At 34.5% G+C, this 115,343-nt stretch carries 112 protein-coding genes and 1 riboswitch (2 of these 113 cut by a window edge); of the genes, 93 read left to right on the top strand and 19 right to left on the bottom strand.

The annotated features are described in order from the left end of the window. The 44 genes from ACFPM4_RS02990 to spoIIP all read left to right on the top strand — a co-directional run. Positions 1 to 976 carry the 3' portion of a M16 family metallopeptidase gene (locus tag ACFPM4_RS02990; RefSeq protein ID WP_382347535.1) on the top strand. Its footprint begins 266 nt before the window's first position, so only the last 976 of its 1,242 coding nucleotides appear in the window; the start codon falls outside the window, past its left edge; it ends in the stop codon at positions 974 to 976. 735 nt (positions 977 to 1,711) lie between these two features. Next, positions 1,712 to 1,957, top strand: coding sequence for a YlmC/YmxH family sporulation protein (locus tag ACFPM4_RS02985; protein WP_382347532.1), 246 nt, complete (start codon positions 1,712 to 1,714; stop codon positions 1,955 to 1,957). Positions 1,958 to 2,130: 173 nt separating this feature from the next. Further along, positions 2,131 to 3,033 carry a dipicolinic acid synthetase subunit A gene (gene dpaA / locus ACFPM4_RS02980; protein WP_382347529.1) on the top strand — a complete coding sequence of 301 codons (903 nt, stop codon included), beginning with the start codon at positions 2,131 to 2,133 and terminating at the stop codon, positions 3,031 to 3,033. Then, positions 3,030 to 3,623, top strand: coding sequence for a dipicolinate synthase subunit B (gene dpaB / locus ACFPM4_RS02975; RefSeq protein ID WP_144920022.1), 594 nt, complete (start codon positions 3,030 to 3,032; stop codon positions 3,621 to 3,623). Before dpaA ends, dpaB begins: the two co-directional genes overlap by 4 nt. Before the next feature lie 229 nt (positions 3,624 to 3,852). Beyond that, a complete protein-coding gene (gene asd, locus ACFPM4_RS02970; RefSeq protein WP_382347525.1) occupies positions 3,853 to 4,908 on the top strand; it encodes an aspartate-semialdehyde dehydrogenase in 1,056 nt (351 codons plus the stop codon). Positions 4,909 to 4,940: 32 nt separating this feature from the next. After that, a complete protein-coding gene (gene dapG, locus ACFPM4_RS02965) occupies positions 4,941 to 6,176 on the top strand; it encodes an aspartate kinase (protein WP_144920018.1) in 1,236 nt (411 codons plus the stop codon). Between the two features lie 17 nt (positions 6,177 to 6,193). Then, positions 6,194 to 7,069, top strand: a complete 876-nt coding sequence (gene dapA / locus ACFPM4_RS02960) for a 4-hydroxy-tetrahydrodipicolinate synthase (protein ID WP_144920016.1) — start codon at positions 6,194 to 6,196, stop codon at positions 7,067 to 7,069. A 151-nt stretch (positions 7,070 to 7,220) separates the two neighbouring features. Beyond that, the gene (locus ACFPM4_RS02955) at positions 7,221 to 8,894 is read left to right on the top strand and encodes a ribonuclease J (RefSeq protein WP_382347520.1); all 1,674 of its coding nucleotides are present in this window, start codon (positions 7,221 to 7,223) and stop codon (positions 8,892 to 8,894) included. Positions 8,895 to 9,191: 297 nt separating this feature from the next. After that, positions 9,192 to 9,932: a ClpP family protease gene (locus tag ACFPM4_RS02950; protein WP_382348154.1), complete on the top strand. Its 741-nt coding sequence runs from the start codon at positions 9,192 to 9,194 to the stop codon at positions 9,930 to 9,932. Further along, a complete protein-coding gene (locus ACFPM4_RS02945; RefSeq protein WP_382347516.1) occupies positions 9,929 to 10,141 on the top strand; it encodes a YlzJ-like family protein in 213 nt (70 codons plus the stop codon). The genes ACFPM4_RS02950 and ACFPM4_RS02945 overlap by 4 nt, the downstream gene beginning before the upstream one ends. Before the next feature lie 162 nt (positions 10,142 to 10,303). Beyond that, positions 10,304 to 12,616, top strand: coding sequence for an FtsK/SpoIIIE family DNA translocase (locus tag ACFPM4_RS02940; RefSeq protein ID WP_382347513.1), 2,313 nt, complete (start codon positions 10,304 to 10,306; stop codon positions 12,614 to 12,616). A gap of 215 nt (positions 12,617 to 12,831) precedes the next feature. Continuing rightward, positions 12,832 to 13,899 carry a BMP family lipoprotein gene (locus ACFPM4_RS02935; protein ID WP_144920006.1) on the top strand — a complete coding sequence of 356 codons (1,068 nt, stop codon included), beginning with the start codon at positions 12,832 to 12,834 and terminating at the stop codon, positions 13,897 to 13,899. A gap of 133 nt (positions 13,900 to 14,032) precedes the next feature. After that, positions 14,033 to 15,568, top strand: a complete 1,536-nt coding sequence (locus tag ACFPM4_RS02930) for an ABC transporter ATP-binding protein (protein WP_144920004.1) — start codon at positions 14,033 to 14,035, stop codon at positions 15,566 to 15,568. Further along, entirely contained in the window at positions 15,561 to 16,601 is a 1,041-nt protein-coding gene (locus ACFPM4_RS02925; protein ID WP_144920001.1) for an ABC transporter permease, read from the top strand. Before ACFPM4_RS02930 ends, ACFPM4_RS02925 begins: the two co-directional genes overlap by 8 nt. After that, the gene (locus ACFPM4_RS02920; RefSeq protein WP_382347508.1) at positions 16,602 to 17,561 is read left to right on the top strand and encodes an ABC transporter permease; all 960 of its coding nucleotides are present in this window, start codon (positions 16,602 to 16,604) and stop codon (positions 17,559 to 17,561) included. Positions 17,562 to 17,742: 181 nt separating this feature from the next. Next, positions 17,743 to 19,020, top strand: a complete 1,278-nt coding sequence (gene yfmF, locus ACFPM4_RS02915; protein ID WP_382347505.1) for an EF-P 5-aminopentanol modification-associated protein YfmF — start codon at positions 17,743 to 17,745, stop codon at positions 19,018 to 19,020. Beyond that, the gene (gene yfmH / locus ACFPM4_RS02910; protein ID WP_382347502.1) at positions 19,020 to 20,309 is read left to right on the top strand and encodes an EF-P 5-aminopentanol modification-associated protein YfmH; all 1,290 of its coding nucleotides are present in this window, start codon (positions 19,020 to 19,022) and stop codon (positions 20,307 to 20,309) included. Before yfmF ends, yfmH begins: the two co-directional genes overlap by 1 nt. Positions 20,310 to 20,371: 62 nt before the next feature. Further along, positions 20,372 to 21,094 carry an elongation factor P 5-aminopentanone reductase gene (gene ymfI, locus ACFPM4_RS02905; RefSeq protein WP_382347499.1) on the top strand — a complete coding sequence of 241 codons (723 nt, stop codon included), beginning with the start codon at positions 20,372 to 20,374 and terminating at the stop codon, positions 21,092 to 21,094. Positions 21,095 to 21,200: 106 nt separating this feature from the next. Next, positions 21,201 to 21,458, top strand: a complete 258-nt coding sequence (locus tag ACFPM4_RS02900; RefSeq protein ID WP_144919991.1) for a DUF3243 domain-containing protein — start codon at positions 21,201 to 21,203, stop codon at positions 21,456 to 21,458. Between the two features lie 264 nt (positions 21,459 to 21,722). Continuing rightward, the gene (locus ACFPM4_RS02895; protein WP_144919989.1) at positions 21,723 to 22,511 is read left to right on the top strand and encodes a DUF3388 domain-containing protein; all 789 of its coding nucleotides are present in this window, start codon (positions 21,723 to 21,725) and stop codon (positions 22,509 to 22,511) included. An 18-nt stretch (positions 22,512 to 22,529) separates the two neighbouring features. Further along, entirely contained in the window at positions 22,530 to 23,477 is a 948-nt protein-coding gene (locus tag ACFPM4_RS02890; RefSeq protein WP_382347495.1) for a helix-turn-helix domain-containing protein, read from the top strand. A 76-nt stretch (positions 23,478 to 23,553) separates the two neighbouring features. Beyond that, complete coding sequence (gene pgsA, locus ACFPM4_RS02885; protein ID WP_382347492.1) at positions 23,554 to 24,132, top strand: CDP-diacylglycerol--glycerol-3-phosphate 3-phosphatidyltransferase; 579 nt, start codon at positions 23,554 to 23,556, stop codon at positions 24,130 to 24,132. Positions 24,133 to 24,158: 26 nt separating this feature from the next. Continuing rightward, positions 24,159 to 25,424, top strand: a complete 1,266-nt coding sequence (locus ACFPM4_RS02880) for a competence/damage-inducible protein A (protein ID WP_382347489.1) — start codon at positions 24,159 to 24,161, stop codon at positions 25,422 to 25,424. Between the two features lie 807 nt (positions 25,425 to 26,231). Further along, positions 26,232 to 27,296, top strand: a complete 1,065-nt coding sequence (recA, locus tag ACFPM4_RS02875) for a recombinase RecA (protein ID WP_144919980.1) — start codon at positions 26,232 to 26,234, stop codon at positions 27,294 to 27,296. A gap of 235 nt (positions 27,297 to 27,531) precedes the next feature. Beyond that, positions 27,532 to 29,097: a ribonuclease Y gene (gene rny, locus ACFPM4_RS02870; protein ID WP_144919978.1), complete on the top strand. Its 1,566-nt coding sequence runs from the start codon at positions 27,532 to 27,534 to the stop codon at positions 29,095 to 29,097. Between the two features lie 92 nt (positions 29,098 to 29,189). Next, positions 29,190 to 29,990: a TIGR00282 family metallophosphoesterase gene (locus ACFPM4_RS02865; RefSeq protein WP_144919976.1), complete on the top strand. Its 801-nt coding sequence runs from the start codon at positions 29,190 to 29,192 to the stop codon at positions 29,988 to 29,990. 138 nt (positions 29,991 to 30,128) lie between these two features. Then, the gene (gene spoVS, locus ACFPM4_RS02860) at positions 30,129 to 30,389 is read left to right on the top strand and encodes a stage V sporulation protein SpoVS (RefSeq protein ID WP_018705045.1); all 261 of its coding nucleotides are present in this window, start codon (positions 30,129 to 30,131) and stop codon (positions 30,387 to 30,389) included. Between the two features lie 211 nt (positions 30,390 to 30,600). After that, the gene (locus tag ACFPM4_RS02855) at positions 30,601 to 30,999 is read left to right on the top strand and encodes an alpha-helical endospore appendage domain-containing protein (protein ID WP_144919974.1); all 399 of its coding nucleotides are present in this window, start codon (positions 30,601 to 30,603) and stop codon (positions 30,997 to 30,999) included. A gap of 100 nt (positions 31,000 to 31,099) precedes the next feature. Further along, positions 31,100 to 31,264: a hypothetical protein gene (locus tag ACFPM4_RS02850; protein WP_186324614.1), complete on the top strand. Its 165-nt coding sequence runs from the start codon at positions 31,100 to 31,102 to the stop codon at positions 31,262 to 31,264. Between the two features lie 36 nt (positions 31,265 to 31,300). After that, positions 31,301 to 32,683 (top strand): proprotein convertase P-domain-containing protein, encoded by a 1,383-nt coding sequence (locus ACFPM4_RS02845; RefSeq protein WP_144919972.1) that lies wholly within the window; start codon positions 31,301 to 31,303, stop codon positions 32,681 to 32,683. Positions 32,684 to 32,806: 123 nt separating this feature from the next. Then, a complete protein-coding gene (locus ACFPM4_RS02840) occupies positions 32,807 to 32,977 on the top strand; it encodes a hypothetical protein (protein WP_186324613.1) in 171 nt (56 codons plus the stop codon). Between the two features lie 194 nt (positions 32,978 to 33,171). Next, positions 33,172 to 34,713 (top strand): tRNA (N6-isopentenyl adenosine(37)-C2)-methylthiotransferase MiaB, encoded by a 1,542-nt coding sequence (gene miaB / locus ACFPM4_RS02835; protein ID WP_144929094.1) that lies wholly within the window; start codon positions 33,172 to 33,174, stop codon positions 34,711 to 34,713. A 1-nt stretch (position 34,714) separates the two neighbouring features. Beyond that, entirely contained in the window at positions 34,715 to 35,143 is a 429-nt protein-coding gene (locus ACFPM4_RS02830) for a YlbF/YmcA family competence regulator (RefSeq protein ID WP_144929096.1), read from the top strand. 183 nt (positions 35,144 to 35,326) lie between these two features. After that, entirely contained in the window at positions 35,327 to 35,875 is a 549-nt protein-coding gene (locus tag ACFPM4_RS02825; protein ID WP_144929098.1) for an outer spore coat protein CotE, read from the top strand. Between the two features lie 116 nt (positions 35,876 to 35,991). Continuing rightward, positions 35,992 to 38,577: a DNA mismatch repair protein MutS gene (gene mutS / locus ACFPM4_RS02820; protein ID WP_382347480.1), complete on the top strand. Its 2,586-nt coding sequence runs from the start codon at positions 35,992 to 35,994 to the stop codon at positions 38,575 to 38,577. Between the two features lie 41 nt (positions 38,578 to 38,618). Then, positions 38,619 to 40,514 carry a DNA mismatch repair endonuclease MutL gene (gene mutL, locus ACFPM4_RS02815; RefSeq protein WP_144929102.1) on the top strand — a complete coding sequence of 632 codons (1,896 nt, stop codon included), beginning with the start codon at positions 38,619 to 38,621 and terminating at the stop codon, positions 40,512 to 40,514. Between the two features lie 237 nt (positions 40,515 to 40,751). Beyond that, positions 40,752 to 41,714 carry a tRNA (adenosine(37)-N6)-dimethylallyltransferase MiaA gene (gene miaA / locus ACFPM4_RS02810; RefSeq protein ID WP_382348151.1) on the top strand — a complete coding sequence of 321 codons (963 nt, stop codon included), beginning with the start codon at positions 40,752 to 40,754 and terminating at the stop codon, positions 41,712 to 41,714. 32 nt (positions 41,715 to 41,746) lie between these two features. Next, positions 41,747 to 41,974: an RNA chaperone Hfq gene (gene hfq, locus ACFPM4_RS02805; protein ID WP_144929104.1), complete on the top strand. Its 228-nt coding sequence runs from the start codon at positions 41,747 to 41,749 to the stop codon at positions 41,972 to 41,974. A gap of 198 nt (positions 41,975 to 42,172) precedes the next feature. After that, a complete protein-coding gene (gene spoVK, locus ACFPM4_RS02800) occupies positions 42,173 to 43,111 on the top strand; it encodes a stage V sporulation protein K (RefSeq protein WP_144920979.1) in 939 nt (312 codons plus the stop codon). Between the two features lie 145 nt (positions 43,112 to 43,256). Then, positions 43,257 to 44,507, top strand: coding sequence for a GTPase HflX (gene hflX / locus ACFPM4_RS02795; RefSeq protein WP_382347475.1), 1,251 nt, complete (start codon positions 43,257 to 43,259; stop codon positions 44,505 to 44,507). Positions 44,508 to 44,523: 16 nt separating this feature from the next. Next, positions 44,524 to 45,792 carry a methionine gamma-lyase family protein gene (locus ACFPM4_RS02790; RefSeq protein WP_382347472.1) on the top strand — a complete coding sequence of 423 codons (1,269 nt, stop codon included), beginning with the start codon at positions 44,524 to 44,526 and terminating at the stop codon, positions 45,790 to 45,792. A gap of 149 nt (positions 45,793 to 45,941) precedes the next feature. Continuing rightward, a complete protein-coding gene (gene glnA, locus ACFPM4_RS02785; RefSeq protein ID WP_144920973.1) occupies positions 45,942 to 47,276 on the top strand; it encodes a type I glutamate--ammonia ligase in 1,335 nt (444 codons plus the stop codon). Between the two features lie 410 nt (positions 47,277 to 47,686). Next, positions 47,687 to 50,434 (top strand): phosphoenolpyruvate carboxylase, encoded by a 2,748-nt coding sequence (gene ppc / locus ACFPM4_RS02780; protein ID WP_144920971.1) that lies wholly within the window; start codon positions 47,687 to 47,689, stop codon positions 50,432 to 50,434. Between the two features lie 158 nt (positions 50,435 to 50,592). Then, on the top strand, positions 50,593 to 51,693 hold the full coding sequence (gene spoIIP, locus ACFPM4_RS02775) for a stage II sporulation protein P (protein ID WP_382347467.1): 1,101 nt from the start codon (positions 50,593 to 50,595) through the stop codon (positions 51,691 to 51,693). 55 nt (positions 51,694 to 51,748) lie between these two features. Here the strand turns inward: spoIIP and lexA are convergent, their stop codons facing one another. Further along, positions 51,749 to 52,372, bottom strand: coding sequence for a transcriptional repressor LexA (lexA, locus tag ACFPM4_RS02770; RefSeq protein WP_382347464.1), 624 nt, complete (start codon positions 52,370 to 52,372; stop codon positions 51,749 to 51,751). Between the two features lie 161 nt (positions 52,373 to 52,533). Between lexA and yneA the strand changes: the two genes are divergently transcribed. The 8 genes from yneA (at position 52,534) to ACFPM4_RS02730 (ending at position 59,009) form a co-directional block, all read left to right on the top strand. Continuing rightward, entirely contained in the window at positions 52,534 to 52,848 is a 315-nt protein-coding gene (gene yneA / locus ACFPM4_RS02765) for a cell division suppressor protein YneA (RefSeq protein ID WP_382347461.1), read from the top strand. An 18-nt stretch (positions 52,849 to 52,866) separates the two neighbouring features. After that, positions 52,867 to 53,523 carry a YneB family resolvase-like protein gene (locus ACFPM4_RS02760; RefSeq protein ID WP_382347458.1) on the top strand — a complete coding sequence of 219 codons (657 nt, stop codon included), beginning with the start codon at positions 52,867 to 52,869 and terminating at the stop codon, positions 53,521 to 53,523. A 128-nt stretch (positions 53,524 to 53,651) separates the two neighbouring features. Next, complete coding sequence (locus ACFPM4_RS02755) at positions 53,652 to 53,885, top strand: DUF896 domain-containing protein (protein ID WP_144920962.1); 234 nt, start codon at positions 53,652 to 53,654, stop codon at positions 53,883 to 53,885. A gap of 135 nt (positions 53,886 to 54,020) precedes the next feature. Further along, a complete protein-coding gene (tkt, locus tag ACFPM4_RS02750) occupies positions 54,021 to 56,027 on the top strand; it encodes a transketolase (protein WP_382347454.1) in 2,007 nt (668 codons plus the stop codon). Positions 56,028 to 56,189: 162 nt separating this feature from the next. Next, the gene (gene sirA, locus ACFPM4_RS02745; protein ID WP_382347451.1) at positions 56,190 to 56,630 is read left to right on the top strand and encodes a sporulation inhibitor of replication protein SirA; all 441 of its coding nucleotides are present in this window, start codon (positions 56,190 to 56,192) and stop codon (positions 56,628 to 56,630) included. 77 nt (positions 56,631 to 56,707) lie between these two features. Beyond that, positions 56,708 to 56,923, top strand: a complete 216-nt coding sequence (locus ACFPM4_RS02740; protein ID WP_144920956.1) for a YneF family protein — start codon at positions 56,708 to 56,710, stop codon at positions 56,921 to 56,923. 418 nt (positions 56,924 to 57,341) lie between these two features. Further along, the gene (locus ACFPM4_RS02735) at positions 57,342 to 57,929 is read left to right on the top strand and encodes a hypothetical protein (RefSeq protein ID WP_382347448.1); all 588 of its coding nucleotides are present in this window, start codon (positions 57,342 to 57,344) and stop codon (positions 57,927 to 57,929) included. Positions 57,930 to 58,298: 369 nt separating this feature from the next. After that, positions 58,299 to 59,009, top strand: coding sequence for a cytochrome c biogenesis CcdA family protein (locus ACFPM4_RS02730; protein ID WP_144920952.1), 711 nt, complete (start codon positions 58,299 to 58,301; stop codon positions 59,007 to 59,009). A gap of 38 nt (positions 59,010 to 59,047) precedes the next feature. Here ACFPM4_RS02730 and ACFPM4_RS02725 read toward each other — a convergent pair whose 3' ends face one another. Then, positions 59,048 to 59,482: a DUF2621 domain-containing protein gene (locus ACFPM4_RS02725; protein WP_144921048.1), complete on the bottom strand. Its 435-nt coding sequence runs from the start codon at positions 59,480 to 59,482 to the stop codon at positions 59,048 to 59,050. 187 nt (positions 59,483 to 59,669) lie between these two features. On the opposite strand from ACFPM4_RS02725, the gene ACFPM4_RS02720 reads away from it, so the two are divergent. From ACFPM4_RS02720 to ACFPM4_RS02700, 5 genes are all read left to right on the top strand, one after another. Further along, on the top strand, positions 59,670 to 59,888 hold the full coding sequence (locus tag ACFPM4_RS02720; RefSeq protein ID WP_144920950.1) for a DUF1659 domain-containing protein: 219 nt from the start codon (positions 59,670 to 59,672) through the stop codon (positions 59,886 to 59,888). A gap of 33 nt (positions 59,889 to 59,921) precedes the next feature. Then, on the top strand, positions 59,922 to 60,140 hold the full coding sequence (locus ACFPM4_RS02715) for a DUF2922 domain-containing protein (RefSeq protein ID WP_382347444.1): 219 nt from the start codon (positions 59,922 to 59,924) through the stop codon (positions 60,138 to 60,140). Positions 60,141 to 60,217: 77 nt separating this feature from the next. Next, entirely contained in the window at positions 60,218 to 60,358 is a 141-nt protein-coding gene (locus ACFPM4_RS02710) for a YvrJ family protein (RefSeq protein ID WP_144921046.1), read from the top strand. 96 nt (positions 60,359 to 60,454) lie between these two features. Further along, complete coding sequence (locus tag ACFPM4_RS02705; protein WP_382347441.1) at positions 60,455 to 61,600, top strand: exonuclease SbcCD subunit D; 1,146 nt, start codon at positions 60,455 to 60,457, stop codon at positions 61,598 to 61,600. Beyond that, a complete protein-coding gene (locus ACFPM4_RS02700) occupies positions 61,597 to 64,734 on the top strand; it encodes an AAA family ATPase (protein WP_465262175.1) in 3,138 nt (1,045 codons plus the stop codon). Before ACFPM4_RS02705 ends, ACFPM4_RS02700 begins: the two co-directional genes overlap by 4 nt. Before the next feature lie 608 nt (positions 64,735 to 65,342). Here ACFPM4_RS02700 and ACFPM4_RS02695 read toward each other — a convergent pair. Beyond that, positions 65,343 to 65,552, bottom strand: a complete 210-nt coding sequence (locus ACFPM4_RS02695) for a hypothetical protein (protein WP_144920942.1) — start codon at positions 65,550 to 65,552, stop codon at positions 65,343 to 65,345. A gap of 157 nt (positions 65,553 to 65,709) precedes the next feature. Further along, positions 65,710 to 65,814: riboswitch (TPP riboswitch) on the top strand. Between the two features lie 102 nt (positions 65,815 to 65,916). Between ACFPM4_RS02695 and thiW the strand changes: the two genes are divergently transcribed. The 6 genes from thiW to ACFPM4_RS02665 all read left to right on the top strand — a co-directional run bounded on the left by thiW (position 65,917) and on the right by ACFPM4_RS02665 (position 70,124). Continuing rightward, positions 65,917 to 66,438, top strand: a complete 522-nt coding sequence (gene thiW, locus ACFPM4_RS02690) for an energy coupling factor transporter S component ThiW (RefSeq protein WP_144920940.1) — start codon at positions 65,917 to 65,919, stop codon at positions 66,436 to 66,438. Further along, positions 66,407 to 67,216 carry a bifunctional hydroxymethylpyrimidine kinase/phosphomethylpyrimidine kinase gene (gene thiD / locus ACFPM4_RS02685; protein WP_382347434.1) on the top strand — a complete coding sequence of 270 codons (810 nt, stop codon included), beginning with the start codon at positions 66,407 to 66,409 and terminating at the stop codon, positions 67,214 to 67,216. The genes thiW and thiD overlap by 32 nt, the downstream gene beginning before the upstream one ends. Continuing rightward, complete coding sequence (gene thiM / locus ACFPM4_RS02680) at positions 67,216 to 68,025, top strand: hydroxyethylthiazole kinase (protein WP_382347431.1); 810 nt, start codon at positions 67,216 to 67,218, stop codon at positions 68,023 to 68,025. Before thiD ends, thiM begins: the two co-directional genes overlap by 1 nt. Further along, positions 68,012 to 68,632, top strand: coding sequence for a thiamine phosphate synthase (gene thiE, locus ACFPM4_RS02675; RefSeq protein WP_382347428.1), 621 nt, complete (start codon positions 68,012 to 68,014; stop codon positions 68,630 to 68,632). The genes thiM and thiE overlap by 14 nt, the downstream gene beginning before the upstream one ends. A gap of 93 nt (positions 68,633 to 68,725) precedes the next feature. Further along, positions 68,726 to 69,271 carry a 3D domain-containing protein gene (locus ACFPM4_RS02670; RefSeq protein ID WP_382347425.1) on the top strand — a complete coding sequence of 182 codons (546 nt, stop codon included), beginning with the start codon at positions 68,726 to 68,728 and terminating at the stop codon, positions 69,269 to 69,271. A 226-nt stretch (positions 69,272 to 69,497) separates the two neighbouring features. Further along, positions 69,498 to 70,124 (top strand): lytic transglycosylase domain-containing protein, encoded by a 627-nt coding sequence (locus tag ACFPM4_RS02665; RefSeq protein WP_382347423.1) that lies wholly within the window; start codon positions 69,498 to 69,500, stop codon positions 70,122 to 70,124. A gap of 24 nt (positions 70,125 to 70,148) precedes the next feature. On the opposite strand, the gene ACFPM4_RS02660 is transcribed toward ACFPM4_RS02665, so the two are convergent. Further along, positions 70,149 to 70,412 carry a GlsB/YeaQ/YmgE family stress response membrane protein gene (locus ACFPM4_RS02660; RefSeq protein WP_144920932.1) on the bottom strand — a complete coding sequence of 88 codons (264 nt, stop codon included), beginning with the start codon at positions 70,410 to 70,412 and terminating at the stop codon, positions 70,149 to 70,151. A gap of 304 nt (positions 70,413 to 70,716) precedes the next feature. On the opposite strand from ACFPM4_RS02660, the gene acnA reads away from it, so the two are divergent. The 6 genes from acnA to ACFPM4_RS02630 all read left to right on the top strand — a co-directional run bounded on the left by acnA (position 70,717) and on the right by ACFPM4_RS02630 (position 75,161). Then, a complete protein-coding gene (gene acnA, locus ACFPM4_RS02655) occupies positions 70,717 to 73,431 on the top strand; it encodes an aconitate hydratase AcnA (RefSeq protein ID WP_382347421.1) in 2,715 nt (904 codons plus the stop codon). Positions 73,432 to 73,664: 233 nt separating this feature from the next. Next, the gene (locus ACFPM4_RS02650) at positions 73,665 to 73,793 is read left to right on the top strand and encodes an FbpB family small basic protein (RefSeq protein WP_144920928.1); all 129 of its coding nucleotides are present in this window, start codon (positions 73,665 to 73,667) and stop codon (positions 73,791 to 73,793) included. Positions 73,794 to 73,853: 60 nt separating this feature from the next. Further along, positions 73,854 to 74,000 (top strand): small acid-soluble spore protein N, encoded by a 147-nt coding sequence (sspN, locus tag ACFPM4_RS02645; protein WP_144920926.1) that lies wholly within the window; start codon positions 73,854 to 73,856, stop codon positions 73,998 to 74,000. Between the two features lie 43 nt (positions 74,001 to 74,043). Next, complete coding sequence (tlp, locus tag ACFPM4_RS02640; RefSeq protein ID WP_144920924.1) at positions 74,044 to 74,277, top strand: small acid-soluble spore protein Tlp; 234 nt, start codon at positions 74,044 to 74,046, stop codon at positions 74,275 to 74,277. A 112-nt stretch (positions 74,278 to 74,389) separates the two neighbouring features. Continuing rightward, positions 74,390 to 74,824, top strand: a complete 435-nt coding sequence (locus ACFPM4_RS02635) for an acyl-CoA thioesterase (RefSeq protein ID WP_382347418.1) — start codon at positions 74,390 to 74,392, stop codon at positions 74,822 to 74,824. Between the two features lie 4 nt (positions 74,825 to 74,828). After that, positions 74,829 to 75,161, top strand: a complete 333-nt coding sequence (locus tag ACFPM4_RS02630; RefSeq protein ID WP_382347415.1) for a hypothetical protein — start codon at positions 74,829 to 74,831, stop codon at positions 75,159 to 75,161. A gap of 32 nt (positions 75,162 to 75,193) precedes the next feature. On the opposite strand, the gene ACFPM4_RS02625 is transcribed toward ACFPM4_RS02630, so the two are convergent. After that, positions 75,194 to 76,339: a CapA family protein gene (locus tag ACFPM4_RS02625; RefSeq protein WP_382347412.1), complete on the bottom strand. Its 1,146-nt coding sequence runs from the start codon at positions 76,337 to 76,339 to the stop codon at positions 75,194 to 75,196. A 76-nt stretch (positions 76,340 to 76,415) separates the two neighbouring features. Next, positions 76,416 to 77,006, bottom strand: a complete 591-nt coding sequence (plsY, locus tag ACFPM4_RS02620; RefSeq protein ID WP_144920915.1) for a glycerol-3-phosphate 1-O-acyltransferase PlsY — start codon at positions 77,004 to 77,006, stop codon at positions 76,416 to 76,418. A 161-nt stretch (positions 77,007 to 77,167) separates the two neighbouring features. Between plsY and ACFPM4_RS02615 the strand changes: the two genes are divergently transcribed. From ACFPM4_RS02615 to ACFPM4_RS02575, 9 genes are all read left to right on the top strand, one after another. Then, the gene (locus ACFPM4_RS02615; protein WP_144920913.1) at positions 77,168 to 77,581 is read left to right on the top strand and encodes a CoA-binding protein; all 414 of its coding nucleotides are present in this window, start codon (positions 77,168 to 77,170) and stop codon (positions 77,579 to 77,581) included. Positions 77,582 to 77,766: 185 nt separating this feature from the next. Further along, a complete protein-coding gene (gene parE / locus ACFPM4_RS02610; protein WP_144920911.1) occupies positions 77,767 to 79,746 on the top strand; it encodes a DNA topoisomerase IV subunit B in 1,980 nt (659 codons plus the stop codon). Beyond that, positions 79,743 to 82,187: a DNA topoisomerase IV subunit A gene (parC, locus tag ACFPM4_RS02605; RefSeq protein WP_382347407.1), complete on the top strand. Its 2,445-nt coding sequence runs from the start codon at positions 79,743 to 79,745 to the stop codon at positions 82,185 to 82,187. Before parE ends, parC begins: the two co-directional genes overlap by 4 nt. A 218-nt stretch (positions 82,188 to 82,405) precedes the next feature. Beyond that, a complete protein-coding gene (argC, locus tag ACFPM4_RS02600) occupies positions 82,406 to 83,443 on the top strand; it encodes an N-acetyl-gamma-glutamyl-phosphate reductase (protein WP_382347404.1) in 1,038 nt (345 codons plus the stop codon). Between the two features lie 23 nt (positions 83,444 to 83,466). Then, positions 83,467 to 84,696: a bifunctional glutamate N-acetyltransferase/amino-acid acetyltransferase ArgJ gene (gene argJ, locus ACFPM4_RS02595; protein WP_144920905.1), complete on the top strand. Its 1,230-nt coding sequence runs from the start codon at positions 83,467 to 83,469 to the stop codon at positions 84,694 to 84,696. 25 nt (positions 84,697 to 84,721) lie between these two features. Next, entirely contained in the window at positions 84,722 to 85,501 is a 780-nt protein-coding gene (gene argB / locus ACFPM4_RS02590) for an acetylglutamate kinase (protein ID WP_186324647.1), read from the top strand. Position 85,502: 1 nt separating this feature from the next. After that, positions 85,503 to 86,669, top strand: a complete 1,167-nt coding sequence (locus tag ACFPM4_RS02585) for an acetylornithine transaminase (protein ID WP_382347400.1) — start codon at positions 85,503 to 85,505, stop codon at positions 86,667 to 86,669. Between the two features lie 49 nt (positions 86,670 to 86,718). Beyond that, positions 86,719 to 87,663, top strand: coding sequence for an ornithine carbamoyltransferase (gene argF, locus ACFPM4_RS02580; RefSeq protein ID WP_382347397.1), 945 nt, complete (start codon positions 86,719 to 86,721; stop codon positions 87,661 to 87,663). A 123-nt stretch (positions 87,664 to 87,786) separates the two neighbouring features. Continuing rightward, positions 87,787 to 88,239: a staygreen family protein gene (locus tag ACFPM4_RS02575; protein WP_382347394.1), complete on the top strand. Its 453-nt coding sequence runs from the start codon at positions 87,787 to 87,789 to the stop codon at positions 88,237 to 88,239. Positions 88,240 to 88,304: 65 nt separating this feature from the next. Here ACFPM4_RS02575 and ACFPM4_RS02570 read toward each other — a convergent pair whose 3' ends face one another. The 4 genes from ACFPM4_RS02570 to ACFPM4_RS02555 form a co-directional block, all read right to left on the bottom strand. After that, positions 88,305 to 88,544: a hypothetical protein gene (locus ACFPM4_RS02570; protein ID WP_382347391.1), complete on the bottom strand. Its 240-nt coding sequence runs from the start codon at positions 88,542 to 88,544 to the stop codon at positions 88,305 to 88,307. A 5-nt stretch (positions 88,545 to 88,549) separates the two neighbouring features. Further along, positions 88,550 to 88,870, bottom strand: coding sequence for a YbjQ family protein (locus ACFPM4_RS02565; RefSeq protein WP_144921038.1), 321 nt, complete (start codon positions 88,868 to 88,870; stop codon positions 88,550 to 88,552). Positions 88,871 to 88,989: 119 nt separating this feature from the next. Further along, positions 88,990 to 90,681: a hypothetical protein gene (locus ACFPM4_RS02560; RefSeq protein WP_382347387.1), complete on the bottom strand. Its 1,692-nt coding sequence runs from the start codon at positions 90,679 to 90,681 to the stop codon at positions 88,990 to 88,992. A 141-nt stretch (positions 90,682 to 90,822) separates the two neighbouring features. Then, positions 90,823 to 92,502: a methyl-accepting chemotaxis protein gene (locus ACFPM4_RS02555; protein WP_382347384.1), complete on the bottom strand. Its 1,680-nt coding sequence runs from the start codon at positions 92,500 to 92,502 to the stop codon at positions 90,823 to 90,825. A 350-nt stretch (positions 92,503 to 92,852) separates the two neighbouring features. Here ACFPM4_RS02555 and ACFPM4_RS02550 point away from each other — a divergent pair, with 350 nt between their 5' ends. The 8 genes from ACFPM4_RS02550 to ACFPM4_RS02515 all read left to right on the top strand — a co-directional run bounded on the left by ACFPM4_RS02550 (position 92,853) and on the right by ACFPM4_RS02515 (position 100,584). Beyond that, positions 92,853 to 93,746, top strand: a complete 894-nt coding sequence (locus tag ACFPM4_RS02550) for a helix-turn-helix domain-containing protein (protein ID WP_382347381.1) — start codon at positions 92,853 to 92,855, stop codon at positions 93,744 to 93,746. 46 nt (positions 93,747 to 93,792) lie between these two features. Further along, entirely contained in the window at positions 93,793 to 94,065 is a 273-nt protein-coding gene (locus ACFPM4_RS02545; protein WP_382347378.1) for a hypothetical protein, read from the top strand. 308 nt (positions 94,066 to 94,373) lie between these two features. Beyond that, positions 94,374 to 95,042: a hypothetical protein gene (locus ACFPM4_RS02540; protein ID WP_382347375.1), complete on the top strand. Its 669-nt coding sequence runs from the start codon at positions 94,374 to 94,376 to the stop codon at positions 95,040 to 95,042. Positions 95,043 to 95,278: 236 nt separating this feature from the next. Beyond that, positions 95,279 to 96,427, top strand: coding sequence for an MGDG synthase family glycosyltransferase (locus ACFPM4_RS02535; RefSeq protein ID WP_382347372.1), 1,149 nt, complete (start codon positions 95,279 to 95,281; stop codon positions 96,425 to 96,427). Positions 96,428 to 96,472: 45 nt separating this feature from the next. Then, positions 96,473 to 97,081, top strand: coding sequence for a DedA family protein (locus ACFPM4_RS02530; protein ID WP_382347369.1), 609 nt, complete (start codon positions 96,473 to 96,475; stop codon positions 97,079 to 97,081). Further along, positions 97,078 to 97,875, top strand: coding sequence for a patatin-like phospholipase family protein (locus ACFPM4_RS02525; RefSeq protein WP_382347366.1), 798 nt, complete (start codon positions 97,078 to 97,080; stop codon positions 97,873 to 97,875). Before ACFPM4_RS02530 ends, ACFPM4_RS02525 begins: the two co-directional genes overlap by 4 nt. A gap of 91 nt (positions 97,876 to 97,966) precedes the next feature. Further along, positions 97,967 to 99,190: a beta-N-acetylhexosaminidase gene (gene nagZ, locus ACFPM4_RS02520; RefSeq protein WP_382347363.1), complete on the top strand. Its 1,224-nt coding sequence runs from the start codon at positions 97,967 to 97,969 to the stop codon at positions 99,188 to 99,190. Between the two features lie 143 nt (positions 99,191 to 99,333). Beyond that, positions 99,334 to 100,584 carry an MFS transporter gene (locus ACFPM4_RS02515; RefSeq protein ID WP_382347360.1) on the top strand — a complete coding sequence of 417 codons (1,251 nt, stop codon included), beginning with the start codon at positions 99,334 to 99,336 and terminating at the stop codon, positions 100,582 to 100,584. 85 nt (positions 100,585 to 100,669) lie between these two features. Here the strand turns inward: ACFPM4_RS02515 and ACFPM4_RS02510 are convergent, their stop codons facing one another. Further along, a complete protein-coding gene (locus tag ACFPM4_RS02510; RefSeq protein WP_382347357.1) occupies positions 100,670 to 101,623 on the bottom strand; it encodes a phosphotransferase family protein in 954 nt (317 codons plus the stop codon). Positions 101,624 to 101,903: 280 nt separating this feature from the next. After that, a complete protein-coding gene (locus ACFPM4_RS02505) occupies positions 101,904 to 102,839 on the bottom strand; it encodes a magnesium transporter CorA family protein (protein WP_382347354.1) in 936 nt (311 codons plus the stop codon). 150 nt (positions 102,840 to 102,989) lie between these two features. Here ACFPM4_RS02505 and ACFPM4_RS02500 point away from each other — a divergent pair, with 150 nt between their 5' ends. Next, complete coding sequence (locus tag ACFPM4_RS02500) at positions 102,990 to 103,940, top strand: hypothetical protein (protein ID WP_382347350.1); 951 nt, start codon at positions 102,990 to 102,992, stop codon at positions 103,938 to 103,940. A 203-nt stretch (positions 103,941 to 104,143) separates the two neighbouring features. Here ACFPM4_RS02500 and ACFPM4_RS02495 read toward each other — a convergent pair whose 3' ends face one another. Genes ACFPM4_RS02495 through ACFPM4_RS02485 form a run of 3 tightly spaced genes read right to left on the bottom strand, consistent with a single transcriptional unit; the run spans position 104,144 to position 105,480 of the window. Beyond that, a complete protein-coding gene (locus tag ACFPM4_RS02495) occupies positions 104,144 to 104,698 on the bottom strand; it encodes a hypothetical protein (protein ID WP_382347347.1) in 555 nt (184 codons plus the stop codon). Positions 104,699 to 104,724: 26 nt separating this feature from the next. Further along, positions 104,725 to 105,144 (bottom strand): HAAS signaling domain-containing protein, encoded by a 420-nt coding sequence (locus tag ACFPM4_RS02490; protein WP_382347345.1) that lies wholly within the window; start codon positions 105,142 to 105,144, stop codon positions 104,725 to 104,727. 3 nt (positions 105,145 to 105,147) lie between these two features. Further along, positions 105,148 to 105,480: a PadR family transcriptional regulator gene (locus ACFPM4_RS02485; RefSeq protein WP_382347342.1), complete on the bottom strand. Its 333-nt coding sequence runs from the start codon at positions 105,478 to 105,480 to the stop codon at positions 105,148 to 105,150. Between the two features lie 164 nt (positions 105,481 to 105,644). Between ACFPM4_RS02485 and ACFPM4_RS02480 the strand changes: the two genes are divergently transcribed. After that, positions 105,645 to 106,499 carry an MBL fold metallo-hydrolase gene (locus ACFPM4_RS02480; protein WP_382347339.1) on the top strand — a complete coding sequence of 285 codons (855 nt, stop codon included), beginning with the start codon at positions 105,645 to 105,647 and terminating at the stop codon, positions 106,497 to 106,499. 73 nt (positions 106,500 to 106,572) lie between these two features. Here the strand turns inward: ACFPM4_RS02480 and ACFPM4_RS02475 are convergent, their stop codons facing one another. Continuing rightward, positions 106,573 to 107,721: an ArgE/DapE family deacylase gene (locus ACFPM4_RS02475; protein ID WP_382348147.1), complete on the bottom strand. Its 1,149-nt coding sequence runs from the start codon at positions 107,719 to 107,721 to the stop codon at positions 106,573 to 106,575. A 243-nt stretch (positions 107,722 to 107,964) separates the two neighbouring features. Beyond that, positions 107,965 to 109,542 (bottom strand): Vga family ABC-F type ribosomal protection protein, encoded by a 1,578-nt coding sequence (locus ACFPM4_RS02470; protein WP_382347337.1) that lies wholly within the window; start codon positions 109,540 to 109,542, stop codon positions 107,965 to 107,967. Positions 109,543 to 109,978: 436 nt separating this feature from the next. Between ACFPM4_RS02470 and ACFPM4_RS02465 the strand changes: the two genes are divergently transcribed. From ACFPM4_RS02465 to ACFPM4_RS02445, 5 genes are all read left to right on the top strand, one after another. Continuing rightward, on the top strand, positions 109,979 to 110,566 hold the full coding sequence (locus ACFPM4_RS02465) for a LemA family protein (RefSeq protein WP_382347334.1): 588 nt from the start codon (positions 109,979 to 109,981) through the stop codon (positions 110,564 to 110,566). Next, the gene (locus tag ACFPM4_RS02460; protein ID WP_382347331.1) at positions 110,566 to 111,549 is read left to right on the top strand and encodes a DUF3137 domain-containing protein; all 984 of its coding nucleotides are present in this window, start codon (positions 110,566 to 110,568) and stop codon (positions 111,547 to 111,549) included. The genes ACFPM4_RS02465 and ACFPM4_RS02460 overlap by 1 nt, the downstream gene beginning before the upstream one ends. Positions 111,550 to 111,702: 153 nt before the next feature. Beyond that, a complete protein-coding gene (locus ACFPM4_RS02455; RefSeq protein WP_144920856.1) occupies positions 111,703 to 112,026 on the top strand; it encodes a PadR family transcriptional regulator in 324 nt (107 codons plus the stop codon). After that, the gene (locus ACFPM4_RS02450) at positions 112,019 to 112,579 is read left to right on the top strand and encodes an HAAS signaling domain-containing protein (RefSeq protein WP_144920854.1); all 561 of its coding nucleotides are present in this window, start codon (positions 112,019 to 112,021) and stop codon (positions 112,577 to 112,579) included. The genes ACFPM4_RS02455 and ACFPM4_RS02450 overlap by 8 nt, the downstream gene beginning before the upstream one ends. After that, positions 112,572 to 113,432, top strand: coding sequence for a DUF4097 family beta strand repeat-containing protein (locus tag ACFPM4_RS02445; RefSeq protein WP_382347326.1), 861 nt, complete (start codon positions 112,572 to 112,574; stop codon positions 113,430 to 113,432). Before ACFPM4_RS02450 ends, ACFPM4_RS02445 begins: the two co-directional genes overlap by 8 nt. A gap of 33 nt (positions 113,433 to 113,465) precedes the next feature. Here the strand turns inward: ACFPM4_RS02445 and ACFPM4_RS02440 are convergent, their stop codons facing one another. Next, positions 113,466 to 114,638 (bottom strand): MFS transporter, encoded by a 1,173-nt coding sequence (locus ACFPM4_RS02440; RefSeq protein ID WP_382347323.1) that lies wholly within the window; start codon positions 114,636 to 114,638, stop codon positions 113,466 to 113,468. Between the two features lie 142 nt (positions 114,639 to 114,780). Continuing rightward, positions 114,781 to 115,343, bottom strand: the 3' portion of a protein-coding gene (locus ACFPM4_RS02435; RefSeq protein ID WP_382347320.1) for a hypothetical protein. 142 nt of this gene lie beyond the right edge of the window; 563 of the gene's 705 nt are visible here — the last part of the coding sequence; the start codon falls outside the window, past its right edge; it ends in the stop codon at positions 114,781 to 114,783.

Raw genomic sequence — 115,343 nt, 5'->3', positions numbered from 1 at the left:
AGTGTTGGATAACCATGCCTTGTATGCATTAGATGTACTAGCTGATATGTTTTTCAATTCTACATTTAATGATGACGAACTAGAAAAAGAAAAAAATGTCGTCTTAGAAGAAATAAAAATGTATGAAGATACGCCTGATGATATTGTGCACGATATGCTTAGTAAAGCAGCATATGAAACACACTCATTAGGATATCCGATTCTTGGTACAGAAGGGACATTGGCTACTTTTACAAGTGATTCATTAAGAGAATATATCCATGACATGTATACACCTGATAATGTTGTAATTTCGATTGCAGGTAATATAGAGGAAGATTTTATTGAACATATTGAGAAATACTTTGGAACATTTGTACGAGGAAATAAACAGAATGCTGATATAGCTCCAGAATTTCATCTAAATAAGGTAATCAAACAGAAAGAAACAGAACAGGCACATCTTTGTATCGGTTTTGAGGGATTACCAATAGGACATAAAAATATTTATGATTTAATGATTATGAATAATATCTTTGGTGGAAGCATGTCATCACGATTATTCCAAGAAGTAAGGGAAGAAAAAGGACTAGCATATTCCGTATTCTCTTATCACTCTTCCTTTAAAGATACAGGTCTAGTGACAATTTATGGAGGAACTGCAGCCAATCAAATGGATGAGCTGTTTTCTACTATACAAAACACCTTGGATAAATTAAAAAATAATGGAATTACAGATAAGGAATTAAAGAATAGCAAAGAACAAATTAAAGGTAACTTAATGCTCGGACTAGAGAGTACAAATAACAGAATGAGTCGAAATGGTAAGAATGAACTTTTATTAAATCGACATCGTACTCTGGATGATATGATAGAAGATATAGATAAAGTAACGATTGATAGTGTGAATGAAATGGCACGAAAAATATTTACAGAAGATTATACTGTTGCAATAATTAGTCCTGATAATCGCTTACCAGAAAACAATAAAAACTAATTACAATAACTAAGGGTTGTTCAATCAGTCGTAAAAAAATTGATTGGGCAACCCTTATTTCATTTTTATATTTGGCTCTGTTAAAGTTCATTGTTGCTAATAACTTAGTTGATTGTATGGATGTACACGAGACTCCTGTTGGAACAGCACGAGGCCACTGAAAAAGTCCCTTGAATTTAGCGATATGGTAAAACAGAGCTGTGGATTTCCGTTCCAGGCGGCTTTGCTTTCCGCGGGGCGTGCGGTGAGCCTCCTCGTCGCAAATGCTCCTGCGGGGTCTCACCTGTCCCGCTAGTCCCGCAGGAGTCTGCGCCGCCTTCCACTTCAATCAACAGAATTCTTAATGAAGGATGTTTATAGATAGTTGCAACTTCATATTTGTAAGGATTTATCCCATCTCACTGTATCCATTTTATTAGGGCGGGTACTATGTTAAGTCGTCCTTTTTAATCCCTCTTTAGGACACTTTCCTTTAATATCAGGGTTTTTCAGTGACCTCAACAGCACGAGCCTCAGCTAACTTGGCAAAGCGGTTTTCTTTGCCAAGTTAGCTGAGGCCGTGCCCGCGGAAAGCGAGTGTACAGGAGCGAAAATCAACAACAGAGTTTAACAGAGCTTTATTTTTAAATAATCCATTTTGTATATTCATTTTGTCCATACTTTTGTACTTCTTAATTCTAAATCACCAAGAGTCATCTTATATATAATATTAGGAGCTTGTAAAGGAGGGGAATTATGAGACTCAGTGAGTTAGGAGGAAAAGAAATCGTCGATTATAACAAAGCGAAACGCTTGGGTGTACTAGGGCAAACAGACTTAGAAATTGATACAAAAACAGGGGCGATAAATCATTTGATAATCCCTTCTGGTAAGTGGATGGGCCGTAAAGGGATAAATGAAATAAAAGTTCCATGGCATTTCATCCGAACAATTGGAACTGACATGATCATTTTGGAGGTCCCAGAAAACAATACTTATTAAATGTAAAAAAGATTACGAATGAGAAAAGGCGAATGATTCGCCTTTTTTTTGTGTCTTAATAGGTTATTAGAGCGAGTATCGTTTTCTTATTAAGTCATGCACAGCCTAATGTAATCTACATACAATGATTGTGCGGTGTTATTCAGCATGCATAAAGAAGGTGAAGAATCTTGATGTTGACGGGTATGCACATAGCTGTTATCGGTGGGGATGCTAGACAGTTAGAAATAATAAAAAAGTTAACTGAACTAGATGCGAAACTGTATTTAATTGGTTTTGAACAGCTAGCACAACCATTTTCAGGCGCATATAAAGAAAAAATAGAGGATGTAGATTTTTCGCAATTGGATTGTATTATTTTACCTGTACCGGGTACAAATCTTGAAGGAGAAGTTGATACTATCTTCTCTAGTGACAAAGTTGTTTTAACGGAAGAAATCTTAAATAAGACACCCTCGTACTGCACTATATATTCAGGAATTAGTAATTCATATTTAGATGAAATCGTAAATCAATCAAAACGAAAGTTAGTTCAATTATTTCAGCGAGATGATGTTGCTATTTATAATTCGATTCCAACTGTAGAAGGAACCATTATGATGGCAATTCAAAATACAGACATCACGATTCACCAATCTAAAGTAGCAATTCTAGGATTTGGACGTACTGGGATGAGTGTTGCAAGAACATTTTCCCTATTAGGAGCAAAAGTTAAAGTAGGTGCTAGATCAAGCGCGCATTTAGCAAGAATTACTGAAATGGCATTAACACCTTTCCATTTAGAAAACTTAAAAGATGAAGTTTCAGATTTGGATATCTGTATTAACACAATACCACATCTAGTATTAAATGCTGGTGTTCTAGCAAAAATGCCACCAAATACTTTAATAATTGATTTGGCTTCCAAGCCAGGCGGAACAGATTTTCGCTATGCAGAAAAACGGGGAATTAAAGCACTTCTTGCACCTGGATTGCCAGGTATCGTAGCTCCAAAAACAGCTGGGCAGATATTAGCAAATGTATTGGCACAGCTTATAGCAGAAGATTATGAGAATCGGAAGGGGAATAAATCATGAGTTTAGCAGGAAAAAGAATTGGTTTTGGTATGACAGGGTCACATTGTACGTATGATGCTGTGTTGCCTCAAATAGAAAAGTTAGTCCAACAGGGTGCCGAAGTAGTACCCGTAGTGACATATACATTAAAAACAACAGACACTAAATTTGGCGATGCTGAGGATTGGATTGAAAAAATAGAAACTGCTGCAGGTAGAAAAGTAATAGCTTCCATTGTCGATGCTGAGCCTCTTGGGCCTAAAGAACCATTAGATTGTATGGTTATTGCCCCATTAACAGGGAACTCTATGAGTAAGTTTGCAAATGCATTAACAGATAGTCCTGTTTTAATGGCTGCTAAGGCTACGTTGAGAAACCGTCGACCAGTTGTATTAGGAATTTCAACAAATGATGCATTAGGTTTAAATGGAGTAAATTTAATGAGATTGATGGCAACGAAAAATATTTATTTTATACCATATGGGCAAGATGATCCTATAAAAAAACCAAATTCAATGGTTGCACATATGGACTTATTATCAGATGCTGTATTAGCTGCAATTAATGGATACCAGCTTCAGCCAGTTATCCGTGAATATAAGGATGAATAAACAACAAAATATGATGCTATTATGTTGAAATCAGGTAGTGAATATATTCTCTACCTGATTCTATTAGAAAAATATAAATATGTATAAATATTAAGTAAATTGTGGTATTATTCAATAGAAATTTTGAAAATAATTTCGATAGCTAATGTAAATGTGGTAATATATAAATTAATGATTTTAATATTTTGCATCAAGAATCTAGTGTATGTGGAGTGGAAGGGGAATATTTATGTCCGAGTTACAAGGCTATCATGTAGCAGTAATGGGTGCAACAGGAGCAGTAGGCCAACAAATCATAAAAAAGTTGGAAGAAAGAAACTTTCCAATTCATAAATTGACTTTACTTTCTTCTGCCCGTTCTGCAGGCAAACAGATTACATTTAAAGGTGAAAACATAACAGTTGAAGAAGCAAAGCCGGATTCCTTTAATGGCGTAGATATTGCACTCTTTAGTGCTGGTGGAAGTATATCGGAAATATTCGCTCCTGAAGCAGTGAAACGTGGAGCGATTGTAATAGATAATACTAGTGCGTTTAGAATGCAGGCGGATGTACCACTTGTTGTTCCTGAAGTAAACGAAGATGCACTTCATAATCATAATGGTATTATTGCAAATCCAAACTGCTCTACGATACAAATGGTTGCAGCATTAAAACCTATTAAAGAAGCTTTCGGGCTAAATAAAGTTGTAGTATCCACATATCAAGCTGTTTCTGGTGCTGGTGCTGCAGCAATTAACGAATTACATGAGCAAACAGAAGCTATTATTAGTAAAAAGGATTTTACTCCTGAAATTTTACCTGTAGGTAGTGCAGAAAAACATTATCAAATTGCATTCAATGCAATCCCACAAATTGATAAATTTACCGATAATGGTTTTACTTTTGAAGAAATGAAAATGATTAATGAAACGAAAAAGATTCTTGGAATGTCAGATTTGAAAGTTGCAGCAACTTGTGTCAGACTACCAGTTGTAACAGGACATTCTGAGTCCGTTTATATAGAAACGGAACAGGCAAATGTGCAAGTGGATGATATAAAGAAAGTTTTAGCAAAAGCTCCTGGAGTGACATTACAAGATGATCCTTCCAATCAGGTTTACCCTATGCCAGCAATGGCGGTTGGGAAAGATGATGTATTCGTAGGGAGAATACGGAAGGATTTAGATGAAGCAACAGGGTTTCATTTTTGGGTTGTTTCAGACAACTTACTGAAAGGTGCTGCGCTGAATACGATTCAAATTGCAGAGAGTTTAATCAAATTAGGATTAGTAACAAATAAGTAATTGTAGTTTTGTATTGCAGATGAGGTGAAAGCATGAAAGTAATCGTTCAAAAATTTGGAGGTACTTCTGTCCAGGATCAAGAGACAAGGCAATATGCAATTGGACATATTAAGAAAGCTATTGAAGAAGGATACAAAGTTGTAGTTGTAGTTTCTGCAATGGGTAGAAGTGGAGCTCCATATGCAACAGATACGTTAATTTCTTTAATTGGTGGGCAATCAACATTATTATCCAAACGAGAACAGGATGTCCTTCTATCATGTGGTGAGACTATTTCAAGTGTAGTTTTCACACAAGAGTTGCTAGAAAATGATGTTCATGCGGCAGCCTTAACTGGGGCACAAGCAGGATTTATAACAAATGACGATCATACAAATGCAAAGATATTGAAAATGGACTGTACTAGATTGTTACAGGAGTTAGAGTATCATGATGTAGTTGTAGTTGCTGGTTTTCAAGGTATTACGAAAATTGGTGATATAACTACTCTAGGACGAGGCGGAAGTGACACTTCAGCTGCAGCATTAGGTGCTGCATTAAATGCTGAATGGATTGATATTTTTACAGATGTTGATGGAATGATGACTGCGGATCCTAGAATAGTGGAAAATGCTAGATCTTTAACAGTAGTAACCTATAATGAAGTTTCAAATATGGCTTATCAAGGGGCAAAAGTAATACATCCACGAGCAGTCGAGATCGCAATGCAAGCGAAAATCCCAATTAGAATTAAGTCAACGTATTCTGATTCAGCCGGAACATTAGTAACATCCATGTCAAAGTTAGATCAAGTTGCAGATGTTAGTGAACGAATTGTAACAGGTATTGCTTATGTTCCAAATGTGTCACAAATAAAAGTGTCTGCTAGTGAAGGTCAATATAATATTCAATCAGATGTATTTAAGGCAATGGCTAATGAAAATATTAGTGTAGATTTTATAAATATTTCACCTAATGGTGTCGTATATACAGTGCCTGATGAAGCAATTGATAAAGCAACGACCATTCTGGAAGCTGCAGGTTATCAGCCAATAGTGGAGAGAAATTGTTCAAAAGTTTCTGTTGTAGGTGCTGGGATAAGTGGGGTTCCAGGAGTAACAGCTAAAATCGTTACAGCACTATCTGAAAAGGATATTAGAATTCTCCAATCAGCTGATAGTCATACTACAATTTGGGTATTAGTTGAAGGTGAAAGATTAGTTGACGCAGTGAATGCCCTGCATGATGTATTTGACCTGCAGAATGAAAAGATGGAAGATGAACGCTAAGGTTGAGGTGGTAAAGGATGATTCATTTCGGACGTTTGTCCACTGCAATGGTTACACCATTTGACAGTAAAGGTAATATTGATTTTCCAAAAACAACAAAGCTAGTTAATCACTTAATTAAAAATGGTTCAGATTCACTTGTAGTTGCAGGAACTACAGGTGAGTCACCTGTTCTATCATCTGAAGAAAAGGTAGCATTATATCGCCATGTTGTAAAAGTGAACGAAAATAGAGTTCCAATTATTGCAGGAACCGGTAGTAATAATACGTACGCATCCATTGAATTGACAAAAAAAGCAGAAGATGCCGGTGTAGATGCAATCATGTTAGTTGCACCATATTATAATAATCCTAATCAAAAAGGTCTATATGAGCACTTTCATGCTATCGCAAAATCTACTAAACTACCAATTATGATTTATAATATTCCTGGTCGATCTGTAATAAATATAAATCCTGAAACAATGATTGAATTATCGAAAATTGACAATGTTGTAGCAGCAAAAGAAGCTAGTGGTGATTTAAACGCTATGTCCAAAATTATTGAAGAAACAGATGAAAACTTCTTAGTTTATAGCGGGGATGATTCCTTAACATTGCCAACACTTTCTATCGGTGGAACAGGAATAGTATCTGTTGCTAGTCATATTATTGGTAAACAAATGCAAGAGATGATTCATAGTTTCATAGAAGGAAAGACAGAGAGTGCCGCTGCTCAGCATCGTAAGCTGTTGCCAATTATGCAAGGCTTATTTACGGCACCAAATCCAGTTCCAGTAAAAACAGCATTACAGTTGACAGGATTTGATGTAGGCTCTGTTCGTCTACCTTTAGTTCCATTAACTGAACAAGAAAGATCTAACTTAGCCTCTTTACTTGAATTAATAAGATAAAAATTTATTGCAAATAAAAGGAGCTAGTTCCACATATGGGATTAGCTTCTTTTTAATTATTTTTGAATAATAAATTGTACACACATTTGAACTTCAAGTATAATGAGACTAACTGATGAAGATCGGAAACAATTGATAGGAGGATATAGGTTTGTCAAAAATAAAAAATGAAATAATAAAAGTTATTCCCTTGGGAGGGGTAGGGGAATTAGGAAATAATATGTACGTCATCGAAGTGGATACGGAATTATTTATTATCGATGCTGGACTAATGTTTCCTGAAAATGAGATGTTAGGTATTGATATGGTAATACCGGACATTTCCTGGTTAGAGAGCCAGAAAGATCGTATAAAAGCGATCTTTTTAACCCACGGGCATGAAGATGCAATCGGTGCATTACCATTTGTCCTACGTAAAATAAATGTTCCAGTATATGGATCTAAATTAACCGTTGCTTTAGCAAAAGAAAAATTAAAAGAGCAAACGCATAAAGTGGATGCTGTTTTTCACACAGTTAAGGCGAATTCAAGGCTTAAATTCAATACTATACAAGTAAGTTTCTTTCATACTACCCATAGTATTCCAGACTCATTAGGTGTATGTATACATACTTCTGAAGGTTGTATCGTTCATACAGGTGATTTTAAATTTGACCAGGCAGCAACTGGTTTGTATCGATCTGATATCGGTAAAATGGCAAACATTGGAGAATCTGGTGTGCTTTGCCTTTTATCAGATAGTACCGGAGCGGAACATCAAGGTCATGCTACATCCGAATCTCTAATTGCACGTGATATTACTAATGCATTTCATATGGCAACAGGGAGAATTATAGTCGCATGTCCTGCTTCCAATTTTATAAGAATCCAGCAATCATTAGATGCAGCATTTGAATCAGGGAGAAAAGTAGCGGTCGTTGGAAAAAGTATTGAACAGAGTATCCATCTTGCACTTAAATTAGGATTCTTAGAAGTGAATGATAAGGATTTTATCATTCCAATTCAAGATATTGAAAAATACGAAAAGAATGAAATCGTCATTATGTCTACAGGCCATATGGGTGAACCGATTGAAGCTTTACAAAAAATGGCTAAAAATAATCACAAATATGTAAATATATCGAAGGGTGATACGGTATTAATTACTGCGACTCCTTCTGCAGCTTTAGAAATTAGTCTAGCAAAGACAATGGACATGCTTTATCGCGCTGGAGCAACTGTATTTAATTCGAACAAACGCAAAGGCAATGTTTCTGAGCATGCCGGTCAAGAAGATTTAAAGTTAATGCTTAACTTAATGAAACCAAAATATCTCGTACCTATTCAAGGTGAATATAGAATGTTATTTGCACATGCGAAAGTAGCGCAAGAAGTAGGTATGAAAAAAGATCAAATTTTTATTCTAGGAAAAGGCGAAGTGATAGAATATAAAAATGGAGAGATGTTTTCATCTAACAAGGTTCCTGCAGGCAACATATTAATTGATGGAATCGGTGTTGGGGATGTAGGAAATATCGTTCTCCGTGATCGCAAACTTTTATCTCAAGATGGTATCTTTACTGTTGTTGTTACAATAAATAAGCGCTTAAAGAAAATAGTTTCAGGGCCTGAGATTATTTCAAGAGGTTTTGTATATGTACGTGAATCAGAACAATTATTAGACGAAGCCGCTAAAATTGTTCGTACCATTGCAGAAGAAGCTATATCAGGCGATGGGTTTGATTGGTCGAGTTTTAAACAAGATATAAGAGATCAATTGAATCAATATTTATATGAAAAAACAAAGAGAAGACCAATGATTTTGCCAATTATTATGGAAGTATAATAAAGAGGATGAGACAAAACGAATTGTACAGATGCAAATCAGGACAATTTTTAGTGTAAATATCACAGGAGTCTCGTGTTTTTCCTCCGCTAGTAATTTTTAATTCGTATAATGAAAACCGAACTATCACAAGGTTGATTAAAAGATAGTTCGGTTTTTTTATTTCATCTGTATTCCATTGTTCCTCTCTTTTATTATTTTTGATTAAACTTAAATTTTGGATGAATTTAAGTCACGTGTCCATACTATATGTATGAAATAGTATTTATGAAGGAGGACACTATGGATCAAGAAAAGATGTCCAAAACTGAGGTTGAGGATGATAAGAATAAAGGTAACGATGCAAAGCAAGGAATACTTGATAAGATATCACAACTCGGACAAACTAATGTGCCACAGCTTTCACAAGATACAAATATCCATTGCTTGACTATTATTGGACAAATAGAAGGTCATATGCAATTGCCACCTCAAAATAAAACAACTAAATATGAACACATCATTCCACAGTTAGTAGCGATTGAGCAAAATCCGAAAATAGAAGGACTATTAGTTGTATTAAATACTGTTGGAGGAGATGTGGAAGCAGGTTTAGCTATTTCAGAAATGATATCAACATTATCTAAACCTACTGTGTCCATAGTATTAGGTGGCGGTCATTCGATAGGAGTACCAATTGCTGTTTCATGTTCTTATTCATTTATTGCTGAAACTGCTACGATGACGATACATCCTATTCGATTGACTGGTTTAGTAATTGGTGTACCTCAATCATTTGAATACATGGACAAGATGCAAGAGCGCGTAGTAAATTTTGTAACGAAGAATTCTAATATTTCAGAGGAAGTATTTAAAGATTTAATGTTTGCAAAAGGAAATTTAACAAGGGATATTGGGACAAACGTAATCGGTCCTGATGCTGTTAAATATGGGTTAATAGATGAAGTGGGTGGAATTGGGATGGCAATAAAAAAATTAAATGAACTTATTGCAGCTGGAAAAAATCATTCTCCTGAAGAAGGTGGGCTTATCCAATGATAATACATTCCATTGTTCCTCCTGAGTTGATTTTTCCTAATCAAGAAGAACAATTTTCTAATCAAATACCATTAGTAAGAAATGGTGTTCCTATGATAGTGGAACAATCTGGGGATATGTACAAAGTCGTTCGGATAATGAGTAGTAATCCGTGTGATTATTTGCGTGATGATATTTGCCCCGGTGCGTATATTAGCTTAAATGAATAAAAAATTATAGCCTTCTAAACCTCTTCATTAATAAATTTTGTTAAGGAGAGGTTTTTTGTATTTCTTTCACATGGCCATATAGGGAAATCAGGTTATGTGCTATAATATATTAGATATATTGATTTGAATAATGAATATAAGGTCAAGTGATAAGGTGATTATATGGTGAAAAAGAAGCGGAGATCGCGTTCAGCTAATAAATTGAATACAATTTTAAAATATGAAATTTCTGGAATTATTCTAGTAGCTTTATGCTTAATTATTATAGTAAATGTAAACGGCGATAAGCTATTTCCATTGAACTACCCATTTTATTTTCTATTAGGAGAATGGCATATTGTAGGTCCATTATTTGGTATCGGATTGGGTGGTTATTTGATTGTAAAACGGCAAATGCCACGTTTTTCAAATCCTCGCTTAATCGGCTTTTATATTATTGTTTCATGTTTCTTATTACTGACTCATATGAAGCTGTTTGATTTGAAAATGGAAATGAACAATATTAAAGGTACAAGTATTCTTGCAAATACATACACAGATTTTACCCGCATTGTAAGTGGACAAACTTCTACTAATGATTTTGGTGGAGGTATGATCGGTGCTGTTTTTACTTCGGCTACATATCTTATATTTGGATCATTAGGTACAAAAATCTTAAGCTTCTTTCTAATGATTGTTGGGGTAATTCTCGTAACTGGTAAATCATTAGGTGAAGTATTAGGGAAAATCGGAAAGAAACTTGGAGAATTTATTAAGAACCAATGGGAAGCCTTCCTTATTGATATGAAAGAGTGGAATGAGGAGCGGAAGGAAAAGAAAAAAGAGAAGAACACATTAACTGCTAAAAAACAAAAAAATGAGGAAACTTTACTACCATTACAAGTGCCGGATGTAGATGAAGAAGATATAGTCTCTGAACCAATTATATCCAGTTTTACAGAAAAGGCATTTCCTGAAGAAGAGGAAAGAACAGAAGAAGTAACGGATATATCTGACAATGAAGAGGAAGAAGTAGTACCGCCAATGGCTTTTACGGAGCATGAGAATAAGGATTATGAACTTCCACCTATTTCTTTACTTACTAGACCGAAGGCAACCGATCAAAGTAGTGAGTATAAATTAATTCACGAAAATGCAGCTAAACTTGAAAGAACATTCCATAGTTTTGGAGTAAAGGCAAAAGTAACACAAGTGCATTTAGGTCCAGCAGTAACTAAATATGAAGTTCATCCAGAGGCGGGCGTAAAGGTAAGTAGAATTGTAAGCCTAAGTGACGATATAGCACTTGCTCTTGCTGCAAAAGGGATAAGAATAGAAGCGCCTATTCCAGGAAAATCCGCCATTGGTATTGAAGTGCCGAATTCAGAGGTAGCAATGGTATCTTTGCGTGAGGTGTTAGATTCGAAAGAAAATGATAGACCTGAAGCAAAACTGCAAATTGGTCTAGGAAGAGATATTACGGGACAAGCAGTAGTAGCAGAATTGAATAAAATGCCTCACTTATTGGTTGCTGGTGCTACAGGAAGTGGAAAGAGTGTTTGTATAAATGGCATAATTACAAGTATATTAATGCGAGCAAAACCGCATGAAGTAAAAATGATGATGATTGATCCTAAGATGGTAGAACTTAATGTGTATAATGGGATTCCTCATTTATTGGCTCCTGTAGTAACTGATCCGAAAAAAGCATCACAGGCGTTAATGAAAGTAGTTAATGAGATGGAAAGAAGATACGAGCTATTTTCCCATACTGGAACGAGGAATATTACAGGATATAATGAATTTATCGCGAGACAAAATGCTGAATCTGAGGAAGTCCAACCATTATTACCATATATAGTTGTTATTGTTGATGAATTAGCAGATTTAATGATGGTTGCATCTAATGACGTCGAGGATTCAATTACTAGATTAGCACAAATGGCACGTGCAGCTGGAATTCATTTGATAATTGCAACACAAAGGCCTTCGGTGGATGTTATTACAGGCGTAATAAAGGCTAATATTCCCTCTAGAATTGCCTTTGCTGTTTCATCCGCTACAGATTCACGAACTATTCTAGATACAGGTGGAGCTGAAAAGCTTTTGGGTCGTGGTGATATGTTATTTCTTCCAGTAGGGGCCTCAAAGCCTGTTAGAGTTCAAGGTGCTTTCCTATCTGATCAAGAGGTAGAGGAAGTAGTAGAGTTTGTAATTGGGCAACAAAAAGCTCAATATGAAGAAAATATGATTCCGGACGATATACCTGAAGTTTCAACTGAGGTAGAGGATGAATTATATGAAGATGCGGTTCAGTTAGTAGCAGAAATGCAAACAGCATCTGTGTCCATGCTACAACGACGTTTTCGGGTTGGTTATACGAGAGCAGCACGCTTAATTGATGAAATGGAAGCTAGAGGAATCGTTGGGCCGTATGAAGGTAGTAAACCACGAACAGTACTAATTCCAAAACCTGCTGATGAACATTCGTCATAAACAAAGTAAAATGAAAGCTATTTGAAGAGTTGATATATGACTCTTCAAATAGCTTTTTTTATTTTAATACTACATTACCTATTACATTAAAAAACAAAATTGTAATAGTATCTTTCATAATCAGGAATGATAAGAGGAGTATATAAACGAATTGCTTTTTACAGAAAGGTGATTCGTTGTTCTAAAACATATATTTATGCATAGGAGGATAACTCATGAAGAAAAAACGTATAAGTATCATACTATTATTGATTTTGTTAGTTGGAACAATACTTGGTGCTTGTGGAACAGGTGATAATGACGGCAACTCTGGTGATAATAATGATGGGAATTATACTGTAGCAATGGTTACAGATGAAGGTGGAGTAGATGATAAATCTTTTAACCAATCAGCTTGGGAAGGTTTAGTTGCTTTTGGAGAAGAACATAACCTTGAAAAAGGATTAAATGGATACCACTATTATCAATCAAGCAATGAGGCTGATTTTTCAACTAATCTAAACTCTGCTGTACGAGATAAGTTTAATATCGTATTTGGAGTTGGATTTAAGTTAAAGAGTGCAGTGGAGAGAATAGCAAATCAACGCAAGGATAATCACTTCGTAATCGTCGACGATGTGATTGAAGGATATGATAATGTTGCCAGTCTTACATTTAAGGAACATGAGGGATCTTTCCTTGTTGGTGTCATTGCTGGGCTAAAGACTAAATCGAATAAAGTAGGATTTGTTGGTGGAGATGACAGTGAATTAATCAATAAATTTTATGCTGGATTTGAAGCGGGTGTAAAACATGTCAATCCAGATGCTCAAGTTCAAAAACAATTTGCTGGTACTTTCACAGATTCATCAAAAGGTGCCGCAATTGCTGCAGCACAGTATAGTTCAGGTGTAGATATCATTTATCATGCAGCAGGTGGGGCTGGCTTAGGAGTATTTACTGAGGCGAAGAACTTAAAACAAAATGATCCTGATAGAGAAATCTGGGTAATTGGTGTGGACAGAGACCAACACGAGGAAGGTAATGTTCAAATTGGAGATAAAACAGAAAATATTACGTTAACTTCCATGGTCAAGCGAGTAGATGTAGCAGTTCAAGATATAGCTAATTTAGGTAAAAACGGTGATTTTCCAGGCGGTGAAATTTTAGAATACGGTCTTGAAGAAAATGGCATTAAGATATCTGATTCACAAGAACATTTAAATGAAGAAATTCTTAATAAAGTCAAAGAAGTAGAAGAAAAAATAAAAAATGGTGAAATTGAAGTTCCATCCAAACCTTAATCATGGATATTTCGTCATGCTTCTATACAAAAGAGTCCGGCTTAAGTCCTTTAAGTCAGACCCTTTTGTATATATTTAATGTCTAATATTTATCCGACAATAAGCATCACGCTTTCAGTTAGGAGATAGTTTTATGGATTATGTAATTGAAATGCTAAATATTCGTAAGGAATTCCCAGGTATAGTAGCAAATGATAATATCACTCTACAGTTAAAACGAGGAGAAATCCACGCATTATTGGGTGAAAATGGAGCTGGGAAATCTACTTTAATGAACGTCCTTTTTGGTTTATATCAACCAGAGCAAGGTGAGATTAGAGTAAATGGAAAAAAGGTACATATCACAAGTCCTACGATTGCAAATGAACTTGGGATTGGTATGGTGCATCAACATTTTATGTTAGTAGAACCATTTACTGTAACCGAAAATATTATCCTTGGTGAAGAACCAAAGAAAGGCTTAGCGATTGATAGAAAGACTGCAGAACAAGAAGTAAGAGAAATATCAGAAAAATATAGTTTATCCGTCGATCCTGCTGCAAAAATTGCCGATATTTCAGTTGGAATGCAACAGAGAGTAGAAATTCTTAAAACCTTATATAGAGGTGCTGAAATATTAATATTTGATGAGCCGACTGCAGTGCTCACTCCACAAGAAATTAAAGAGCTAAGTTTTATAATGAAAGCTCTTATAAAAGAAGGAAAATCGATTATATTAATCACTCATAAATTAAAGGAAATAATGGAAATTTGTGATCGAGTAACGGTTATTAGAAAAGGTGTCGGAATCGGAACTTTAGAAGTAGAAAATACCAATACGAAAGAACTTGCTAATTTAATGGTAGGAAGAGAAGTTGTATTTACGACGGAAAAAACAGAAGCCAATCCTACTCATGATGTGTTAGAAGTTAGTGATTTGGTTGTAAAGGATAGTAGAGGGGTAGAAATTGTCGACAACTTGAATTTAACTGTACGCGCTGGTGAAATAGTTGGTATTGCAGGTGTAGATGGAAATGGACAGACAGAATTAATTGAAGCAATTACAGGGTTAAGAAAAATAAGTAAAGGAAGTATCAAATTAAATGGAAAGGACATAAAAAATCTAAGTCCAAGAAAAATTACAGAAACAGGGCTGGGTCATATTCCACAGGACCGACATAAACATGGTTTAGTTTTAGACTTTCCAATAGGTGAAAATATTGTATTGCAATCTTACTATCGACCACCGTTTTCAAGGTCAGGAATATTAAATTTTAAGGAGATTTATAAGAAAGCAAAACAGTTAATTACAGAATATGACGTACGTACCCCTAGTGAATATACGTTAGCTCGATCATTATCTGGTGGTAACCAACAGAAAGCAATTATTGGTAGGGAAGTGGATCGTGATCCAGATCTACTGATTGCTGCTCAACCTACTAGAGGTCTCGATGTTGGTGCTATAGAGTTTATCCATCAAAAAATAATTGATCAACGAGATAAAGGTAAGGCAGTCTTGCTCGTTTCATTTGAATTGGATGAAATCTTAAATTTAAGTGATAAAATTGCAGTTATTTTTGAAGGAAAAATAATTGCTATTGTTAATGCTAAAGAGACTACAGAACAAGAGCTAGGCTTATTAATGGCTGGCTTAAAGAAAGAAAAAACGGAGGACGATATTCATGTCTAATCGATTATCAAACTTTCTAATACCAGCGATTGCGGTTATTCTTGGTCTTTTAGCAGGTGCAATAGTTATGTTAATAAGTGGCTATAATCCAATAGCTGGTTATGGTGCTTTAATAGAGGGAGCGGTCGGTGATTCTTATTACTTAGGTGAGACTCTAAGACAGATGACTCCTTATATATTTGCAGGTCTCGCCGTGGCTTTTGCCTTTCGTACAGGCCTATTTAATATTGGAGTTGAAGGACAACTGTTAGTCGGATGGATTGCTGCTGTTTGGGTGGGGATTTCCTTCGAACTACCTAAAATAATCCACCTACCATTGGCAATTATCGCAGCAGGTATTGCAGGAGCAATCTGGGGATTTGTTCCTGGATTTTTAAAGGCGAGATTACGTGTACATGAAGTAATTGTCACAATTATGATGAATTATATTGCTTTACATGTCACAAATTACTTCACTAGGCATGTACTATCTGATCATCGAGATTCTACCCCACGAGTGAATGAAACAGCATCATTAGCATCTCCCTATTTTGAGCAAATCACAGAGTATTCCACATTGCATTATGGTGTTTTTATAGCACTATTTTCTGCATTGGTTATGTGGTTTATTGTTGAAAAGACAAAGACTGGTTTTGAATTAAGATCAGTTGGCTTAAACCAGCATGCCTCTGAATACGCAGGGATGAATGTTAACCGAAATATTATTGCTTCGATGATGATATCTGGTGCTTTTGCAGGTCTTGCTGGAGCAATGGAAGGGTTAGGGACTTTTGGAAATGCCTTTATACATACTGCATTTTCCGGAGTGGGTTTTGATGGAATTGCAGTTGCATTACTAGGTAGTAATACAGCTATTGGGGTTGTATTATCAGCTTTTTTATTTGGTGGCTTAAAAGTAGGTGCATTAAAAATGCCAATTGCCAATGTTCCAGAAGAGTTAGTTGAAATTGTCATTGCTTTCATTATTTTCTTTGTGGCATCTAGCTATTTTATTAAGTGGGTAATTGCTCGCTTCAAAAGGAGCGTGAAATAAGTGGAAATTACTACATTACTATCTCTTATTATCTCCTCCACCATTATGGCTGCAGCTCCACTAATTTTAACCGCACTTGGAGGTGTTTTCTCAGAAAGGGCAGGAGTAGTAAATATCGGACTAGAAGGATTAATGGTTATTGGAGCGTTTAGTGCGGTTGTCTTTAATTTAAGTACTTTCCATATTTTCGGAGAGGCTACTAGCTGGATTGCAATTTTATTCGCTATGTTTATTGGAGCAATTTTTTCATTATTACATGCAGTAGCTTCTATTACATTTCGAGCGGATCAAGTTGTTAGTGGTGTTGCCATTAATTTCTTAGCATTAGGCCTTTCTCTCTTCTTGGTGAAGAATATGTATGGAAAAGGTCAAACAGATATGATCTTAGCGAATATAAGAAAAATCAATATTCCTTTTTTAAGTGAAATTCCCTTTATCGGTGAGATATTTTTCAGAAATGTATCATATGTTGCATATACAACGATTATTGTTTCCGTCATAGCTTGGTACGTACTATTTAAAACACCTTTTGGTTTACGAATCCGTTCTGTAGGGGAACATCCATTGGCAGCAGATACAATGGGAATTAATGTAATAAAACTACGATATATTGGTGTTATTATTTCAGGAATTTTAGGTGGCGCAGGTGGTGCAGTTTACTCACAATCCATTACCCTTAATTTTAGTAATACAACTATTACTGGGCAAGGGTTCATGGCACTTGCAGCAATGATATTTGGGAAGTGGCATCCATTAGGGGCAATGGGGGCTGCAATATTTTTTGGATTTGCCCAAAGTTTAAGTATTATCGGTTCGCGAATCCCGATATTAGAAAATGTTCCATCTGTATACCTACTCATTGCTCCATACGTCTTAACTATCTTAGCACTAGCTGGATTTATTGGTCGTGCTGATGCACCAAAGGCATCAGGAACACCATACATCAAAGGAAAAAGATAATTCGGTCTGGAATACGACCGAATTATTTGGATATTTATAGAATAAATAGATTAGATAGACCTATGATAGGCAATGAGTATTACATAATATTGTTATGTAAACTTGAATTCTTCATACTTGTTGCTTTCGCAAAAATCAGATAAAGTTATTGGTAAATATTGTTTAATTGGAGGATTGCTGAATGAATCTTGGAAATGAACAAATAATCGAGAAGTCCGGATATACATTGCACGTGATTCCAACTGAAAAATATAAAACAAATACTCTTATGTGGAGAATGAAGGCTCCATTAGACGCAGAATCGGTAACAAGCCGAGCATTATTACCTTACGTCTTACAAAGTAACACGAAAAATTATCCTTCTACAGGTGAATTTCGATCCTATTTAGATGATTTATACGGTGCATCATTTTATGTGAACCTGAGTAAAAAAGGAGAATTTCATGTAATAGATTTCATCTTAGAAATTGCGAACGAAAAGTATTTACAAGATAAAAACCCTCTATTACAAAGAGCAATGGAATTATTCCGTGAAGTTTTACTGAATCCTAATGTTACAAATGACGCTTTTGATGCACGCACGATGGAGAAAGAGAAGCGTAACTTGAAACAACGGATACAAGCAGTTTTTGATGATAAAATGCGTTATGCTAGTGTAAGGCTTGTCCAAGAAATGTGTAAAGGGGAACCTTATGAATTACCTCAACACGGTCTAATTGAAAAAGTAGACGAGATTACAAATGAATCTCTCTACCATTATTATAAAAAAGCATTTGCCGAAGATGAAATGGATTTTTATATAATTGGGGATGTAGATGTAACCGATGTGGAAAACTACTGTTCTTCTTTTCAATTTGAAAATCGTCCTAACACTAAAGTAACTAATCGAAATTCAAACCAAATAAGTGAAATTAAGGAAATAAAAGAAACGCAAGATTTGAAGCAAGGAAAATTAAATTTAGGTTGCCGAACAAACATTACGTATGGAGATCCTGATTACTTTGCCTTACAAATGTTTAATGGTATTTTTGGTGGATTCCCACATTCTAAATTGTTTGTAAATGTAAGAGAAAAAGAAAGTTTAGCATATTATGCAGCAAGTAGAGTGGAAAGTCATAAAGGATTACTAATGATTATGTCTGGAATTGATAATCAGAATTATGATAAAGCGGTTTCTATTATTAAAGAACAGCTAGAATCGATGAGGCAAGGTTCTTTTACGGATCAGGATATTGATCAAACGAAGGCAGTATTAAAAAATCAATTTCTTGAAACGAATGATTCAGCAAGAGGATTAATTGAATTACTTTATCACAATATTGTTGCTGATTCTAACGTATCATTACAAGATTGGATTGATAAAATTAATAGCACGACGAAAGAAGAAATCGTTAGTGTAGCAAATAAAGTAGAACTGGATACGATTTATTTCCTAGCTGGAAAGGGTGGTGATCAATAATGAAAAAAATTGAATTCAACCAAATTAATGAAACACTCTTCTATGAAAAACTAGAAAATGGATTGGATGTCTATATTTTACCTAAAGAAGGATTTAATAAAACATATGCGACTTTTACAACAAAATACGGCTCTATTGATCAACAATTTAAGCCACTAAATAAGAATGAGTTTGTCAATGTTCCTGATGGTATCGCGCATTTTCTAGAACACAAATTATTTGAAAAAGAAGATGGGGATGTATTCCAACAGTTTGGTAAACAAGGTGCATCCGCAAATGCTTTTACTTCATTTACGAGAACAGCTTACTTATTTTCTAGTACAACTGATACCGAATTAAATTTAAACACGTTAATGAATATGGTGCAGGAACCATATTTTACTGAAAAAACTGTAGAGAAGGAAAAAGGTATTATTGGTCAGGAAATCATGATGTATGACGATAATCCTGATTGGAGAGTGTATTTTGGTGTAATCGAAAACATGTACCATCATCACCCAGTGAAAATTGATATCGCGGGAACAGTGGAATCAATCTCTAATATAACTGCTGAGTTATTATACGAATGTTATGAAACATTCTACCACCCAAGTAATATGCTCTTGTTTATAACAGGACCAGTTGATCCGGAAGAAATATTAAATATAATTCAAACAAATCAACAAGCTAAAAATTATAATGCAGCACCTGAAATAGAACGGCATTTTGAAGAAGAGCCTGAAGCAGTGGCAACGAAAAAACAAGTTTTAGAAATGAACGTCCAAATACCAAAATCCTATGTCGGTGTAAAAGCTAGAGAAGTACAACAGAGTGGGAAGGAAATGTTAAAACAAGAACTTTCCATCAATATTTTGTTAGAAATGCTTTTTGGAAAAAGCTCGCAAAACTACGAAGAATTAGTGAACGAACAGTTAATTGATGACACTTTCCAATATGATTATTCCCAAGAGCAAGGATTCGGATTTGCTATTATCGGTAGTGATTCAGCACAACCAGATGTTTTTGCAGAAAAAATTCAGTCGATATTACTCGAAGCAATAGATGGTAAACATTTGACTGAAGAAGCTTTAGAAAGAACTCGAAAAAAGAAAATTGGTAATTTTTTAAGAGCGATTAATTCACAAGAATATATCGCTAATCAGTTCACACGTTATTCTTTTAATGAAATGAACTTCTTTGATGTTGTCCCAGTTTTAGAGGAATTAACATTTGCTGATATTCTTGAGGTAGCGAATAAATTTATTGATGAAAGTCAGATGACAGTTTGCCAAGTTGTACCAAAGAAATAAGTAGAGTATACTTGAACCCGGAAAGTTATTATCCGGGTTTTTTACGTTAGGGAGAGAGTTTTGTGAAGAAGTTTGCTTTAATAACTGGAGCAAGTGGTGGTATAGGTGCAACCACTGCTTTGAAACTGGCAAGTGAGGGATGGAATTTATATTTACACTACCATTCCAATATAGAAAAAATGAATACATTAGTGCAGCAACTAGAAGCATATAATATTGAATTAATCACTATTCAAGCTGATCTTCGTACAAATGAGGGTGTCCATAAAATTATTGAATCCATATTTCAGTTAAATGCAATTGTCATTTGTAGTGGAACATCATCATACAGTTTATTTACGGATTTAGATGAGAATACAATAGATGATTTGCTCCAAATACATGTAAAGAGCCCACTTCTATTGATAAAAAAGCTATTACCTAAACTTATGAAGTTTCATGATTCTAGTATTGTCATCATTAGCTCTATTTGGGGACAAACAGGAGCCGCATGTGAAGTGATGTATTCCACTGTAAAAGGTGCTCAAATTTCCTTTGTAAAAGCTTTAAGCAAAGAGATGGCAAGTAATGGTTTACGAATTAATTGCGTTGCTCCTGGGGCAGTGAAGACAGGTATGATGGATCGTTTTACGGAAGAGGAAATAGAAGAGATTGAATCTGAAATTCCATTAGGTCGTCTTGCAATGCCAGAGGAAGTGTCAGAAGCTATTTCTTTTCTTCTTTCGTCAAAATCATCCTATATAACGGGACAAACACTAAGTGTGAATGGTGGTTGGTACATATAGAATTAGCTTTATTACCTTCTATTACACTTTTCTTTTCCATGCATAACGCAAATTCCTCTTGAGCATACTATTCATTGTAAGTTTATCAACAAAGGAGGAAGTGTGAATGTCCATTCTGGATAATTGGGAGCAATGGAAGAATTTCTTAGGTGACCGTTTAGATGATGCACAAAATCAAGGTATGTCCCAAAATGTGATAGATAAAATGGCAACACATGTTGGGGATTATTTAGCGCATAATGTTGATCCTAAAAATGAACAACAACGGGTACTATCTGATTTATGGTCTGTTGCTTCACCAGAAGAACAAGAAGCAATTGCTAAAGTAATGGTTAAACTTGTTGAAAACAACAGTACAAAATAAAAATGAAATAAGACTGTTCCTTTAAATTACTCTTTCCTCTCATACAATTGTGTGAAAATGGCAAAGAATTTTAAAGAACAGTCTTTTTTAATATCAGCATAATGGAATCATTCATGAATAATAAGCGATAATTTTTTTGTAAGAAATTGGCGTAAAAACATACCTTATACTTTCATATTTTATCTATTTCAGCTATTATATAATCGAGACATTATTGTTTAATTAACCAAATCCGGATTTATTACCTTATTGGGAGAGGGTAAGATGGAAAGAAAAGAATGGTATTTGGAATATGAGATTACAATCGATCGTCCGGGTTTATTAGGTGATATTTCATCATTATTAGGAATGTTGTCCATAAACATTATAAGTATAAATGGTATTGATAGAGGACGAAGAGGTTTATTAATCCGGGCAAAAAATGAGGAACAAATTATTCGCCTCGAGTCTATTTTGAAAACAGTTGAAACGATTAGAGTAACAAAAATGCGTGAGCCTAAGTTACTAGATCGATTAGCCGTTCGGCACGGAAGATATATTGAACGAGATATGGATGATAAAAAAACATTCCGTTTTGTAAGGGATGAACTGGGATTATTAGTTGATTTTATGGCTGAATTGTTTAAGCAAGAAGGACATAAACTAGTTGGGATTAGAGGAATGCCTCGAGTAGGAAAGACAGAATCTATTGTTGCCTCAAGTGTTAGTGCTAATAAAAAATGGCTGTTTGTCTCATCCACTCTATTAAAACAAACTATTCGAAAAGAACTAATAAAAGATGAATACAATTCTAACAATATTTTTATTATTGACGGTATTGTATCTAGAACGAGAGCAGATGAACGTCATCTTCAATTAGTTAGAGAAATTATGAAAATTCCAGCCGTGAAAGTGATTGAACATCCAGATATTTTTGTTCAACATTCGGAGTACTCAATGGACGATTTTGATTATATTATTGAACTTAGAAATGATCGTGATGAGGAAATTACATATGAAATTGCAGAGAAAAACAACTTATTCGATGCACCAGGTTTTGGTTTCGACTTTTAGGATTGGCAGGTGTTTTCATTGACAGAATTAGGAAGCCGACTGCGCATGGCAAGAGAAGAGAAAAGCCTTACTTTAGACGAGCTTCAAAATATTACAAGAATCCAAAAAAGATATTTAGTTGCGATAGAAGAAGGGAAATACGAGATATTACCTGGTAAGTTCTATGCACGAGCCTTTATTAAACAGTATGCGGAGGCAGTAGGCCTTGAACCCGAGATACTTTTTGATGAGTATAGAAATGAAATACCACTAACAAATGAAAATGATATACCAGAAAGGCTTTCTAGAATTCAAAACAGAAAAGCTGTTTCACCAACTACATCAAAGTTTATGGAATTATTTCCGAAAATATTAACGGCTGTATTTGTCATTGCAGTTATATTTTTAATTTATACTCTCGTCATGAAGTATGTTGATTTCGGAGAAAAACCTACGGATGATAATAATAAAACAGTAGATATAACCGAATCAGATGATGTAGTACCTGATAATAATGATGACACTAATACTGATAATTCAAATGATAATTCGGACGGAAATACGGATGAGTCGGACGATACGCAAGGTGAAAATACTGACAATGTTAATGATGAAGGATCAGATTCCGAATTAGACGATCCAGATAATGAGGAACAGATAGTGGAACAAGAACTTACACTCGAAAATGTTAATGGTTATGTTTCTACCTTTACGTTAACGAATACGGATAAATTTGAATTTGAAATAAAAGCTTCGGATTCTGGTAGAAGCTGGATTAGTGTGAAGAATGGTCAAAATACAATGTTCTTCCAAGGTGAAATTAAGGATGGGGAAAGTAAAACCTTTGATTTTACGGAAGAAGATAGTGCATATATAGTAGTAGGAAGAACTCTTGATACTGAAATTCTGATCAATGGTGAGCCCATCGAATTTCAATCAGAGCCAGTAAGACAAGATATACAAATTAACTTTACAAAGCAAGACTAAAGGAATTTATTAAAACCGCCGACTTTGGCGGTTCATTTTTTAATGAATCTTATGCTTTTAGATTGGGAGGATATGTATGAATTTACCTAATAAAATTACCATCTCTCGGATATTTTTAATCCCAGTTTTTTTAATTTTAATGCTTGTACCATTTAATTGGGGAACCATTAAATTGCCAGGTACAGAAATGGAAGTAGCCCATTTTATTGGAGCGCTAGTATTTATCTTTGCTTCTGTCACAGATTGGGTTGATGGTTATTTTGCTAGAAAATATAATTTAGTAACGGATTTAGGGAAATTTTTAGACCCACTTGCAGACAAACTTCTTGTTTCTGCTGCATTGATTGTATTAGTTGAAATGCAACTTGCACCATCTTGGATCGTGATTCTCATTATTAGCCGAGAATTTGCGGTAACGGGACTTCGCTTAATTTTAGCTGGGACTGGTGAGGTTGTAGCTGCAAATATATTAGGGAAAATTAAAACTTGGAGCCAGATAATTGCAATATCTGCATTGCTTTTGAATAATATCTTCTTTGAGGCAATAGATTTTCCATTTGCAACAGTTGCACTTTGGGTAGCACTCGTCTTTACGATCTGGTCAGGATATGAGTACTTTGCTAAGAACAAAGCAGTTTTTAAAAATTCAAAATAACTCTATAACAGAAAGGTTTTTGAATAATGAATGCGGAGATTATTGCAGTAGGTACGGAATTACTTTTAGGACAAATAGTAAATTCAAATGCTAAATATTTATCGGAGCAATTAGCAGAAATTGGTGTTAATGTTTATCATCATACGGCTGTAGGTGATAATCCGAATCGATTAAAAGAAGTTATCAAAGTTGCTGAGTCAAGGGCTGATTTACTTATTTTTACAGGTGGTTTGGGACCAACAAAAGATGATTTAACGAAAGATACGATTGCAAATCATATAAACAGTAAACTAGTAGAAGATAAACAAGCGATCCAAACAATACTGGATTATTTCCAAAAAACAAATAGAACAATGACTGAAAATAATAGGAAACAAGCACTCGTAATAGAAGGTTCCCATGTTCTACCAAATGAACATGGGATGGCACCTGGGATGTTTGTCAAAAATCAATCAAAGTTCTATATGCTACTGCCTGGCCCACCTCATGAAATGCAACCAATGTTTCGTAAATTTGGTTTACCCGCTATACTTGATGAAATAGAGGTAAAAGAGAAAATAGTTTCACGTGTCTTACGTTATTTTGGTATTGGCGAGTCTCAGTTAGAAGTAGAGATAGAGGATATACTTGATGAACAGTCAAATCCTACCATTGCACCATTAGCAGGAGATAACGAGGTAACATTGCGGATTACTGCACGTCATCAATCTGAGGAAGAAGCTACGAAACTAATAGATTCAATGGAAAAACGAGTAAATGAGCGCGTTGGCCAATACTTTTATGGCTACGATCAAACAACTATAATGAAAGAATTACTGAAAGTGCTACAAGAAAGAAAATTAACGATTGCAGCAGCCGAAAGTTTAACAGGAGGACTATTTCAGTCTGAAATGACTTCTATTGTTGGTGTAAGTACAATGTTAATTGGTGGAGTAGTATGTTATTCCAATAAATCTAAAATGAAGCTTCTCAATGTGAAAGAAGAGACAATAAATACGTACGGTGTAGTAAGTGAGCAATGTGCAGAAGAACTTGCAGAAAATGTTCGCAACTTATTAGGAACGAGTATTGGAATAAGTTTTACAGGAGTTGCTGGACCTGATTCGCTGGAAGGTCATCCTGCAGGTACAGTTTGGATTGGTATTTCATTCGTAGGAAAACCAGCCAAAGCTTATAAATTACAATTGTCTGGTTCTAGAAACGGAAATCAAAAAAGATCAGTGAAGTATGGTTGTCACTACCTTCTAAAAGAATTACAGGCAAATGAAGAGGGGATGGGACCAAACTATTAGAACTGGATGTAATTCTGAACAATATTTGTGTAACTATACCGCTACGAAAATACACTTCGCTTTCCGCGGGCTTAGAAAAGTGAAGGCGACTGTCAAGTGGCGTATGAAATTTCTAGGACACTGACTGAGATAAAGGATTCACGACGAGAGGTCCACAGGATGTGGATCACGTCGACGTTGGCACACGATGTGCCGATCTTAGTCGACGTTCCTCCGTCGATGATGACTTATCGTAGGGAAGTGACCGAAAATTCACTAGCCACTAGGAGCCTGAACTAGACAAGGTTCGGAAGCCTCCTCGGCGCTTGTGCGCCTGTGGGGTCTTCCGGCTACCGTACATCCCGCAGGAGTCTTCGTGTATTTTCTCCGCTAAAAACTATATAATCGTATGTCAGACAGTACCACCCAGTGCGAACATTATTTTAAGGCTGAATATCAAACCGAACTATCTTGATTATAAATTGGTAGTTCGGTTTTTTATATTTATTCTTATGTCCCATTCTTTTTTATGTACCAATTTACTTACTTTAGCTTAATGCATGAATGAAAAGGGAATTAATTCTAAAAGATATTTTTATAAAAAAAAAATTCATGAAAAATCAATTTTCCCATATAAAATGTCTCTTAATCTTCAATTTTAGTCTAGTGAAAGTTTCATTTTTTGCTATAAATATTGGTAGAAAAATTAACGAATAAATGTTCGCTTTTTGCTTGGCAAATGATAAGAAAACCTGTATACTAAAGTTAGCTTTTGATATGAAATGCATATTACAATATAGAATATATGATTTTCAAGGAGGAACTTGTGTGAGTGATCGTCAAAAAGCCTTAGATATGGCGTTAAAACAAATTGAAAAACAATTTGGTAAAGGTTCAATTATGAAATTAGGAGAGCAAACAGATAGAAAGATATCTACCGTTCCTAGTGGATCTTTAGCATTGGATATAGCTTTAGGAGTGGGTGGATACCCAAGAGGTAGAGTAATAGAAATCTATGGACCAGAAAGTTCTGGTAAAACAACAGTTGCACTCCATGCTATTGCAGAAGTTCAGGCAAAAGGTGGACAAGCAGCATTTATAGATGCAGAGCATGCTCTTGATCCAGTATATGCGCAAAAATTAGGTGTTAATATTGATGAATTGTTACTTTCTCAACCTGACACTGGTGAGCAAGCACTTGAAATTGCAGAAGCATTAGTTCGTAGTGGAGCAATCGAAATCATTGTTATCGATTCAGTTGCTGCTTTAGTGCCAAAAGCGGAGATTGAAGGGGAAATGGGAGATGCCCATGTAGGACTTCAAGCACGCTTAATGTCCCAAGCACTACGTAAGCTTTCAGGCGCAATTAATAAATCAAATACAATCGCTATTTTCATTAATCAAATTCGTGAAAAAGTCGGTGTTATGTTCGGAAACCCTGAGACAACACCAGGTGGTCGTGCATTGAAATTCTATTCTTCTGTAAGATTGGAAGTACGCCGTGCTGAGCAATTAAAACAAGGTCAAGACATTGTAGGTAACAAAACAAAAGTAAAAGTTGTAAAGAATAAAGTAGCACCACCTTTCCGTGTTGCAGAAGTCGATATTATGTATGGTGAAGGTATTTCACGAGAAGGTGAAATAGTTGATATGGGTTCTGAGTTAGACATTATGCAAAAAAGTGGTTCATGGTACTCATATAATGAAGAACGAATTGGACAAGGCCGTGAAAATGCTAAACAATTCCTTAAAGAAAACCCTGAAATCCGAAATGAAATTATGCTCAAGATTCGTGAACATTACGGATTAGATGGAGAGAAAGTAGCCCCTTTAGAAGCTGAGGAAGAATTTAAAGACAACTTTGAAGAAGAATTCAGTTTATTAGATGAATAAGTAAAGCAACAGAAGCAAGGCCAGATTGGCTTTGCTTTATTTTTTTCTTTCAATATTGACCATCTCTTGACAATAAAACGCCACAAATATAAAATTAGTATGTATATTTTACATTTTTTCACTTGAAAATTTTTGAGCTTGGCTCTGTATATTGAAACCTATGTAAAAATGTACCAATGTACCAGCCGACATGTTAGAAGCATGATACAAGTTAATAGCAAGAGGGGGTGAACTTATGGATACTTTAAATATCATACTCATCTCCATTTTAGCTATCCTTATCGTCTGTGTAGTTGTTGGCTATTTCATAATGAAAAAAGTTGCTAAAGTGAAAATAACAGGCGCACATTCTGAAGCGGAACAAATCATCAAAAATGCTGAACGGGATGCAGAGGCATTAAAGAAAGAAGCCCTGTTGGAAGCGAAGGATGAAAATCATAAACTTCGTATTGAAACTGAACGTGAACTTCGGGAAAGAAGAACCGAATTGCAAAAACAAGAAAATCGCTTATTGCAAAAGGAGGAAAACCTCGACCGAAAAGACGAGACTCTGGACAAGCGGGAGAGTCAGCTTGAAAAGAAGGAAGCAGCAATAAATGAAAAACAACAACATATTGAAGAGATGGAAAGCAAAGTGGATGAGATGATCCGCAAACAAACACAAGAGCTTGAAAGAATTTCAGGTCTGACTCGTGATGAAGCGAAAGCAATTATTTTGTCAGGCGTTGAAAATGAACTAGCCCATGAAACTGCATTAATGGTGAAAGAGAGCGAAATGCGTGCGAAAGAAGAAGCTGATAAAAAAGCGAAGAATATTCTTTCTCTTGCCATCCAACGTTGTGCAGCGGAACATGTTGCTGAGACAACCGTTTCTGTTGTAACACTACCTAATGATGAAATGAAAGGTCGTATCATTGGTCGTGAAGGTAGAAATATTCGTACTCTCGAAACATTAACAGGGATTGATCTCATCATTGACGATACACCAGAAGCAGTTATCCTATCTGGATTTGATCCGATTAGACGCGAAACCGCTCGAATCGCTTTAGAAAAACTTGTTCAAGATGGTCGCATCCATCCTGCTCGAATTGAAGAGATGGTCGATAAAGCGCGCCGTGAAGTAGATGAATATATTAGGGAAGTTGGAGAACAAACAACATTTGAAGTTGGAGTTCATGGTTTACATCCTGATTTAATCAAAATACTCGGTCGCCTAAAATATCGGACAAGTTATGGTCAAAATGTTCTCAAGCATTCAATGGAAGTGGCATTCCTTTCTGGATTATTAGCTGCTGAGCTAGGTGAGGATGAAACGCTTGCCCGCCGTGCTGGCTTACTTCATGATATTGGTAAAGCAATTGATCACGAAGTAGAAGGAAGTCACGTAGAAATTGGAATTGAGCTTGCGACCAAGTATAAAGAACATGAAGTGGTCATTAACAGTATTGCGTCTCACCATGGAGACACAGAACCAACTTCCACTATTTCTGTCCTAGTAGCTGCTGCTGATGCATTATCTGCAGCAAGACCAGGTGCTCGAAGTGAAACACTAGAAAACTATATTCGACGATTAGAAAAATTGGAAGAAATTTCTGAGTCTTATGATGGTGTTGAAAAATCGTTTGCTATCCAAGCGGGTAGAGAAGTTCGTGTCATTGTTAAGCCAGAACAAATCAATGACCTAGAATCTCATAAACTTGCGAGAGATATTCGTAAGCGAATTGAAAATGACTTAGATTATCCAGGCCATATTAAAGTAACTGTAATTCGTGAAACAAGAGCAGTTGAATATGCAAAATAAAGTGGTGTAATTCTCACCACTTTTTTTGTGTCTTAAATTAATGGTAAAATGAACTGGAATAATAATATATCTATTGTTAGAAAGGAATTAATATGGACATTTTATTTGTTGGGGATGTTGTCGGGTCACCAGGTAGAGATATGATAAAAGAATATTTACCGAAAATGAAAAGAAGATATCGCCCACACATTACAATCGTAAATGGTGAAAATGCAGCTGGTGGAAGAGGAATTACAGAGGCGATTTACAAACAATTTTTAGAAGCAGGAGCAAACGCTATTACGTTAGGCAATCACGCTTGGGATAATAAAGGTATTTTTGAATTTATTGATGATGCCAAATATATGGCTCGACCTGCAAATTTTCCTGAAGATACACCTGGGACAGGATTAGTATTTATAAAAATGAATACCCAAGAAATTGCGGTCATCAATTTACAAGGCAGAACTTTTATGCCTCCACTAGATTGTCCGTTTAAAAAAGCAGATGAATTAATTGCAATAGCGAAAAAACGTACAAATATTATCTTTGTTGATTTTCATGCAGAAGCGACTAGTGAAAAACAAGCGATGGGATGGTATTTAGACGGAAAGGTAACTGCTGTTGTAGGGACACACACTCATGTTCAAACTGCAGATAATCGTATTTTACCTAATGGGACAGCGTATATGACAGATGTAGGAATGACTGGACCATATGATGGAATATTAGGAATGGAACGAGAGGCAGTGCTACATAAGTTTCTAACATCATTGCCAGCTCGATTTGAGGTTCCGAAAAGTGGAAGGAAACAGTTAAGTGCTTGTCTAATTATTGCTGATGATGTTAGTGGAAAGGCAAAAAGTATAAAACCAATATTAATTAATGATGACCAACCCTTTCTAGATGAATAATACATCATTCGCCATTTTTAGTTTTGGACAATCCGGAATAGTTCCCATTTCTCCTGAATATAGTAGCATTGGAAGGGTTTACTGCGGTTGTGATAAAAAGGACAATCGCTATGGGGAAATGACAAGGAGGAACAAGAAATGGAGATATTAAAAGTTTCAGCAAAATCCAATCCTAATTCCGTGGCGGGTGCGCTAGCAGGTGTTCTCCGTGAAAGAGGCGGTGCAGAAATTCAGGCAATCGGCGCAGGAGCATTAAATCAAGCAGTGAAAGCAGTAGCAATCGCAAGAGGATTTGTCGCCCCTGGTGGTGTTGATCTCATTTGTATACCTGCTTTTACTGATATTTTAATTGATGGTGAGGAACGGACAGCCATAAAGCTGATTGTTGAACCTAGATAGAAAGAATAGCGTGATGAATTTAATAGAAAAAGTTGTTTTATTTAGATAATGAGATGTTTTTGGGTATGTTTCCAAAGCATCTCTTTTTTTTGTTCTTTTAACAAGGAAGATAGTAGTTATATAACTATAATCCTCATTGTAAAGATGTATACCTAAACAATTTTTAGGACGTCGCATAAAATACATAATCAATATAAGGAGAGGTGCGAATATGGACTTGTTAATGCAGGATAATCACCATGAAAATGTAGATGATTTCATAAGATCGCTTATTGAATTAGAACATGCATTTGCAAATATTATTAACGAAGAAGCAGAAGTGCTTAGGCAAAATAAAGACCGATTTACAGCGGAAGAATTAAGACATTTTAATGAGAATTTAGAGCATATTTTAAAGCTTGTAATTAAAAAGGAAATAATACTCGAGTTTCTTTTAGACGAAATAAAAAAATGTCCAGAAAAATGTGATGATCATGATTGTCATGATGATTGCAAATGCAAATGTAGGTGTAAGAAAGAATTACCAAAGCGGAAATGTGATAAATACTGTAATTGCTATCACTGTAGAAGAAGAAAAAGGAGAGAAAAACGTTTTTCAGAGCAAAGCTAGTCTAAATCCTTATTTTAAATAAATTGATTGTATCGCACATTACGGAAAGAAAAATGTCGAATAAATTGATTGTAGGAAGAAGAAAGGAGAATGATGAAAAATGCCATTTGCTGATGCTGTTGTTGATTTAGAAACGGAATTAACGAATGCTTTGAGTGCAATTATAGATGATGCAGATCCAGATAGAATCGAAAGATTTGTTCGCTTGCTCATTAAGAAAGAAATTGTGCTCAAATTAATCATCATGGATGTTAATAGATTTTAAGTCCAATATTTTATGAAAGAAAGGAGAAAATAGTAAATGCCAAATAGTTTTGAAAATACGATTGCAGCGTTGGAGACGCAATTCGGAGAAGCTATGCGAATTGTAAGAGAAAACGGTGACCTTGATCAAATCGAAAGAGTTGGAGATTTAATCATATTAAAGGAAAAATTAATTGAGGCACTTATCGACGAACTTTGTGACGCAGAAGACACAACTTTTGAGAATCCTGATGAGATTATAATTAATGGAAATGCAGAAGGGCCAGCAACCCCTTACCCTTCCAATATAACGGTGTCAGATTTAGATGGAGCTGTAAGACATGTAACAGTCACTTTATATGGATTAACTCATACTTGGCCAGATGATTTGGACATATTACTCGTTGGACCACAAGGACAAAGTGTCGTACTAATGTCTGACGCTGGTGGTTCCACCAATATTAATAATGTTACGTTAGAATTTGATGATAATGCAGCTGACTTTTTGCCAGATTCAAGCGGAATTGTATCTGGCACGTACAAACCAACAAATTATGAAGGTGTAGAAGTATTTCCTGCCCCTGCTCCTGGACCACCATATGGATCCACGCTTAGTGTATTTAATGGTACAGATCCAAATGGAACGTGGAGTTTATATGTATTCGATGATTCTGCTTTTGATAATGGAAGCATTGCCGAAGGTTGGGATTTAACAATTACGACAAACCCTTGTGTTGGAGTTCAAGAACCAGCACCTGGTGTAGATCAAGTAGAACCTGATGATATTAATTCAGCTGTATTTCATTTAGAATCTGAATTATCGAGAGCATTTCAAGTAATTCTTGATGCTGGTAATCCAAATCAAATTGAAAGATTCCTAAAGTTGTTGATTAATAAGGAATTATTGCTCCTTATGATTGTTGAAGAAATTGATGAAAACGGCAACGGCAACGGAAATGGTGGCAATGGTGATGAATGTCCATGTAAATTCCGCTTAGGTATTCAAGGGAATAGTGCCCCAACAACCGTTTTTGTATCGCAACCTAGCCAACCTAATAGTAGCTTCACAGGTACAATTAATGTATCGGCAGAACAATGCTTTACAGGAGCGCGCATGTGTAATCCAAGTGTAGACCAATTTAATATTAATTTCGGAGATAATGGTACAACAATAAACTTTACTCAAGGAAGACGAACATTGATATCTTGTGTTGATGGAACAGAAGCCAACTTATTAGGAACTGCACAAGCAACTGGAAACCTACTTTCAGGAGATTTTAATGTTTCTATAGAATTCACAGATAACCAAAATGGTACTGGTACATGGGTAATTAATGCTACGAGTTTTGATGAGAGCACGACTTTCTTTACCACTTTCACTGCACCAGTATCTGCACGTACGTTCATCGGAGATTGTTCAGAAAACGTTGGTCCTAATTAATATATTATAAGAGGCAGCTTTTTTGAGCTGCCTTAGTGCATACTCAAAGGGTAAAACACCCATTAATTACTAGCATTGTATGCAAATTAAGTAAAAACTGTTCATCTAAAGGAGAATATCAATATGTCAAGAAAGCAGGAATTTATTCAGGCTGTCACTCATTTAGAAAAATCGTTGGCTAATGCTCTAAATGCAGTTTCGCAAACTGGAACCCCAGAAAATGTCGAGAACTTTACGAAATTAATGATAAAGAAAGAGATAATATTATCCACCTTACTGGATGAAATAAAGTAAATTTGCTAATGCCACAATCCACTATATTGTGTGGCATTTTTTTTTAGCATTTTTGAAAATATTACTACAAAAAGGAGCATCTGTTGTATTCGAAAATAAAAGGTTATATACTAGAAGGATGGAATGGAAAAGAGCTATTTTAATAAAACATTATAAAATATTGGAAATGTTATAAATAAAGGAAGGGGATTTTCATGAACGAGAAACAACGTTTAGAAAGTCAACAAGTAAACTCTAATAATACAGATAAGAAAGAAGAAAAAGACTACAGTAAATATTTTCAGTCCGTATATATTCCGCCGTCCATGAAACATGCAAGAAGACGTGGACGTGAAGAGGTTAAATATCATAAAGACTTTGAAATAAATGAGCAATTTGATGGAATAGGGAATGGACGGAAGTTTTATATTCGTACATACGGTTGCCAAATGAATGAACATGATACAGAAGTTATGGCTGGTATATTTAGTGAATTAGGCTATGAAGCAACAGATACAGTTGAGGATGCAGATGTTATTTTATTAAATACATGTGCAATCAGAGAAAATGCTGAAAATAAGGTTTTTGGTGAATTGGGTCATTTAAAACCTTTAAAGTTGGAAAAGCCCGATTTATTAATTGGCGTATGTGGATGTATGTCTCAAGAAGAATCAGTCGTCAATCGTATTTTAGAAAAACATCAATTTGTAGATATGATCTTTGGAACTCACAATATTCATAGACTACCTGAAATTTTAAATGAAGCATATATGTCGAAAGAAATGGTAGTTGAGGTTTGGTCCAAAGAAGGCGATGTTATTGAAAACTTACCAAAAGTTCGCCGTGGTAACATCAAAGCATGGGTCAATATAATGTATGGTTGTGACAAGTTTTGTACGTATTGTATCGTACCATTTACTCGCGGTAAAGAAAGAAGCAGACGACCGGAAGATATTATTCAAGAAGTTCGCCAGCTTGCGGCACACGGGTATAAAGAAATCACACTATTAGGTCAAAATGTTAATGCATATGGTAAGGACTTTGAAGATATTGAGTACGGTTTAGGCGATTTAATGGATGAACTTAGAAAAATTGATATTCCTAGAATTCGTTTTACAACTAGTCATCCACGTGACTTTGATGATTACCTTATTGAAGTACTTGCTAAGAAAGGGAATCTGGTAGAACATATACATTTACCAGTACAATCTGGTTCAAGTGATATTTTGAAAATTATGGGACGTAAATATACACGTGAACAATATTTAGAATTAGTAAGAAAAATTAAAAAGGCGATTCCAGATGTTTCCTTGTCTACGGATATTATTGTAGGTTTCCCAAATGAGACAGATGAGCAATTCGAAGAGACAATGTCACTATATCGTGAAGTTGGATTCGAGATTGCATACACATTTATTTACTCACCTAGGGAAGGTACGCCTGCAGCAAAAATGAAAGATAATATCTCAATGGAAGTTAAAAAGGAACGCTTGCAACGCTTAAATGAACTAGTGAATGAATTATCACGTGAAGCAATGAAGAAATATGAAGGTCAAGTTGTGGAAGTACTAGTAGAAGGTGAAAGTAAGAATAACCCGGATGTTCTAGCTGGCTATACTAGAAAAAATAAATTAGTTAACTTTAAAGGTCCTAAATCAGCGATTGGTCAATTAGTAAAGGTTAAAATTAATAGCTCTAAAACATGGACATTAGATGGGGAAATGGTAAAAGAGGAAGAAACAGCTGAGGTGATATAAAATGGGGAAATATACAAAAGACGATATTCTAAAACATACTCATGAACTTGCAAAAATGATTGCAGAAACAGAAGAGGTAGACTTTTTTAAACGAGCTGAAGCACAAATAAATGAAAACCAAACTGTTAGAGAGTTAATTGCAAGTATTAAAAGTTTACAAAAACAAGCGATTAATTTTCAGCATTATGGAAAAGAACGTGCACTTCAATTAACGGAGGAAAAATTAGAAAAATTGGAAGCAGAACTAGATGAAATTCCAATTGTTCAAGAATTTAAACAATCTCAAATTGAAGTGAATAATTTACTTCAACTTGTATCTTCTGCAATTTCAAATAAAGTAACAGATGAAATTCTAATTTCTACTGGTGGAGATCTGTTAACTGGTGAAACAGGTTCTCAACTTAAGAATAATCCGTCTAGTTGCCAATAAATAAGAATGTAACGCTATCCTGTTTAGGGTAGCGTTTTTTTTGATTGTACATGCCCATATTTCTTCTCAAAACATATAATATTGCAGTGACAAACACCTATTACTTTGCTTTTAGGAAATAAGCACACTAGTCTAGACAAATGCATACGATGAAGGGAAAATGAATGAGGAGGTTTCGCTCGAATGGCAGAATATAGAGAAATAATTACAAAGGCAGTTGTTGCAAAAGGGCGTAAGTATACAAAAGCTAATAATGCAATTACTCCACAGCATCAACCTTCGAGCATATTAGGTTGCTGGGTTATCAATCATAAGTATGATGCTCGTAAGGTTGGCAAAAAAGTTGAGATTTGCGGCTCATATGACGTCAATGTTTGGTATTCTCACCACGATAACACTAAAACATCTGTCGTAACAGAGAAAGTAGAATACAAGGATATAATCAAACTCCACTACCGCGATCCAGATTGTTTAGATGATAAAGATGTTAGTGCAAATGTTATTCAACAGCCTAATTGCGTCGAGGCAGTCATTTCTAAAAAAGGAAACAAAATTCTCGTTTCCACAGAAAGAGAATTTAAAGTTGAAGTAATTGGAGAAACAAAAGTATGTGTAGCAGTTCATGATGGTGAGTGCCCTTGTGATGATGATGACGAGTGGGGAGAAGAATTCGACGAAAATGAGTTAGATGAAATTAATCCAGACTTTTTAACAGACCATGATAAAGATTAATCACCGGGGAGTATCATCTTCCCGGTTTTTTTCTATTCTTTTACAAATGAAGTGAAACAAATAGATATGTTATACTTAATTGGATAGAGTTTAGGAACGGAAAGGAAATTATATACATGGTTCAATACACGCCAATGATTCAACAATATTTACGTATAAAGGCAGAATATGAAGATGCCTTTTTGTTTTTTCGCTTAGGAGATTTTTATGAAATGTTCTTTGAAGATGCTATAAAAGCATCACAAGTATTAGAAATTACGTTAACTAGTAGAGATGGTGGAACAAAGGAGCGTATTCCTATGTGTGGTGTTCCATACCATTCTGCGTCAGGTTATATTGAACGCTTAATTGATAACGGCTATAAGGTAGCTATATGCGAACAGACTGAAGATCCTAAACAAGCAAAAGGTGTCGTTAAGAGAGAAGTAGTTCAGTTAATTACTCCGGGAACGGTAATGGAAGGAAAAGGTCTGCAAGAAAAAGAGAATAATTATCTAATGTCCATCTCGATGATTAATGACCTCTGTTTTGCAATTAGTTATAGTGACCTCTCAACAGGAGAGAGCAAAGCTGCTATATTAGATGGCTCCAAAGAATTACTTTTAAATGAATTAACAACTATAGGAGCAAAAGAAATAATAATTGATCCTGATTTTAATAAAGAAGTATTAAAGTATCTAAAAGAAAGATGTAATATCATTGTTTCATTAGAAGCGAATACTCAATTAGAAGTACAATTTAAAAGGTTAATAGCTACAATAAATGAGGATGAGCTTCGACATGCTGCGCTAAGACTACTTCATTATTTAAATAGAACTCAAAAAAGAAGCCTAGATCATTTACAACCTTTTTCAACGTATGAATTAAACCAATATATGAAAATTGATTTTTACTCCAAACGCAATCTTGAATTAACAGAATCTATTCGAGGAAAAGGTAAAAAAGGAACATTACTATGGTTATTGGATGAGACAGCAACAGCGATGGGTGGAAGAACGCTAAAGCATTGGATTGATCGTCCACTAATTAATAATGAGCAAATTAATAAGCGTCTTGATTTAGTGGAGCTATTATTAAATCACTACTTTGAAAGACAAGAACTTCGTGAGTTATTAAAAGGTGTCTATGATTTAGAGCGACTTTCTGGTCGTGTTGCTTTCGGTAATGCAAATGCCCGTGATTTTATCCAATTAAAAAAATCACTATTACAGATTCAACCAATCATTCACTTAGTTGAACGTATACCTCATGAGCAAACAGAAAAAATAGCAGCAAATCTAGACCCATGTGAAGATTTGACACACCTGTTAGAAAAAGCAATTATGGATAATCCTCCACTTTCGGTTAAAGAAGGTGGGATTATTAAGGATGGATATCATCCTGATTTAGACATGTATAGAGATGCAAGCCGCAATGGTAAGAATTGGATTGCAGAACTTGAACAAGATGAAAGAAAAAGGACAGGCATTAAGTCACTCAAAGTTGGTTATAATCGCGTGTTTGGATACTATATTGAAGTAACGAAAGCGAATGTTCACCTACTTGAGGATGGTCGATATGATCGAAAACAAACATTAGCGAATGCAGAAAGATATATAACACCTGAATTGAAAGAGAAAGAAGCACTTATACTTGAGGCGGAAGAAAAAAGTGTGGAGCTTGAATATCAGTTGTTTATGGATATTCGTGAAATGGTGAAGGAGTATATACCTAGAATTCAGCGTACTGCTAAAGTTATTAGCGAGTTAGATGTAATTCAGAGCTTTGCAACTGTTAGTGAAACATACCATTATGTGAGACCAACTTTTAATTCAGAGCGAAAAATGGTCTTGAAGGAAGGACGTCATCCAGTTGTAGAAAAAGTAATGGGTTCACAACAATATGTTCCAAATGATTGCTTTTTGAATGCAGAGAAAGAAATGGTAATCATTACGGGACCAAATATGTCTGGTAAAAGTACGTATATGAGACAAATCGCATTAACAGCAATTATGGCCCAAATGGGTTGCTTTGTACCTGCAGAAAAAGCAGATATTTCTATTTTTGATCAAGTTTTTACAAGAATCGGGGCAGCTGATGATTTAATCTCTGGTCAAAGTACTTTTATGGTAGAAATGTTGGAAGCAAAAAATGCTATAACAAATGCAACTTCTGATAGTTTAATATTATTTGATGAAATCGGTCGTGGAACCTCCACTTATGATGGAATGGCCTTGGCTCAAGCGATAATCGAATATATTCACGATAGAATTGGAGCGAAGACACTTTTCTCCACTCATTATCACGAACTTACATCTTTAGAATCGAACTTAACGAAGCTAAAGAATATTCATGTTAGTGCCATTGAACAACAAGGGAAATTAGTCTTCCTTCATAAAGTTAAGGATGGCCCTGCTGATAAAAGTTATGGTATACATGTTGCCGAATTAGCAGAGCTTCCAAAAGATTTAATTACTCGTGCTTCAGCAATATTGTCTAATTTGGAAAACTCAACAACAAAAGAAAAAGCAGTGGTCATGGAAGAACCACAGTTGAATGAACAATTAGCTTTATTTGCTGATGCTGAAAATAACAGTAAAAAAAATAAGTCCAGTAGTAAAGAACAAAAAGTACTTGAAGATATTCGAGCATTAGACCTATTAGAAATGAATCCACTTCAAGCTTTAAATCAACTCTATGAGATACAAAAGCGATTAAAGTAATCTAAGTGATTTATATTTTGAATTGAAGGGGGTACTACACATTGCGCGAGATTATAGAACTAAGTGATGCATTGTCTAATAAAATTGCAGCCGGAGAAGTGGTGGAGAGACCAGCTTCTGTTGTAAAAGAATTAGTTGAAAATGCAATTGATGCAAATAGTACCGTCATAGAAATAGATATTGAAGAAGCAGGCTTAAATAAAATAAGGGTAATCGATAATGGAAATGGTATTGGTGAAGAGGACGTGTTAGTAGCATTCAAGCGACATGCTACAAGTAAAATAAAAGATGAGAATGATCTATTTCGAATTAGGACATTGGGATTTAGAGGAGAGGCACTACCTAGTATTGCCTCTGTTTCACAACTTGAGATAATTACAGCGAAATCAGGTCAAGAAGGTACTAGGGTTTTAATTGAAGGTGGAAAAATTATAGAACACGGAAAAGCTCCAGCTAGAAAAGGAACGGATATTACAGTTCAAAATTTATTTTTCAATACACCTGCCAGATTAAAATATTTGAAAACAATCCATACAGAGATTGGGCATATTTCTGATATTGTAAATCGCCTAGCACTTGCAAATCCTAACGTATCCATTAGGTTACGTCATAACGATAGAACCATTCTCCATACAAATGGTAATAACGATGTCCGCCAAGTGCTAGCTGCAATTTATGGCTTACAAATAGCCAAGAAGATGATTCCGATAAATTCGCAGACTCTTGATTTTAAAGTTTCTGGATTTATCTCCTTGCCTGAGGTTACACGTGCGTCAAGAAGCTATATGTCAACTATGGTAAATCATCGTTTTATTAAAAATTACTCACTAATGAGAGCGATTATGGAAGGTTACCATACGCTTTTACCTATAAACCGTTATCCTATTGTCCTATTATCAATTGAAATGGATCCTATATTAGTAGATGTAAATGTCCATCCTGCTAAAATGGAAGTTCGATTAAGTAAAGAAGCCGAATTGAATGAGCAAATAACGGCAGCAATTAAGGAATTATTACAAAAGCAAGTATTGATACCTTCTGCTTTAACACCAAAAGAGACGAAAAAAACAGTTTCTGAACAAACCACATTACAACTTGAAAATAGTAACTATTCAATAAAGCAGCCATTAAAAAGCAAAATGTCACCTTCTTTTCAAAAAGAGACATTGTCAGCTAATGAAGAAACGAAAAAAATGTATGAACCAGAAATAAATATAGATAATTCTTCTGGTTTTATAGCAAATGAATCAAATTTAGAAACATCAAATATACAAGAGAGAGAAATTGAAGATAGAATAATAGAAGATACCAAAATAGAAGAAAAGAATATACATGCCTCATCAGAAAAAAATAATAGAGTTCCACCTCTATATCCAATTGGCCAAATGCATGGAACATATATCTTTGCTCAAAATGAGCTAGGATTGTATATGATTGACCAACATGCAGCCCAGGAGCGAATAAAATACGAGTATTACAGAGAAAAAGTAGGACAAGTCTCAAATGAATTACAAGAGTTACTTGTGCCATTAACATTGGAGTTCTCATCTGATGAATACATTAAAATAATAGAATATAAACAAGAACTGGAACGAATAGGAGTATTCCTCGAAGAGTTCGGAATAAACAGCTTTATCGTAAGGTCTCATCCAATTTGGTTCCCTAAAGGCTTCGAAAAGGAAACGATTGAGGAATTAATTGAACAGCTTTTGACAATGAAGAAAATTGATATAAAAAAATTAAATGAAGAAGCAGCTATCATGATGAGTTGTAAAGCTTCCATAAAAGCAAATCAACATTTGCGAAATGATGAAATCCAAGAGCTACTAAATGAACTTAGAAGAACGGAAGACCCATTTACATGTCCACATGGAAGGCCAATTATTGTCCACATCTCTACTTATGAAATGGAGAAGATGTTTAAACGGATAATGTAAGATAATGTGTTTTACTTGATTATATTATTTTTTCTTTATATTTTAAAATTCCTTTATTCGTCAACAATATATTGATTTAGAAGCTACCTAAAAGTTCCGTATACGGACTTTAGGATAGCTTTTTTTAGTTAATAATATTGACTATAATTATATTATGTAAACTTACTGATGATTTCTGTTTTTATATAAACTATGTTAACATTTATGTATGAGATTACGAAGAAAGCAGTGAAAAAGTTGAGTGATAATGATAAATTGATCGTGCTTGTAGGGCCGACCGCGGTAGGTAAAACTGAATTAAGCATCGAAATCGCTAAAGCTTTTAATGGTGAAATTGTTAGCGGTGATTCCATGCAAATTTATCGAGGGATGGATATTGGTACAGCTAAAATTAATAAAGAAGAAATGGATGGTGTACCTCATCATTTAATTGATATAAAAGACCCAGATGAGCCTTTTTCTGTTGCTGAATTTCAGCAACTTGTACGGATAAAAATTAAAGAGATTATTACTCGTGGTCACCAGCCTATAATCGTTGGTGGTACAGGACTTTATATTCAAGCAGTTCTATATGATTATCAGTTTTCAGATGAACCTAAAAATGAGAAAATTAGGATACAATTGGAAGATAGAGTTCAAAAAGGTGAAACGATGCAGTTGTATGAACAGCTACAAAAGATAGATCCTAAAACTGCAAGTAATATCCATCCAAATAATAGTCGAAGGGTTATTCGGGCATTAGAAGTTTATTATACGACTGGGAAAACAATGTCAGAAATACAATCAACTCAAAAAAGCTCCATGCTATATCAAACTGCCCTCATAGGTCTTACGATGGATAGAGAAAAATTATATGAGCGGATTAATAAACGTGTGGATTTAATGATGAAACAAGGACTACTGGAGGAAGTGAAAAGCCTTTATAATTCTGGTTTAGATAGAGAAGCACAGTCTATAAAAGCGATTGGGTATAATGAACTATTTGGTTATCTCGATGGTCATTATTCACTCCAAGAAGCAGTGGAGTTACTAAAGAAAAACTCAAGAAACTTTGCTAAAAGACAATTAACTTGGTTTAGAAATAAAATGGATGTTTCATGGTTTGATATGACAGATGTTGGGGAAGAATTGAAAATGGAAAAAACAAAGGAAATAATTAATTTTATAGCAGGAATGCTAGAAAAAAAATCGAATACATAACTATAGAGATAATAGAGGAGGCCAATTGTGCTATGAAACAACCAGTCAATATTCAAGATCAGTTCTTAAATCAATTAAGAAAAGAGTCTATACCAGTCACAGTGTTTCTATTAAACGGATTCCAATTACGAGGACTTGTAAAGGGGTTCGATAATTTTACGGTATTGTTTGAATCAGAGGGGAAACAACAATTAGTTTTTAAACATGCAATTTCCACTTTTTCACCGCAACGAAATGTGCAAATCAATTATGAAGAATAGGTATTTCCTTTAAGGTTATCCCAGGTTTTGATCATGGGATAGCCTTTTTACTTTTATCTTATAATCTTAGAAGTAATGAGTATTGATTTTCATGAATATAATGGAAGATAATACTTGGTTCTTTAATGTTATGTAAGCGCACGGAACCAATCCCTTTATCTGGGCGTATACTGTTTCTAAGTTAAGGTGGTGATTGGGATGAGTGAGCCAATTAGAATGAAAAATAATGGCCAAATTAGTATCATGTTGAATGCAGATAAACGTGAGAAAGTTAAGCAATCAACAATTGAAATGCCATCTAAATCTTTATTGCATGAACAACATGCAATTTTAAAAGAAATTGAAGCAGAAATGAATGCACTAGTTGGAATGGACCAAATTAAAAAAATGATGAAAGAAATTTATGCATGGATTTATATAAATAAAAAGAGAGAAGCAAACGGATTGAAACCAGGGCAACAAGTCCTCCATATGATGTTTAAAGGGAACCCAGGGACTGGAAAGACTTCAGTTGCTCGATTAATAGGAAAGTTATTTCATAAAATGGATGTACTACCAAAAGGCCACTTAATTGAAGCGGAAAGAGCCGATCTTGTTGGTGAATATATAGGTCATACTGCTCAAAAGACAAGAGATTTGATAAAGAAAGCAGCTGGAGGAATTCTGTTTGTAGATGAAGCGTATTCCCTTGGACGTGGTGGGGAGAAGGACTTTGGGAAAGAAGCAATAGATACACTTGTAAAACATATGGAAGACAAACAGAATGAATTCATCTTAATATTAGCAGGATATTCACGTGAGATGGATTTTTTCTTGAGCTTAAACCCCGGCTTACAATCCCGTTTTCCTCTAGTTTTTGATTTTCCAGATTACTCGGTAAATGAATTAATGGAAATAGGTAAAAGAATGTTAAAAGATAAAGAATATACGTTGACTCCAGAAGCTGAGTCTAAATTAAAAGATCATCTTTTATATGTAAAAGGGAAAAATCGGGACACGTTTTCAAATGGTAGATATGTAAGAAATATAATCGAAAAGGCTATTAGAGCTCAAGCAATGCGACTTTTAACAGTAAACAATTTAGAACGAAATGTTCTCACTTCATTAATTAGCGAGGACTTTGTATTTACGGAATAAAACTAACTTGAACTCATAATAAAAGACTGTGTGGTATAAATTTACTACACAGTCTTTTATGTGTGTCTTTACGGAGTAACATTTTTATTATTAAAGTTTTTCTGTTATGATGGGAAATAAATGGAATTGAAGGAAGGGAAACTATTTGCAGGATAAAGGAAAAGAAACAGCAATTCTTGTAGGATGCCAATTAGATGTTACTGATGAGCATTTTCAATACTCTATATCAGAATTAAAATCATTAGTATCGACTGCACAAGGTGAGGTAATTAGTGTATTAACTCAAAAACAAGAAAAGCTACACCCTGCAACATATATTGGTAAAGGGAAATTAGAAGAACTACGTGTATTATCCGAAGAACTTGAGCCAGATCTCATTATCATTAACGATGAATTAACACCAAGCCAGCTTCGTAATTTACAAGAAGTATTGCCAGGGCGGGTACTTGATCGTACTCAATTGATTTTGGATATTTTTGCACAACGAGCTAAATCGAAGGAAGGTAAACTCCAAGTAGAGCTAGCTCAGTTACAATATTTACTCCCACGTCTTGCTGGTCAAGGTATTGCTTTGTCTCGTCTTGGGGCTGGGATTGGTACTCGTGGTCCTGGTGAATCAAAACTCGAATCAGATCGAAGGCATATAAGACGTAGAATAGATGAGATAAAAAAGCAGCTACAAGTCATTGTGGAACATCGAGAGCGTTATCGAGAAAGGAGAAAACGAAATAATACGTTTCAAATTGCAATAGTTGGATATACAAATGCGGGCAAATCAACTTTATTTAATCGACTATCTATAGCGGAATCATATGAAGAAAATCAGTTGTTTGCAACCCTGGATCCAATGACAAGAAAAATAGTATTACCAAGTGGTTATTCAGCAATTATTACAGATACAGTTGGTTTTATTCAAGAGCTTCCTACTGCACTTATTGCTGCATTTCGCTCCACGCTAGAAGAAGTTCGTGATGCGGATTTATTACTACATGTAGTGGATAGCCCAAATCCAGATTACGAAAACCATGAAAGAACAGTACATGATTTATTAGCAGAGTTAGAAATGAACCATATACCACAATTAACGGTGTACAATAAAGCAGATGAAAAACACTCAGACTTTGTACCTAGTTCAGTAAATAGAATTATCATGAGTGCATTAAATGATAATGACCGATCTCAGTTAAAGGGAAAAATAGAAGAAATAGCTATCCAAAATATGAAATTTTATCATGTTGAAATACCTGCTGATGAAGGTAGGTTATTATCCGTTCTAAAAAATGACACAATTATGCGAGAATTAGTTTTTGTAGAGGAAAATCAATCTTATAAATGTAAAGGATATGTAAAAGCAACCCATCCTGTTACAGGATCATTGGGGTTATATGGAGTTTAAAGGAGTTTAGACAGAAGTGGAGCAATTATTTCAATATAATCATAAATTACAACCTTTGTTAGAAGAAGTTGAAAGTCAAATTTCTACTATTCATCGAAATATAGATAAAATGATTGAAGTAAATCAATACAGAGTATTAAAAAGTTTTCAAACACATCGTGTAAATGATACATATTTTACTCCTTCTACAGGATATGGATATGGAGATATAGGTAGAGATACATTAGAAAAAATATATGCAGATGTGTTTGGAGCAGAAGCTGGTTTAGTTAGATCACAAATTATTTCTGGAACTCATGCTATTTCGATTGCATTATTTGGGGTATTACGCCCTGGAGATGAACTATTATATATTACCGGAAAACCGTATGATACACTCGAAGAAGTAGTAGGGATTCGAGGAACGAATAATGGATCATTAAAAGAGTTTGGCATTGATTATAATTGTGTAGATTTACAGGAAAACGGTAGTATTGATTTTGCAGCAGTTCAAGCAGCGATAAAAGAAAATACAAAAGTGATCGGGATACAACGTTCAAAAGGCTATGCTACAAGACCATCGTTCACTATTTCAGAAATAAAGGACATGATTGATTTTGTAAAAGAAATTAATCCAAATGTGATAGTTTTCGTGGACAATTGCTATGGGGAGTTTGTTGAAGAGCTTGAGCCATGTCATGTGGGAGCGGACCTAATGGCTGGCTCCCTCATTAAAAATCCTGGTGGAGGAATCGTGAAATCTGGAGGTTATATTGTAGGGAAACAAGAATTAGTAGATGCCTGCTCTTATCGTATGACTTCTCCAGGAATTGGAAATGAAGCTGGAGCCTCCTTATATAGCTTATTAGAAATGTACCAAGGTTTTTTCCTAGCACCTCATGTGACAGGACAAGCTTTAAAGGGAGCAGTATTTACTTCAGCTCTATTAGAAAAAGTGGGATTAAATACTTCACCTAAGTGGGATGATAAGAGAACAGATTTAATTCAATCTGTCCAATTTGATAACGCTGATATGATGATAGAATTTTGTCAAGCAATCCAATTTGCTTCCCCAGTAGATTCATATGTAACACCATATCCAAGTTATATGCCTGGTTATGAAGATGATGTTATCATGGCAGCAGGAGCATTTATTCAAGGGGCAAGTATTGAACTATCTGCTGATGGACCAATCAGACCCCCTTATACTGCTTATGTTCAAGGAGGTTTAACTTTTGCTCATGTAAAGATTGCAATTGTAACTGCATTGGATAGATTAATTGAAAAAGGTTTAATTACTATATAATTCGTGTATATATTTTATGTATGTGAAAAATTTTTCTGTATTTTTTCATGATTTTTTTGTAAAATCTTAAAGTACATTCTTCAAATGCAAATGATAAAAGTCCAAGTTGAAGTGATGTAACTTAATTAACTAGGGGGACTTTAGAAAAAATGGGTAAGTTAACGAAAGACCGCATCAAGCAATTAGCAGAAGAACAAAATGTTAAATTTATTCGGTTGCAATTTACCGATATCTTAGGCACTGTCAAGAATGTAGAGATCCCAATAAGCCAATTAGAAAAAGCATTAGACAATAAAATGATGTTTGATGGTTCATCTATTGAAGGGTTTGTTCGGATTGAAGAATCTGATATGTATTTGTATCCTGATTTGGATACATGGGTAGTATTTCCGTGGACTGCTGAAAAGGGGAAAGTAGCAAGATTAATTTGTGATGTATACAACTCGGATTTAAAACCATTTGCAGGAGACCCACGCAGTAATTTAAAAAGAATCTTAAAAGAGATGGAAGGGTATGGTTTTTCTAGCTTTAATCTTGGACCAGAACCTGAATTCTTTTTATTTAAACTAGATGAAAATGGTGACCCGACATTAGAATTAAATGATCATGGTGGATATTTTGATCTCGCTCCAACTGATCTAGGGGAAAATTGTCGTCGTGATATAGTACTAGAGTTAGAGGAAATGGGCTTTGAAATCGAGGCTTCTCATCATGAAGAGGCACCTGGGCAACATGAGATTGATTTCAAATACGCTGATGCAATTGCAGCATGCGACCAGATTCAAACATTTAAATTAGTGGTAAAAACAATAGCACGTAAACACGGACTACACGCAACATTCATGCCCAAGCCTTTATTTGGAGTTGCTGGGTCTGGTATGCACTTTAATATGTCCTTATTTAAAGACGATGAAAATGCTTTTTATGATGAAAACGGAAAATTACAAATGAGTGAAACTGCTTTTCAATTCTTAGCAGGAATACTAAAGCATGCACCAGGATTTACTGCTGTTACTAATCCTACAATTAACTCTTATAAGAGATTAGTACCTGGCTATGAGGCACCTTGTTACATTGCATGGTCTGCACAAAATAGAAGTCCTTTAATTAGGATTCCTTCTTCACGCGGGATGAGTACACGGATTGAAGTGAGAAGTGTTGATCCAACAGCAAATCCGTATTTAGCAATGGCTGTGCTTTTAAAAGCAGGCTTAAGTGGGATTGAAGATAAATTAACACCTCCACATCCAGTCGATCGTAATATTTATACAATGAACAAACATGAAAGAATGGTGGAAGGGGTTCACGATTTACCGTCTAATTTACACGAAGCAGTTATGGCTCTAAAAGAAGATGAAGTAATTAAAGCGGGGCTAGGACATCACATTTTTGAAAACTTTGTGGAAGCGAAAGAAATTGAATGGGATATGTTCCGTACTCAAGTCCATCCTTGGGAAAGAGAGCAGTATTTAAAACAATATTAATTGTTGAGTATTAGATAAGATTGTATTTGAACCACTAGCCAAACTATTTCTTGAATTTTTTCAAGTTAGTTTGGCTTTCTTTTAAAATATTCAGCCTCATTATCTAAGAAACAATATATTAAGGACATTTCCAATTATTCCGAATTAATTCGATATTTTATTACAATATTCGTATATTTATTGAACAAGGAAAATAGTTGTGATAAAATTAACTGTACTTTCAAGTGGTACATAATTCTTTTTAGCAGGGACAGTTTATACTCTTTGAGAGGTAAACTGTCCCTGCTAATATATGATAATTGCTGCATGAATTAGTAAATAGCGCTTTAAAATTTTCCTCATATGGCTGCTGTTTATATTGAAAATTTAGTAGATAAAGATACGCATCATTGGGAATAGGAGGATGATTTATGATTGAAACAATCGACAACAACGCTAAGTTAAGAAGTGATGTGAAAAAGCTAGGAAATATTCTTGGAGAGATTCTCATTCATCATGGTGGGATGGAGCTTTTCAATAAAGTTGAAACAATTCGTGAGCTAACAAAAACTTTAAGAAAAGAATATAACCAAGAGACATATAACGAACTAAAGAATGAAATAAGTTCATTAGAACCACCTATGCGTCAATATGTTATTCGTGCTTTTTCAATTTATTTTCACTTGATTAATATTGCAGAACAAAATCATAGAATACGTAGGAGAAAGCAATACTTACTCGAAGAAAATAGCTACCAAAAATATTCATTAGAAGATGCTGTTTCGAGAGTGAAGGAGTATGATCTTTCCAAAGATGCTCTAGAGGAAGTATTAAATGACTTATCTATCGAACTAATTATTACTGCACATCCTACAGAAGCAACAAAAAGATCTGTTTTAGAAATTCAAAAAAGAATTTCCAATATTTTAATACAACTTGATAGCAATAACCTCACCAAAAAAGACCGTATCAACTTAGAAGATAGCTTATTCAATGAAGTAACGGCTTTATGGCAAACAGATGAATTAAGACATCGCAAACCGAAAGTACTCGATGAAGTTAGAAATGGTTTGTACTATTTTGATGAAACATTGTTTGACATTATACCTTCCGTACATGAAGAATTAGAATTGCAATTAAATGAAACTTTCACAGATCATAAATTTGAAGTACCGAATTTCTTGCATTTTGGTTCTTGGATCGGTGGAGACAGGGATGGAAATCCTAATGTAACTACTGATATCACTTGGACTACTTTGAATTTACAACGTGAACTTGTCCTTAAGAAATACGATGAGTCACTAGTTGAATTAATGAAGCGATTCAGTCAGTCAACAAATCGAGTTGAAGTTAGCAAGGAACTAATTGAATCTGTTGTGAAAGAAGAACAAAACTACTTACAGGAAGAAGAAAGATGGCAAATTGATTCGGAAATATACCGTCGAAAATTTGCGATTATCATTAAACGTATTCGTGAAGTAGGAAAATCAAATGTTGGCTATCGTACCGCTGAAGAATTTCTAAATGATTTATTACAAGTAAAAAATAGCGCAGAAATGCATCAGCCACTTAATCATAGGTTAAAAGCAATCCGTAGATTAATTAGACAAGTAGAATTGTTTGGTTTTCATTTAGCAACATTAGATATACGAAATCATAGCGGAGAGCATGAGGCTGCAGTAAATGAAATGTTGAGAGCTGTTGGAATTGCGGATAATTATTCTGCTATGTCCGAAGCTGAAAAACAAGCAACTCTACAAAATGTGTTAACAGACCCTCGACCATTGTTATTATTTGAGGGCGGGTACACAAAAGAAACAGAAGAAGTTATTAAAGTATTTAAAATGATAAGAAATGCACATAAAGAATTTGGTAAGCGATCCATTGAAGTTTATTTAATAAGTATGACTCAGGCACCAAGTGATTTATTAGAAGTTCTAGTACTTGCTAAAGAAGCTGGAATTTACCGTCTTCATGCCGATGGAACAGTGGAAAGTGATCTTCATATTGCTCCATTACTAGAAACGATTGATGATTTAATTGCTGGACCAAAGATTATGAAACAGCTTTTTGAAATGAAAGCTTATCGAAACCACCTTGAAAAACGAGGAAACCATCAAGAGATTATGCTTGGATATTCTGATGGAAGTAAAGACGGTGGTACACTAACAGCTAACTGGAAACTATTTAAAGCACAACAAGAAATCCATAACATGGCACGTGAACATAATATTAGATTGAAATTTTTCCATGGTCGTGGTGGATCACTTGGTCGTGGTGGTGGTTCCTTAAATACAAGTATTCTTTCCCAACCAGTAGAAACATTGGGCGATGGTGTGAAGATTACAGAGCAAGGAGAGGTTTTATCTTCCCGTTATTTACTAGAAGATATTGCTTATCGTAATTTAGAACAGGCTGCATCTGCTTTATTAGAGGCATGTGCACGCTCTAGATCCTCCGAGCTAGTAAATTTACGTGAAAAAGAATGGGAAGATGCAATGGAGGAAATCTCCAAGTATGCATTAAGAAAATATCAGTCCCTCGTTTTTGAGGATCAAGATTTCTTAACGTATTTTAACCAAGCAACTCCTTTGAATGAAATTGGTGCGTTAAATATTGGGTCTAGACCAATGAGTAGGAAAAATAGTCAACGTTTTGAGGATTTGCGCGCAATTCCATGGGTGTTTGCATGGACGCAATCTAGACAAATGGTGCCTGCATGGTTTGCTGCTGGAACAGGAATCGAATCCTTTATTAATCAGGATCCATCCAATTTAGAATTGCTACAAGCGATGTATAAAAAATGGCCATTCTTCCGATCCACTATTAATAACCTGCAAATGGCATTAATGAAGGCAGACATTGCGACAGCTAAGGAATATTTAACATTAGTTGAAGATCAAAATATAGCTCAAAGAATATTCAATACCATTTCGGACGAATATAATCGTACTCGAAATATGTTATTAAAGATTACTGGAAATTCAGAATTGCTTGATCACACTCCGAATATCCAAGAATCTGTTTATAGAAGGAATCCTTATGTAGATCCTTTGAATTTCTTACAAGTAGATTTAATTAAGAAACTTCGTGAAACTGATCAGCCATCGGAAGATCTCGTCACGGAAGTATTACTTACAATTAATGGCGTAGCCGCTGGTCTTGTAAATACTGGTTGATGTAAATAAAAAACACTCTTGTGACTTTCGATATTCACAAGGGTGTTTTTTTGTTCAATATATTCCTCTTTATACTCCTTTATCAATTTTTAATCATAGTCTATTAATTTGTTCATATAAATAAGTATAAATCACAATTAATGTAAGGAATGAAGACGATGATAAAAATTGCTGCCCGATCTTCTCTATTAATCATAAGTATATTTTGCCTTGTTGCTATCATCGCTGTTTCCAGTGTGAGAATAAGCTTCTTCTCTTTTTTAGGTAATGATATCTCAAGGACTGATTCTCTCCTTTATATGATGTCGATGGAAAACCGATCCCTAGAACCAATCATTCCAAATAAAATGGATAGTTCATTAAGTAAAAATGCATTGAGATTATTCACTAATATTAATTTAGTAGATTTAAAAACGTATTTAATAAGCGAAATCCCTGGTTTAGATGCAGCTACACCAAAAATCCTTATTGCTGGTGAAGGTACAGATTTTACAAATCTACCAATCGAATCACCACCGCCAAAAGATTTAGATATTTGGGGTGATGATATCGATAATAAGGATGATGATGAAAAAGTAGATGATAAAAAACAAGAAACAAAAGATTATAAGGTTTATATATATCATTCGCATGATACAGAATCGTATTTTCCTATGTTAAAAGGGGCAGATACGAACAAACCAAATCTAGCATATAGCAAGGACAAAAACATTACCCAATTTGGAAAGCGACTTGGTAAAAAGTTAGAGGAACGAGGTATTAAGACATTAGTAGAAACATCAAGTGTTCAAAAAGAATTAGTGAAAAGAGGAATGAGTTTTGGACAATCTTATACCGTATCACGTGAAATGGTCGTAGAAGCAACAAAGCAAAATAAGGATATAGATTTAGTTTTTGATCTTCATCGTGATTCTGCTAGAAAAAGCGTTACAACCAAAAATATTAAAGGAAAAGATTATGCAAGTGTTTTATTTGTAGTAGGAACAGGACATGCAAACTTTAAAGAAAACTTAGATTTAGCTGATAAACTTCATAAGTTACTAGAAAAGAAGTATTCTGGTTTATCTAGAGGTGTTTTTGAAAAAGAAAGAAAGAATGGTAATAACGGAATTTACAATCAAGATTTAAGTGAGGGTTCAATGTTAATTGAAATAGGAGGTATTGATAATACACAAGAGGAGTTAAATCGTACTGTAGACGCATTAGCTGACGTCATAAGTGAGTATTATTGGGGAGAAGCTGTAGAAGTGAGTAAATAATAAAAAGGAGCCTTATCAAATACGAACATGAATGATGAAGGCTCTATTTTTATCTTTAATGAATTACATTACGATATAGTCCAATTACTTTTCCTAAAATAGAAACTTCTCGTAAAATAATCGGTTCCATATTAGCATTTTCCGGTTGTAGGCGGAAATAGTCTTTTTCTTTAAAGAATCGCTTAACAGTTGCTTCATCCTCGTCCGTCATTGCAACTACAATTTCACCATTATTGGCAGTATGTTGTTGACGTACAATGACATAATCTCCATCTAGAATACCAGCTTCAATCATACTCTCACCTACGATTTCTAACATAAAAACTTGCTCATCCGTAGGTACAAGCTGTTCTGGAAGAGGGAAGTATTCCTCAATATTTTCAATAGCAGATATAGGTAAACCAGCTGTAACTTTTCCGACTAACGGTACATTCACAGTGTTTTGTTTTGGGATATTGTCTTCTTCCAGCTGTAATACTTCAATTGCTCTCGGCTTTGTTGGGTCTCTTCGAATAAGTCCTTTACTTTCCAACCTAGCCAAATGCCCGTGAACAGTGGAACTAGAAGCAAGTCCAACAGCTTCTCCGATTTCACGGACAGAAGGTGGATATCCCTTTGATTTTACTTCTTGTTTTATAAAATCAAGAATATCTTGCTGTCTTTTCGATAGTTTAATCAATCTATTTCACTCTCCCTTGAATGACATTCATTTAAACACATTATATCAGACTAGTTAATAATACACAAACATAAGTTCGAATTCTCTGTTGACACAAACCTACGTTCGCATTATAATCAAATTAACGAAAATACGAACAAATATTCGAAAGAGGTTATTTTATGATTACTTTATTGAAAAAAAACTCATATATTATCCTATTCTTTATCATTTCTTTTCTAATGGGCTTATTTATTCTATTTAGTTCAGAACAAAAGGAAAATACGAATGTTAGTATAAAAGTAGAGCAAGGTGATTCTATTTGGTCCATCGCTGAAAACTATGCAGATTCATTAGGGATGTCAACAAATGAAGTAGTACAATTAATAGAAAAAGAGAATAAAATATATAACAAGTCTATTAAAACTGGTGATATAATAACAATTCCTGGTTTACAAATTGATAATAATGACGAATTTCAGATTGCTTATGAATAAATGAAGGTGAAATAATAAATGAAAGTAATTATTTATTGTCGCGTGAGTACGAATAAAGATGTTCAAGAAACATCACTTGAAAGACAAGAGTCAGAATTAATAGCTGCAGCTCATAAATGGAATTTTTCTATTGATAGTATAATAAAAGATAAGGCCAGTGGATATGAATTAGATCGCCCAGGTGTATTTACGATGTTAGAGAAGATAAAAGTAGATCCTCAAATACAGGGAGTACTGATTCAGGACGAAACTAGATTAGGAAGAGGCAATGCTAAGATTGCGCTACTCCATTGCTTAATGAAAGAAGATATACAAGTTTATAATTATTCGCAAAATGGTGAGTTAATCATTTCAGAAGCAGATTCCATGGTCCTTAATATAGTTAGCATGGTAGAAGAATACCAAAGGAAACTCCATAATTTAAAGATTCAACGTGGCATGAAAAGGGCTGTTGAGAAAGGCTATAGACCTGAAAGAAATTTAAAAAATAGAGGTAATCTAGATGGTCGCGAACGAAAAGACATACCAATCGAAGAAATCGTTAGATTAAGAAATAATAACTTGACATTTGCTGACATAGCTGCAACTTTAAGAGGTTTTGGGTATGATGTTTCAAAAGCTACTGTCCATAGACGTTTTCAAGAATATTTAAACAATAGTAATTTGAAAGCTTAATGATATATGGGGTTGAAAAATATCCCAATTCTATGTAAAGTTCAGATCAGTTGTGATCTGTGCTTTTTTTTAGTACCATATTTTTGTGCCAACTAACAGTTAGGCAATAACGTTAAAGGAGTCTTTCTATGCTATCTAAAGAAAAATTACAAAGAATAAATGAATTAGCAAAAAAGGCAAAAGAAGGTAGCCTTACAAAAGAGGAGGCGAAGGAACAATCCAAATTAAGAGGGGAATATTTACAGACATTTCGGTCTTCAATGAAGCAAACAATAGAAAATGTCCGTATTTTTGATGAGACTGGGGAAGACGTAACACCTCAGAAAGTTAAAGATATTCAAGCTAAAAAGAAACTTCATTAATTAAATTATGAATAAATGTTAAACAAAATTATATATTTTCTAACTTTTTTCATTTTCAATACGGAAAATAGTTGTCTAATCGACAAAATATCCTTATGATAGTAATGAGGAAACTATAGAAAGGTTGTTGTTGTTATGTTTAATGAAACTGATCAATTAGCTGTAAACACAATTAGAACTCTTTCAATTGATGCAATTGAAAAGGCTAATTCAGGACATCCTGGTTTACCAATGGGTGCTGCACCAATGGCATACACATTATGGACTCGTTTTATGAACCATAATCCAAAAAACCCAAATTGGTTTAACCGTGATAGATTTGTTCTTTCTGCTGGTCATGGATCAATGCTACTATATAGCTTGCTTCATTTATCTGGTTATGGTTTAGACATGGAAGAGATTAAAAACTTCCGTCAATGGGGAAGTAAAACTCCTGGACATCCTGAGTATGGCCATACACCTGGTGTTGAGGCGACAACTGGTCCATTAGGACAAGGTATTGGGATGGCTGTTGGGATGGCAATGGCTGAACGTCATTTAGCATCTGTTTACAATAAAGATGGCTATAACTTAGTAGACCATTATACATATGCTCTATGTGGAGATGGCGACTTAATGGAAGGTGTTGCTTCAGAAGCAGCTTCATTAGCAGGGCACCTACAATTAGGTAAACTAGTTGTACTATATGATTCTAATGACATTACACTTGATGGAGAACTAGATAAATCATTCTCTGAAAGTGTTGCTGATCGTTTTAAATCATATGGATGGCATTATATCCGTGTCGAAGATGGAAATAACTTTGAAGAAATTGCTAAAGCAATTGAATCTGCGAAAGCGGAAACATCTAAACCAACAATGATTGAAGTAAAAACTGTAATTGGTTATGGTTCTCCAAACAAGTCAGGTAAAGCTGATGTTCATGGTGCACCACTTGGTGAAGATGAAATGAAGCTTACAAAAGAATATTATAAATGGACATTTGAAGAAGATTTCCATGTACCTTCTGAGGTATATGAAATTTTTGAAAATAAAGTTGTTCAACACGGAAAAGCAAAAGAAAATGAATGGGATCAACTTTTTGAAAATTACAAGAAAGAAAATCCTGAACTAGCAGCACAATTTGAAGTTGCCGTTTCTGGTGAACTACCAGAAGGTTGGGATCAAGCTGTTCCTGTTTACGAGGAAGGCAAGAGCTTAGCAACAAGAGCTTCAAGTGGTGAAGTTTTAAATGCAATTAGTAAAAATCTTCCATCGTTAATAGGTGGAGCTGCTGACCTTGCAGGATCAAATAAAACTGCAATTAATGGCGAATCAGATTTTAGTGCAGAAAACTATGCTGGAAGAAATATTTGGTTTGGTGTAAGAGAATTTGGTATGGGTGCTGCGATGAATGGTATGGCATTGCATGGTGGAGTTAAAGTATTTGGAGGTACTTTCTTCGTATTCTCTGATTATTTACGTCCTGCAATCCGTCTTGCTGCACTAATGGGATTACCAGTAACATACGTATTTACACATGATAGTATTGCAGTAGGGGAAGATGGTCCAACACATGAACCTGTAGAGCAACTTGCATCTCTACGTGCTATGCCAGGACTTTCCATTATCCGACCAGGTGATGCGAACGAAACAGCAGCAGCATGGCGTCTAGCAGTTCAATCAAAAAATAAACCAACTGCTCTTGTATTAACACGTCAAAATCTACCTACCTTACCAGGAACTGCTGAAAAAGCATATGAAGGTGTAGAAAAAGGAGCATATATTGTATCACCTGCATCTGGAAACAATGTAGATGCACTGTTACTAGCAACTGGTTCTGAAGTTAGCCTAGCTGTTGAAGCGCAAAAAGAGCTTGCAAGCAAAGGGATTAATGTATCCGTTGTAAGTATGCCATCTTGGGATCGCTTTGATGCACAATCAAAAGAGTACAAGGATTCTGTACTTTCACCAACTGTGAAAAAACGTCTAGCTATTGAAATGGGAGCTTCTTTTGGCTGGCATAAATACATTGGCGATGAAGGCGATGTTATTGCTATTGATCGTTTTGGTGCATCTGCTCCAGAAAAAGTTATTTTACCTGAATATGGATTCTCCGTAAGTAATGTAGTAGAGAAAGTTACTACATTAGTTCAAAAATAATAATATAAACATGAAGAGAGGATATTTTCCTCTCTTTTTTTTGTTTTTTTGCAGGAAATAAAACATTTTTAAAGAATAATTATCAATAAGTACACTATTAGACATTATTTTCAACGAACCTCGTCTACAATGATAGTAAAGATGACAGAGGAGTGATAATCTATGATGAGAGTCTATCTTATTTATTTAATAGAAGATGAATTTGCTGAATACTTTTATGGTCGAGAAAATAAATTTGTAGAACTTTTTATTGCTCAGTCAAAAGAAAAAGGGGCATTACAAACTGTTGTTCAAAAACAAATTCAATACATAACAAAACCCCTCCCATATTTGGAATTGCATAAACATTTATCACACTTCGTTCAAAGAAAAGAATTTTATATTAAAGGAAAAGTATACTGTGTTAGAACAAATAGTGATGAAGAAGGTGCGGAATTAACTGTAGGAGAAAGAAGTCTGCAATTAAAAGCATGGGGAGGTTATTCCGCTGAATCTGCTTTTTTTGAAGCATTGCGCAAATTCGATGGCCGTTTTCTAGCAATGGATATGGAACATAATCAATATGGTTGGGTAAAACCAATAAAAGAGAGGAAATTCGTTTGAATTATCGTTGTCGATTATTGTAAATTAGTTGTGGATTTAGTAAACTGAGGTGTAGACAACTTGAAGGAGGAAAACGTATGTGGTATTGGTATCTTTTAACCGGCATTTTAGCTCTTGTAGCTGGTGTAGCCCTCGGGTTCTTTATTGCCCGTAAATATATGATGACATATTTAAAAAAGAATCCACCTATTAATGAACAAATGCTGAAAATGATGATGATGCAAATGGGTATGAAGCCATCACAAAAGAAAATCAATCAAATGATGCAAGCAATGAATAAACAAATGAAATAATAAAAAGGTTGCTTTATAAGCAACCTTTTACCTATTTCATTTTGTTAGAACTGTCTTTATGAATATACCCATATGGGTGAATTCTTCATTAAAAAGGTAGTTTTCAAATTAGTTTTATCTTTTGTATTTTCGTAACTAAACCACTTTTTCTGATGAAAGTTTATCAAGAAAGGTGGTTTTTATTATGTCATTGTAGTGTTTGTTGCACATTTGATTTACCTGAAAATAACTTCCATTGTGACTATTATGAATTACTTGTTAATGGTAAAATAGACCTAAGTTATAGAAAAATGTCGGGGTTTACTACTAATAATTTTAATGAGATAAATCAGAGGATAATAGAGTGCTATGACAGAATTTAATTACCTCTTATAAATAATAATGAATGAAATTATTGTACATAAGGAAGTGATAAAATGTGAAGAAGTCTTTTCAAATCACAGGTATTATTTTGTTATTAGTATTTATTACTACCTATACTATATATAAAGAACATGAAAACGAAGAAAAAAAAATTAACAATATTGTTGGCCTTGGTAGTTCACTAGGAACTTTAAAAGAAAAATATGGAAATGCCAAATATATATCAGGAGGTTATTTTTTTGAGGCTGAGCACATCTTTGTGTCTACTCCAATAACTTCTACAAATGAGGAGCTCGTTGCACATCTTTCCATCAATTTTGAGTCCACTGACAATCCATTTAGAACGCTAGATGAAGTGTTAGAATTAGGGAACACTTTAATACCACCAGATGCTGTAAAAAAACGCCAGAATGATTTTATTATAAATGAAGATTATACGGAAACTATTATTGAGTATAAAAGTGTCCAGTTAGCAAAGTTAATTAATAATCAAGAATTATATGGTGATGCTGAAATTGGAACCTTTGTTTTACACCTAGTTAAGTATACTGGCAATGAATTGGACGTAGGTTATACTGAACTAACAATTAGTACTGGTAACCCATACCGTGAAAGATATAAAGGTTATGATTTTTTTTATTAGCTCTGTTAAACGCTGTTGTTGATTTTCGCTCCTGTACACTCGCTTTCCGCGGGCACGGCCTCAGCTAACTTGGCAAAGAAAAACCGCTTTGCCAAGTGGATCTTCGGCTCGTGCTGTTCCCGCTGGAGTCTCGTGTACATCCGCTACAATCAACTAAGTTGTTAACAACAATGAACTTTAACAGAGTCTTTCTATTAAAGAATGAAATGATAGAGGTTTTTTTATGGTCAATGAAAAATCTAATGAGTCTATAATGGCTGGGTATCCATTGGAACCTTTTTTTATGGAAATAGCTTTCACACAAGGTTCACACTAACTTGTGTGAAATTTGGTAGAATGGTGATATAAGTTTTGGAGGTGTCATTTTATTTGGCTGAAAATATAAATATATTTATTGCTTTTGGTGCAGGCTTTTTAAGTTTTATTTCACCTTGCTGCTTACCTTTATACCCAGCGTTCTTATCTTATATAACTGGTATGTCTGTAAGTGACTTGAAAAATGAAAATGCGATGTTTAGAAAACGAAGTATGTTACATACGCTCTTTTTCTTACTAGGGTTTTCGGTTATATTTATAGCTTTAGGATTTGGTTCTTCCTTTATCGGAACTGTTTTTCAAGACTATCAAGACTTGATTAGGCGAATAGGGGCCATTTTTATTGTTTTATTTGGTTTAATAATAGCCGGTGTTTTATCTCCAGAATTTTTAATGAAGGATCGTCGCTTTGAATTTAAGAATCGTCCTGCTGGATATATTGGTACATCATTAATAGGAATGGCATTTGCTGCCGGCTGGACGCCTTGTACAGGTCCTATTTTAATGGTTGTATTAAGTCTTGCAGCAACTAATCCTGGTTCGGGAATGTTCTATATGATTGCGTACACATTAGGATTTGCGATACCATTCTTTATTTTATCTTTCTTTATTGGCAGAATGAATTGGATTCGCAAACACAATGTGAAGATCATGAAAATTGGCGGAATCATCATGATCATTGTTGGTATTATATTATTTTTTGATGGTTTAACATTAATCATTAGTTTTTTCTCGTTGTTCTTCGGTGATTTTACTGGTTTCTAAGGAAAGAAAAATGCAGCTCAATAAAAGAGCTGCATTTTTTATTGTTCAAATAAATGTTCGTAAGGCGAAACATCTATTTTTAATTCATCTAATTTTTTTCGTAAAAATTTATGATCACGTTTCGGTGTTGCGATTATGTACCCTCTAATTATCACGTCAGTATCAATCCTCTTTAACTTTTCATTTAAAGCTAATTCACCAATTTTACCAGCAATTTTTTGCCTAGCAATATCTCGAAATAGCTCTGGTACAGGACTGACAAGTTCATCTAGTAATTCTTTCTCCTCATCATTCCAAAGCTTACTAGTTTTACTAACATAATATTCTTCCCAATCCATATCGGATTTTCCATCTGCTTTAGGTAGACGTTTTAAAAACTTTCGAAACATAAAGAAGCCACCAATGGCAAAAAATGTTATTAATACGACTGTCCAAAACAAAATAAACCATAAAAACCAACCATCAAGTTGCATTACTTTCACCTCTCTTAACCCAAACCAGTCCCTTTTATTATAGCCAATACAAAATCGGAATGACAAGTAAACAAGGATAAACGTATTAGTAATAACGCTAGTTTTCATAAATATGACATCTTTTATATTTTAGGGTGTCTTTTATCGTAGTTCATTTCTATATAAACAGTGAGAGGGGGTGAACAGCATGGCAAATGCAGTATTAAAAGCATCAAGATTAAGGTTGATTTTTGATTATGGTTTTGATGAAGACAACAAGCCTGTGTATAAGAGTAAGACATACAATAATATTCGCCAAGAAGCAGATGCTGATCAGCTATATCAAGCAGCTCAAGCAATTGGTAGCTTGAAAGCAGAGGCGATATGGGAGATTGAGCGTAATGACACACTAAATATTGATGAATAACTACATGTTATGTAATAGAAAGGAGGTGGCAATATGAAAGTATTAGAATTAATTTTCCTTACTGATTTAGGAAAAACTACAAGAATTACAGTAGACGATCCACAAGAACCGATTGACACAGAAGCGGTAAAATCAGCAATGCAATCTATCATTGAGTCAAATGTGTTTATCGATAGTGACGGTAACTCTTATAGTGAAATAAAAGGTGCGCGTCTCGTGGAACGAAGCGTAACGGAATACGAGATATTATAATAAATGAGGAGCTGTCCAAGTACAATGATACTTCTTAGGACAGCTCCTTTTATTTCAAAACGAAGGAGATGATAATCATCGATCAGGTATTACCCTTTATTAGTGAAGTAGGATTTCCAATTATCGTGACATTTTATCTTTTGTATCGAATTGAAGCGAAATTAGAGTCTGTTATTCAATCTATTCAAAGTCTACCTGAGAAAATGCAACGTCTATAACCTGGAAAGAGGAGCCAACTATGTTAAATAGTTGGCTATTTACTTGTCTAGCTGTTTGCTATAATAGTAGAAAAGACTTAAATGAGGTGATGAAGAGTGAAATTTATCCATACTGCAGATTGGCATCTTGGAAAACTAGTCCATGGTGTATATATGACAGATGAACAAAGAACGATTCTAAATCAGTTTATACAATTAGTTGCAGATGAAAAGCCAGATGCTGTAGTCATTGCAGGTGATTTGTATGACCGCTCTGTTCCTCCTACAGAAGCAATTGAACTTTTAGAAAATACGTTATTTAAAATAAACATAGACTTACAAACTCCTATTTTATCGATATCAGGTAATCATGATAGTGCGGAGCGTTTATCATTTGGTTCTTCTTGGTATCGCCACAGTAAAATGTTCATACATGGAAAAATCCAAGACAGCTTTAAACCGATTCATATCAATGGAGTTAATTTTTATTTAGTACCTTACACTGAGCCGGGAATCGTAAGACATTATTTTGATGATTCTTCCATCCACTCCCATGATGACGCGATGCGTAGAATTGTTAATGAAATCGAAACAACGATAGCATATCGCGAACCGAATGTTTTTGTTGGCCATGCTTTTGTATTAGGTGGTTTAACAAGTGAATCAGAACGTACGTTATCTGTAGGCGGGTCAGGATGTGTATCTGCAGAAACTTTCTCCCCATTTGCTTATACTGCATTAGGTCATCTCCATAGTCCAGACGCAATTAAGCATGAAACAGTGTATTATTCAGGCTCCTTATTAAAGTATTCTTTTTCTGAAGTAAAACAAAAGAAAAGTGTTTCCATAGTTGAAATCGACGAAAATGGTTCTTTTCATATCGAAAGAAAAAGTTTAATGCCAGATAAAGATATGCGTGAAATAAGTGGATATATAGATGAATTGTTAGATCCTGCATTTTATCAAAAACAAAAAGTAGACGATTATTTAAAAGTCACATTATTAGATGAAGGTGCTATTTTAGATCCGATAAATAAACTGAGAAAAGTATATCCTAACATACTTCATCTTGTGAAAAGAATTGATCAATATGATGCTAAACACAAACAGACTTATGAAGTAGGTAATCATAAACAAAAATCAGAAATTGAACTGTTTACTGATTTTTACCAGCAAATGACATCAAGTGAATTTACTGAAGAAAAGAAGGAATTGATTTCAAATATAGTGGATGAGCTGCGAAGAGAGGTTGAGCACGTATGAGGCCATTAATGTTAAGGATGCAAGCTTTTGGTCCATATGCAGGAGAACAATTGATTGATTTTACGAAACTAGGAAATAGGACGATGTTTGTTATCTCAGGGAAAACAGGCTCTGGAAAGACAACGATATTTGATGGAATTAGTTTCGCAATTTATGGGAAAGCAAGTGGCGATGATCGCGCTAGTTCTGACTTAAGAAGTCAATTCGCGCAAGATGAAGTTTTAACAGAAGTATCTTTACAATTTTCTCTAAAAGGAAAAATATACTATATTATTCGGTCGCCACAGCAAGAAAAAAAGAAAACTCGCGGTGAAGGATATACTGTAATTAATGCGAAAGCAGAACTTTATGAAATAAATGATAATGGCGAACAACAATTACTTGCTGCAAACGTCAGAGATACAGATGAAAAAATAAAAGAAATTATTGGGTTAGATGCAAACCAATTTAAACAAATTTTAATGATCCCACAAGGGGAATTCAGAAAATTATTAACCTCAGATAGCCGTGAAAAAGAAGTGATATTACAACGACTCTTCCATACCGAGTTATATAAAAAAATAGAAGAAAAACTGAAGGAAAATGCTAATGTATTAAAAAGGCAAGTAGATAGTGGGGGTAAAGAAAGAGAACGATTATTAAAGGGTATAGTCTTTGAGGAAAATGAAGAATTAGAAAATGCACTTCTAGAAGAAAGTTTAAATGACACATATATTCTTGAACTTCTCAGTGAACAATTAGAAAAAATGTACAAACAATCTAATCAATTAACTATAAAGATAGAGCAAGAGAAGTTGAAGCGGGATGAAGCAAAACGGCAAGTAGATGCTGCTGAAGATTTGTTAAAACAATTTAGGGTACTGGAAGAATTGAAATCAAAGAAAATAATATTAATGAATAGGCAACAAGAAATAGACAAGTACTCATTAGATATTGAGCGGGCTCAAAAAGCAAATAAACTTCAAAACCAAGAAGAGCTTTGTCATCGTATCAAGAAAGAGCTTGATGGATATAAGAAAATGTTAGAAAAAGAAGATACTGCTTTGAAAAACATGGAACATCAGTGGAAGATTGCACGTGAAAATCTATTAAAAGAAGAGCAACAAATCCAAGTAAGAGATGAATTAAAAAGTGAATTATTGAAATTACAGTCGTTGCAAGACGATGTGTACTCCTTTGCAACACGTCATAATGAACTTAGAAAAATAGAAGTTGAGTGGAATAAATGTCAACATTCTATTGAAACTGAAAAAATAAAAAACGAGAAAAATCAAAAAGAATTAAATGAAAAACGAACTAAACTGGAGAGTTTAAAAGAATTAAAAATATCAACATTTGAATTAGAAAGTCAAGCAACAACGATGGAGAACATAATAAAATCGTTAAATAGTTTATTAGAAATTACGGAAAAATCAAGCCGATTAGAAACAAAAGTGAAAGAGTTATCTATGGAATTATCAGGTATCAAGAGTGCATTAACGGACGCACAAGCTACTTTAGATGATATAGAGGATAGATGGCTTAAAGGACAAGCTGGGCATTTGGCAGCATCCTTATCTGAAGGAATACCATGCCCTGTCTGTGGATCAACAGATCATCCAAAGATTGCAGAATTAGAATCTGATTTTCCGAATCAAGAAGATGTAAAAGCAGCAAAAAGAAGAGTGGATGAACTTCAAAAACAACAGACATCATTAGAAAGTGTACTAGTGAAATATAATACAGAATATGAAATGACGATTGAAAATAGAAATGAATTACAGCAAATTATTTTGACTTCCATCCCTTCATTTAAACTGGAAGATACAAAAAATCATCAATATTATTATAATGATAAGATCAAGAAACTTCGATTCGAATTAAGTAACTTTCAAAATGATCTGAAACAAATACCATTAATGGAAAAAGCAGTTCAGGAATTGGAAAGTAACGTAACAAATCAAACAGCTAATATGGATAAACTTGTTGAACTAGAGAGAAACCTTTCAATATCTTTTACTCAAGCATCTGCAACGGTACAAAAATTAAGCGAGATGATTCCAGAAGACATAAGAGAAAAAGATAACTACGATCGTAAAGTGGAAAAGTTGCAAAAAAAGTTAACGCTTATGGACCAAAGATTAGAACAAGCTCGGAATACGTATACGAATTTAAATGAAGCTCTTGCACATTTGAAAGGTACAGTAGAGAATATTACTGCTAATGTCAAAAATGCAACAGAAAAATTAACTTCTGAACGTAATGTATTTTTAGAAATGCTAGAAAATGAACAATTCGAATCATATACCGATTATCATGAAGCAAAGAAATCGAGTAATGAGATAGAACTATTACACCAAAAGATTCGTTCGCATCATGAAGAACTACGATCTGTTCGTGATCGAATTACCGATTATGAAACAAACTTAAAAGGGAAACAATCACCAAAATTAGAAGTATTAACACAAAATTTACATGTTGTAGAACAGAGATTAAAAGAATTAGAAGAACAACATAGCAGAATTTATTGGAATATAAAAAAGAATGAAGACGTGCAAATACAAGTTAACAAAATTAATGATGAGATTAAACAATTAGAGAATCAATACAACACGATCGGTCATCTAGCCGATATTACAAAAGGTCAAAATGAATTGCGCATATCTTTTGAAAGATTTGTACTTGGGTCTTTTTTAGATGATATATTACGTGCTGCAAATATTCGTTTATTAAAGATGACAAGTGGAAGATTTGAATTAATTAGGAATGAAAGTAGATCAAAAGGAAATGTACAAAGTGGTTTAGAATTACTTGTATTTGACCAATATACTGGACAAGAGCGACATGTGAAAACATTGTCTGGTGGTGAGAGTTTTAAAGCAGCTCTATCACTTGCATTAGGACTATCAGATGTAGTACAAGAAAATGCAGGTGGTGTATCACTTGAAACAATGTTTATTGATGAAGGTTTTGGTACACTTGATCCAGAATCCCTCGATAATGCAATAGAAGCCTTAATGGACATCCAAAGTAGCGGCAGACTTGTGGGTATCATTTCACATGTTCCAGAGTTAAAAGAACGGATTGATGCACGCTTGGAAGTTAGTGCAAGTCACGAGGGCAGTAAAGCTGATTTTTATTTTATCGGTAATTAACATGGTGGTGAGAGATAATCGAAAAGGCATATTTAATATCCATACTACTTTTTAGCTGGTTTATCACAGTAAGTTTACTTGTATTTACTGCATTCGCAATGAAACTTCAATATTATTTCATTGGTATAGCGCTTATTATCATTACTGTTGCTTCAGCATGGATCAATATAACAGTATATAAAAAATCAAGATTAATTCGTAAAAGTAAATAAAGGTGTTGGAAGAAATTTATATTAAGTAGCATCAAATCTGAATGATATTAGTGTATGTATACCGCTTCGGAAATACACTACGCTTTCCGCGAACATGTGATAAAAATAAAAGCCAAACTAGAAAATTAGTTTGGCTTTTAAGTCTTACAACTGTTTTAATTATGAGAAGTTTAGGATTTCCTGTTATAAATAAGAAAGATGATAATTGCAGAAATAAACATGATAAACATGAATCCGCCTAGAAATGTGGCGATTAATGTTAAGTCCAATGTAATCCCTCTTTCAAATCAATATTATGTATACTTTTATATAACATAACATGATTTGAAGTTTATTGTGTATGGAGATTTTAACAAATTAGAAACAACGGCTTTTTAAGCCGTTGTTTCATTAATGTTATCTAAAGGAGCCAAAGAGTTTTAGTAATCCTCTGATAATGACGGCTCCTGCAAATAACACGATGACGATAATCGCAATAATTTGCAAGGCAACTAAGAATGAGCTTAAAAGTGCTGCTGTTGCTGGAATTAGTGTTAACCCAAGGATAGCATATGCTGCAAGTACTACTGTAAGGTAAAGTGAATCTGTACCATTTAACAAATTCATTTTCATTCACCTCCTTATCCATATTCTATGTACAACCTAAAAATGAGGTGTAGGCTATGAAAAAAATAAGAAAAAATAAGAAAAAAGAACGAAAATATTACAAATATTTGCTATCTTGAATTTTAATGATAAAATGAATTATAAAATTAAATAACATGTTGTCTGCTAGGGGAGCCGAATGGCTGAGAGAAATCAATTAAAGATGAAACCCTTTGAACCTGATCTGGATGATACCAGCGTAGGGAAGCAGGCTTACTTTTTTATGTTGTGATTTCTGTTCATAAAATGGTTTGCCGCTTCCTAATCAGGGAGCGGTTTTTTGTTTTCCTAGAGTTTACTAGACAAATATAAAGGAGGATGAATAATGTCAAAGATGAAAAAGATGGCATTAACAGCCATGATTGCAGCTATAACAACAGTTACGAGCAACTTATTTTTTATTCCAGTAGGATTTACGCGTATCTTTCCAATGCAGCATTTTGCCAATGTAATTACGGCAGTCTTGCTTGGTCCAGCTTATGCTGTTGCTCAAGCGATTATAGTTTCTACGATACGTAATATCTCTGGTACTGGATCTATTTTTGCATATCCAGGAAGTATCATAGGGGCATTTTTAGCTGGATGGCTATTTATGAAAACAAGAAAGATGGAAATGGCATTTGTTGGTGAAGTTGTAGGTACTGGGATTATAGGGGCAATGGCATGTTATCCAATTGCAACTTTATTCCTTGGCCAAGAAGCTGCATTATTTGGTTTTATTCCCGCTTTCTTTGTGAGTTCTTGTGCAGGAGCAATTTTAGGATTTTTGTTATTAAAAGTACTTATGAAAAATTCATCAATAGGGGGAATTATTTATGAGAACAGCACTTACAATCGCAGGATCTGATTCAGGTGGAGGAGCTGGAATTCAGGCAGATTTAAAAACTTTTTCGGCACACCATGTATTTGGAATGTCAGTTATTACAGCTATCACTGCACAGAATACAGTGGAGGTTCGCTCAGTTCAAAATATTGACCTGACCATCATCCGTGATCAAATAGCGGCAGTATTTGAAGATATTGAGGTTCATGCAGTGAAAATAGGCATGCTTTCAACTCCGGAAATTGTGGAAACTGTTGCTCTTAATCTAGAAAGATATCAACCTAGTCATATTGTACTTGATCCTGTCATGATATCTAAAGGTGGACATCATTTATTAGAGGAAAATGCAGTCCAAAAATTAATCTCTGATTTAATTCCTCTTGCAACAATCATTACACCTAATATTCCAGAGGCGGAAGTACTTGCTTCCATGGAGATTCATAATGAAGAGGATATGTATGAAGCGAGTAAGATCATTCATAACAAAGGAGCATCCTCTGTTCTCTTAAAGGGCGGACATTTAGAGGGTGATGCTAATGATTTGTATTTTGATGGGAAAGATTTTTCATGGTTTAAGGGTAAGAGAATACCTACAAAAAATGTTCATGGTACTGGATGCACCTTATCTTCTGCGATAGCAGCTAATTTAGCTAATGAGCAGAATGTTATAGATGCAATAGCTAATGCGAAAGAATACATTACAAATGCAATAAAATTCAGTCTGAATATTGGTCATGGACATGGACCAGCAAATCATTTTTACAATTTAACATCTACAGAACATGCAAAAGGGAGTTTATAATGTTACAAACCATTTCTGAACTATTTGAATTAGTGAAAGTCAAAAATCCGCTCATTCATCAAATAACGAATATGGTAACAATTAATGATTGTGCAAATGTAACACTAGCAATCGGAGCATCACCCGTAATGGCACATAGTCCTGAAGAAGTAGAGGACGTAGTGTCCCACGCACATGCACTTGTATTAAATTGTGGCACTTTTAGTGAAGTTACCTTTCAATCTATGTTAAAGGCAGGAAAGATTGCCAATGAACTCGGAATACCAATAATATTGGATCCAGTTGGTGTAGGAGCAATCACTTCTCGTGAAAAATATGTGAAATCGATATTAGAATCGATAAGAATTGATATTATTCGAGGCAATGAAAGTGAGTTAGATTGTTTAGCTGGTGGTATAGGCACTAGTAAAGGTGTAGATGCAATACATACAGGTCGTGATCATGAAGCTATAGCAAATAAAGTTGCTAATATGTTTGGTTGTATTGCAATAGTAAGTGGAGAGGTTGATGTAGTAAGTAATGGGGAAAGAACGGTAATAATAAAAAACGGCCACCCATATTTAACGAAAATAACTGGTACAGGTTGCATGTCTACAGCACTTATCGCTAGTTTTGCTAGTGTAACTAAAAATTTAATGGAGGCATCTATTGCTGGGATTTCCACCATGGGAATAGCTGGTGAACTAGCAGCAAAGTGTTTATCAGATAAAGAAGGGTTAGGTACATTTAAAGTCAATTTATTTGATGTTATAACGCTTATGGATGGTAATATGTGGCGAAGAGGAGTGGACATATTTGAAGAGTATTGATTATAGTCTTTATTTAGTAACGGATGAAACAAAACCAAATGCAGAATTACTTTCAATTGTAGAAAGTGCTGTGATTGGTGGAGTTACAGTTGTGCAGTTGCGCGAAAAAAAAAGTAAGGGAAACGAATTTTACGAAAAGGCGTTAGCATTAAAAGCTTTATTAGATCGTTATTCTGTTCCATTAATCATTAATGATCGAGTGGATATTGCGTTAGCTGTTGGAGCTTCTGGTGTTCATATTGGCCAAGAGGATATACCCCTTCAAGTTGTTAAAAGTATCATTCCATCAACTATGATAGTGGGTGTTTCGGTGAAAACCTTAGAAGCAGCAAAAATAGCTGAAGAAAATGGTGCTGATTATTTAGGGGTAGGATCTTGTTTCCCAACTTCTACAAAAGATGATGCGGAATTACTAGCGGATGGAATGCTGCAAAAAATTAGAGAAAATGTACACATTCCAATAGTTGCCATTGGTGGGATTAATAAAGAAAATATATCGGAACTCATCAAATATCAGCCAAATGGATATGCTGTCGTATCCGCAATAATACAAGCTGACAATCCTAAAGAGGCTACAAAAAATTTGCTTCGTGAAATAAACTTGTAATAAAAACAACATGTATATGAAAAAAGTCTGTCATATTCCTTTGTTATGATGAGTTTGTTGGTAAAAACGAACTATAACAAAAGGAGGATGCAGATGAAGAAAGTACTAGTGATGATAACGGCAATATGTAGTGTACTTACTTTACAAGTAACAGGAACAGCACCTGTAAGCGATACTAATCATGAAATAACAACTGACTCATCTAACATTGTATCCTCTCTAGTAGACAAGCAAAAGGAAATAGCTATTCATCCTGAAAAAATGTCTGATTATGAAATGAAAGATAAAATAATGATAGATGATAATAAGAAAAATACAGCAACTTTAATGAAAAAAGATAACCAAACGGAGAAAGAGATGACGGTAACAGCTACTGCATATACTGCATATTGTAAAGGTTGTTCAGGAATAACAGCTACAGGACAAAATCTCCGAGAAAATCCTAGCCAAAAAGTAATTGCCGTTGACCCAAAAATTATTCCGCTTGGATCAAAGGTTCATGTAGAAGGTTATGGGACAGCTATTGCAGGAGATACAGGTGGTGCAATTAAAGGAAATAGAATTGATGTTTTTATCCCTTCAAGGGAAGATGCACTTGAGTTTGGAAGAAAAAAGATTAATATAACAATTATCGATTAACATGAAGCTAAGAAAAAAGAAGAGACTTTATAATATGAAAGCCGAACTATCTTGATATAAGTCAAGCAATAGTTTGGCTTTTTACTATATCTACCGCTCGTCACAGCTTTTTTATATAGGAATTAATGACGATTTTCTAACTTACAATGAAATGACTTTTATTAATTGAATAATGCTTGTATAATTGAAAGTTAGTTGTAAGTGCGGTTAAGTAGGTGAGAAACGAGTGGGCAAAAAAGCAAATAATAAACAATCAAAAAGAAGTAGAATGTTGTTGCTTGTTATGTTATTTCCGATAATAATAATTATCCTTATTGCTGTATATATTACAAGCTACCAGATACAACAATCAAAAAAACCAATAGTACCTGAGGAATTTATTCCTATATATAAAGCTGCAGAAGCTGAATATGGTGTTCCTTGGTATTTATTAGCTGCTCATCATCGAATAGAAACAATATTTTCGACAATGGAAACGATGGTTTCTCCAGTTGGTGCGGAAGGGCACATGCAATTTATGCCTTGTTCCTTTGTTGGTTGGTCACATCCAACATGCGGTGGATTAGGAAAAGGTGAGATACCAGAAGAGGAAAAAACCGATCCTGAAGTGATAAAAAAATATAACGGTTATGGTGTTGATGCAAATGGGGATGGTAAGGCAGATCCATGGGACATTGAAGACGCCATCTTTAGTGCTGCGAATTACTTAGCAGATCATGGTGCTGCTAATGGAGAACTTCAAAAAGCTATATATGCATACAATCATAGTGATAAATATGTAGAAGATGTTTTATATTACTTTGAACTTTATAAAGAAGAGTTTAGCAATGAAAAAAATGAAAACGGGAGCTAAATACTCCCGTTTCTCTATTATTTATTAAGAATTTCTACGACCTTTTGACATTGATCCTAATATTAAACTTAATACAAATACTAGTGCTAGTGAACCGATCAATGCAGGGATAATTGCGATATCGGCAATTTCTGGTCCCCAGTCTCCTAGTAGGGCACCGCCAATCCAAGCCCCAATTATACCAGCGATGATATTACCAATTACTCCGCCTGGGATGTCTTTTCCTAAAATTAAACCAGCAAGCCATCCGATGATGCCACCCATAATTAGGTATAATAAAAAGCCCATTCAATTCATCTCCTTTAGGATTTTGAATAATTGTCCAGCTTGGTAGTATTATTTCCGAAAAAAACTTGTTTAAACATTTTTTTGTCTAATTAATAAACTAGAAATTTTTTATTTTTCATTAAACTTATTTTTTGGTATGATAGAACATGGGGTTCATGTAAAGGATATTTATTAATTAAATAGTATCTTTACATGTAAGCAAGTAACATTCTCTATTATTTACTTATCATTATAATTATCATAAGATAGTAACCGGGAGAGATTGTTCATTACTAAGCTAAAACAAGCAAAGGGGGATTATTTTATGACACAATCCAAAAAAGATGTGTATAATGCTCGTTCTTCTTTTGATGTGAATGGAAAACGTTACCACTATTACCGTTTAGCAGCATTAGAAGAAGCTGGAGTGGCAAAGGTTTCTCGATTGCCTTATTCCATAAAAGTATTATTAGAATCTGTATTGAGACAAATGGATGGAAAAGTTATTAAAAAGGAACATGTAGAAGATTTAGCTAAATGGGCTAATGAAGTAAATGATGGGGAAGTTCCATTTAAACCATCACGTGTAATTCTTCAAGACTTTACTGGTGTACCTGCTGTTGTCGATTTGGCTTCTTTAAGAAAAGCGATGGCAGATATTGGTGGAGATGCTGAAAAAATCAATCCTGAAATTCCAGTTGATTTAGTTATTGACCACTCTGTTCAAGTTGATGCATATGGTACTCCTGAAGCTTTAAGAGTAAATATGGATTTTGAATTTGAAAGAAATGCTGAGCGTTATCAATTTTTAAGTTGGGCACAAAAAGCATTCGATAATTATCGTGCTGTGCCACCTGCTACAGGTATTGTTCACCAAGTTAACCTAGAGTATTTAGCAAATGTTGTCCATGCTGTAGAAGCTGAGAATGGGGAATATGAAGCATATCCGGATACATTAGTTGGAACTGATTCACATACAACAATGATTAACGGTGTTGGTGTTCTAGGTTGGGGTGTTGGAGGTATCGAAGCTGAAGCTGGAATGCTCGGACAACCTTCTTATTTCCCAATTCCAGAAGTAGTTGGTGTGAAATTAACAGGAGAAATGCCGAATTCTGCAACTGCAACTGATCTAGCATTAAAAGTTACTCAAGTGCTTCGTTCACATGGTGTTGTAGGTAAATTTGTTGAATTCTTTGGTTCTGGTGTAGCAACTCTTCCACTTGCAGATAGAGCAACAATTGCAAATATGGCACCAGAATATGGCGCAACTTGCGGATTCTTCCCTGTTGATGATGAGACATTAAGTTACCTTCGATTAACTGGTCGTCCTGAAGAACAAATTGCTCTTGTTGAAAAATACTTAAAAGAAAATGATATGTTCTTCACAGTTGATAAAGAAGATCCAGTATATAAAGATATTGTAGAAATTAATCTTTCTGAGATTGAAGCAAATCTATCAGGTCCAAAACGACCACAGGATTTGATTCCTTTATCTCAAATGCAATCACAATTTAAACAAGCACTTCAATCTCCAGTAGGTAACCAAGGATTTGGAATTGAACCTTCAGAGATTACAAAAGAAGTTGAAGTGAAGTTTGATAATGGTGATACAGCAGTAATGAAGACAGGTGCAATTGCAATTGCTGCAATCACTAGTTGTACAAATACATCTAATCCATATGTAATGCTTGGTGCTGGATTACTTGCAAAAAAAGCAGTAGAAAAAGGATTAGAAGTACCGAAATATGTAAAAACTTCTTTGGCCCCAGGATCAAAAGTTGTAACAGGGTATTTACGTGATGCAGGTTTAATGCCATACATGTCTAAACTAGGTTTCGACTTAGTTGGTTATGGTTGTACTACATGTATTGGTAACTCTGGACCACTTAAAGAAGAAATTGAAAAAGCAATACAAGAAAATGATCTACTTGTTACTTCCGTGCTATCTGGTAACCGTAACTTTGAAGGTCGTATCCATCCATTAGTTAGAGGGAACTATTTAGCATCTCCTCCACTAGTTGTTGCATACGCATTAGCTGGAACAGTAGATATCGATCTAAATAACGATCCACTTGGAAAAGATAAAGACGGTAACGATGTCTTTATGAAGGACATTTGGCCTTCTAGAGAAGAAATTGTCGAAGCGGTGACACAAACAGTTACACCTGAACTATTCCGTAAAGAATATGAGCGTGTATTTGATGATAACGAGCGTTGGAATGCAATTAAGACAAGCAATGATCCATTGTATAAGTGGGATGAAAATTCCACATATATTCAAAATCCACCGTTCTTTGAGAACTTATCAAATGAGTTAGATGAAGTTAAACCATTAACAGGTCTTCGTGTCGTTGGTAAGTTTGGTGATTCTGTAACAACAGACCACATTTCTCCAGCAGGTGCGATTGGTAAAGACACACCTGCAGGTAAGTACTTGCTTGAAAATGGTGTTCAACCTCGTGATTTCAACTCATATGGTTCAAGACGTGGTAACCATGAAGTTATGATGCGTGGAACATTCGCTAATATTCGTATTCGTAACCAAATTGCTCCAGGTACAGAAGGTGGCTTTACAACTTACTGGCCAACAGGAGAAGTACAATCAATTTATGATGCTTGCATGCGTTATAAAGAAGATGGAACTGGTCTCGTTGTATTAGCTGGTAAGGATTATGGTATGGGATCTTCCCGTGACTGGGCAGCAAAAGGAACGAATTTATTAGGTATTAAAACAGTTATTGCAGAAAGCTTTGAAAGAATTCACCGCTCTAACCTTGCAATGATGGGAGTTTTACCATTGCAATTTAAGAAAGGTGAAAATGCTGAAGTCCTTGGTTTAACTGGTAGAGAACTAATCAATGTCCACATTGATGAAAATGTTAAACCACGCGATATCGTTAAAGTTACTGCTGTTGCTGAAGATGGTAGTAAGAAAGAATTTGAAGTACTTGTTCGCTTTGATTCTGAAGTTGAAATTGATTATTACCGCAATGGTGGTATTCTTCAAATGGTACTTCGCGGAAAATTAGCTGAATAATTGAAACAGAAAGGGCTATCCAATAAGTCATCATAATTGACTTATTGGATCCCTTTTTTTGTATCATTTTTTAGCGCTTCATTGATTTTAGCCATTATAAATAGTGCAATTATTTGCGAAGACATAAGTTCATTTTAGAAGTAGATGATTTTTGATAAAAAAATTAGAAAATTTGGTTTAGTAAGTCATTAAAAAGATAATACTAATGGTATGACAAAAAAGGAGTGAAAAAAGTGAGAAGACCGATAAAGAAAAGTTTCTCCGAATTAGTGCAAGAAAATAAACAAGAGCTATTAAGGGATAGTGAAGCACTAGAAAGAATTGAAGAAAAGTTAGAAGAAAAACAATTAAGAAAAGCATAAAATCATCGACATAATTCCTTTCATTCAGGTAATGATATACGTGTGAAAGGAGGCGGATGGATGAGTAATCAAAAGAAACATAGTCAACAAAATTATACGCCTGATCATTTAGGAGAAAAAAACGGACCTTCTGAATCTAATAAAGGCAGAAAAATGGCAGATAAGACTGGTCAGCAGCCGGACGTTATTCAAACAAAAGGTGAATAATAAAACAACATGATTCTATTCAACTTAGAAAGGAATGTTATAAATGCCTAACAATAGACCAAATCCAGATGATCGAAGTGATAATGTAGAAAAATTGCAACAGGCCATCCATAACACGATTGAGAATATGGAAGAAGCAGAAGCAACAATGGAGCTATCTAATAGTAAAGATAGCGCTAATATAGCAGCTAAAAATGAAAGACGTAGAGAAAGCATTGAAGGTATGCGTGAAGAAATTAAAGATGAAGCAGCTTCACAAGGAAATGATTATCAGTAAGTTTAACCGGCAAATGCCGGTTTTTTATGTTAAGTTACAAAGTCATTTTCTTTCTCAATCATAATAGAAAGTGATAAACTTAACATATAAATTGTAGCAAGGGGAAGTATTGATGTTAATATCAGAAGCAAATATAGATGTAAGATATGCAGAAACAGATCAAATGGGAATTGTATACCATGCAAATTACTTAGTATGGATGGAAATTGGCCGTACAAAGCTTATTGAGGATCTAGGCTTTAAATATACTCAATTAGAAAAGGATGGAATATTAGCGCCTGTTATTGATGTACAAGTTACATACCACCACCCATTGAGATATGGTGAAAAAGCAATCGTCAAAACTTGGATTGATGATTATAACGGTCTAAGAACTACTTATGGATATGAAATACGAAAAGAAAATGGAGAACTAGCTGTAACAGGTTCTACTAAACACGTTTGTGTGAAAAGTGAAAATTTTAAACCAGTATCTTTACGTAAATTATATCCGGATTGGCATCAAGCATATGAGTCCGCAAAAAAACCAACGTTAGAAGGGAAATAGATAGATGGCGTTTGGTATTTCTAAAAGTGAACTGAAGAAATGGAAGAAATTAATAGATGATGGGGAAATAGCCTTTATCACCCATTACTGGCTAGATGATCGTTTTCCTGGAATAAATACAGTTACAAAGGTGGGCTGCAATGATTTACTTCGCCTTGCTGATTGGGGAAAGGGATATGGTCTAAAAGGTGAATGGATTCATCATAGGAAGGATGGCTATTCCCATTTTGATCTGTTAGGGGAGAAACAAGTAGAAATTCTTACAAAAGAAGGTTTATTAAGCCAATTGGAATCCTTCAAAACTCCATATTATTTTAAAACAGCTACAAAACGATGATGAATCGTTTGTAGCTGTTTTGCTAGAAGATGTTATTTAACTTCTTTAAAAAATTCTCTAATTTCAGCACTACTTAAACTAGTAAATCCTTTTTCTACAGCTTCATCGAGCGGGTAGACTCGATAATTGGCAAATTGAATACTACTTGAAAAAGTAGGGTGGAGTATCGGGTCTTCTATTGATATTGTTGTTTCGTTATTTCGTATTTCTTTTGTTAATGTTACTTCAATCATCCCGCCAATATCTTTATAATCCCAAATTTGTCCTGAAAGGAAATTCCCTAAAGAATAAATGACAAGTCCTTTACTACCATCTTCTCTTTCAATCCACTGCATCGGTTGCAAAACATGTGGATGGTGACCAAAAATAATATCCGCGCCAGCTTTTATAAATTCATCTGCTAATTGTCGTTGTTCTTGATTCGGTTGCCGTTGGTATTCATTTCCCCAATGTAATGCTAGTAGAACAACATCTGATATAGGTTTCGCTTTCTCGATATCTGATAAAATTAACTCTCTATCTAGAAGATTAACGACATAATCTTTTCCTTCTGGAATTGGTATTCCATTGAGCCCATATGTGTAAGAAAGAACTGCAATCTTTATTCCATTGACATTCATTACGCGGATTGTGTTTCGGTCTTCTTCGCTTTTAAATGTACCTGTGTATGGAAGACCGACCTTCTCGTAGTATTCAATCGCACTTAATAAAGCCAATGAAGGGGTTCTGCGATCAATAGAGTGATTATTTGCAGTCGTAACCATATCAACGCCAGCTTCCATTAGTGCATCCACTATTTCAAATGGGCTGTTAAACGTAGGATAACTTGAGATTCCAAACTCCGGACCACCCGGAGTTGATTCTTGGTTAGCAATTAAAAAGTCTGGCTTTTGTAAGATTGAATGAACAGGTTTAAACATTGGATTAAAATCATAACCATTTTCTGTTAGTGCATCATTATAAACTGTATCATGAAGTAATATATCCCCAATGCCACCTATTACAGCTTTGGTTTTAAATGGTTTTGGTTCCGTATTTGCTTCTTTTTGTTCGAGTAAAGTTGCTGTAAGTGCTTCTGAATTCTCGCTTGAATTGTCTTGTAATCCTTGATATACCAGGACAGAGATAATGCCGATTACTAGAACACCAATAATTGATATAACACTCACTTTTTTCATGTAACAATCCATCTTTCTGCTTATATTATTCAAAAATTGTTTCCACTATTTGAAATGTAATTGATTTAATCTTTTCCTAAATCCATTTTACTTTTGGTTCTGTTTTATCCCGAATTCTTTTTAAGTTTTCTTTATGCCGGATGATTACAAAAGAAGCTAGAGCTACTACTACGATGATGAGTGGTATGTCGCCTCTAAATAAGGTATATATTACAGCAAATATACCTGCTATAATACTGGACAATGATACATATTTCGATATTTTGAGACTCACTAAAAATACTACCACTAGCAATATAAATAGTATTGGATCATATCCGAGTAGTACACCTCCAGATGTCGCAACTGCTTTTCCCCCTCGAAACCCTGCAAACAGAGGAAACATATGACCAATAACTGCAATAACTCCTGCTATTAAACTGTGGATTTCTAAATCGAAAATAACAGGTAATAATACCGCTAACGTTCCTTTTAATATATCCACTAATGTAACAACAATCCCTGCTCTTTTTCCAAGTGTACGGAATGTATTGGTAGCTCCAAGATTACCGCTACCAAACTGGCGAATATCTTTGCCATAAAAAACTTTTCCCACTATTAACCCTGACGGAATAGACCCTAATATATAAGCTAAAATAAGAACAATTGCAATAAGTGCATATTCCATACACATTTCTCCTTTATGTATTCCTTTTATTCGACATGAACATTGTACCATGTAGAAACTGGAAATGAAAAAACTATTTATATTTTTACTATCATAAGTTGCGCTAGGTCAAGCAATGGATTACGATAGGTTTAATATAATCCTAATAAGGAGGAGTTAAAATGGCAATGGAGTATCCTAGTCGAGAAGAGATCGGTGAAATATTAAAGAAGGCTAAGAGAATTGCGGTAGTAGGATTAAGTGATAACCCAGAACGCACATCCTATATGATTGCAGAAGCAATGCAGTCTGCCGGTTATGAGATTATACCAGTTAATCCTCAAGTAGATGAAGTATTAGGAGTAAAGGCTGTTTCTTCATTAAAAGAAATTGACGGTCATATTGATATTGTAAATGTATTTAGAAGAGCTGAATTTTTACCTGAGATCGCAAAAGAATTTGCAGAAATTGATGCAGATGTTTTTTGGGCCCAACTTGGTATTGAGAATGAAGAGGCATATACATTCTTAAAAGAAAAAGGGTATACTGTGATTATGGATAGATGCATTAAAGTTGAGCATGCTTTAACAAAATAATAGAAATAAAGAGCGCATCTAGTTGCGCTCTTTTTATTGATTTAGTTAATGTATGGTAAAACTTTGTTTGAAGCATATTTGCCAAAAACGAGGTCACAGATATAAAATAAGACATAAGTAGCTTTTTCTGATATAGTAAAGTGTACGAACGGTTGTTTGTGTTGTTTTTGGAAAGGGGTATATGAGTGACAAATAGACAAAATAATTTTGAATACAATGATGAATCCATTCAAGTTTTGGAAGGACTTGAAGCTGTTAGAAAAAGGCCAGGTATGTATATTGGATCGACTGATTCTAGAGGATTACATCATCTTGTATATGAAATTGTAGATAACTCAGTTGATGAAGCATTGGCTGGATTCGGTAAACAAATTAAAGTGATAATTCATAAAGATAACAGTATAAGTGTTGAAGATGATGGACGTGGTATGCCTACTGGTATGCATCAAACCGGAAAACCGACTACTGAGGTTATTTTAACGGTATTACATGCAGGTGGGAAATTCGGTCAGGGTGGATATAAGACAAGTGGTGGGCTACATGGTGTTGGTGCCTCAGTTGTAAATGCACTCTCTGAATGGCTTACTGTTACGATACATAGAGATGGGAATAAGTACGAACAAAAGTTCCGTGATGGTGGAAAGCCTATAACAACTTTAGAAAAGATAGGAACAACTAGGAAAACAGGTACAACCATACACTTTAAACCTGATTCAAAAATATTTAGTACGACCGTGTTTAATTATGATACGTTAACAGAAAGACTTCGCGAGTCTGCATTCTTATTAAAAGGTCTAAAAATAGAAGTGATAGACCTTAGACATGATCAACATGACGTGTTCCATTATGATAACGGGATAGAAGCGTTTGTTGAATATTTAAATGGAGAAAAGGATGTATTACATCCTGTCGCTTCGATTGAAGGAACTGCTAACGATATCGAAGTTGAATTTGCCTTTCAATTTAATGATGGCTTCACGGAGAATATGCTTTCGTTCGTAAATAATGTACGAACAAAAGATGGAGGTACACATGAAGTCGGGGCAAGGTCAGCGATGACAAGAATCTTTAACGAGTATGCACGGAAAACAGGGTTACTAAAAGAAAAAGATAAAAATCTAGAAGGTTCTGATATTAGAGAGGGTCTTTCTGCGATTGTTTCTGTGCGAATTCCAGAAACAATGCTTCAATTTGAAGGGCAAACAAAAGGGAAACTCGGTACTTCAGAGGCAAGATCTGCAGTTGATACCGTCATTACGGAGCACTTAACTTATTTCTTAGCAGAAAATCATGATGTTAGTACTCTTCTAGCAAAGAAAGCTGTAAAGGCGGCCCAAGCTCGTGAAGCTGCTAGAAAAGCAAGAGAAGAAGCTAGGAGCGGGAAGAAGAGGCGGAAGACGGATACACTTTTATCTGGAAAATTAACACCTGCTCAATCTCGTAATCCCGAAAAAAATGAACTATATCTTGTGGAAGGGGATTCTGCTGGTGGTTCAGCGAAACAAGGAAGAGATAGAAAATTCCAGGCAGTATTACCACTTCGTGGAAAAGTGATTAATACCGAAAAGGCGAAGTTACAAGATATTTTCAAAAATGAAGAAATTAATACTATCATTCATACGATTGGTGCTGGCGTAGGACCAGATTTTGACATAAATGATGTCAACTATGACAAAATTGTTATTATGACCGACGCTGACACAGACGGAGCACATATTCAAGTTTTATTACTAACATTTTTCTACCGTTATATGAGACCACTTATTGAAGCGGGTAAAGTATATATTGCCTTACCACCATTATATAAAGTAAGTAGGGGAACAGGTAAAAAGGAAATAATCGAGTATGCGTGGACGGATGAAGAACTAGATTCCGTTATTAAAAAAGTAGGAAAAGGCTACATGCTTCAGCGCTATAAAGGTCTTGGAGAAATGAACGCTGATCAGCTATGGGAAACAACGATGAACCCAGAAACTAGAACTCTTATTAGAGTCTTAATAGATGATGTTGCAAGTGCAGAGAGAAGAGTGACAACATTAATGGGTGATAAAGTAGAACCTCGTAGAAGATGGATTGAAAATAACGTACAGTTTGGTATGGAAGAAGATAGTAGCATTTTAAATAATGAACATCTTCATGAGGAAGGAGGGCAACCAGCATTATGAGTTTAATGGAAAAGTTTCAAAATCTACCATTAGAAGATGTAATTGGTGACCGTTTTGGGCGCTATAGTAAGTATATTATTCAAGAACGTGCTTTACCTGATGCTCGTGATGGGTTAAAACCAGTGCAACGTCGTATACTTTTTGCGATGCATATGGAAGGAAACACAGCTGAAAAAGGTTTTAGAAAATCTGCAAAGACTGTTGGTAATGTTATTGGTAACTACCATCCACATGGAGATACTTCCGTATATGATGCCATGGTACGTATGAGCCAGCCATGGAAGGTACGTCAAAGCTTAATAGAAATGCATGGGAACAATGGTAGTGTAGACGGTGACCCTCCTGCCGCAATGAGATATACAGAGGCAAGGCTTTCGAAAGTAGCATCCGAGTTATTAAGAGATATTGATAAACGAACAGTTGATTTTGTACCTAACTTTGATGATACATCTTCAGAACCGACTGTTCTACCAGCTCGCTTTCCAAACCTCTTAGTAAATGGCTCCACTGGAATTTCCGCAGGTTATGCTACGGATATCCCCCCTCATCATTTAGGAGAAGTGATAGATGCTGTCATTATGAGAATGGATAAGCCTTCATGTACAGTTGAAGATTTAATGACAGTATTAAAAGGACCTGATTTTCCAACAGGTGGAATAATTCAAGGTATTGATGGTATTAAAAAGGCGTACAAAACTGGTAGAGGAAAAATGGTTATCCGGGCGAAAACTGCGATTGAAACTGTTCGAGGTGGACGTGAACAAATCGTCATAACAGAGATTCCTTATGAAGTAAATAAAGCAAATCTCGTTAAGAAAATGGATGAGTTTCGATTAGATCGTAAAGTAGAAGGAATTTCTGAAGTTCGGGACGAAACCGATAGAACAGGTCTACGTATTGTAGTTGAATTGAAGAAAGATGCTAATGCAGAAGGTGTTTTAAATTACTTATTTAAAAATAGTGATCTTCAAGTAACATATAACTTTAATATGGTTGCTATTGATGAAAAACGACCAAAGCTTATGGGGTTGCTAGGACTTTTAGATGCATATATTGGCCACCAAAAAGAAGTAATTAAAAACAGGTCTACGTATGAACTTGAAAAAGCAAAGGAAAGACACCATATCGTTGAAGGATTGATGAAGGCTTTATCTATCCTTGATGAAGTTATCGCAACCATTCGTGCTTCAAAGGATAAGCGAGATGCGAAGGATAACCTCATTGAAAAATTTAGTTTTACAGAAAAACAAGCAGAAGCAATCGTTTCACTTCAATTGTATCGACTAACAAATACAGATATAACTGCACTGGAAACAGAAGCAAAAGAGTTAATGAATACGATAGCTTATTTGAAAGAAATCTTAGAAAGTGAAAGCAAGCTTCTAAATGTGATTAAGAAAGAATTAAGGTTAATTAAAAAGACATATAATGATGAGCGTTTAACTGTCATTGAAGATGAAATATCTGAAATAAAAATTAATCTGGAAGTACTAATTCCTAATGAAGATGTAATGGTTTCTGTCACAAAAGAAGGTTATATTAAACGGACGAGTCTCCGTTCTTACACCGCATCTAACGGTCAGGATTTAGCCATGAAAGAAACCGATCGTTTGATCGCCTTACACGAGCTAAATACGACAGATACATTATTGTTATTTACTAATAAGGGTAATTATTTATACTTCCCAGTCCACGAAATTCCTGATATTAGATGGAAGGACCTTGGTCAGCATGTTGCTTCCATTATCCCAATAGCACGTGATGAGGAAATTATCGAAGTAATCCCTGTAAAGGATTTTGATGAAAATAAATTCATCATGTTCTTTACAAAAAATGGTATGGTTAAGAAATCATCTCTATTATTATACAAGGCTCAACGTTATTCCCGCCCACTTGTAGCGATTAACCTAAAAGCTGATGATGAAGTAGTTAGCGTCCATGTTACAGATGGTTCACAGGATGTATTTATCGTAACAGAAGGCGGCTATGCATTATGGTATTCGGAAGAGGAAGTAAATCAAGTCGGTGCTAGAGCAGCAGGTGTAAAAGCAATCAACTTAAAAGAGAATGATTATGTAGTTAGTGGGGAAGTTTTACCTACAAATTATCAGCTTGAAGATATTGGGGTTCTTATTGCAACCCAGCGTGGAGCCATTAAGAAAATGAAACTTTCTGAGTTTGAGAAAGCAACTAGAGCCAAGCGTGGAGTTATTATTTTACGCGAATTAAAAACAAATCCACACCGCATTGTCGGTATGAAGATTACAAATAACCAAGAACGGTTTATATTGATAACTGAAAATGGAACAGAAGAGGTCATTGACAGCACGACATTAAAATACCATGATCGCTATTCTAATGGCTCATTCTTAGTTGATGAATCTCAAAATGGAAAATCACTATTCCTATTGAGGGAGATTGTACCGTCAACACAAACTTAACAAAATAAAAAAATAAAGTCTTTTTTAAAAAGGCTTTATTTTTTTATAAAAATTTATAAATATACTATTGTATTTATTTTTATTCACAGTATAATAATAAACATCATCATTATTTTTTATGTATCTATTGATAACCATTGTTTTACAAACAATGTGTTTGAAACATATCATACTGAAATTATACATATGCGCTACTCATATATAGGAGTGAATAAAAAATGAAAGTTGGAATTATTGGAGCAACAGGATATGGAGGGGCTGAGTTACTTCGTATATTAAATTCACATCCAGAATTTACAATCTCAGCAATTTATTCCTCATCACAACAAGGTAAAATGATCCAGGAACATTACCCACATTTAACAGGTATTGTACCAAATACATTAGAGGAAATTGATCCGAATAAAATAGCGAAAGATACAGATCTTGTATTTTTAGCAGCACCATCTGGAGTCGCTACAAAGCTCGCACCTTCGTTATTAGAAGCTGGGTGCAAAGTAATAGATGTATCAGGTGATTTTCGATTAAAAAACACAGAAGATTATGAGCATTGGTATCAAAAAGAGGCTGCTCCAACTGAATGGATTGAAAAAGCTGTATATTGTCTTCCGGAGCTAAATCGAAAGGATGTTCAAACTGGAACACAATTCATATCCAATCCTGGATGCTATCCAACAGCAACATTACTAGGATTAGCACCTTTAGCACAGTCAGGATGGCTTGTAGAAGGATCCGTCATTATAGATGCTAAATCAGGAGTATCAGGAGCTGGACAGTCACCAAGCTTAGCAACCATATACAGTGAATTAAACGAGAATTTAAAGATTTATAAGGTGAATAAACATCAACATATACCAGAAATTGAGCAAATGTTGAAGAAGTTTGGATATTCTTCACCAATCACATTCCAAACCCATTTGAACCCGATGACTCGAGGTATTATGGCAACTATTTATGGAAATGTAAATACGGATGTAACGGAAGATGATGTGTGGAATCTATTTTCAGAGTTTTATAGAAATGAACCATTTGTAAGAGTAAGAGAAATGGGAATATTCCCAGCAACAAAAGAAGTAACAGCTTCCAATTACTGTGATATTGGAATATCATTTGATGAACGTACAGGGAGAGTTACCATCGTCTCTGTTATCGATAACTTAATGAAAGGTGCTGCAAGTCAAGCAGTACAAAATGCAAATATTATGTTCGGTTTTGAGGAAACTGCTGGATTGAAGTTCAGCCCAGTTTTTCCATAACACCATTAGAGGAGTGTAAAATTATGCAAACAACAAGTAATCAGCAATTAATCAAAGTAGAAGAAGGAAGCATTGTTTCACCGCTAGGCTTTTCTGCAACTGGCCTTCATACGAAGGTAAAGCGGAAACGCAATGATCTAGGTTTAATATATTGCGATGTTCCAGCGGAAGCTGCAGCCGTCTATACATTGAACCAAATTATTGCTGCTCCTCTAACTGTTACAAAGGAAAGCATTGGATATGAAGGTAAATTACAAGCGGTAGTAATTAATAGTGGAAATGCTAATGCATGTACAGGTAAGCAAGGATTTCTTGATGCGATGGCGATGAGAGATGCTGTTGCTAATATATTTTCTATTAACAATCATTATGTGGCAGTTGCTTCTACTGGTGTTATTGGAGAGAAAATGCCAATGGAGAAGATAATCCCAGGAATTGATAATTTGGATCCGCAAAAAACAATTCAGGGTGCTGAGAATTTTAATGAAGCAATATTAACAACAGATACATGTAGTAAAACAACATGTTATGAAACTGTTATTGATGGAGTAAAAATAACGATGGGTGGATCTGCGAAGGGATCTGGTATGATTGCTCCGAATATGGCAACAATGCTTGGTTTTATAACTACCGATGCAAATATTCCACATGTTCACTTACAAGCAGCTTTAAAAGAAGTTACGAACAAAACATTTAACCGCATCACTGTGGATGGCGACACTTCTACAAATGATATGGTTATTGTAATGGCGAGTGGATTAGCAAACAATTCGTCACTCACACCAGAACATCCAGAATGGGATAAGTTTTTACACATACTAAATCAAGTTTGCCAAGACTTAGCAATCATGATAGCTCGTGATGGTGAGGGAGCAACTAAATTAATAGAAGTAAATGTTGTAGGAGCGTTAAACGATGACGAGGCTGGGAAAATTGCAAAGACAGTTGTAGGCTCTGATTTAGTGAAAACAATGATATATGGTGCAGATCCTAACTGGGGTCGATTAATGATGGCAGTAGGAAGAAGCGGGATGACGATTAACCCGTTGACCATTGACATAAAAATAGGTCCACATCAATTGCTAATGAATAGTGAGCCAGTAAATTATGAAGAAGCTGTACTAAGTAATTATTTGACTCATTCAGAGGTGGACATTCATATTAACTTGAATATTGGAACAGGTATTGGGAAAGCTTGGGGTTGTGATTTAACGTACGATTATGTACGGATTAATGCAAGTTATCGAACATAATACTTGAAGAGGGAGGAGCTTAATCATGGATGGAATGATTGTAATTAAATGTGGTGGCAGCATGATTGACACGCTGTCAACTGAATTTTTTGATAGTATAAAAAAATTGCAAAGCAACGGCTTGAAACCCATCATCGTTCATGGTGGCGGACCTGCCATTAACAAGATGCTCGAGAGCTTGCAAATAGAATCTGAATTTGTAAATGGATTACGAAAAACGACTGATGAAGTAATGAACGTAGTTGAAATGGTACTATCCGGATCTATCACTAATCAATTAGTTCGTGGTTTACAAGCAAATGGAATTAATGCGATTGGTATTACTGGGTCTGATGGAGGATTACTAAAAGCTAAAGCAATTGATAAAGAAAAGTTAGGTTTTGTTGGTGATATAACAGCAGTGAATGAAACCATTTTGTATAATTTAACATCGATTGGTTTAGTTCCAGTAATTTCGCCAATTGCCATTAATAATAATGGAGACGAACTATTAAATATTAATGCAGACACAGCAGCTGCAGCAATAGCAGTTGCTGTTAAAGCTAGTAAAATATTATTCGTAACAGATGTTCCAGGAGTTTTAAAAAATAACGAAATTGTTGAAACTGCCACATCAAAAGAAATGCTGTCATTGATTGATGACGGGACAATTTCTGGTGGTATGATACCAAAGGTCAAAGCTGCATTACACAGTCTTGAAGGTGGTATGACCGAAGCGATGATTGTTAGTGGGCAGTCTTACCTATTAGATGGCAAAAAAATCGTAGGAACGACAATCCGCAAAGAATTGGAGATTGTGAATTAATATGACATATTTATTTAATAATTATGGGCGCTGGGATATTGAACTTGTCGAAGGTAAAGGTACGAAAGTAATAGATTCAAAAGGAAAAGAATTTATAGACTTCACATCTGGAATTGGAGTATGTAATCTTGGCCATTGTCATCCTCATGTAGTGGAGGCAACGACAACACAGTTTAATAAAATCTGGCATACATCCAATTTATTTGAAAGTTCATTACAAGAAAAAGTAGCAGAAAAATTAACGAAATATTCAAATGGTGGAGCTGTGTTTTTCTGTAATAGCGGTGCAGAAGCAAATGAAGCAGCAATAAAATTAGCTCGTAAACATACAGGCAAATCGAAAGTTATCACTTTTATGAAGTCTTTCCATGGTCGCACATTTGGAACGATGGCTGCTACGGGGCAAGATAAGGTGAAAGTTGGTTTTGGTAAAATGTTAGAGACATTTGTGCATTTGCCATACAATGATATTGATGCTTTAGAGAAGGAAATTGATGAAAATACAGCAGCTGTCATGTTGGAAGTAATTCAGGGTGAAGGTGGAGTCAATATTGCCGATCCAGCATTCCTAGTAGTTGTCGAAAATTTATGTCGCCAACATAATGTATTGTTAATCGTGGATGAGGTACAAACAGGAATTGGTCGAACTGGAGCTCCGTTTGCTTATCAACACTATCACATCTCCCCAGATATAATAACTTCTGCTAAAGGCTTAGGAAATGGATTTCCAACAGGAGCAATGATCGCCAAAAAAGAATTATACGAAGTTTTTGGTCCAGGAAGTCACGGCTCTACTTTTGGTGGAAATCCATTGGCAATGACAGCAGCTAATGCAACATTAGAGATTGCCTTTGATAACGAATTTTTAAAGGAAGTCGAAGCAAAAGGTAATTACTTGTATAAAAGATTACTTGATGAATTAAAGGATGTATCAGATTTAGTAGCAATTCGTTATAAAGGGTTAATGTTTGGTCTGGAATTTACAGAGGAGATTGCTCCGTTACTCCCGATTTTACGTGAACAGGGAATTCTTGCTTTGTCTGCAGGTCCAAATGTACTGAGACTTCTTCCACCTTTAACAGTGTCAATCGAAGAGTTAGATAGTGCAATTGAAATAATTGCTAAGACAGTCATTACAAATAGTACAGCGTCTAGTTCCCAAAAGTGACGATTATTATTGAATAAACAACTAGGATGTTTTTGTAAAGGGTGATTACGTGGAATATATAAAAAGTAATTTAAAGGGAAAGCATTTATTAACATTGGCGGATTTGAATTCTGATGAAATACTTCAGTTAATCGAAGATGCAGTCCAACTAAAGAAAATGCAAAAAGAAGGAAAACCTCATTCGTATTTAAGCGGTAAGACATTAGCGATGATTTTTGAAAAATCTTCTACAAGAACGCGTGTATCGTTTGAAGTAGGGATGAATCAACTCGGCGGACATGCGTTATTTTTGAGTCGCACCGATATTCAATTAGGCAGAGGAGAAACAGTTTCTGATACTGCAAAGGTTCTATCTCGTTATGTAGATGGTATTATGATTCGAGCCCACGAACATAGTGGTGTAGAAGAATTAGCAGCAAATTCAACCGTACCAGTGATTAATGCTCTTACGGATGACTTTCATCCATGCCAAGTATTAGCTGACCTTTTAACACTTTATGAGGTAAAGGGAGAATTAAAAGGGAACAAATTAGCTTATGTCGGTGACGGAAATAATATGGCTCATTCTTTAATGATCGGCTGTGCAAAAACTGGAGTACATTGTTCTATTGCTTCTCCTAAGGGATATGAACCAAATCCTAGTATCGTCGAATTAGCTCTAGAAATTGCTCAAGAAACAGGCGCAAAGATTGTTGTAACAAATCAACCTGAGGAAGCAGTAGCAAATGCTGACGCAGTCTATACAGATGTTTGGGCAAGTATGGGCTGGGAAGACGAGCAAGAAGTTAGATTGCAAGCATTTCAAGGTTATCAGGTCAATAAAGAATTAATGTCTTATGCAAAAGAGGATGCGATATTTTTGCACTGCTTGCCAGCTAAACGTGGACAAGAGGTATCAGCAGAAGTAATTGATGGACCACAATCACTCGTGTTTGAGGAAGCAGAAAATCGTCTTCATGCTCAAAAAGCATTGATGGTCGCCTTAATGGGCTAAACCGTATGTAACCACTAATAGGCACTTGTCATATAATGGAGTAATCCTATTGACAAGTGCTTTTTTGGTTTTTTTATCCTTTATTAAGTGGGATTTGAATGAAATAAAAAGGGGAGCAGCATGATGGAAAAGTTACGGTCTGATCAATTTACTGTCATGATTATTCCACCCGCAACCTCCTATGGACCTGTGGATGGAAGGAAGTATACCTTATCTGGAATAGATTCGGAAATATCGAAAGTCTTATCAATTGGAAGTAAGTATAACTTAAATAAATATCCAAATAATCGAGAGGATGTTTTCATCGCTGAATGGCTACCAAAATTGGGTGAGTATGTTCTTTCCGGTGAATTGCTCATCACTAGAGAAGGGATGAGCGAGGCAGATGCTCGTAATAGATATGAGCGTATGTTATCGGAACTTCCAAATATGCTTGCTACAATTTTTCAAGCAGACCATTCTATATTTAAGTATGCTCCTTGGCTCATGGACGCCCCTATTTTCGTACAATGTGATTCCCATATACCGTACTTGTGTACATTAAAGCAAATGGGTACGCCTAGGAATTATTTCTAATACGATAACATAATGTGATGCCAGACTATCAAAACAAACTAGCCTGGCATATTTTCTTTCATACACTATTTATTATTTGAGGTATCTTCCTTATAAAAACGTTCTCCAGTATCAGGATTATAGTATACAATTAATTTCTTTTTCGTTGTTGGATCGATCGATACTTCTTTCGTGCGTATAAATCCTTCTGGTACTTGTTTACCATGTTTTATTTTAAATCTACGATCCCAAACGAACCAGGACCCTATAATTAAAACAATTAAAATTATGATTTGAATTCCATAAAACCCTATTATCCAATCCATTAATGTTATTCCTTTTCAATAATTACAGCAGTACCGTAAGCAACAATCTCACTCATATTTTGTCCAATCTCTCCTGAATCAAATCGCATCATGATAATGGCATTTGCTCCCATTGCTCGTGCACTCTCCACCATACGATCCATCGCTTGTTTCCTAGCATCTTCTAACATCTCGGTGTATTGATTTATTTCACCACCTACTAGACCTTTCAGTGATGCAACTATATCTTTACCTATACCTCTAGCCCTTACTGTTAGGCCGAAGACTGGTCCTAACACTTCCTTCACTTTATGGTTTGCTACATTTTCAGTTGTAACAATTATCATCACACACCAAACCCCTTTCTTTTATTAAATCTGTTTTCATATTTTAAGCTTGGTAATAAAAAATATCACCAACTATCATAAATATTTATTTGATTCATGATGGTTGGTGATTAATTGTTCTACTTTAGTCCTTCTATCGTGAGATCTTTAACAGGGAGGAAAATATCTCCTGTATCTAGATATGTGATAGTCACATTATCACCTGATTCGAGGTATATCGAAAGAGGTGAATTTTCCGATGATACGATAAAGTTTTGGTCATTATTTAAGTAGAATGACGTGATTGTTATGTCTCCTGATTTTTCTTTATATACTCTTAGCACAGTACCGCTTAACTGCTTTTCTTCTGCATTCGAAGAACCGTCCACTGTACTACCACCACGTTGTAGGGCGGTTTTATACAATTTTAAAGCTTCATTTGGTGTCGACGCAAAAACGGAAATTTCTGGGTTAGCAGCTGAAACAATGAAATAATTTTGTAAGAATCCATTGGAATCGAGAACAGGTGTTAACCAACTAGCTTCACCATAAAAATTGTATAGTACAGGCATTTCTCCAGACCATTTCTTTTCGATAAATTTCTTTTCAATGATCTCAAGTGCTCCTTGTGAGTCCATATAAGATTCTTCTAAATTTCCTGTATAATATGTTGCTTCACCAGTGCGTGCATCCGTTAAGGAATATCCTAACATTGAATCAACACCTTCTTTTGGACTAGTGAAGTCTGTAAAGTAATACATCTTTCCTTCTTCATTAAAGATAGGACTAACATTCGCTTCAGTACCTTCATCAGAAGGAAGTTTTACATCTCTTTTTCCAAATACACTGTTCCAAAATCCGTGAATGTATTTTCCAAAATAACTATTTTGTAAGCTTACTGCTTCTGGTGAAACTGCACCATCTATAAATTCAGGGACTTCGTCTAAGGAATAAACAGCTGTTTCACCATTTTTAGGATTCACCATAACAATCCCTTTCATATCAAAGCCATTACGTGCAGAAATAAAGTCTCCATACGTTCGAATATAATAAGGTGTACCGTCATCATCTACTTCTAATTGTGGGTCACCATAGAATATGAATTCAGGATATTGATTACGTATATAACGTTCTAAATTCTTATGGAAGTATGCTGAAGGTGTATAGCTCATTTCAGCTTTTACAAACTTTGGATTATTTGCAGCATCTGTTGCACTCATCTGGAAATATCCAGGAGTTGTTTTCCCATTGTTCCATTTGAATAGTCCTGAAAATTCAACGGGGGCGATATATACAAATTCACCGTTTACCTTTTGAATTTGTAATTCACCAAGTTCGTAATAACTAGTATTTGGAACTTGCCCAAAAGCCTTTTTCATTTTATTTCTGGCAAATTGGGGAGGAACACTTGCTGGTGTTTTCGTTTCGTCAAATGCAGTTATTTCAATTTGCTCATCCATTTTAGATGTCTCGTATTTTTGATTTGCATTGAAGAAAGGTGCGATAAGTAAATAAATCATAAAAATTAAACTTGCTAAAAATAGACAACCTTTAACAATCCGTTCTCGTCCTTGAGCTATTATAGTTCCTAATAGGGTGACGATAACTAATAATAGCCATAATGAACTGATTGTTCTGTCTATATTGGAAAGATAATAAAAGAGGAAGATAATGATCCATGTTACGAGAAACACAGAAGCTGCCTCTAAAATAATATTCCTTTTTTTAGGTTTCCTAGTTGCTTTCTTTTCCGATTGATTGGAGTAAAACGGAAGAATAATGATGGAAAAGACGATGGAAACAATTAATGTAAATAGAAAAATACTTCCCATTACAACAACTCCTTACTCATTCTATACTTCTCTATTTTGTACGATTAAGTATAGGAAAAAGATTCACTGCCATTATGAATATAGGATATAAAAAAGTGCATATAGTTATACACTACATACACTAATAGTCGTTTTAAAATTTTATACTTTAAATCTTGTAATTAATTTATTTAAATCGACAGATACAGCAGACAAAGATTCGGAGCTTGCTGCAATTTCTTGCATGGAACTTGTTGTTTGTTCAGCAAATGCAGCTGTTTCTTCCACTCTTGCAGAGGACTCATCGGAAATATTGGCTATATCAGAGATGGAGCTATTCATAACATCTGTACTTTTTGCGATATTATCAAGATCTGCAGAGATGGTATGTATTTGACTCACTACTTTCTGAATAGAGGTCGTAATTAATTCGAAAGCTGTTCCAGTTGTCTTGATTTGTTCGGTACCAGATTCAACTTGTTCGAAACTTTTATTCAATGATTGTACGACTTCCGAAGTTTCTTTTTGAATAGTCGAGACGATAGCTGTAATATCAGCAACGGAACTATTGACTTGCTCTGCAAGCTTTTTCACTTCGCCGGCAACAACAGCAAAACCTCTGCCATGCTCACCTGCTCGAGCAGCTTCAATTGCAGCATTTAAGGCAAGTAGGTTTGTTTGTTCTGATATATCTGAAATAACTTGAACTAACTGTGAAATTTTCTTTGAGTGCTGATCAAGAGACTGTACTTTTTCTACAGCAGCCAATACATTTTCATCGATAAGTCGCATTTTTTCTATCGATTCGGTCATGGCTTCATTACCTTTTTCTGTTAGTGCTAACACTTCTGTCGTCACTTCAGTTGCTCGTTGTCCATATACATTTGCATTATGAATATTTTCAGTTAAAGATTTCATTGATTCAGCAAGCTTAGAAGAGGAAGAAGCTTGAATTTCTGCAGCATGTGAAAGTTCTTCCATCGTAGTAGCAACTTGTTGACTTCCAGAATTCACTTCATTTGCAGAAAAACTTAATTCCTCACTTCGATGCATAACTGTACTAGATGCATTTCTTATTTCCATTGCCATAGAGCGGATTTCTCGATTTAAATCGTTCACTGCCTGAATAAGAATACCAGCTTCATCTTTTGATTTTGTCATTAAATCATCATGAGTTAAATCACCATTTGCAATTAGTTTCATACGATTGGAAGCTTGGATAATTGGCTTGGAAATTGTTGAAGCCATAATTAGTGCAATCGTAATTCCGACGATAAGAGACATTAAGGCAATTGAAATACTTATATAGTTATTCCGTTTATTTCCTGATAACACTTCATTAGCTGTTGTTGTGATTTTATTGGATTGATTGTCCGTTAATACAGTAAAAGTGGTATGCACTAAACTACCAGTTTTTTCAACTTTGTCTCTAAAATTGAGGAGGGCTAAATCTTTATCTCCATCTCGATAAACGGAAAAAACCTCCGTTTCAAGTTCTTCTTCCCAATCACTTATTAATTTTATCGCATCTTTTGTTACTTGAGATGAGTCTATTTCTAGAAGCTGTTTTTCAAGATTTCTAATTTCTGTAGTTGCAATATCAAATTGTGTAAGATAGCTTGCTTGACCATATAATACGTAGCCACGTGCTAAAGACATGCGTTCCAGAATATTCGTTCCAATTTTATTTGAAATTAGCATAATTGGTAATTCATCATCAATGATGTTTTGAGTTTGTTGATTGGAAACAGAAGTAAAATAATAATTACCTGATACTACAGCGAATACCATTAAGATAACGATGGTGAAACCGCATACAATTTTTCCTTTTATCGTTCTCATTTAATGTTCCCCCTTATATACTATGAAATATGTGCGTACAAGATGTGCATATATAATTACTGTAAATATATGTACATACAAGAGCATTTTCATATTATATCGACAATTTTCACTAAATCTAAATACCTAATTTGTAATTTTTTAATATTTTATCCTGAGCAGAAAAGGTGGAATTTTAAACAAATCCTGTATAATATAAGGATGAACAGTAATATGGATACAAACCTTATGTACTATAGTATGAGTGAAAGGTTGTAATCAAAAAGAAATATTATAAAGATGAAATTATTGGTATAATTATAATGGGTAAAACTAATTATTAATTTTTTCTTGACAAAGGGGTATATAAAATGGGTGAAAGTTTCGTTAATATTGGTGAAATCCTTCAGTCGTTAAGAAAATATAAAGGCATGTCGCTTGCTGATCTAGCAGAAGATATTTGCACAGTTGAAGAACTTACCTTAATTGAAAAAAACAAACAAGTACCAACAATAGATGAGCTTTTCAGATTAGCAAATAAATTAAACGTTAATTTAAGTGATTTTTTCGATTTTACATCAGCAGATTCTATGAGCTATGTTTCAGCTGTTAGCGGACTAATTAAAAAGTTTAAAAGGGATCGTAATTATCAAGCAATCTATGAAATTGTACAACGTGAAAAGAAAAATCCACTTTTTAATTTCCCTTCAAGTAAACAATTTTTACATTGGCATGAAGCTATATGTCTTTATTATTTAGCAGATTCAAACAATAGAAATAAACAATCTTCTATAAGTATGTTGATTGAAGCTATCGAATTAACAAATCCAAGTAAAAAAGGCTTAACAGAGCAAGAGATTGAAATTAAGATGTCTATTGCTTTAATTGAAAAAGATGATCAATGTTTCGAAAAGGCGATTACATTATTAAAAGAAATATTAGATGATATGGAGAAACTTCCCTCTTTATCAGATCCTCAGGTAAAGTTAAGAGCCTTATTTGGTTTAGCACAATCATTAACTAGAATAGAGAAGTATGATGAGTCACTTAAATATTGCGAAAAAGGCATACAACAATGTATTAACGATGAAATATTATATCTTCTTGGTGAGTTTTTGTATCAAGCAGGTTTAAATTATAAACATATAGGGAAAATAGAATTGAGTAGAGAAACATTAAATAAATCTTTGCAAGTATTTAAATTACAAGAAAAAGAGAATCTTACTAAATTAGTAGAAAAGGAATTGGAAAAAATACCTAGTTAATGTATAATAGAATTGAATAAATTTTTTTTGAAAGGGGCAAATTAGATTGAAAAGAATATTATTAATATCCGCTTTATTGATTGGCTTATTTGGTGCTAATGGTGCACTAGCATCAGATTATGAGGATATGCCTACACAACATAGTATTTCTCCAATTAGTCAATTAGCATCTGACTATGAAGACATGCCAACTCAACATAGTAAACCAGTACTATTGTCATTAGGTTCTGATTACGAGGACATGCCAACTCAGCACAGTATTACTCCTGTAATGATGGCACTTGGTTCAGATTATGAAGACATGCCGACGCAACATTAATTTTACAGTTTAATAGTTAAAGAGATAAAAATAGCGCTATGCCTAAGTGGTTAGCGCTATTTTTATGTAAAAAGCATTTTTGACAGTAACAATAAGATAGAGTAATATATTTTAGACGAAAGTAAGTAAAGGAAAAAAGCACTGGTAAGTAAAAGAAAAAGAATGATATAATAAAATTATGAATTTTATTACTATTGGTTAGGTTTCTGAAATATATTAGATTAGTAGGTCAGAGTGAGAGTGAATTTTTATTATACGTCCTTTTTATAGGAGACTCTTAGGCATCGTATTTGTTGTGTTAGAAATTCATGCATGATTGGTTTTGTTCGATGAAGGATGGGGATTTTATTATGCAGGGAAAGACTGTTTATTTACTTTTCACTGATACGGGATCACTATTAACGAAAATGATTAAATTATACACAAAACAACCACTAAATCATGTTTCCATTTCATTTGATCGAGACTTGAATGAAGTTTATAGCTTTGGCCGTAAACGACAGTGGAATCCCTTAATCGGTGGTTTTGTTCGGGAAGATGTGCGAAAAGGAATATTTAAAGGTGTAGATTGTGCAATTTATTCATGTGAAGTGACAGAGGAAGAATTTAGCAGGATGCAAGAAATGGTAGCATGTCTTAATAAGTATAAAGATTATTACAGATATAATTTTATAGGTTTATTTGCAGTAGCATTAAATATTCAACTAAAGAGAAAGAATGCTTACTTTTGTTCACAATTTGTCGCAGATGTACTGCAATTAATGCGTCAAAATCCAATAACAAAACCGTCAAATTTAGTTAGACCTCAAGACATAATGGCAATACCATCCCTTACATTAATCTACAAGGGGAAATTAAGTACGTATGTAAGTCAAGAACAACAAATAGAAACAAATAAGATTAAACCAATTGCAGGTTTCATTATGAGAAGAAGTATAGGTACTGCAAGTGCATTTTTTAGTTTCTTGAAATTATAATTATTTTATTTATATTTTTAAAAACATGTAAGTGAAAAAGCGAATCTGCTTTTTCGCTTTTTTTATTTTCTCGTAGGGTTTTTCAATCACATATCGTCTATATAGTTGAATGAAATATTAATAATCCGTCTTAAGTCGGAGTGAAAATTTAGCCTTAGGATTGTTAAAAGAATATTTAGAGGCTTATATGATTAATATACAGGGTAGGGAAATAATGAAAGGATGAATTACATTCTATGAAGAAGATATTATTTTTCCCATTATTAAGAATGCCTTCTGGACATCACCAAGTTGCTGATACGATTCAAAGTTATATAACAAATAGGGATTCCTCTATTATATGTAAGAAGATTGACCTTCTTAGTGCGTGGAATCCATTCATTGAAACACTTGTCACAAAAACATATCTAGAATGGATCCACCATTTTCCAAAGATGTATGCTTGGGTTTACACCCATTTGGCACATTCCAAAACGGGAAGGTCCTTTAAATATTATGAAATTTTATTTTTAAGTAAAATGAGAACAATCATACATGAAGAGAAGCCTGATTTAATCATATGTACTCACGGATTTCCATCCTACTTTCTAAATCAACTTAAATGTAGAGGTCAATGCAATATTCCTGTAATCAATGTATATACCGATTTCTTTATTAATGATATTTGGGGAAGAGAACGCATCGATTATCATTTTGTTCCGAGTCAAATGGTAAAAGATGAATTGATTCATAATAGCGGAATTTCGGAAGATAGAGTTATCGTTACCGGAATCCCGATAGCAGAACAATTTTTAAAACACAATAATGAAATTTCGAAAAAAGAATCAACATATAAAGTATTAATCTCTGGGGGAAGTGTAGGGTTAGGAAATATTGCGGAAATATTAGAAAAACAAGGTCAATCTAAGATAGAATTTTTTGTTTTATGTGGTAAAAATGAACAATTGTTCCAAAAACTATCTAAAAGTAGCAGTGAAAATATACATCCATTACCTTATATAAATTCAAAAGAGAAAATGAATCAGTTATACGATTATGTGGATGCCATTATTACGAAACCTGGTGGTGTAACAATAAGTGAAGCCTTACAGAAAGAATTGCCGATTTTTATTCATTCTGCGTTACCAGGCCAAGAAGAAATAAATCTCCGATTGCTAGAAAAATTAGGTTTAGTGCACATGCTGAAAGATGACATACCATTTGAATTACAAATTGAGAATGTATTATACAGCAACAATAGAAGGCGAGAAGAATTGTTAAATAACGTCCAATTATACTTAGAGGAAACTGCTGCGGGAAAACCATCCGAAATATACCTATTCATTAAAAAGATAATTAATAGTAATGATTTTGGCTATATATCAACACATAGTAGTATTTTGTAAATTTACCAATTAGATATGTATGTTTAATTGGAAAGGGAGCTTCATATGATTCAACAACTATTGGAGTGGTTAAATAGTATCGGACTTCCAGGACTTTTTATTGTTATGTTTCTTGAAGGATCTTCCTTACCATTTCCCGGTCTGGTTATCGTTCTTTCATACGGCTATATATTATCTCCAGGTTATATAGAAACAGCATTTATTTCAATTGGTATGAGTTTTTCATACACAGTTGCGAGTATTATTCCATATTTTATTGGAAAGAAGCTTAATGGGCGATTTCCAAAAAGGCTAGAAAAAGGAGTCGATAAAGCTATTAAGTTTTTCAAGCGTTATGGAATATGGAGTATTGCCTTGTCACGCCCATTTGGAATTGGTAATTATATTTCATATGTGGCAGGTGTAAGTAAAGTCAATAGATGGAAATATTTAGCCCTAACATTTGTAGGCATTTATCCATGGTCATATGTAATGGTTTTATTAGGAAACTACTTTAAGGGAAATATTGAAACGTTTAAGCGTTATTTTAGCACGTATAGTGTATATGGTTATATAGTAGCTTTCATCATCCTTGGAGTCATTTCCGTTATTTTATATAGAAAATCGAAAAACAAAAAACTAACAGAAGCACGAGAGGGAGGAAGTAGTAATTGAGAGAGACAGGTCTTTCCCTTGGAGGAGGTTCTCTCAGAGGGGTAGCACATATCGGGGCACTTAAAGAACTTATACGTAATGATATAAAAATTACTCATATTGCAGGTACAAGTGCTGGGTCAGTAGTAGGTGGACTTTATGCATGCGGAATAAAACCAGAAATGATGAAAGCTATTGTTGAGAATTTGTCTGTAAGACGATATTTGGATGTATGTTTTAATCGTAAAGGTTTTTTAAAAGGAGATAGAATTTACCAAACTCTTTTAAAATTAACGGAAGGAAAACACTTCGAAGACTTAGAAATACCTTTTGCTGTTATATGCGTGGATCTTATCTCGGGTGAAATGGTTGTTATTGATACTGGAGAGGTTGCACTTGCGATAAGAGCTAGCATAGCTATACCTGGGATATTTTCTCCCATTGAAAAAGATAATCAATTACTAGTTGATGGTTATATTTTAAATAATAATCCTGCAGATATTGTAAGAAAGATGGGAGCAAAGAATGTTACTTCTGTAAGAGTTAGAAGTTCTAATCCACATTACCCTTCAAACATGTTTTCTTATATTAATAGATATATTGATATAGCTAGTCAAAAAAATACAAATCGCTGCTTGAAGGAGCATGCCGATGTATTAATTGATATCGACCTACATGATGTTGGTAGGTTCGAAACAAAAGGGTTAAACAAAGTAATAAACATCGGTGAATTTACAACAAAGAAAGTTTTAGAGCGTAAATTGTATAAGAAAAATATTGTTTTTATGGATAGTTGGATGCATCAAATACAATAATTGCTATTTTTTTAATAATTCGTTATCCTAATATCATTGGTGTTACCATTTAATGGGTGCTGTTTTTTTAAGCTAAATGTGGAGGAAAAAAATGAAGAAAGTAATTATTACCTTACTCCTACTGAATCTTATAGCTGCATCTGTGCTAATCTTCGTTAATATGAAGAATAGTAGTCAGGAAAGCGATTCTAATGGTAAGAGTGAGGAAAGCAACCAACAAAAGGATTCTGTCATTGATAACATGAGTTTAGAAGAAAAGGTTGGCCAGATGATTTTCGCTGGCATTGATGATACAGTTCTTAACGAAAATACAAAGACATTAATATCGAAATATAATGTGGGTGGTTTAATCTTTTATGGAGATAATCTTCAAAACCCAGAACAATCAGTTGAGCTGTTAAATGATGTGAAAACTACTAACTTGGATAATCGATTTCCATTATTTCTAGGAGTTGACCAAGAAGGGGGTAGAGTTACAAGATTACCAGGTAATATAGTGGAGATGCCTACGAATCAACAAATAGGGGAAATAGGTAATGAGAGATTTTCCTATGATTTTGGTGAGCTATTAGGACAGCAATTAAATGCATTCGGATTCAATATGAACTTTGCTCCGGTATTAGATGTTAATAGTAATCCTAATAATCCAGTCATTGGTGATAGATCATTTGGTAACAATGTAGACATTGTAAGTAAATTAGGTATACAGACTATGAAAGGGATTGAAGCACAACATGTAATACCAGTTGTAAAGCATTTTCCTGGCCATGGAGATACATCAGTTGATTCGCATTTAGAATTACCTATTGTGGATAAAACCCGAGAAGAAATTAATGAACTAGAGATAATACCATTTCAAAATGCGATTAATGAAGGAACAGATGTTGTCATGGTCGCGCATATATTACTCCCGAAAATAGATCCTACATATCCCTCATCTATGTCAACTCCTATTATTTCTGGAATATTGAGAGAGGAGCTTCAGTTCAACGGTGTAGTGATGACTGATGATATGACGATGAATGCCATTATGGATCATTATGGAATTGGAGAGGCAACTGTAAAGTCTGTAAAAGCTGGAAGTGATATTGTATTAATAGCACACGACTTTTCAAAAGTAATTACAGCAATTGACGCCTTAGTTTCAGCAGTTGAATCAGGGGAAATTAGCGAAAGTAGAATAAATGAAAGTGTGGAAAGAATAATTAAACTAAAACAAAAATATAAATTAAAAGATACTACAGTCGATAATGTAGATATAGATATTTTAAATCAAACAATAAATGGTGTATTAGAAAAATATATGAATGAGTAATATGAAAAGCTATTCTTATTAAAAAGAATGGCTTTTTTAATGTAATATTTTTAGAAGGTAAAAATAACAGTATTGACAAGAGAAATTATATGATAAGCTTATGTAAGCGCAATTTTCATTTTTGACTTTTGAGAGGATAGTTTATGGAACAGGCACAAAAATTAAATTTTATCCAAAAATATTTACCAGCTTCCTATTTAGTTATTTTCATAGGTTTTCTTGTTTTTGGCTTTTCAGAAAATATTAAGGGTCCAGCAATACCACGTATGCAAAGTGACTTTGGAATTAATGAATTACAGCTTGGGATGCTACTAGCTTATAATTCAATTGGTTATCTGTTAGCTTGCTCGTTTACAGGTATTGTTACATTAAAACTAGGGGTGAAAACGACCTCTTTCATCGCATTTGGATCCATGACTATTTCGGGTCTTTTTATTTATATTGCGAATACATATTTCACTTTTTCTTTATCTTATTTTTTAATGTATGTTGGAAACGGAATGCTCGAAATAGTTTTAGCTATTTTTGCTGCCAAAATATTTATTAGAAACACAGGATTTATGATGAATCTCTCACACTTTTTTTATGGACTAAGTTCAACAATCGCACCAATCATTGCAGCAAGTATGATGGGTTGGCATATTTTTGGTCATGACTTAGGCTGGAGAGGTATGTATTTAATCATGTTATCTTTATGTATAATTCCAATGATCCCAACTATTTTTATTAAAGAACCTAAACAAACAATAGAGAAAGAAGATAAAATGCCAGTAAAAGTTTTCTTAAAAGATCCTGCAGCCTGGCTAATAATTGCCATATTATCATTTGGTGTTATTGCTGAATTGTCTATTGGTGGATGGTTAGTCAACTATCTAGAAAAAGCACACAATTGGACTACTGCGAAGTCGTCTGCAATGTTATCCATCTTCTTTTTGTTTTTCATGCTTGCAAGACTGCTTTTAGGTCCAATAATTGACAAGGTTGGGTTTGCAAAATCGCTTATCTATTTTTCAGGTATAGCTACTTTTAGTATTATTCTAGGAGTTCTCCTTGGATCTCCAGGGGTTTTCTTATTTGCTCTTGCAGGGGTAGGAGTTGCTCCCATTTATCCAACGGTTATGGCATTACTTGCAAAAAGGTATCCAAATGGTACGGAAACGGCAATTACGTTTACAGTTACTTTAATGGGGATTGCGCTTGTAATTGGAAACATGCTAATCGGTTTTGTAATTGATGTATTCAAGCAATGGTTTACCAAATTGCAAGGAGCGGAAGTTGGACTAATAAGAGGATTACAATCAGGCTTTATTTTCATTGGTCTCTGTGCATTATTTTGTACACTCGCAGGTATATTTTTATATAGATACTTACAAAGAAAAGAAGAAGTGATCTAAAGAAAACATCCATGCTATTGGGATACGATAGCATGGATGTTATTTTGATGAACAGTAAATTTTATTCAGTTTTAAACCTCATAAACTATAAATTTTTCAGTTTTTGTATTTCCTCTATTAATACTTGTTGTGCATGTTGTTCGTTTTGTTCATTATCTTTTAATTGACGGTAGTGACCTTCAAGTATAATTAACAAGACAAAGTAAATTTGATAGAGACTTAATAAACACTCTTCATCTTTTGAGAATGCACTATTTCTGCCCAGTCCTTTTTTGAAGCCCTCATTATCTTTAGCAAAGCCAAATACAATGTCCATTAAAGGATCTCCAAAAAGTGATCTTTCAAAATCAGTGATTCCTGTAATGGTAAGTGTCTCTGAATCTATGAAAATATTTCCCCACCAAAGATCTCGGTGGACCAGACGAGGAGTTCCTATCGTATCAAGAATTGGAGATTTATCAACAACGATATTTTTTAGCTCCTCGGCACTTATTGGTAGATTGATTTTGGCATCGTTAGCATCTAAGATAATTTCCTCAATCATAGCAATATATGCTGCGGACCAAGTGTTATATCTTTGCTGTTTGGAAAACGTTTGCCCGAACACATCGGAGGTAATCGAATTGATTTGCTTTGTATAGGTTCCTAATTGCTTACTTATTGTATAAAATTGTTCGCTGTTGAGATGTGGGTGTAATTCGTCTAACGGTGTACCTTGGATATATTCCATGAAGAAATATTTATACTCCTGATCAACATAAAGGACGTCTGGAACGGGAACATTTGTACAACTTCTTATTAATTGTAGAACTTCCACTTCTGTCCTCATGATGTTTCTTTCACATCGTAGCACTTTAATATCTCGATTTGGTGCGACCTTTAGTACCATTTGCAAGCCATCTTCCAGGAGGATATCGTAGGCACTATTATAAAAACCACCAGTTAATTCTTTCAACGATAGTATATTTTGATTAAATGCTTTCTTGGTGATTTTGTTTATGTCATCCTGTGACAGTTTTATTTTTGTAATACTACTCAAATTTTAAAATACCTCACTTCATTCAATTTGGATTCATTCTCTATACTAATTTCTACATATGATTCTAATATACCTTCTCCGTTTTATTTGGCTCTGTTAAAGTTCATTGTTGTTAACAACTTAGTTGATTGTAGTGGATGTACACGAGACTCCTGCGGGAACAGCACGAGCCGAAGATCCACTTGGCAAAGCGGTTTTCTTTGCCAAGTTAGCTGAGGCCGTGCCCGCGGAAAGCGAGTGTACAGGAGCGAAAATCAACAACAGAGTTTAACAGAGCTTTTTATTTAAAAAGAGAACCTTTTTTATTACCTTTTAAAAGATCACCAGTCCAACCTTTTAGTCTTAAATACGCATATAGCATAAGTGTTGAGATTATGATTACGATAAGTGCTACCCCATATCCATACTGCCATTTAAGTTCTGGTATATGTTTAAAATTCATCCCCCACAATGCTCCAAAAACTGTAACGGGTGTAAATAATGTAGTGATAACTGTCAATGTTTTCATTATTTCATTTCCGCGGTGAGAAGAGATAACTTCTTCTAAATTAATGATTGAATCAATTTGATCTTCATACCCATTTAATAACGAAATTGCTCTATCAATACGTTTACATGTACGATGGAAATTTTCATCGCTACTTACTTCATTAAGGTATAATTCATTCATACCCATCTCTAATTCTTTAATAGGTATTAATAAGTTATTCATTACAAATAGCTGATGACGTACTTCATAAATTTTATCAAGTATATGGGAGTTATTGTTTTTACGAACATTCCAAATCAGCTTTTCTAGTTTTACTTCAAATTCATCAATCGAAATTAGTAATTCATTTAAAAGTTCTCCAAGTATAAGTAGAAAACCATCTATCGCATTTTGACTCTGATCGATTTGCTGTTCCAGCATTTCTATATTATTATGTTTTAATATGGAAAAATCTAAATCTATCATAACGAGTAAATTTTCTGTTACATAAAAATGGCAAATTTTCTTCTCGGATTCTTTTTCAAAATCTTGTTTATAAATAAGGGAGCCATACATTAGTTTTTCTCCATTTTCAGTCAACATGAGTTTTAACAAATTAGAATTATTTTGATGAAGTTCCTTTGTCCATTTATCAAATTGTACATCATTTATTTCTGTTTTAATTTCTTTCAAAGTGCTATCATTATTTTTCGATAATTGATACCATTGCCAATTTGTTGGAGTCACTTTACTATCTCCTTTCTCTATTTTCTACTTTGATTCCCTTATTTCTCCAACATGAAACTAATATTAAAATCGATTGTGATTTATAAAATGACTTAAATGTGAAACTATGTTTGTTTTGGTCCGTATTTAATTAAGAGGGGGAAATTGTTAATGAAACAACAGCTGCAAGAAAGACAAATGGAACTGACGATGAAAATCAATGAACGGAATAGAATAAAACGACGCTTAGAAAGCGCTGAACAACAACTAAAAGAAGCAACAGCTACTCGAGATAGACTACGTGCACAATTAACGAAAGAGCAGCAAGATATTGCGAAGCTTGGTAAATTCTCTTTCTCTAATCTGATTAATAACTGGACTGGTAAATGGGATGAAAAGATGGAAAAAGAGATGGCAGAAGCAGCAGAAGCAGAGTTAAAATACAATGAAGCGGAGAAGACATTAATAGATTTAAAAGCAGAAACAGACCGTCTACGCAAAGCATATCAGAACCCTGATTATCAATTTATTGATGAAGATTGGGCTGATTTCTTAAAGGAAAAGGAAACATGGCTAAGACAACATGATACAATTGCCTCAAAAACATTACAGAAGATTGCAGATGAGCGTGTAACTCTTCGTTCTATGCTTAGAGAAATTGATGAAGCAAGGGATGCCGGTCATAAAGCAATACGTACTATAGACGCAGCGATTGATAAATTAAATAATGCTGAAGGATTGTCAACATGGGATACATTTTTAGGTGGAGGGATGCTTGTTTCTGCTCTGAAGTACTCAGAGGTCAATAGTTCAGACGATCTTATACATCGAGCTCAACGTGCATTACGTCATTTTGAAACCGAATTAATGGATATACAAAACTTTGCAACAGAATCTTTTAAAGTAAACCAAAAAGATATTTTTACCTTTACAGATGTGTTTTTCGATAATATTTTCTCGGATTGGGCAGTTCATTCGCGCATTACAGAAGCGAAGGGGAAACTAAATGGTGTATTACAAGACGTGCGCCGTGTAATGGATCAACTTATGAGGAAAAAAGATGAAGTGAATCACCATATAGAAATGCTAAACCAACAGGAGAAGGAAATTATTATATCTTAACAAGAAAAATCTTGGAAATGATGTATTTAACAGACCTCTGACATTTTAAGTGGAGAGAAGTACGAAACAGAAGTTAGGGTAATATCGAAGACTCCTTATAAAATAGGACTTTTGGAGACTTAAAATTGGTTGGAAAAACAAAAAATGAATTGAAATTGCAGAAAGAAAGCAGTGGCGCTTAACGTCACTGCTTTCTTTGAAAATCATGATGTGATTTTTGCTTTTTTAAATCCTTCGTATATAGAAACAATGGTAGTGATAATAACAGTTGCAACGGTAATGACAATAACCCATGTAATGCCACTATTAATTGTAGCTGTTGATACATCCATTAAAGTACTCATATATGTGATAAAGGAAGGATGTATAAGCTCACTATTACTAATGATGATAATAAATAATGTTGTATAAAGGAGATGGAAAATAGAATTCATTATTGCTAGTTTCATTGTCCATTGTCCACATACCCATTTATATATATTAAATGCAACTTCTAAAAGGATTAGTGTAATAATAACTGGCCAGTAAGTTAGTAACACATCCTGCTGAAAAATTGGTGCTACTAACTGAAGTCCTTTATCATTATCTAACTTTTCATACACACCAATAATATGAATGGCATTAAAATAGATCGTTGCCCAAATTCCAGTCCAAATAAAGCCAGTAAATACTTCACCTTTGGAAATTCTCTTTTTCTTAGGAACAATGATTCGATTTTTTAAGTCTTCAGGTTTCCACTTTTCACCTGTTATGGTCATTCTTTCAGTTGACACACCAGCTCTTTCTAATATGAAGAAGACAAGTGTAACCCAGAAAAAACATGTATAATCGTGGTAATCAATGTCCAAATAGCTTTTCCAAATATCGTAATAATTAAGGGAAAAGCACTTAAATCGGTATTTTGGATAATCTCCGTCGCAATAAGAGTAATTACACTTAATATAGCAGCAATAGGTAATATCATTTTTAGTGTATGAATATACAAGTCATAAAAACCAGGACCGATTAAATATGCAGGGCGTTCGCGATATTTGTTTGCTAATGTAATTGGGTCACCGAGCTTTTCTAATACATGAATAATATCCTTTTCCTCGTAATTGTCTGGCAACATGTCTTCAATCGTTGATTGCAGTTCTAATGTTATATCATCGCGATTTTTTTCTGGTAGTCTTCTCGTTACTTCAAATACATATTGTTCAATCATCTACTAATCATCTCCTTTCAATAATTGCTGTAATTCCTCGGACATTTTTTCCCATTCCTTTTTTAAATCTTGAAAAATTTCTGTCCCATATTCACTAATGACATAATATTTCCTTGGTCTACTTTCCGACGTATCCCAGCTACTTGTAACTAAATTTTGTTTTTCTAGTCTCCTTAATAACGGATAAAGTGTACTTTGATCAATGGCAATACCAGATTTCTCTAAGCGTTGTACTAAGGAATATCCGTACTGTGGAGTATCCAATTGACTTAATACAGCCAAGGTTAGGGAACCACGTCTTAATTCTGTCGTTAATGAAGTTAATAAATCACTCATACATACACCTCATTTTCTTATAGTGTATATCGTACACTATTGTGAAATTGAAAACAATAGGCGATTATTAATATTTTATTTAGTTTAGGATGAAACTTATATGGGAGTAAGTACGTAAGGGTAATTAGTTGTCCATAATGAAAAGGAGAGAGGGGTTTTGTAAGATGAGACCAACATATAAGAGTGGGGAAGAATTGTTGAAAGAAATACAGATGACAGATATGCCTTTTGGTAGCGTAGCTGTCTGGCATTTAGGACAGTCAGGTGTCATCATAAAAGGGGGGAATCAAGATGGATATATTGTGATTGATCCATATTTAACTTTCTCCATTGAGGAAAGAAGCCCGAATACAGAGTTTAAAAGAGGTTTTGAACCGCCATTAACACCAGAACAATTAACGGATGCCAGTGGTATATTAATTACTCATTCACATGATGATCATCTGGATCTTGAAACGATTATTCCGATAGCCCAACATTCATCACATACATACTTTGCACTGCCTGTACCAGATGTACATGTATTAGAAAAAAAGAATATTTCTTCAAAACAGATTATTGGAGCGAAGGCTAAAGAAAAATTTCGAATAAAAGGCTTCGAAATTACACCTATATCTGCTGCTCATACCAATTATGAAAGAGATGATAATGGTAATGATAGATATTTAGGTTTCATCATCGAAGTAAATGGAGTGACAGTCTTTAATTGTGGTGATTCCGTTGTAACAGATGAGCTCATTTCAGATATTAAGAGTTATCGTCCGCATATAGCAATCTTACCAATTAATGGCCAAGATTATTTTCGGACTAGTCGATGGATAGTCGGAAATATGAATTATCGTGATGCAGTAGATTTTGGTGTAACAATAGGTGCTGATATGATTTTACCTGTCCATTACGATATGTTTGCTAATAATCGTGAAAACCCAGCGTATTTTGTGGATTATATTTTCCATCAATACCCGAACCAAAAGTTTCATATGATGGTACCGGGAGAGAGATTTATTTATTACAAATAAAAGAGCAGGAAGGAAAACCTGCTCTTTTCAATTAATATCAAGTATGAGGGAGATTAAAGAGTTAGATCTCGTATTATTTCGTTAAACCTAGAATCAATTCTTTATAAATATGAAAGAAAGCAAAGTAGTACTCTTTATATACATATTCATCTGTCTTATGAGCCATTTTAGTTTCACCTGGACCAAACATCATGAATGGGAAATTTTCATCTTTATTTCGTAATAGGTTTGATGCATCCGTCACTCCTGGTGAACCTTTAATGGAAATATCAAGATCTAAATACTTTTTACCGAGTTCTTTAGCAAGGGTTACCATTTTAGACTGTCCAGTAGTAAAAACACTTGGTAAGGACATCGTTACTTCAATGTTTATGTTAGAGCCTTCCTTATTGTAATTGTTTGCAGCTGTCCTGAAAATCTCAATTACTTCCTCATTATCAAACTCTGGAATCGTGCGGACATTTATTTCAGCTACTGCTTTTTCAGGAATTGAGTTTACCTGGTTTCCTGCATTAAAAATAGTTGTACTCATAACTAGTTTATCTAGAACTTCATTTTTTCGATTATCACCATTTAACTTTTCATCCATCTCTAATAAATATGCCATTAACGGATTTATTGCATTATAACCATGGTGTGGCATAGAACTGTGTGCAGCTTCACCGATAGATGTTATGCGTAAGTTAAGTGATCCTTTATGAGCGTAAATAATGGTGTCATGAGAAGGTTCTGCTACCCATAGATATTCAACATCATCCATATAGCCATCTTCATATAATTTTTTAGACCCCGCGCCACCGACTTCTTCACCAGTTGTTGCCATAAAGCGTATTGTGCCATTCTTTAACTCATTATTTTCTTTCAACTCAATCATCACTAATGCTAGGTTTAACAAACCTGCTTTCATGTCATTTGTTCCACGTCCGAATAATTTCCCGTCTCGTTCTGTTAATGTGAAAGGATCGGAACTCCACTCGGATTCATCACCAGGAGATACGACATCCATATGTCCAGAAATCCCGATAACTGGATGTCCGCTCCCAATTTCAGCTACTAGGTTTACACGAGTTTTAGTAACTGGAACAATTTTAGATTCAATACCGTATTCATCAAATAATGCTTTTAAATAATTTGCTACTTGTATTTCGTTTTCATTAACAGATTTTATAGCAATGATGTCAGACAAAAACGTTAACTTTTCTTCTTCTGTAAAGTACTTTATTGGAAATCCCTCCGAATAATAAGTCTATTTTCCGTTAATAGGGTTATATCTATATTACCCTAAAGTAAATTAAAACTCTTTCCGAAAGTAATAAAATTAATAAGTTGATTAACGATCCATATTGGACAAATTAAAAGGCAAAAGTTCGGAAAAGTAGCGAACTCTTGCCAAAAAAATTATAACATTCTTGGTTAAAGATCTATCTGAATACTACTTTATTGTTCAATACGTACTCTTTACTTGTTACTTCCTATTATCTCGTTCTAAAGTTCGTTTTTCTTGTAGGAGTTGTTGAAACTCTTGCTCAAGCTCCTCAGATGGTTCAATGCTTATGCGGCTAAGAACGTCTGATATTTTAGTCTCTAATAATAATAATTGATCCTCCATCATATCACGTTCGGATTGTGGTTCGTAATTTCTATACTCTTCATATGTTCCTTCAAAAACGGTAATTACTTGTTCCTCAATCGATAAAATTCTATTGGCAATCGACTCAATAAACCTTCGATCGTGGGAAACAAATATAACAGTACCTTCGTACTCTTGAAGAAGTGATTCTAGTGCTTCAACCGCATATATATCAAGAAAATTTGTTGGCTCATCTAGAATCAATGTATTAATATCACTAACAAATAATTTTGCAAAGGCTACTTTTACACGTTCTCCACCACTTAATACATGAACAGGTTTATACACTTCATCTCTGAAGAAATGTAGGCGAGCTAGTACGGTTCGAATAAATGATTCTGTTTGTAGCGAGCTAGACTGCACATTATCTAGAATTGTTCTGTCATTATCGAGAATGTCTAAATTCTGGCTAAAGTATCCAATTTTCACAGCAGGGGAGATGGAAATATTGGGTTCTACTTTCATTATTTTTTTAATTAAAGTAGTTTTTCCGCTCCCGTTTTTCCCAATGATTGCTAATTTATCTCCACCTTTAACAGAGAAATTGGCATTTTCCCATAATACTCTTTTTCCAATAACACCATGTAAATTATTCACTCGTAATACTGTTCGCCCTTTGAAATCCTCTTCATTTGGCAAAGCCATTTTAACATCTGGAAGATCTTTTCTTTTTTCCACTTTCTCCAATTTCTCTAAGCGAGTCTCAATTGCTTTTGCAGCTTTTCTAAGTTTTTTCTGTTTATTAGCAAAGTATGGTTTTGCACCAGTTATTTTTGCTTCTGATAGGCTAGTTTTTTTAGGTTTTTTCGTTGCTCTTTGTGCTTTCTGCTCCTTTAGAATAAGTGCTTCTTCTAATTGTTTCTTCTTTCTTACATACTGCTCATAAGCGTTATCTTGTTTTTGTCGTTCCATTTCTTTAAATCTGGCATAATCCGAATAATTCCCTTTATATTCTGTTACTATTCCTTCTTCTATTTCCCAAATCTTCGTACATAATGCATCTAAAAATGCTCTGTCATGAGAAACAAGGATAAGAGCTCCTGACCATCTTTTCAAATGATGCTCTACTTTCTCAATATGTTCTGTATCTAAGTTTGTTGTTGGCTCATCTGCAAGCAGTAAATCAGCTTTGTTAGCAAGTGCTCGATTAATATACTCTTGAGTTACTTCGCCTCCACTTTTCGTTGTATTCGTATCCTTTAATTGTGGCAACAATTCATAGCTAGCCTTAACAACAATAGAATTGGAACCATCTTGTGCTCTCATAATTAAGTCGAGTAGTGTTGTTTTTCCACTTCCGTTCCTTCCAACTAATCCGATACAATCACCAGAGTGAACTTGAAGTTGTTCTATGTCTAATAAAATGCGATCTTTTACATAATGTTGTAAATTATTTATTTCTAATAAAAGCATGATCTCATCTCCTTAACTTTTAAAAATGGAGACAAAAAAGCCTCCTGTTCTGTTCAGAATAGGAGGCGGAAAAAGGACACAAAAAGAGTGTATGTCTTTAAGTGCACAATTAAATAAAGCCAATCCTATCCTGAAACATTGATAAAGGCATACGTAATAAGCAGACATATCGTCTGTTTAAAATTACCTTTACTCAATTGTTTTCAAAAAATAGGATTAGAACTTCATGTAATTGGGTCACCCTTCCGTCATTTATATACTACCACTATATATGATTTGAAAATAAATTGTCAATCATTCATTATAATGACAACTTAGGAAAAAACAACTATTTTATTACTCGTACTTTATCCCTGTTTTTAAGTAAACTTGCAAAATGCGAAACTAATTCCTGTAAAATCAGTAAATATAGATAAATAGAAAAGGGGTGTTGTGCATGGACTCATTTTTGGAATTTTTAACCACACCTTTAGGACTGGTTATTATCGGAGTTGTTCTAATTACTATCATTTTTATTAGTACATATAACCGATTCATTTCTTTGCGGAATAGGGTGAAAGAAGCATTTAGAGCAATTGATACGTATTTAGAACAACGTTTTGATCAACTGACAAAGTTGGCTGATGCAGTTGCGTCTTATACGGATCATGAGAAAAGTACGCATACTAGATTAGCTGAAATCAGATCAGGTTATCACGCCATGTCGTCAGATGAAAAAATTAAAGTTGCAAAGGAAGTTGAAAACCTAGAATCACGATTGAAATTGCAAATTGAGAATTATCCAGAACTAAAGGCGGACGGTGTTTATCTTAATTTAATGCAATCGATTACTGATATTGAAGAGAAGTTATCGGCAAGTCGTAGAAGTTATAATGCTAATGTGTATAAATACAATACGAAGTTAGAACATTTTCCTAGTAATTTATTTGGTACCATGATGGGATTTAAAAAAGCTGAAATGTTTGAAGCTACAGAAGAGAAAAGGCAAGATATTGATCTTCGTGGCAGATTGGGTGGGATGTAATGTTTCCTAGCTTTCAACAGTTGCTACCGACATTACAACCTGCCATAAAAACTTCTCAAGAAAATCGTAAGAAAGCCAAGAAAAAAATATTTCGTAATTTCATAATAGGCTTTATCTTATGGGTAAGTGTCATTTTGTCTTGGATACTTTTCCAGTCTAGAGATGTTACCGGTACGATATTGTTCATCGTTTTTTTAGCAAGTGCAGTGCTAATTGGTTTGTCATTACGAGCAGTAAAGGTATTTCGACTATCCTATTCTAAAATTCTCGTTGCTAATCTTGTCAAACAATTATTTGCTAACATAGAACCGAACGAAGAAGATGAAAAACATGAATATCGAGTTAGTTATATGCCTGGACGAAAAATAAGTAGCTCGAAAATCAAAGAAAGTAATTTAATTTCTAGTTATACTCGTTATAATGGTGAGGATTATACAGTAGGGAAATTAGGATTAACTACATTTGAATTTTCGGAGATACTTTTACAAAAAGAAGAATACTATACAGATCGTAATGGTAGGCGCCAGAAACGAATAAAAAAAGTGTTTGATGGCATAATTTTTATTGCTGATTTTCACAAACATTTTTCAGGTGAAACTTACTTAATTCGAAAGAGATTTTTCGGAAGTGATAAATGGAGATTAGTGTTTGACGGCAGTTTTGAGATTGAGCTGGAAGATATGGAGTTTAATGAGACATTTCGTACAATGACTACAAACGATATTGAAGCACGCTATATTTTATCCTCCAATCTAATGAAGAAAATAATGGAGTTTAATAAACGAGCAAAAGGAAACGTACAAATTGCTTTCCGTAATTCAAAAATGTTTATTACGAAAGAAACAAGTAAGAATCATTTTGAAGGAAAATTCTTCCGAAATAATGACGAGGAAGTGTTGGAAGAAATATATAACGACTTTAGATTGTATTTTGATATTATTGAAGAATTTACATTGAACAGAAGAATTTGGAGTAAAGTATAAAAAATAATCACTCAAATAAGAGTGATTGTTTTTTATATAGTACCTTGCATTGAATAGTACCTAGTGGTATAGTATATGTAAATCAGTTAATATCATAAACAGGTACTGTATATTGTATAGTACTATATTATTTACGGATGTGAGGTGCAAGGAATGAACGTTCAATTTAAGAAAGGTGTTTTAGAATTATGTGTCTTAGCTTTATTAGATAAACATGATCGCTATGGTTACGAACTCGTAAAAAAAATATCTGATCGGATCGCAATCTCTGAAGGATCTGTTTATCCATTACTAAGGCGACTAGCAAAAGAAGCGTATTTTACAACGTATTTAAAAGAATCATCAGAAGGCCCATCGAGGAAATATTATCAGCTTACAGAAGAAGGAAGAGCTCATCTCCATGAACTTATTCAGGAATGGAATGAGTTTACAAATGGGGTTAATCAATTATTAGAAGAAGGTGTTAACCATGAATAAATATCAATTTATGAATATTTTAGAGTCATCACTTGCCAAGCTGCCTGCAGATGAGAGAGAGGAAATCTTACGCGATTTTGATGATCATTTTTCATTTGCAATGGAAGAAGGTAAAAAAGAAGAAGAAATTGCGAAATCACTAGGAGCACCACAACAAATTGCAAAGGAACTGTTGGCAACATATCGCTTAGAACAAGTAGAACAGAATGGGTCGGCTTCAAATATCTTTCGAGCGGTTTGGGCCGTAATAGGCTTAGGATTCTTTAATTTATTTATTGTTCTTGCTCCATTTCTTACATTAGTATCAATCCTCATTGCAGGATGGATAGTTGGAATATCATTTATAGGATCACCTTTATTAGTATTAATTGATACGATCATTACTCCGGCTAATTTCGTACTATTCGATGTATTTATGTCAATATTCTTAGCAGGTCTAGGTTTATTTATTATGATCGGTATGTATTATGTGACTAAGTATTTAATGAGAATCTTTGTACGATATTTAAACTTCAATGTAAAGGTAGTGAAAGGTGGTCAATCAAATGGTTAAAAAAACAAGTTTTCTGGCGGGGATTCTGGTAGTCATTGGTCTTATTGGAGTTATATTTACAATACCATCCATGTTAAAATCGTCAAAAGTATTGGAAGAGAAGGTAATTCATAATCACGACATTACTAATATTGCTGTCGAGACCGATAATGGCGTAGTGGAATTATTACCTACAGATAATGAGAAAATAAGTGTTGAAGTAACAGGGAATATACCTAAAAATCAAAAATACAATTTCAACGTCGATGAAAAGGGAAATACAGTAAATATAGAATTCAAGGAAAAAGGTTGGAAACTAATAAACTTTAATTTTTTTAGTAAAGGAATAAAGATTAAAGTTTACGTTCCTAATAAAACATACGAACGTATACAGGCAGAAACGAATAATGGAAGAGTATATGCAACTGATCTTAATGTCGATGATATTTTGTTAAGCACAGATAATGGTCGAATACAATTGGAGAATGTTAAAGGGAAGACGATTGAAGCGGAGTCTAGCAATGGTCGAATAGAGCTAAATAATGTCACTGCTACTTCCATGAATATACAATCAGATAATGGCAGGATTCAACTAAATGATGTGGATGGAAATATTAAAAGTAGTTCTAAAAACGGAGGTATAACACTTAAAACCAATGATATTGATCACTCCATTGATCTGTCATCGAATAATGGGAAGATAGTAGTTCAAACCAAAAGTGAACCTCAAAATGCTACGATAGTAAGCAATACCGATAATGGAAAGATTACTATTTTCGGAAACTCCAATCAGCATACTGTATATGGGGAAGGAAAGAATAAAATTAACTTAAAATCCAACAATGGGAATATTACCGTAGAACGTGGTGAGTAAAGAAATTAAGGGAGGTAGTTTTAGCTACCTCCCTTAATTTACTCTCCTGTGTAATGGGGCTTTTGCTGCATATAATCGATAGAGAAAGAATGCAATAAGCGAGAGTAAGATACCCGAAATATACGGTAATCCGACTGCAACGGAGAAAAGCCAACCGCCTAATGGAGGGCCAACAATCCTTCCTAACGAATCGAAGGAAGATAGTAGTCCAGTGGAGCTTCCATGACCAGTTCTAGATACTTTCGTTAAAAGTGATGAAACACTTGGTCGAATCACACCATTACCAATACCAAAAATACTCAAGAAAATTGCTGCAGTTACAAAGCTATCCACAAATAATATTAATCCAAACCCGATAGCCGAAACTACTATTCCAATCTGGATAACAAATCCTTCTCCAAATTTCTTTGTTAATTTTCCAACTAATCCTCCTTGAACAAGTGCACCTGCAAAACCCATGATCATAAATATATAACCTAGTTCAACCGTACCTAAATTTGCTTTCTCTGCAGCAAAATAAGCGAAGGTTGCCTCTAGTCCAGAGAGAGATAAAGAGATAAATAGTTGCAGAAAAAATAACATCGAGATGGATCCGTTAAATGCTACAAATAACGTTCTGTTTTTCCTATCTGTAGCTGAATCCTTATTCAAAACTAATGATTCTTTTAAGAAGAATCCTACAACAAAAAATGTAAGTAATGATGAGATTCCTGCAATATAAAACGGCATGTTTAAACTTATATCTGAGAATATTCCACCTATTGCTGGACCAAATACAAAACCTAATCCAACCGCAGCTCCGACAACGCCCATGCCTTTACCACGATCTTCTTCTGATGTAATATCTGCTACATACGCCATTACCGTCGGCATATTTGCTGATGATAATAACCCACCTATAATTCTAGCAGCAAATAGCATCCAAAGTTCACTAGAGAATCCCATTAGAAAAAATGAGAGAGAAAGTCCAAATATTCCAATCATTATTACAGGCTTTCGACCAATTCGGTCAGAAATTCTTCCCCACATCGGTGCAAAAAGAAGCTGCATTAATGAATAAAAAGCCATTAAAAAACCAAGTTGTGTAGGGGAGGCACCTATATCTTCCGCATAAAATGGTAATACTGGAATAATAATTCCGAAGCCCACCATCACAAAAAACATGACAGCGAATAATATAGGCAATGCTTTTTTAGTCTCTAACATGATTAACACTCCAATTTTTGACAAGCCTTCATACATTTCAATTATAGTTATATCCTATTTAATGAGTCAATTTAAAGGACCAATATTCATTGTTTTTTCCATACAAAAAAACATAACTTCGACAAATTTACCATTTGTGAAGTTACGTTTTTTGTACTAATGGGCAATATGGACATTTATCTGTATTAGGAAGTTCCTTATATAGACAACACGTAAGACGTTTATAATGATCCATTGCTTCCTGAATGGTGTCGTTTTTCAAGTACTGACGGAAAGGTGATCGACGTAATGTTGGTTTCCACAAATCATCTGAAAGCAATATTTCCAAATCTTTTTCCGCTTGTTGTATAGATTCGTCCTTATATAGTTGTGAATACATCCAAATTACATAACCCCAAATATTTTCCCATAAAATTAGTTTGGATACTTTACCTAGTTTACTTAACGGTTCTACTATAGCATGACCATAATGTTCAAGAATAAAGCGAATATCAGACTCTCGATTAATAGAAGTAGTTGTGACAAAATGATTCCCTGTGACAGCGAAATGAATGATTCCATCCTTTTCGATTAGATGAATATCCTTTAAAGCACCAATCCAGCGAATATTATGCACACATAGCAATTGAAGAAATGCTGTAATGAAAAAACCATGACGTCGAAAGTATACTGAAGTTGCGACTGCTTTAGTAGGTGCGTCATTTA

Source organism: Lederbergia graminis (assembly GCF_042655485.1).
GTDB lineage: Bacteria > Bacillota > Bacilli > Bacillales > Bacillaceae_C > Lederbergia > Lederbergia graminis.
Note: the sequence above shows the minus strand (reverse complement) of the source record. Positions and strands in the feature narration are given on the sequence as shown.

Excerpts from the sequence above, each read along its gene's own strand:
- ACFPM4_RS02985 (WP_382347532.1), top strand. The coding sequence starts at position 1,712 with ATGAGACTCAGTGAGTTAGGAGGAAAAGAAATCGTCGATTATAACAAA.
- dpaA (WP_382347529.1), top strand. The coding sequence starts at position 2,131 with ATGTTGACGGGTATGCACATAGCTGTTATCGGTGGGGATGCTAGACAG.
- dpaB (WP_144920022.1), top strand. The coding sequence starts at position 3,030 with ATGAGTTTAGCAGGAAAAAGAATTGGTTTTGGTATGACAGGGTCACAT.
- asd (WP_382347525.1), top strand. The coding sequence starts at position 3,853 with ATGTCCGAGTTACAAGGCTATCATGTAGCAGTAATGGGTGCAACAGGA.
- dapG (WP_144920018.1), top strand. The coding sequence starts at position 4,941 with ATGAAAGTAATCGTTCAAAAATTTGGAGGTACTTCTGTCCAGGATCAA.
- dapA (WP_144920016.1), top strand. The coding sequence starts at position 6,194 with ATGATTCATTTCGGACGTTTGTCCACTGCAATGGTTACACCATTTGAC.
- ACFPM4_RS02950 (WP_382348154.1), top strand. The coding sequence starts at position 9,192 with ATGTCCAAAACTGAGGTTGAGGATGATAAGAATAAAGGTAACGATGCA.
- ACFPM4_RS02945 (WP_382347516.1), top strand. The coding sequence starts at position 9,929 with ATGATAATACATTCCATTGTTCCTCCTGAGTTGATTTTTCCTAATCAA.
- ACFPM4_RS02940 (WP_382347513.1), top strand. The coding sequence starts at position 10,304 with ATGGTGAAAAAGAAGCGGAGATCGCGTTCAGCTAATAAATTGAATACA.
- ACFPM4_RS02935 (WP_144920006.1), top strand. The coding sequence starts at position 12,832 with ATGAAGAAAAAACGTATAAGTATCATACTATTATTGATTTTGTTAGTT.
- ACFPM4_RS02930 (WP_144920004.1), top strand. The coding sequence starts at position 14,033 with ATGGATTATGTAATTGAAATGCTAAATATTCGTAAGGAATTCCCAGGT.
- ACFPM4_RS02925 (WP_144920001.1), top strand. The coding sequence starts at position 15,561 with ATGTCTAATCGATTATCAAACTTTCTAATACCAGCGATTGCGGTTATT.
- yfmF (WP_382347505.1), top strand. The coding sequence starts at position 17,743 with ATGAATCTTGGAAATGAACAAATAATCGAGAAGTCCGGATATACATTG.
- yfmH (WP_382347502.1), top strand. The coding sequence starts at position 19,020 with ATGAAAAAAATTGAATTCAACCAAATTAATGAAACACTCTTCTATGAA.
- ACFPM4_RS02900 (WP_144919991.1), top strand. The coding sequence starts at position 21,201 with ATGTCCATTCTGGATAATTGGGAGCAATGGAAGAATTTCTTAGGTGAC.
- ACFPM4_RS02895 (WP_144919989.1), top strand. The coding sequence starts at position 21,723 with ATGGAAAGAAAAGAATGGTATTTGGAATATGAGATTACAATCGATCGT.
- pgsA (WP_382347492.1), top strand. The coding sequence starts at position 23,554 with ATGAATTTACCTAATAAAATTACCATCTCTCGGATATTTTTAATCCCA.
- ACFPM4_RS02880 (WP_382347489.1), top strand. The coding sequence starts at position 24,159 with ATGAATGCGGAGATTATTGCAGTAGGTACGGAATTACTTTTAGGACAA.
- rny (WP_144919978.1), top strand. The coding sequence starts at position 27,532 with ATGGATACTTTAAATATCATACTCATCTCCATTTTAGCTATCCTTATC.
- ACFPM4_RS02865 (WP_144919976.1), top strand. The coding sequence starts at position 29,190 with ATGGACATTTTATTTGTTGGGGATGTTGTCGGGTCACCAGGTAGAGAT.
- spoVS (WP_018705045.1), top strand. The coding sequence starts at position 30,129 with ATGGAGATATTAAAAGTTTCAGCAAAATCCAATCCTAATTCCGTGGCG.
- ACFPM4_RS02855 (WP_144919974.1), top strand. The coding sequence starts at position 30,601 with ATGGACTTGTTAATGCAGGATAATCACCATGAAAATGTAGATGATTTC.
- ACFPM4_RS02850 (WP_186324614.1), top strand. The coding sequence starts at position 31,100 with ATGCCATTTGCTGATGCTGTTGTTGATTTAGAAACGGAATTAACGAAT.
- ACFPM4_RS02845 (WP_144919972.1), top strand. The coding sequence starts at position 31,301 with ATGCCAAATAGTTTTGAAAATACGATTGCAGCGTTGGAGACGCAATTC.
- ACFPM4_RS02840 (WP_186324613.1), top strand. The coding sequence starts at position 32,807 with ATGTCAAGAAAGCAGGAATTTATTCAGGCTGTCACTCATTTAGAAAAA.
- miaB (WP_144929094.1), top strand. The coding sequence starts at position 33,172 with ATGAACGAGAAACAACGTTTAGAAAGTCAACAAGTAAACTCTAATAAT.
- ACFPM4_RS02830 (WP_144929096.1), top strand. The coding sequence starts at position 34,715 with ATGGGGAAATATACAAAAGACGATATTCTAAAACATACTCATGAACTT.
- ACFPM4_RS02825 (WP_144929098.1), top strand. The coding sequence starts at position 35,327 with ATGGCAGAATATAGAGAAATAATTACAAAGGCAGTTGTTGCAAAAGGG.
- mutS (WP_382347480.1), top strand. The coding sequence starts at position 35,992 with ATGGTTCAATACACGCCAATGATTCAACAATATTTACGTATAAAGGCA.
- hfq (WP_144929104.1), top strand. The coding sequence starts at position 41,747 with ATGAAACAACCAGTCAATATTCAAGATCAGTTCTTAAATCAATTAAGA.
- spoVK (WP_144920979.1), top strand. The coding sequence starts at position 42,173 with ATGAGTGAGCCAATTAGAATGAAAAATAATGGCCAAATTAGTATCATG.
- glnA (WP_144920973.1), top strand. The coding sequence starts at position 45,942 with ATGGGTAAGTTAACGAAAGACCGCATCAAGCAATTAGCAGAAGAACAA.
- ppc (WP_144920971.1), top strand. The coding sequence starts at position 47,687 with ATGATTGAAACAATCGACAACAACGCTAAGTTAAGAAGTGATGTGAAA.
- spoIIP (WP_382347467.1), top strand. The coding sequence starts at position 50,593 with ATGATAAAAATTGCTGCCCGATCTTCTCTATTAATCATAAGTATATTT.
- yneA (WP_382347461.1), top strand. The coding sequence starts at position 52,534 with ATGATTACTTTATTGAAAAAAAACTCATATATTATCCTATTCTTTATC.
- ACFPM4_RS02760 (WP_382347458.1), top strand. The coding sequence starts at position 52,867 with ATGAAAGTAATTATTTATTGTCGCGTGAGTACGAATAAAGATGTTCAA.
- ACFPM4_RS02755 (WP_144920962.1), top strand. The coding sequence starts at position 53,652 with ATGCTATCTAAAGAAAAATTACAAAGAATAAATGAATTAGCAAAAAAG.
- tkt (WP_382347454.1), top strand. The coding sequence starts at position 54,021 with ATGTTTAATGAAACTGATCAATTAGCTGTAAACACAATTAGAACTCTT.
- sirA (WP_382347451.1), top strand. The coding sequence starts at position 56,190 with ATGATGAGAGTCTATCTTATTTATTTAATAGAAGATGAATTTGCTGAA.
- ACFPM4_RS02740 (WP_144920956.1), top strand. The coding sequence starts at position 56,708 with ATGTGGTATTGGTATCTTTTAACCGGCATTTTAGCTCTTGTAGCTGGT.
- ACFPM4_RS02725 (WP_144921048.1), bottom strand. The coding sequence starts at position 59,482 with ATGCAACTTGATGGTTGGTTTTTATGGTTTATTTTGTTTTGGACAGTC.
- ACFPM4_RS02720 (WP_144920950.1), top strand. The coding sequence starts at position 59,670 with ATGGCAAATGCAGTATTAAAAGCATCAAGATTAAGGTTGATTTTTGAT.
- ACFPM4_RS02715 (WP_382347444.1), top strand. The coding sequence starts at position 59,922 with ATGAAAGTATTAGAATTAATTTTCCTTACTGATTTAGGAAAAACTACA.
- ACFPM4_RS02700 (WP_465262175.1), top strand. The coding sequence starts at position 61,597 with ATGAGGCCATTAATGTTAAGGATGCAAGCTTTTGGTCCATATGCAGGA.
- ACFPM4_RS02695 (WP_144920942.1), bottom strand. The coding sequence starts at position 65,552 with ATGAATTTGTTAAATGGTACAGATTCACTTTACCTTACAGTAGTACTT.
- thiW (WP_144920940.1), top strand. The coding sequence starts at position 65,917 with ATGTCAAAGATGAAAAAGATGGCATTAACAGCCATGATTGCAGCTATA.
- thiD (WP_382347434.1), top strand. The coding sequence starts at position 66,407 with ATGAGAACAGCACTTACAATCGCAGGATCTGATTCAGGTGGAGGAGCT.
- thiM (WP_382347431.1), top strand. The coding sequence starts at position 67,216 with ATGTTACAAACCATTTCTGAACTATTTGAATTAGTGAAAGTCAAAAAT.
- ACFPM4_RS02670 (WP_382347425.1), top strand. The coding sequence starts at position 68,726 with ATGAAGAAAGTACTAGTGATGATAACGGCAATATGTAGTGTACTTACT.
- ACFPM4_RS02660 (WP_144920932.1), bottom strand. The coding sequence starts at position 70,412 with ATGGGCTTTTTATTATACCTAATTATGGGTGGCATCATCGGATGGCTT.
- acnA (WP_382347421.1), top strand. The coding sequence starts at position 70,717 with ATGACACAATCCAAAAAAGATGTGTATAATGCTCGTTCTTCTTTTGAT.
- sspN (WP_144920926.1), top strand. The coding sequence starts at position 73,854 with ATGAGTAATCAAAAGAAACATAGTCAACAAAATTATACGCCTGATCAT.
- tlp (WP_144920924.1), top strand. The coding sequence starts at position 74,044 with ATGCCTAACAATAGACCAAATCCAGATGATCGAAGTGATAATGTAGAA.
- ACFPM4_RS02635 (WP_382347418.1), top strand. The coding sequence starts at position 74,390 with ATGTTAATATCAGAAGCAAATATAGATGTAAGATATGCAGAAACAGAT.
- ACFPM4_RS02630 (WP_382347415.1), top strand. The coding sequence starts at position 74,829 with ATGGCGTTTGGTATTTCTAAAAGTGAACTGAAGAAATGGAAGAAATTA.
- ACFPM4_RS02625 (WP_382347412.1), bottom strand. The coding sequence starts at position 76,339 with ATGAAAAAAGTGAGTGTTATATCAATTATTGGTGTTCTAGTAATCGGC.
- plsY (WP_144920915.1), bottom strand. The coding sequence starts at position 77,006 with ATGGAATATGCACTTATTGCAATTGTTCTTATTTTAGCTTATATATTA.
- ACFPM4_RS02615 (WP_144920913.1), top strand. The coding sequence starts at position 77,168 with ATGGCAATGGAGTATCCTAGTCGAGAAGAGATCGGTGAAATATTAAAG.
- parC (WP_382347407.1), top strand. The coding sequence starts at position 79,743 with ATGAGTTTAATGGAAAAGTTTCAAAATCTACCATTAGAAGATGTAATT.
- argC (WP_382347404.1), top strand. The coding sequence starts at position 82,406 with ATGAAAGTTGGAATTATTGGAGCAACAGGATATGGAGGGGCTGAGTTA.
- argJ (WP_144920905.1), top strand. The coding sequence starts at position 83,467 with ATGCAAACAACAAGTAATCAGCAATTAATCAAAGTAGAAGAAGGAAGC.
- argB (WP_186324647.1), top strand. The coding sequence starts at position 84,722 with ATGGATGGAATGATTGTAATTAAATGTGGTGGCAGCATGATTGACACG.
- ACFPM4_RS02585 (WP_382347400.1), top strand. The coding sequence starts at position 85,503 with ATGACATATTTATTTAATAATTATGGGCGCTGGGATATTGAACTTGTC.
- ACFPM4_RS02575 (WP_382347394.1), top strand. The coding sequence starts at position 87,787 with ATGGAAAAGTTACGGTCTGATCAATTTACTGTCATGATTATTCCACCC.
- ACFPM4_RS02570 (WP_382347391.1), bottom strand. The coding sequence starts at position 88,544 with ATGGATTGGATAATAGGGTTTTATGGAATTCAAATCATAATTTTAATT.
- ACFPM4_RS02565 (WP_144921038.1), bottom strand. The coding sequence starts at position 88,870 with ATGATAATTGTTACAACTGAAAATGTAGCAAACCATAAAGTGAAGGAA.
- ACFPM4_RS02560 (WP_382347387.1), bottom strand. The coding sequence starts at position 90,681 with ATGGGAAGTATTTTTCTATTTACATTAATTGTTTCCATCGTCTTTTCC.
- ACFPM4_RS02555 (WP_382347384.1), bottom strand. The coding sequence starts at position 92,502 with ATGAGAACGATAAAAGGAAAAATTGTATGCGGTTTCACCATCGTTATC.
- ACFPM4_RS02550 (WP_382347381.1), top strand. The coding sequence starts at position 92,853 with ATGGGTGAAAGTTTCGTTAATATTGGTGAAATCCTTCAGTCGTTAAGA.
- ACFPM4_RS02540 (WP_382347375.1), top strand. The coding sequence starts at position 94,374 with ATGCATGATTGGTTTTGTTCGATGAAGGATGGGGATTTTATTATGCAG.
- ACFPM4_RS02535 (WP_382347372.1), top strand. The coding sequence starts at position 95,279 with ATGAAGAAGATATTATTTTTCCCATTATTAAGAATGCCTTCTGGACAT.
- ACFPM4_RS02530 (WP_382347369.1), top strand. The coding sequence starts at position 96,473 with ATGATTCAACAACTATTGGAGTGGTTAAATAGTATCGGACTTCCAGGA.
- nagZ (WP_382347363.1), top strand. The coding sequence starts at position 97,967 with ATGAAGAAAGTAATTATTACCTTACTCCTACTGAATCTTATAGCTGCA.
- ACFPM4_RS02515 (WP_382347360.1), top strand. The coding sequence starts at position 99,334 with ATGGAACAGGCACAAAAATTAAATTTTATCCAAAAATATTTACCAGCT.
- ACFPM4_RS02500 (WP_382347350.1), top strand. The coding sequence starts at position 102,990 with ATGAAACAACAGCTGCAAGAAAGACAAATGGAACTGACGATGAAAATC.
- ACFPM4_RS02495 (WP_382347347.1), bottom strand. The coding sequence starts at position 104,698 with ATGACCATAACAGGTGAAAAGTGGAAACCTGAAGACTTAAAAAATCGA.
- ACFPM4_RS02490 (WP_382347345.1), bottom strand. The coding sequence starts at position 105,144 with ATGATTGAACAATATGTATTTGAAGTAACGAGAAGACTACCAGAAAAA.
- ACFPM4_RS02485 (WP_382347342.1), bottom strand. The coding sequence starts at position 105,480 with ATGAGTGATTTATTAACTTCATTAACGACAGAATTAAGACGTGGTTCC.
- ACFPM4_RS02480 (WP_382347339.1), top strand. The coding sequence starts at position 105,645 with ATGAGACCAACATATAAGAGTGGGGAAGAATTGTTGAAAGAAATACAG.
- ACFPM4_RS02470 (WP_382347337.1), bottom strand. The coding sequence starts at position 109,542 with ATGCTTTTATTAGAAATAAATAATTTACAACATTATGTAAAAGATCGC.
- ACFPM4_RS02465 (WP_382347334.1), top strand. The coding sequence starts at position 109,979 with ATGGACTCATTTTTGGAATTTTTAACCACACCTTTAGGACTGGTTATT.
- ACFPM4_RS02460 (WP_382347331.1), top strand. The coding sequence starts at position 110,566 with ATGTTTCCTAGCTTTCAACAGTTGCTACCGACATTACAACCTGCCATA.
- ACFPM4_RS02455 (WP_144920856.1), top strand. The coding sequence starts at position 111,703 with ATGAACGTTCAATTTAAGAAAGGTGTTTTAGAATTATGTGTCTTAGCT.
- ACFPM4_RS02450 (WP_144920854.1), top strand. The coding sequence starts at position 112,019 with ATGAATAAATATCAATTTATGAATATTTTAGAGTCATCACTTGCCAAG.
- ACFPM4_RS02445 (WP_382347326.1), top strand. The coding sequence starts at position 112,572 with ATGGTTAAAAAAACAAGTTTTCTGGCGGGGATTCTGGTAGTCATTGGT.
- ACFPM4_RS02440 (WP_382347323.1), bottom strand. The coding sequence starts at position 114,638 with ATGTTAGAGACTAAAAAAGCATTGCCTATATTATTCGCTGTCATGTTT.